The following is a 114,366-nucleotide window of genomic DNA, read 5'->3' as shown; positions in this document are numbered from 1 at the left end:
GAGGAACGGGCGCTGTTCCTGCTCCTGCTGTTGCGCCAACCGCGGTTGCGGATGATCTATGTGACATCGCAGCCGGTCTCCGAATCGATCGTGGAGTACTACCTCGGGCTGCTGCCCGGCGTGATCCCCACCCATGCCCGCGCCAGGCTCACGCTGGTGGCGGTCGGCGATGCCGCACCGGAACCGCTGAGCGCGAAACTGCTCGCGCGGCCAAGGCTGCTCCGTGAGATCCGGGCGCTGATCCCGAATCAGCGCCGCAGCCACCTGATCCCGTACAACACCACCCCGTTGGAGCGGGACATCGCCCTGGCCCTGGGTATCCCGATGTACGGCTCGGACCCCCGCTTCGCCGACCTCGGCGGCAAGAGCGGGTGCCGGCGGATGTTCTCCGAACTCGCGGTGCCGTGCCCGGTCGGAGCCGAGGGGCTGCGCTCGGTCGACGATATCGTCGCCGGCATTCAGGCGATGCGGGTGCGGCGCCCGTCGCTGACCGAGGCGATCGTGAAACTCAACGAGGGTGTCTCCGGCCAGGGTAACGCGCTGGTGGACCTGCGGGGGCTGCCCGCCTGTGGGTCGCCCGACGAGGCGGCGATCATCACCGAACGGGTGCACGCGATGCGGCTGGAGGCCGACAACCTGTCGCTGAGTGTGTATCTGGAGGCTTTCGGCCGGCACGGCGGCATCGTCGAGGAGCGGATCACCGGGCGCGCGCTGACCAGCCCGAGTGTGCAGATGCGGGCGTTGCCGGACGGCACCGTCGAACTGCTGTCCACCCACGACCAGTTGCTGGGCGGCAAGAGCGGCCAGCAGTATCTGGGCTGCCAGTTCCCGGCAGATCCCGCCTACGCCGCGGCCATCGCCGAATCCGCGATGGTGATCGGGCGGCACCTCGCCGGCCTCGGTGTGCTCGGCCGATTCGCGGTGGATTACGTGGTGGTGCAGGACGACAGCGGTGGCTGGACCCCGTACGCCATCGAACTGAACCTGCGCAAGGGCGGCACCACCCACCCGTTCCTGACCCTGCAATTCCTCACCGGCGGGAGTTACGACGGCACGGACGGGATGTTCCGCACCCCCGCGGGGGTGCCCAAGTACCTGGTCGCCACCGACCACCTGGAAGACGACCGGTTGAAGGCACTCACGGTCGCGGACCTGTTCGACATCACGGTGGTCCACGGCCTGCACTTCGATCAATCACGTTGTACGGGGGTCGTTTTCCATATGATCAGCTGCCTCACCGAGTGCGGACGGGTGGGACTGACCGCGGTGGGTGACAGTCCCGGGGAGGCCCGGCTGGTGTACGAGCGGGCGCAGTCGGTGCTGCTCGCCGAGGCGACCGCGGCCCGCGAAGAAGGAATCCTCGTCGGTTGATCCCGAGACCGGGGACCGCGGATCCCGTCTGGTACGTCGCGTACGGATCGAACCTGTGCGCGGCGCGTTTCCGCTGTTACCTCGCCGGCGGCCGGCCGGCGGGTGCGCGCCGCACGTACACGGGGTGCCGCGATCAAACCCTGCCGACCGAGAGTGCCGCGACGGTGCTCCCGGGCGGGCTGGTCTTCGCGGGCCGCTCGACGGTGTGGGGCGGCGGCATGGCGTTCTACGACCCCGCCCGCGGAGGGGGGCTGGCCGCCCGCGCCTACCTGGTGCGGTTCGGCCAGCTCGTCGACGTCGTCGCCCAGGAGATCCGGCATCCGGTGGGCAGCGCTCTGGTGCCCGGCGCGGAGGTCGGACACGGTTGGGCACTGCCGTCGAGGGTGTACGAGACCCTGCTGCATGTGGGCCATCTCGACGGGCTGCCCATGTTCACCCTGACGTCATTGCGGGACCTGCAACCGCGGACACCGTCGGTGCCTTACCTTCGCACGGTGCTGGACGGCCTCGGTGAGACCTTCGGCTGGACCGCGGAACAGCGGAGCGACTATCTGCTGGGAGCTTCTGGTGTCACCCCAGGGTGGACGGCCCGGCAGCTGCGGCTGCTCCAGTTCGGGTAGGCCACCACCGACCGCGCCGGGGCCGAGCGCACAGAAAAGCGGGTTGTGACGAAAACTCGCGGAACACCGATCCCTGAGCGGGTGTCGATAGGTCGTATCAGTAGAAGCGCAATCTGCGGTGTCGGTGAGGGCGGTCCGGATCGTCCCGAGTCTCGTGTGCGTCGATATGTTTCCTCGCGCAACTACCTCAAAAGATTCAAATATGCTTGCCGGGCAACACTTTTGGATTGGATATTCCAGAATTTTAACTCTACGTTCGATGGCATGACCTCTTACACGACCGGTTCGACTGCTCTCGTAACGGGCTCCACCAGCGGGATCGGCTCGGCGATCGCGCGAACTCTCGCCGACCGAGGTACCGCCGTACTCGTGTGCGGCCGGGATGCGCTTCGCGGCGCAGAAGTCGTGGCTGACATTCGACGCGACGGCGGTCGGGCGGATTTCGTCCAAGCCGATCTCGCCGGCGGCGCGGAGGCGGCGATGGAGTTGGCCCTGCGCGCCCAGGAGCTTGCAGGTGGAGCCATTGACATCCTGATCAACAACGCTGCTATGGGCAGTGTGGCGTTGACCGCTCAGTTTCCCGCCGACGAGTTCCATACAGTCGTGGCGACCAACCTGGCAGCCCCTTACTTCTTGGTGGCTTCCCTGGCGCCGGGAATGGCCGCAGCGGGGAAAGGCGCGGTCGTCAATGTCTCCAGCATCGCCGGCCGTTTAGCGTTGCCGGGTATGTCGGTGTACGGGGCCACCAAAGCCGCGCTGGAATTCCTCACGAAGAGTTGGGCTGCTGAGTTCGGCCCGTCCGGAGTGCGGGTGAACACGGTTGTGGTTGGACCGACGAGAACGCCTGGATCCGCCGCGCTCGGCGAATCGCTCGACATCCTTGCCGCGCAGGCACCAACGGGTCGAGTCGCGGATCCGCGCGAGATCGCTGCCGCCGTCGCCTTCTTGGTAAGCGACTCGGCGAGCTTCGTACAAGGTGCGGCACTCGCCGTCGACGGCGGACGCACTGTCGTGTAGCGCACCTTCCCAAGCCGACTGACACATCTGCCAACCAAAGAGCGGTGAGAACAATGACGACAGCCACGCCAGCGAGCCGAACGGTCCACGACGCTACCTACGACCTGCTGCGAAAGTTGGGATTGACGACAGTGTTCGGCAACCCCGGCTCGACAGAGCAGACATTCCTGCAGGACTTTCCCGACGATTTCACCTACGTGCTGGCTTTGCAGGAGGCTTCGGCGCTGGCAATGGCCGACGGTTTCGCGCAGGCGACCGGCAAGGCGGCACTGGTGAATCTGCACACCGCCGCCGGCACTGGTAACGCGATGGGAAGTCTCGTCGCGGCATTTCGGGCCAACACCCCGCTCATTGTCACCGCAGGCCAGCAGACCCGCGAAATGTCCTTGTGCGACCCGTATCTGAATAACAGGGATGCCACGACGATGCCGCAGCCGTGGGTGAAGTGGTCCTTCGAACCCGGGCGAGCACAAGACGTACCGGCCGCGTTCATGCAGGCATACGCGATAGCGACGCAGCCGCCCATGGGTCCGGTCTTCCTCTCGATCCCGCTCGATGACTGGCGCCAACCTGCGCTCGGCCCTGCCGTCGTGCGAAGTGTCAGTCACCGCGTCGGCCCGGACCCCGAACGTCTGCGATGCTTTGCTGACCGCATCAGCCGGGCCACGAATCCGCTGTTGATGTTGGGGCCGGAGGTCGACCGGGCCGACGGCTGGGCCGCCGGAGTTGCATTCGCCGAGAAGCTGGGCGCGCCGGTGCGCGGTAGCGCACTTGCCGACCGCACGTCCTTCCCCGAGGACCATAGGCTTTACGCGGGGTCGATGCCGATGACGATCGCCGAATGCAACCAAGTCATGAAGGGACACGACCTCGTGGTCGTCATCGGTGCTCAGGTGTTCCGCTACTACCCCTACATCGCGGGCGAGTACTTGCCCGAAGGTACTGAACTGCTGCAGATCACCGCCAGCCCCCATCTGGCATCCGTTGCGCCAGTGGGTGATAGCGCAGTCGGCGATGTCCGGATCGCGTTGGAGAGGCTGGTGGAGATGGTCGATCCGCCGTCGGACCGGGCCGCGCCCACGCCCTTCAACCGAAACCGAGCGGTGAAGGCGTCCGCGCCATCGGAGTTGTTGACCGCCGACGAGGTGTACGCGACGTTGGGCGCCGTTCGACCCGACGACGCCGTCGTTGTGATGGAGTCGACCTCGACGATGGCCGAGATGCAGCAGTGGCTGCCCACGACCCGGACTGCCAGCCATTTCGCCACCGGCAGCGGCGGCATCGGATGGGGCGTACCGGGCGCCGTCGGAGTGGCCCTGGGCAACCGGGCCCGCGGAGCAGAACGACCTGTCATCGCTACCATCGGTGACGGGTCATTCCAGTACTCAATCCAGGCGATCTGGACCGCCGCCCAGCACAAACTGCCGATCGTCTTCGTCGTGCTCCGCAACGGCGCGTACGTCGTCCTGAAGTCGTTCGCACTGCTGGAGAACACACCGCGGGTACCGGGGTTGGACCTACCCGGGCTTGACATCGCCGCGTTGGCCACCGGCTTCGGATGCCGGGCGGCCAACGTGGAATCCACTGAGGAACTCGCCAGTGAGGTCGAGGCCGCCCTCCGAGCCAGCGCCCCTACCGTCATTGTGGTCCGGACGCAGGCAGAACTACCCCATCTGGGCTGACCGACGCCAGCCAGAGCACTCGACATGCGTGCCATTGAGGTCACCGACACGGGTGGGCCCGAAGTGCTCACGATTGACATGATGCGTACGCTGTACCTATGTATCTGGTCGCGGGCGGAGACGACGTGTCGGACCGTCCAGGGAGGCAGCGGACGGTGCGGGACCCCTTTCGCCCCACACGAGAACGGCCCGAGTTCCGCGCCGTCTCCCATCGGCGGACACCCATGGCGTCATGACCGGGCGCTCGACAAAATTCACTCCGAAAGGGCAGCGGACCCGCCAGCGCATCGTGGAGGCGGCTTCGCGAATCATCGGCGTACGGGGTATAGCGCGGATGACCCTCGAGGACGTCCGTGCTGAGGCGAGGGTCAGTAGCTCACAGATCTATCACTACTTCGCCAACCGGGAATCCCTACTTCTGGCGGTCGTCGATGTAGACGGCCAAGAGGCCAGTAACGACCCTATGAGTGGCGATTTCACATCGGTCGATGCAATGCGGGCGTGGTGCTGTGAGTTGGTCGATCGATACCGAAGGACGTTGCACCACAACGTATGCCCAATCCTGGCGCCGGGAAGTGCAGTCCTCGACGACAAGCTGTACGTCTACGCCGTTGAACGACTAGGGCAATTTGAACGCGACGTTCGCGATGGGTACCGCGCGATGCTCCAGAGCGGAGAGCTGGACCTCAATGTCGATGCGGACAATCTGGCCACCGTAACGGTGGCAACGCTGCTCGGCGGCGTGATACTCAGCCAGTTCCAACAAGATGCGGCTCCCTTGGAACGCGCAGTCGATGCTGTCCTCGAGCGCCTCGAATGTTGTCCATGATAGGTGGCCCATTCGGTATTGCGCCTCCCGGAACTGGCGACAACGAAACGTCGGCCGAGAAATCCTGTCAATCGAATAGCATTGGCGCGCTCGTCCATTGTGCCGATCATGGCGGCCTTGTCGATGTTGGCGCAAGCTCTGCGGAGAATGGTCCCGGCACCTCCGATTAGTTGCGTTGCCCGGCCCTCGAGACGGGAATGCGGGCAGGGAGTCCGCGTATTGCTCGTATCGGATCGACTTCGCTGCGGTCCGTCGAAAGAGATTCGTCGTCGGCGGATGCGTAGTGAGCCTGGGTGGCGCCTCTGTCATGGCCGGGGCCATGCGTTGACGATGTCCGCGTCCGACGCGTTGGTGCCGTTCCAACACGCCTCCGAAGCTTGTTCACAATCCAACAACCCGATGTGGATTTCGCCACGTCGCCGGTCCCGGGAACAAAACCGTGGAATGACCCGTTGACCATTTCGACAACTTGAGTGCATCAGACTCAACTCTGGCTTGACAGGCAGCCGCCCGCAGGTGCAGGCTTGAGCGAGGTTCGCTCAGATCCGAATCAGTGTCATCGAACAGCAATTTTTCAGGAGGAACCAACTATGGCTCGTGCGGTCGGTATCGACCTCGGGACCACCAACTCCGTCGTCTCAGTGCTGGAAGGTGGCGACCCCGTCGTCGTCGCCAACTCCGAGGGCTCCCGGACCACCCCGTCGGTCGTCGCGTTCGCGCGCAACGGCGAGGTGCTGGTCGGACAGCCCGCCAAGAACCAGGCGGTGACCAACGTCGACCGGACCATCCGTTCGGTCAAGCGTGAGATCGGCACCGACTGGACCGTGGAGATCGACGGTAAGAACTACACGCCGCAGGAGATCAGCGCTCGCATCCTGCAGAAGCTGAAGCGCGACGCGGAGGCCTACCTCGGCGAGGACATCGCCGACGCCGTCATCACGGTGCCCGCGTACTTCAACGACGCTCAGCGTCAGGCCACCAAGGAAGCCGGCCAGATCGCCGGCCTCAACGTGCTCCGCATCGTCAACGAGCCGACCGCGGCCGCGCTGGCCTACGGCTTGGACAAGGGTGAGAAGGAACAGACCATCCTGGTTTTCGACCTCGGTGGCGGCACGTTCGACGTCTCGCTGCTGGAAATCGGCGACGGTGTCGTCGAGGTCCGCGCCACGTCCGGCGACAACCACCTCGGTGGCGACGACTGGGACGACCGGATCGTCGAATGGCTGGTGGAGAAGTTCAAGGGCACCAGCGGCATCGACCTGACCAAGGACAAGATGGCCATGCAGCGGCTGCGTGAAGCGGCCGAGAAGGCAAAAATCGAGCTCAGCTCCAGCCAGAGCACCTCGATCAACCTGCCCTACATCACCGTCGACGCCGACAAGAACCCGCTGTTCCTCGACGAGCAGCTGACCCGGTCGGAGTTCCAGCGCATCACCCAGGACCTGCTGGACCGCACCCGCAAGCCGTTCCAGTCGGTCATCAAGGACGCCGGTATCTCGGTCTCCGAGATCGACCACGTCGTGCTGGTGGGTGGTTCCACCCGGATGCCCGCCGTCACCGACCTGGTCAAGGAACTGACCGGCGGCAAGGAGCCCAACAAGGGTGTCAACCCCGACGAGGTCGTGGCCGTGGGCGCTGCCCTGCAGGCCGGTGTCCTCAAGGGTGAGGTGAAAGACGTTCTGCTGCTTGACGTCACCCCGCTGTCCCTCGGTATCGAAACCAAGGGTGGCGTGATGACCAAGCTGATCGAGCGCAACACCACCATCCCCACCAAGCGGTCGGAGACCTTCACCACGGCCGACGACAATCAGCCGTCGGTGCAGATCCAGGTGTTCCAGGGCGAGCGCGAGATCGCTTCGCACAACAAGCTGCTGGGCTCCTTCGAGCTGACCGGTATCCCGCCGGCCCCGCGTGGTGTCCCGCAGATCGAGGTCACCTTCGACATCGACGCCAACGGCATCGTGCACGTCACCGCGAAGGACAAGGGCACCGGCAAGGAGAACACGATCAAGATCCAGGAGGGCTCCGGCCTTTCCAAGGAGGAGATCGACCGGATGATCAAGGATGCCGAGGCGCACGCCGAGGAGGATCGTCAGCGTCGCGAAGAGGCCGACGTCCGTAACCAGGCCGAGTCGCTGGTCTACCAGACGGAGAAGTTCGTCAAGGAACAGCGTGAGGCCGAGGGTGGATCCAAGGTCCCCGAGGACACCTTGACCAAGGTGGACTCCGCGATCGCCGAGGCCAAGACGGCGCTGGCCGGCACCGATATCGCCGCCATCAAGTCGGCGATGGAGAAGCTGGGCACCGAGAGCCAGGCCCTGGGCCAGGCCATCTACGAGGCCACCCAGGCCGAGCAGGCGTCCGGCGAGTCCGGTTCGGCCGGCTCGGACGACAACGTGGTGGACGCCGAGGTCGTCGATGAGGATCAGGAGCGCAAGTGAGCGAGAGCGATTCGCACGAGCCGGTGACCATCACCGACAAACGGCGCGTCGATCCGGTCACCGGTGAAGTTCGCGAGCAGGAGTCGACCTCCCCAGAGGGATCTGGGGAGGCGGCTCCCGCGGACACCGCGCCAAGCGATGAGAAAATCGCCGAACTGACCGCGGACCTGCAACGGGTCCACGCCGAGTTCGCCAACTACCGCAAGCGGGCGCTGCGCGACCAACAGGTCACCGCGGACCGTGCCAAGGTTGCCGTGCTCACCCAGTTGCTGGGCGTGCTCGACGACCTGGAACGGGCCCGCAGCCACGGTGACCTGGATTCCGGGCCGCTCAAGTCCGTCGCCGAGAAACTGGTGACCGCCCTTGAAAATCTTGGGCTTTCGGCGTTCGGCGCCGAGGGGGATCCGTTCGATCCGTCGCTGCACGAGGCCGTGCAGCACGAGGGTGACGGTTCCAACCCGGTGCTGGGCACCGTGATGCGCCAGGGCTACAAGGTCGGCGACCAGGTGGTGCGGCACGCCATGGTCGGTGTGGTCGACACGGTCGGCAATGCCGCGCCCAGCACCGAACAACCCGCAGAATCAGAAGACTAGGCACCGTAAGGAGGTGACGCATGGCCCAGCGTGAATGGGTCGAGAAGGACTTCTACAAGGAGCTCGGCGTCTCCTCCGACGCCACCAAGGACGAGATCAAGCGCGCCGCGCGCAAGATCCTGGCCGAGAACCACCCCGACCGTAACCCCGGTGACACGGCTGCCGAGGACCGTTACAAGGCGGCCTCGGAAGCCAAAGAGGTGCTGACCGACGACGCCAAGCGCAAGGAGTATGACGAGACCCGTCGGCTCTTCGCCAGCGGCGGATTCGGCCGGCGGTTCAGTGGCGGCGGCGGTGCGGGCAATTTCGGCCCCGGTGGGTTCAGTTCTGATGGCGCCGAGTTCAATCTGGGTGACCTGTTCGACCAAGCCGGCCAGGCCGGCGGGGCGAACATCGGTGACCTCTTCGGTGGCCTGTTCGGCCGGGGCGCACAGCAGCCCAGGCCGAGCCGGCCCCGGCGGGGCAACGACCTGGAAACCGAAACCGAGCTCTCGTTCATGGAGGCCACCAAGGGCGTGGCGATGCCGCTGCGGCTCACCAGCCCGGCTCCGTGCACGAATTGCCATGGCAGCGGGGCACGTCCGGGCACCAGCCCGAAGGTATGCCCGAACTGCAACGGTGCCGGAGTGATCAACCGCAACCAGGGCGCGTTCGGATTCTCCGAGCCGTGCACCGAGTGCCGCGGCAGCGGTTCGATCATCGAGCACCCCTGCGACGAGTGCAAGGGCACCGGGGTGACCACCCGGACCCGCACCATCAACGTCCGGATTCCGCCGGGCGTCGAGGACGGCCAGCGGATCCGGTTGGCCGGCCAGGGTGAGGCGGGGCTGCGCGGCGCACCGTCGGGCGACCTGTACGTCACCGTGCATGTGCGTCCGGACAAGGTGTTCGGTCGCGACGGTGACGATCTGACGGTCACCGTTCCGGTGAGCTTCCACGAGTTGGCGCTGGGCGCAACGCTTTCCATTCCGACCCTGGAGGGGAAAGTGGGCGTGCGGGTGCCGAAGGGCACCTCGGACGGCCGGATCCTGCGGGTCCGGGGCCGTGGCGTGCCGAAGCGTTCCGGTGGTCACGGCGACCTGTTGGTCACGGTGAAGGTCGCGGTGCCGCCGAGCCTGGAGGGTGAAGCGGCCGAGGCGCTGGAGGCCTATGCCAAGGCCGAACGCGCCAGTGGGTTCGATCCGCGGGCGGGATGGGCGGGGAGCCTGTGATGAGCGCTTGCGCGAAGAACATTGAGCCTGTGATGAGCGCTTGCGCGAAGAACGTGGAGCCTGTGATGAGCATGGAGTCCCGATGAGCAAGCAGAACGACGCTCGTACCTTCCTCATCTCGGTGGCCGCCGAGTTGGCCGGTATGCACGCGCAGACCCTGCGCACCTACGACCGGCTCGGTCTGGTCAGCCCGGAGCGCACCTCCGGGGGTGGCCGCCGCTACTCGCAGCACGATGTCGATCTGCTGCGTGAAGTCCAGCGGCTGTCCCAGGACGAGGGTGTCAACCTGGCCGGGATCAAGCGCATCATCGAGCTGACCAACCAGGTCGAGGCGTTGCAGGCCCGAGTCGCCGAGCTGTCCGCCGAGCTCGACCGGGTGCGCAAGCCGAGCACCGCGGTGGTGCTGTGGCAGCCCGCAGCCACGCGGCGCCGACATCAGGCCTGAAACCGAGGCGCTCACGCACCCAGTCTTTTGGTTGGGGTAACCCGATAAATGGACTAACCCTTTACGAAAACGGTCCAGTCAGGGCAGGATTTGGTACATGGCCGAATCCTCGCCCCAACTGGGCCGTTTTCGTGTGCTGGACGCCAAACCCGTCAACCTCGACGGGTTCAGCGTCACCGCGCCCGAACTCGGGCTGGCCGCCATGCACAGCCCGTTCGATCCCGAGCCCTCGCTGGTCTTCCGCGCCGGCAAGGTCCTGGAGCTGGACGGGAAACCGGCCGAATCCTTCGACGTGATCGACGAATTCATCGCGCAGTACGGTATCGACCTGTCCGTGGCGGAGGAGGCCATGGCGCTCGACGATGTCACGCTGGCCCGGATGACCGTCGATATCAACGTGCCCCGCGCCGAGGTGGTGCGCCTCATCGGCGGCACCACGCCGGCCAAGCTCGCGCGCGTCGTGGCGGTGCTCAGCCCGGCCGAGATGCAGGTCGCGATGCACAAGATGCGGGCCCGGCGCACCCCGAGCAACCAGGCGCACGTCACCAACCAACTCGACGACCCCCTGCTGATCGCCGCGGACGCGGCCAGCGCGGTGGCCTACGGCTTCCGCGAGGTCGAGACCACCGTGCCGGTGCTCGGCGATGCCCCCTCGAACGCGGTCGCGCTGCTGATCGGCTCGCAGGTCGGGGTACCCGGGGCCATGGCACAGTGCTCCATCGAGGAGGCGCTGGAACTCCGGCTGGGGCTGCGCGGCCTGACCAGTTACGCCGAGACCATCTCGCTGTACGGCACCGAGCAGGTCTTCACCGACGGTGACGACACCCCGTTCTCCAAGGCGATACTCACCTCGGCCTACGCCTCCCGGGGCCTGAAGATGCGGGTCACCAGTGGCGGCGGGGCCGAGGTGCTGATGGGCGCGGCCGAGAAGTGCTCCATCCTCTATCTCGAATCGCGCTGCGTGTCACTGGCGCGGGCGCTGGGTTCCCAGGGGGTGCAGAACGGCGGTATCGACGGGGTCGGTGTGGTGTCCTCGGTGCCCGAGGGCATGAAGGAGTTGCTCGCCGAGAACCTCATGGTGATGATGCGCGATCTGGAATCCTGTGCGGGCAACGACAACCTGATCTCGGAATCCGATGTGCGCCGCAGCGCGCACACCCTGCCGGTGCTGCTGGGCGGCGCCGATTTCATCTTCTCCGGCTTCGGTTCCATCCCGCGCTACGACAACGCCTTCGCGCTGTCCAACTTCAACGCCGACGATATGGACGACTTCCTTGTCCTGCAACGGGACTGGGGTGCCGACGGCGGGCTGCGCACGGTCAGTCAGGAACACCTGGCCCGGGTGCGGCGGCGGGCCGCCACCGCGGTGCAGGCGGTGTACCGCGATCTCGGCCTGGCCGACTACGACGATGACCGCGTCACCGCCGCCGTCATCGCCAACGACTCCCGCGACCTGCCGCCCGGTGACCCGAAGGCCGTCGCCGAAGCCGCGGCGTCCATCGAGGCCCGCCAGTTGACGGTGTTCGACGTGGTGGCGGCGTTGCACCGCACCGGCTACACCGAGGAGGCCGAGGCCATCATGGCGCTGACCGCCGAACGGCTGCGCGGCGACCAGTTGCAGACCTCTGCCATCTTCGACGAACAGATGCGGGTGCTGTCCAAGGTCACCGACCCCAACGACTACCGCGGTCCCGGAACGGGATACGCCCTCACCGCGGCGCGCCGGGCTGAGATCGACGATATCCGGCAGGCCCGCACCACCGCCGAACTCACCGCCGACCAGGCCGACCATCAGGGCCACCTGGTGCTCACCGAGATCGAAGAAGCCCGCCAGGGCGCCAACCCCCGCGAGGTCTGTATCGGGCTCTCCCCGGCGCTGGGCCGCACCGTCTGGCTGACGCTGTGCGGGCTGACCGTCGGTGAGGCGATCCGGCAGCTCACCGCCGGGCTGGAGGAGGAGGGCTGCGTGCCCCGGTTCGTCCAGGTGCGCTCCACCATCGACGTCGGGCTGATCGGCCTGACGGCCGCCAAACTGTCCGGCTCCGGTATCGGAATAGGGTTGCAGGGCAAAGGAACTGCGCTCATACACCGCCGTGACCTGGCCCCGCTGGCCAACCTGGAACTGTTCAGCGTGGCCCCGCTGCTCACCGCGCGCAACTATCGCGAACTCGGCCGCAATGCCGCCCGGCACGCCAAGGGCATGGCTCCCGTCCCCATTCTCACCGGAGGCACCGATGAATCGATCTCGGCGCGGTACCACGCCCGGGCCGTCGCACTGGTCGCCCTGGAGCGCGAGGCCAGCGAACCCGGCGCCGCTCCCGTCACGGTCGAGGTGACACGGGCATGACCGGCGAACCCACCGACAAGTACACCGTCGCCGCCGCCGTCGAGGGACGGTTGAGGTTGTCGGATCTGCAGATGGACCCGGCCACCCTGGCACACCAGGCCATCGTCGCCGAAGAACACGGCAACCCCCAGCTCGCCGAGAACTTCCTGCGCGCAGCCGAATTGGCGCTCATGGACGGCGAAGAGGTGATGGCGCTCTACGAGGCGCTGCGCCCGTACCGCTCGACCGCCGCCGAACTGGAGGCGCTGCGGGTGTCGCTGCACACCCGCGGCGCCACGCGCTGCGGCGCACTCGTCGAGCAGGCCGCCGTCGTGTATGCCAGGCGGGGCTTGTTGCGTTGAAGACCATCGCCGGGATCGATATCGGCAACCACACCACCGAGATCGTGCTGGCCCGGGTGGGATCCGGTCGCGCCGAACCCCTGGCGCACGGTCAGGCGCCGACGCGCGGCCGCAAGGGATCCCGAGATTCGCTGGAGGGTGCGGCGGCACTGCTGACCCGGATCGAGGTGGACGCCGGGGTGGCCGCCGACCGGGTGGTGCTCTCGGCCATCCGGCCGGTGGACACCGCAACCGCCCCGCTGCCGCCGGCCGCCTCACCGCGCTCGCCGGTGATCAGCCTGCGCCGTCCCGACGCCAGCACCCCGGCGGGCACCGGCTACGGGGTCGGCCGGCACGTGCCGGTCCACGCCCTGACCGGCCCCGTCGCGCCGGATCCGGTGGTGGTCTCGATCGGTCCGTCCATCGACTACGAGGAAGCCGCGCAACACCTCTGCGATGCGGTGGCCGCCGGGTGGACCATCGCCGGGGTGCTCGCCGCCGAGGACGACGCGGTGCTGATCGCCAACCGGATCCCGATTCGGGTGCCCGTCGTCGACGAGGCCGATACCCACCTGCTGGACCCCGATGTGCTGGTCGCCGTCGAGGTGGTCGCCGACGGCAGCGCCTACCGCCTGCTGGCCGACCCCGTCGCGCTGGCCGCCGCCTTGCAGATCAGCCCCGACGAACTGCCGTGGGTCGCCGAGTTCACCAGGGAGCTCGCCGATGCGCCCGCCATCGCGGTGACCCGCCGCACCCGGGCACCCGAACCACCGGCGAGCGAGGACGATTACGTCGACTGCGTCGTGCGGGGTGAGACCGTACGGTTCTCACCCGAACAGGCCTACCCGCTGTTGCGGACCGAACCGCCGGGCACCGCCGTGCGGGTGCGGCTGCGGTCGTGTAAGCACGCCGAGGACGGGGTCGCCGTCGACGACGCCTATTTCACCGATCTGGCGGCCATCGACAACGGGGCCTGGCTGCGGCGTGGCGTCGCCGACACCCGGGGTGCCGTGGTGGCGTTGTTGGCTGCCGACCACGTCGCCGACGCCGCCGAGACGATGACCGAGCTGACCGGCCGGCCCGCGCACACGCTGGCCGCGGAGCCCGCGGCCGCCGCACGGGGCGCCTTGACCACACCGGGGCTGCCAGACGATGTCATCGTCTGCGATATCGGCGGCGGCACAGTCGATCTGGTCGGTGCGGGCCGTACGGTCACCGCGGCGGGCGCGGGGGAGACCATCACCTCGGCGGTGGCCCGGGTGCTGTCCATCCCGCGGGCACTGGCCGAACGCGTCAAACGCAGCCCCGCGCTGCGTGTCGAGGGACCGCATCTCGCCCACGAAGAGGACGGCCGGCGGGTGTTCCTGGACACTCCGGCCACCGCGGACGCGATCGGGCGGTTGTGCACCCGCGGTAGTGCGGGTCTGGTGCCGTTCTCCCGCACGCTGGCCGCCGAGGAGTGGCGCAGCCTGCGGCTGGCGGTCAAGGAGGCGACGGTGGCCTCGAACATCGTGCGCTGCCTGCGCGCGTTCGACCGGATGCCCGCGGTGCTCGTGTTGGCCGGCGGCGGGGCGCTGGACGACGAACTGATCCGCACCGTCGGCGAGGCGCTGCGCGGTGAAGTGGTGGTGGGCCGCGCCCACATCGACGGTGTGCACGGCCCCCGCTACGCGGTGGCGTCCGGGCTGGTGCACCTGGCCGCTGAGCAGGAATGGGCGTCCGAGGTCAGCTGACCCGGATGGAGAACCGCGCCGTCACCGGGCCGCCGGCGGCCACCGCGTAGTCGCCGCGGCGCAGCGCGTCGGTGGTGGCGGCCATCGGTTCGACGGCCACCAGATCGTCGCCCGCGGGCGCGAACAGCTGCGCCGCCGGGTAGCCCTGCTCATAGGTCACCTCAAGACGGCGCCCACCACCGGACAGTGCGAACACCGCACCGTCTTCCACCCCGGTGAAGCCGTCGTCGAGGGTGCGTGTCCCGAGGGGTTCGGCCGAGGCGGGCCACTCCCGCTGCGCACCGGTCGGGATGCCGGCCTCGTCCACCGGCAGGTGCTGTAACGCAGGGGTCTGCAACACCCATTCGGCCCGCGGTACCCCCGGGATCTGCAGATAGGGGTGGTAGCCGAAACACAGCGGCACCGGCGCCGCAGTGGTCGGGGTGACCGTGGTGGCGATGGTCAGGGTGCGGTCGGCCAGGGTGATGTCCTGGGTCAGCACATGCGGAAACGGGAACGCGGCCAGCAGCCGCGGGTTACCGCTGTAGTCGAGGGTGGCCGTCAGCCGGTTGTCGGTGCGGGCGGTGACCAGCCAGCCCGGGTAGGCGGCCAACACACCGTGGATGGGCAGGCCGTTCGCGTCGGCGCGCACCCCGCCGGTGCCCGGGGTCAGTGTCACCACCGCCCCGTCGACGGCATAGCTGTTGGCGCTCAACCGGTTCGCCCACGGATACAGCAGTGGGATACCCATCGTCTTCCCGTCGGCCACATAGGCGGCCAGGCCGCGCCGCTGCCCCAGGTATTCGGTGCCGTCCTCGGCCAGGGAGGTGCCGATCATGCCCGCACCCGGCACGAAGGTGGCGGTCAGCGCGGACGACGGGTCGTGCAGGGTGACGTTCTGGAACGCCGGATCGGACTGAGCCACCGGTGCATCCTCTCTCAGTGCAGCGGATCGTGCTGGATACGTTCGGGGGGTGCGCCTTTGGCGATCAAGGCGGCCTTGGTCGCGGTGACCATACCGGGACCCCCGCACAACAGGATCTGCCGGTCGCCCCAGCCGCCGTAGCGCGTCACGACGGCGGGGAGCAGGCCGTTCTGACGAACGTGCAGTCCGCGCGGCGGCTGGACGTCCGGGTAGTCGGCGGCCCATGGCGGGTCGGTGGCGAACTCCGACACCGGGGTGACGGACAGCCACGGATTGGTCGAGGCGATCTCCCAGAGGGTGCGCAGATCGTAGAGATCGCAGGGGAACCGGCCGCCGAAGAACAGGTGTACCCGCGGATTCACCCCGTACCGGCACAGGTCCATGATCAGCGTGCGCAACGGCGCCAGCCCGGTGCTGCCGGCGACCATCAGCACGTCACCGCCATCGCGGTCGACATGCAGCGCGCCGTGCGGATTCGACAACCGCCAGCGGTCACCCGACCTGGTTTCGCCGACGATCGCGGTGCTCACCATGCCGCCGCTGACCGATCGGACGTGGAACTCGATGGCCCCGCCGGGATCGGCGGGGATGGACGGTGACAGGTGGCGCCAGCGCCGCGGCCATTGCGGCACCTGCACGGTCAGGTACTGGCCGGGGTGATAGTCCAGCGGATGGTCGAGCTGCAACCGGATCATCGAGACATCGCGGGTGACGCGGATGTGGTCGATGACGGTGCCGTCGTGATACGGGAGCCCGGGTTCTGCCTCGGCGGCGCCGCTCATCACGCCGGTCAGGAGTTGCACGACGTCCCCGGCCGCTTCGGCGACCCGGGCGTCCCAGCTGCCGGGTAATTCGGCGCGCAGCGTGCCGAGTAAGGCCGTGGCCAGGGTCTGATAGTGCGCGGCTGTGACACCGTATTTGCGGTGGTCGCGCCCCAGCTGGGCCAGAAATGCGACCGGCTCGTCGGCGCGTTGCGCGATCAGTTCCGCCAGCAGCCAGGTGAGCGCGTGGGCGAAGTTGTCGCGCTGGTGGGCCAGGTCGGGCGGGAACAGGTCACGCGCCGACATATCGGTGGCGAACCAGCGGGTGTAGAACCGGCCGACCATGTCGGCGTCGACGGCGGCGCGCAACGTCTGCAGCGCGTCACGGTCGTCGAGTCCCACGTGCGACGAGTCTAGTTATCGTCGCACCCGGCGGCGCTACAGGGCGTGAATTCCCTTGTACAACACGAGAAGACCGATGACCAGCAGAATGGCGGCCACCAGGGCGGCGTGCTGGCGTTCCATCCACTCCTTCAGGCGCTCCAGCGGCTGGGCCAGCCGGTCGCCCGAGACGGCGTAGCCCAGGATCGGGATCGCCGCGGTGGAGGCCGAGACCGCGACGAAGCACGCCAGTGCGATCCACGCGTGCATCGTCCCGATACCGGCGGTGCCGATCGCCAACCCCGCTGCGGCGCAGATGAACAGCACCTTGGGGTTGACCACCGCCAGCACCATCGCCGTCACCAGGGCCCGGCCGGGGGTCAGATCGGCCATCTTGCGCATCCACGCCGGCGAATGCGCCGACTGCTTGCGGGTGAACCACCGGTAGCAGCCGAACACGATGAGCAGGGCGCCCACCACGATCCGCAGCCAGGACGCCCATGCCGGCGGCTTGTCCAGATTGCCCATCAGGTCGGCGACTTCGACGAAGATCGCCGTCAGCGCACCGGTGCCCAGAATCCAGCCGAGCAGGAACGCCAACCCGGTCTGGCGCGGCCGCGCGGTGTGCAGGGCCAGGACCGCCGGGATGATGGTCAGGGGGGAGAGCGCGATCACCAGGGCCAGCGGGATGAGTTCGGTGAGGGTGGAGCCGAAGTTCCCGGACATAGCGCAGAACCTAACACCTGGCGGGGCGCGGCCGCGTACTCGCGCGACATGTACCGGCACCCGCGGTGGCGGCAAACTGACAATCCGGTAAAAAACCGGCCGGGCGTGCCCTCACTCGGTAGTCTGCGATGCGGTCCACCGTCGCGTGGACATGATGTCCTGGGAACGGGGACCGCGTGAAGATTCGCACAGGTCGACGGCGGTTCACCGCAGTAGTCGCCGCCATCGCCCTGATCGCGGCACCGACCGCCGCCTGCGCCGCGTCGAAGGTGGCGCCCCCGCCGGCGGCCGGTGTGAACGCCGGGCCGGATGGCAAACCTGCGCCCTTCCGCGAACCGGTCCGGCTCAAGTCCAAGGACGGTGTGCTGGAGGTACGCCTGTCGGCGCACCAGGGCACCGTCAACCTCGACACCGTCCCCGAGCCGGTCACCAACTTCCTGGTGTTCGGCTACGACCTGATCAAGGGCACCGCCTCGGACGGCTCCACCAAGGGCGACAACCTCTATCCGGCACCGACCCTGCGCGTGGACCCCGGCGAGAAGCTGGTCGTGCACTACGACAACGATCTGGCGGGTCTGACGATCAAGGACTTCTACGATCCGGCGTTCACCCCCAAGGGCGGTGAGGTACCCATCTACCCGCCGACGCTCACCGAGGCGCCGCTCAATCTGCACACCCACGGCCTGCACGTCAGCCCGTCCGGCAATGCCGACAACGTGCTGCTGAGCATCCCCGCGGGGATGGGCAACACCTACACCTACGACGTCCCGAAGAACATGCCCAACGGGCTGTACTGGTACCACAGCCACCGTCACACCATGACCACCCAGCAGACCTACGTCGGGCTGGCCGGGCTGCTCGAGATCGGCCGTCCGGACGGCAATCTCCCGCTGGTCACCGAGAACAACATTCCCGTGCGCGACATGGCGTTTCAGTACAACTATGTGTTCGACCGCAAGGGCAAGGGCCACCAGCTGAACAACTACAGCTGGCCGCAGTTCGTCAGCACGCTCACGCCGCCGCAGGGTAACCAACTGGCCGACGGCACCTACCAGCCCAGCCTGGCGCCGGTGAACATCGCCGACACCAGCATGGGCGCCCAATACCTCACCCCGTGGTGGGCCGGACCGCTGTCGCCGCACAACAACCGCGGCCAGACGCAGTTCATCCCGCAGAACCTGATGAGCTTCGACAGCCCGACGGTGAAGATCCCCGAGAACGACCGGCTCCCGGAGAACGAACGCGACGTGCAGTTCACCGTGAACGGCCAGTTCCAGCCGGAGCTGAAGATCAAACCGGGCCAGACCGAGATCTGGGCGGTGGCCAATATCAGCGATATCGGCTACATGACCGTCCGTTTGACCGAGACCGCGACCGGAAACCATCCGAAGTTCGCCATCGTCGGGCAGGACGGCAATCCCTACACCCAAGTGCAGCGGCCCGTCTACGGCGACGGCACCACGCTGAGCGTCCCGCCGGGTTCTCGGTACGCCATCGCGGTCACGATGCCCAAGGAAGGCGACCTCGTCCTGGAGTTCCCACCGAACCCGGAGGCCAAGCCGCTGGTACTTCCCGGTGTGGTGTACACCAACAACGGCACCGAGAACACCCCGGCGGTACTCGGCACGCTCACCGTGGATCCGAAGTACATGAGCTTCGCCGACGGATTCTTCGTGTTCCCCACCCAAACCCTGATCCGCGCCACCCCGGATACCAGCGGGCCGGGCCAGACCACGGTCTTCGAACCAGGCCAGAACCTGGACGCCTACACGTCATTCGTGGACACCTCGGTGATGACGCCCGCGGTCAACCGGGCGATGACGATCACCGACACCATCGGTGGCGACAAGGCCAGCAACAACGATCCCAAGGCCGTCATCTACATGTTCGAACCGGCCGGGTTCCCGAACGTCCCGCTGATCCAGCCGAGACTGAACTCGGTGGAGGAGTGGAAGATCACCAACTTCAACAACGATGCGCATCCGATGCACATCCACGTCAACGACTTTCAGGTGATGGCGATCGACGACCCGAACCGGGGGAAGACCGGTGTGCAGCCGTGGGGACTGGACAACGTCAATGTGCCCGCGCCGGTGTTCAACGATATGCACGTCGTGAGCACACCGGCCACGCTGACCCTGCGCCAGGAGTTCCTGGAGTTCGTGGGCACCTACGTCATCCACTGCCATCGGCTCAACCACGAGGACAACGGGTTGATGGCCACCATCAACGTCATCCCGGAGGTCTCGTCGTATGCCGTCGCGGTTCCCGGCGGTCACGGCAAACCGGCCTCGATACAGGTCCGGGACGGTGGCGAGAACGGGGCCGGCGACAAGGTGTTGCAGACCGTGTATCCGTTCCCCGATTTCGAGGGCACCCCGTCGGTGGCGATGGCCGATGTGAACGGTGACGGCATCCTGGATCTGGTGGCCGGCACCGGGAAGGGCGTCGCGCCCGAGGTGGTCGCCTACGACGGCAACAACACTCGGGACGGACTGTTCAAGACCGAGCTCGCCCGGTTCACGCCCTTCGACGCGGACTTCACCGGCGGGGTGTCCGTGGCGGCCACCGATATCGACGGAAACGCGCTGGCGGACAACATCATCGTCGGATCGGGTCCGGGGATGGAGTCGCAGATCAAGGTGTTCTCGTCCACCCTGCCCGACATCGGAAAAGCCCCGGAGGTGTTCTCCGCCTTCACGCCCTATCCCGGCTCCCAGGCCGGTGTCACCCTGGCCACCGGCATGGTCGAATCAGGGTCGGGCCGGGAGAGCGTCGTGACGGCACCCGGTCCCGGTGAGCCGCCGCTGGTCAAGTCCTTCCGATGGGACCTGTACACCCCCACGGCCAGGGCGCAGGCGAATGGCACGGCCACACCGCAACACGCGGGCAAGCCGTCGGATCCGAAGATGACCGCGCAGTTCCTGGCCTACGACGAGACCTACGAAGACGGTGTCGCGCTGTCCACCGGCTGGGTTGCCGGGGCTGAGGGCGGCTCCAAGAGCATCGTCACCAGCCAGCTCGGTGGTGCGGGCACGGTGGTGGTGTGGTCCAGCGGGTCGCTGCTCGACGGTCAGCCGGCGATATACCTGGACAACCCCAACCACCACGAGGGTGACGTCAAATACCAGCAGATCTCGTCATTCGCACCATTTCCGGCAGGGGGTGCCACCGTCGCCACCAGCAGCACCGTCTACGGCGCCGACCTGCTGGTGGCCGGCGGTAACGGCGAGGTACGCAAGTACGGGCTCGCGCGGTCCGCACCCGACGCGAAATCCCTGACGCCCAAGCTGATCACCTCGTTGCCGCCGATCGCGCGCGTGGCGGGTGTGGTGCCGCTGGGCGGTCGCTAGGGCAGGTGCCAGAACACCCTGGTCCCGAGATATACCGCCGCGGTGGTGGCTGCCATGACCGCGGCCACGGTGCCGATGCCCCGCCAGTTCGTCTTGACCACAGGCACATCCGGTGGTGGACGCAGCCAGTGTTTGAGCAGCGGGTTGACGTAATAGGGCATGGTGATGAAGCTCATGACGAAGCTTGACAACAGATTTCCGATCAGCATGCCCAACCACAACGGCATCTTCAACGGCGACAGCGCCAGTGACAGCAGTACCACCGTGGGGTAGAGGCCGACCCATACCGCCAGGGAGGTCTTGACATCGGAGGGCGGCGCCGCGGGTGCGCCGTGCTCGTCGAAGGCGAACCAGCTGCCGAATGAGTTGTCGATGGTGCGGGCGTGGAAGTCGGAGAACCGTTCACCCTCGGCGAGGAGTGCACGGCGTTCGGGGGAGATCAGCCAGGCATCCAGATCGTCGGCGTTCTCGTAGCGGTACAGCGCTGTCCACTCATCCTGTACCCCGGCGACCGGGCGGAACAGTTCGGCACCGCGGAACCCGCGGAACTTGCTCTCCGCCAACCGAAGCCGCTGCTGCCAGGCCAGGAAATCCTCGACGTGCTCCGGGCTCACCCGGTGGCTGACCACCACCGTCACCAGCGGGTCGGTCGGGCGGGCGCCGCCGCCGATGACCTGCTGCGTGCCGGGGCCGTCGAGATAGTCCGCGCCCGCGGCGAGGCGGTCCTGCCGGGTGGCGCTGTTGATCCAGGCCTGCACGTGGGCCACCGAATCGAACCGGTACACCACCACCCAGTCGGGTTGTACCGCGGTGGGCGGACTGACCTCGGCGGCCAGGAAGCCGGGGTACTCGGAGGCCGCCCGGTTCAGATCCAGTTGCCACGCCTCGAATTCACGCTCTCGGCCGGCGCGGACCGGTTGGCCGATGATGACGGTGGCCGCCATGTCGGTGTTCCTCTTCGCATCCATGGCTCAGGGGACCGGGACGAGTTCGTTGAGCCGCCGGAAGATTCGCTCGGGAGTCAACGGCAGCTCGCGAAACCGTACCCCGGTCGCGTCGTACAGGGCATTGGCCAGCGCCGGCGCCACCGGGTTGATACAGCATTCGGCCATCCCCTTGGACCGCATCGGTCCGACGGAATCTGTGGAGGGGACCAGCAGCACCTCGGTGCGCGGCGTGTCGGCATAGGTGGGAATGCGGTAGTTGCGCAGGTTCGGATTGGTCATCACACCGTCGGCATCGACATGGTGGTTCTCCGTCAGCACAAAGCCGATACCCTGCGCCACACCGCCTTCCACCTGTCCACGGACCTGAGTCGGATTGATCACCACCCCGGCGTCGGTGGCCTGCACGCTGTACAGGATGCGGATCTCCCCGGTGACCCGGTGCACCGCGATGCGGAACCCGTGGGTGTTGGACGTGACGCTGCGCGGCGATCCGTACGCCTTGCGGGCCTCGGTGAACCGGATACCTCGCTCGCGGCCGGCCGCCAGAATCTCGGTCAGGAGCAGCCGGGTTCCCGCGCAGTCCACCCCGTCGTCGAGCAGGACGCAGTCGGCGACCGGCACCCCGGTGTGCGCCGCGGCGAAACCCCGCAGCCGGTCCCGGAGGGCGAGGGCGGCCCGGTCCACCGCGTTACCGGCGACGAAGAGCCCGGCGCTGGCGAACGCCCCGGTGTCGAAGCCGGTCCGGTCCGTGTCGGATTGCACCAGGTGGATGCGCGACGGTGTGGTGCCCAGCCGGGTGGCGGCGATCTGCACGTGCGCGGTGGAGGTGCCCTCACCGAATTCGACGGTGCCGACCGCGATCTGGTAGCTGCCGTCCTCACCCAAGGTGGCCCAGGCCTCCGAGATGTGCTCGGTGGGCGGGGCGGTCTCGTGCAGCGATGTCGCGGTGCCGACCCCGACCAGCCAGTCCGGGCCCAGCGGCGGACCGTCCGCGTTGCGGGCCAGCGCCGCGTCCACCAGGTCGATGCACGCGGCGATGCCGTCCTCGGTGAACTCGACGTCGTCGGGATGGTCGTCCAGGGCCAGCAACGCATCCCCCGGCCGCACGATGTTGCGGCGGCGCAGCTCAAGTGGGTCGATGCGCAGCTTCACGGCCAGTTCGTGGATGGCGGACTCCACGGCGAACGCCGGCTGTGTCATACCGTAGCCGCGCAGGGCACCGCTGGGCACCGTGTTGGTGTACACCGAGTAGGCATCGAATTTCTTGTTGGCACAACGGTACAACGCGATCGCGGCGGCCGCGGCGAACAACGTCTCCCCACCGTGGTTGCCGTAGGCGCCGGTATTGGACACGTTGCGGAACTGGAATGCGGTCAGGGTGCCGTCGGCCTTCGCGCCGAGTTTCACCGTCACCTTCATCGGATGCCGCGGGGAGGCGGTGGTGAACTCCTCCTCGCGGGTGTACTCGAAACTCACCGGCCGGCCGGTGTCGAGCGCGGCCAGCGCGGCCAGATCCTCGGAGATCACTTCCTGCTTGCCGCCGAAGCCACCGCCGACCCTCATGCAGAACACCCGCAGTTGGTCGGGGCGCAGGTCGAACAGGTGTGACAGTTTCACCTTCGCGATCGACGGCGACTGGGAGGCGGTGCGCACCACGAGCTTGATGTTCTTCCCGTCGCTTCGCTCGCCCCTGACGTCTTCCCCGTCGCTTCGCTCGCCCCTGACGTCTTCCCCGTCGCTGCGCTCGATCCAGGCGATGGACCCGTGTGTCTCCAGGTGCGCATGTGCCACCCGCGGGGAGAAGTAGGTGGCCTCGTGGATCACGTCGGCCTCGGCGAAACCGGCGTCCACATCGCCGATCTGGCCGTGCAGCTCGAGCAGGACGTTGCGCTCCGGGTCGCGCACGAACGGGTCGTCGGAGCCGTGCAGCTGCGGCGCCCCGTCCGCCATCGCCTGCTCCGGGTCGAACACCGCGGGCAACACCTCGTATTCGACGGCCACCCGGCGGCAGCCCTCCTCTGCGGCGGCGACGGACTCCGCCAGCACCGCGACCACCCGCTGCCCGACGAACCGCATCACGTTGTCCAGGATGTAGGTGTCGTCGGGGTCGACCAGATGATCGGTGTGGATGGCGGTGGTGAACCGTTTGCGCGGCACATCTTTCCAGGTGTAGACGCGGTGCACCCCCGGTATCGCCAGCGCGGCGGTGGTGTCGATGGACACGATGCGGGCGTGCGCATGCGGCGAGTGCAGCACCTTCAGGTGCAGCAGTCCGTCGATGGCGGTGTCCATGGTGAACTCGGCCCGTCCCGTCACCACGTCCCGGCCCGCGGGGGCGCCCACACTGGCACCCACCGCGTCACCGGGTGCGGCCTCCTCGATTCCCACCCGGCCGTGCACCGCGTCTTCGACGGCCCGGTAACCGGTGCAGCGGCACAGGTTACCCTTCAGCGCGCGAGGCAGGTCCTGCTTCTGCTCCTCGGTGAGTGCGGCCGAGGTCATGATCATCCCGGCGGTGCAGAATCCGCACTGAAATCCCGGGGCGTCGAGGAACCGGCGCTGCATCGGGTGCAGATCGTCCGGGGTGCCCAGCCCTTCGATGGTGGTGACCGCACGGCCGTCGGCCCGGAACGCCGGGGTGATACAACTGTGCACCGGCTTGCCGTCCAGCCACACCGTGCAGGCGCCGCAGTCACCGGCATCGCAACCCTTCTTCACCCCGTGCCAGCCGAGCGAACGCACGAAGGTGCGCAGGCACTGACCGGGTTGCGGTGCGGCGTCGAACGATCGGCCGTTGACGGTGTAGGTCATTCGCGCAGCTCCTGGGTGATCTCGGCGGCGAAGTGCTTGGTCAGGTGCCGCCGGTGGTCGGGGGCGCCGTTCGCGTCGTCGAACCAGACATCCTCGGCGAGTTCGTCGATACGGTCCCGCAGTGCCGCCGGGTCGGGGTCGCCGGCGAAGGCCAGCCGAACCGGGTGGGTGGTGCCCGCGGTGAGGGTGATCAGGGTCGCGCCGTCACGGCCTTTGGTGCCGATCAGGAACACGGTGGAGCGGCCCAGTGTGGTGAGCGTGAAACGGCGATGGGCGACCCGCTTGCGCAGCGCGCGGTCGGGAATGTCGATACCGCGCAGCAGTTCGCCGGGGGCCAGCACGTTGCGATTGTTGCCCGTCACGAAATCGGCTGCGGGAACTCTACGTTCGGTTCCGTCGGCGGCTTGGAGCAGATATTCGGCCTCCAGCGCCACCGTGAGCGTGATCATCGGACCCGCGGGCAGGGACATGCAGATGTTGCCGCCGACGGTGGCCGCGTTCCAGACCTTGAACGAGGACAGAAAGGCCTCGCAACTGATCGGGATCAGCCGGGCTGCCGGCCACTGCGCGGGTGGGGCGAGCGCGTACAGGTCGCCGATGGTGCACATGGCGCCGATGTGCAGCCCAGCCTGCGATACATCGAGTTCGCTCCAGCCCAGCGGGGCCAGATCGATGAGCCGGCGCAGCTTCGGCTGCGGATCGGAGAACAGCCACGTGCCGCCGGCCAGCCAGGCGTCACCGGGACGCCACAGCGCCCCGGGAGGTTCGGTGGGTCGCCGGATGACCTCGGTGACGGTGTTGAGATCCAAGCCGGGCTCCTTCGGTCGAGTGCCCCCTGGCGTGTCGCTGACACTAAAGCCTGCCGGCCCCCCGGGCACGAGTTTTACCCACTTGCCCGGCGATCCGCCGTTGGCCGTGGTCCCCTAGACACCGTGAGTCAAATCCACTTCGGACACATCTTCCACGTCTCGGGCAGCCCCGCGATCACCGACGCGCCCGGTGCCCTGAAGTCGATCCCCGATGGTGCACTGGTACTCGACGGCCGCGGCCGGATCGCATTCTGCGGCAGCCGAACCGATATCCCGTCCGAGTACGCGGCCTCGGTGGCGCACGATCACCGGCACGGATACCTGCTGCCCGGCTTCGTGGACACCCACATCCACTTCCCGCAGACCTACGCCGGAGACTCCTACGGCGGCGGGCAGCTACTGGAGTGGCTCACCCAGTGCATCTTCCCGTCGGAGTCGCGGTTCGCCGATCCCGACTTCGCCACCCGGGCCGCCGTCGAGTTCTGCGATCGGCGGATCGCCGCGGGTACGACGGCGGCCATGGTGTTCGGCTCGGCGTTCCCGCACGCGCAGGACGCGCTGTTCGCCGAGACACGACGGCGTGGGCTGCGGATCGTCAGTGGTCGCGGTATCCAGACCGTCGGCCCGGAATCGGCGGGCCCACTGCTGACCTCGGAGGCCGACGCCATCCGGCTCACCCGGGAGGAGATCGACAAGTGGCACGCCGCCGACACCGGTGATGTGGACACGGCCCTGCTGCACGTCGCCGTGGTGCCGCGGTTCTCCCTGTCGGTCACCACCGAGACCTTGAAAAACCTTGGCGACCTCTATGATTCGGTCCGCGACAGGGGTGTGTACGTGCACACTCACCTCAACGAGAACAACCGCCCGGGTACCGGAGAGATCGACGTGACGAAGTCGACCTACCAGGTGAATTCGTATCTGGACACCTATGACGGCAAGTTCCTGCCAGGGTCTGCGGTGGGCGGATCGAGCCTGTTGGGCCGGCGGACCATCTTGGCGCACGGCGTGCACTGCACCGACGAGGAACTGGCCCGGATGGCCGAGACCGGCACGTCCATCTCGCACTGCCCGGTATCGCAGCTGTTCCTCGGGTCGGGCACCATGCCCTGGCGACGTACCGTGGCGGCAGGGGTGAACCTCTCGGCCGGAACGGATTTCGGCGGCGGCGACGAATGGCTGATCCCCCGCGTGCTGGGCGATGCGTTCAAGGTGCACATCTCAGAGGAGGGCAGCGCAGGAACGTCACTGCACCCGGCCGAGATGCTGTTCCTGGGCACCCTCGGCGGGGCCAGAGCACTGGACATGGAGAGCCGGTTCGGCAATTTCGATATCGGCAAGGAGGCCGACTTCGTGGTCGTCGACCCGACCCGGACCCCGGCGCTGGCCGCGACGCTGACCTACGGGGTGCGCTCAGCGGATCCCGATTTGGCGCGCGAACAAACACTTTTCGCATTGCTGATGGGTCTGCGGGAATCGTCGATCGCGCAGGTTTACGTGCAGGGCCGGAAGTTGAATCCGGCGTAGGGAGGATGCCATGAGTGCCATCGCTGTCACCATCTTCCACCGTCCCGTCGACCGGCCGGCCTTCGATACCTGGGCCGGCGAGCTGCTCGCCGCGGCGCGCACCGCACCCGGATTCATCGATGCGGTGGTGTCGGTGTACGACGACCCCCGCCTGGAACCGGCGATCTCGGCGACCTTCGCCGGCGAGAGCCAGTTGCATGCCTGGCTGGACGGTGCGCAGCGCGCGGAGCTGCTGCGCGCCGGGCGGTTGTGCGGTGTGCACCAGGCCTCCTCCGATCTGGTGGTGGTGGAAGGACAGCTCACCCCGCCGGGTATCGCGGTGTTCCGGCACCGCGTGTCCGCGGGCCGCGAGACCGACTTCATCACGGCGCAGAGCGATCTGACGGAGGCGAGCTCACGGTTCTCCGGCTATGAGGGCACCGTGGTGTTCCCGGCCGGCGCGGGGGAGCAGTGGATGACGCTGATCCGGTTCCGCACCGAGAGGCTGCTGTCGGGCTGGCTCAAATCACCACAGCGCCTGGACGCGCTGCCGTCGTTGCGGTCGGCGCTGGACGACGATTTCTCCACGTTCTCGCACACCACCCCGTTGGGTACCACGGTCCGGTTCGAGAACGGTGAGACCGAGATGACGCCGAGCTGGAAGACGGCGATGCTCGTGCTGATGGTGCTCTACCCGACGGTGATGCTGCTGGCCCGGTTCGTGGGTCCGGTGCTGGACCGGTTCGGTGCGGAGCCCTGGCTGGCGATGTGGCTCAGCCAGGTGGCCAGTGTGTCTCTGCTGCAGTGGGTGCTGATGCCGTTCGCGGTCGCGCGGATGCGGCGCTGGCTGGACCCGGTGGAAGGCAGGAGCGCGACGGTCACCGTGCGCGGAACCGCGGTGATATTCGCTGTCTACGCCGTCACGTTGGCGGTGTTCGCGAGTATCACCTGGTTGCAGTTCTGGGACTACCCGCACTGACGTGGTGGGTCGGTTCGTCGGCCGACCCGGGTGTCATCCGATCGGCTGATCTCGAACCCGTTGGTGCCCCGCGCGCGACGCTCGGGGTCGCGGTCCCTGCATTGTCTTGTAGGGTCCGAGCCGGGGGCATCGACTAGGCCCGATGGGGGTTCGTGTTGTTGGCTTTTATCACATCGCTGCGTCATCCGGACAACGCGCGGGACTACGCGCGAAACGAGCGTCTTCTCCAGAACACCCTGGACTCCATTGCGCTGCAGACCTCGGATGACTACATCGTCATCGTCGTCAGCAATGTGCCGTTGTCTTTTCCGCTGCCCGACCGCGTCACGTCGGTCGTCGTGGATTTTCCCCCGCCGGCGCCGCCCGGTGTTCACGCGACTCGCCCGGCCTTCGTCTGGGACAAGGGCACCAAGATCGGGATCGGCCTGATCGCCGCCCGTGATTTCACACCCGATTACGTGATGATCATCGACGCCGACGATTTCGTTCATCGCGATATCGTCGCGTTCACCTCCGCGCATGCCGGCTCGCCCGGGTGGTACATCTCCCGAGGCTGGCGGTACTCCGGCACCCGCAACGTCTACCGCAGCCTGCGCCCCTTCCATCTTCAATGCGGCACCGCGTACATCTTGCCCTTTGCCGCGTATGGCGTGCCGTCCGATGCGTCGGTCGCCCTCGGTCAAGGGGAGGTTTACGACGTGTTCGGTGACCTCGTCGCGACGATTCTGGGGTCACACATGCGGGTGCTGCAGTGGGCGAGACGACATGGCTATCCGCTTGCCCCACTGCCGTTCCGGGGAGCCGTGCACCATGTGGACACCGGCGAGAATCACTCGGAAGGCACCCTGGGTGGCGTGGCGAGGGCCCTCACGTCACGCATGCAAGAGACCTACGGCATGCCGTCGCGGCCTCCCACCAGTTCTGCCGATGTGGCGCCGATGCACCTGAAGTGGGTCCTGGGCACACCCCGGGCGCTCGCCAAGAGCGGATACCACTATCTTCAGCGGACGTTGTTCTCGATGGTCACCGACGACCGGCCGAGGTTCGATCTGGCTCCCTATCGCGCGCGACTCGAACGCTGAATCCGCGCCGACCCCCGGATCTGTTCGCCCCGTGAGCTGACCTCGACCCGATTCGTGCTCGGGTTGACCACGAAAGTCGTTGTCGCGAAACTTGTATCCGCCGGTAAGGTCCAGTTCGTGGCGTCGACTCGGGGGTTTGCGATGGGGAGGTCAGATGTTGGTTTTCGTTACCTCGCTTCGTAATCCAGCTAATTCACCGGACTATGCGAGAAATGAATGTCTGCTGCGGGATACCCTGGACTCGATCGCATTGCAGACGTCGGATGACTATGCCGTCATCGTCGTCAGCAATGTGCCGTTGTCTTTTCCGCTGCCCGACCGCGTCACGTCGGTCGTCGTGGATTTTCCCCCGCCGGTCGCGCCCGGCGCTCCGACGTCGTACCTCGACGTCGTGTGGGACAAGGGCACCAAACTCGGGATCGGGCTGATCGCCGCCCGTGATCTCGCGCCCGATTACGTGATGATCATCGACGCCGACGATTTCGTTCATCGCGATCTCGTGGCGTTCACCTCCGAGCATGCCGGCGCGCCCGGGTGGTACATCTCGCGCGGCTGGCGCTATTCCCGCGCGCGCAACGTGTACCGCAGTCTGCGCGCGTTCCATCTCCAATGCGGCTCCTCCTACATCCTGCCCTTCGCCGCGTATGGCGTGCCGGCCGATGCGTCGGTCGCCTTCAGTCAAGCGCAGGTTCTCGATGTCTTCGGTGACCGGCTGGCGACGATCATCGGGTCCCATATGCGGGTGGTGCAGTGGGCGAGGCATCATGGCTATCCCCTTGCCCCACTGCCGTTCCGGGGCGCGGTGCACCACGTGGACACCGGTGAGAACCACTCCGGCGGCACGCTGAGCGGGTGGGCCAGAACGCTGTCGCCGACGATGCAACAGACCTACGGCATACCCTCGCGGCCTCCCGCCGGTTCCCCGGTTCCCGAGGCGAACAGGCTCAGGCTGGCCATCGACACCCCACCGGCGCTCGCCACGAGTGCCTACAAGTATCTGCAGCGCACGCTGTTCTCGATGGTGACCGACGACAGACCGAGGTTCGATCTGAGGTCGCACCTCGCGCACCTCTAGCGCTGATCCACCGGACTACCCGGACCGATCCGGCAGTGTCGCCGCCGCCGCACGCAGCCGCCGGTGCATACCGCCGTAGGGGCTGACGGCCGGCAACAGACCTGTCGGGATCTTGGTGACCGCGCTGTAGTTGACATCGACGACGTTGGCCAGCGGTGACAGGCACAGCTGGCTGCACAGCTGATACGCGTCGATCTCGCCGATGCCGTGCAGGTCCGCCAGCCAGCGCACCATCTCCACCTGACTGCACCGCCAGGCGTCCTCGAGCGGTCGCGCCGAACCCACGGTCAGCAGGGCGTCGTCGTGTTCGAAACGGGGCCAGGCGGGCGCGCCGCCCTTGATCAGCTCGACGATGAGCGTCACGTGCATGGCGCCCTCGAGCGCGGTTCCGCAGGTCTCGCCCTCGCCCTGGCGGTAGTGCCCGTCACCGACCGAGAACAGCGCACCCTCGACATTGACGCCGAGGTAGACGGTGGTCCCGGCACGCAGCTCGGGGGTGTCCATGTTCCCGCCGAAATAGTCGGGCACCAGCGTGGTGCGCACCTCGCGCAGCGCGGGCGCCACACCCACCGTGCCGAGCATCGGAGCCAGCGGCAGGTCGACGGTGAAATCGCTCTCGTGTGCGACGAACGTGGCGGTGCCCCGAGCCGCGTCCACCTGGTAGATCCACGTCAGTTCGGGCAGCGGCGCCTGCAGCGTGGCGGTCCGGTCGGTACCGGTGAGCGCGCCGAACAACGGGATCGTGGTGGACGCCGCCCAATCCCTGGCCGGTTCGATCGACACGAAGTGCAGCGCGAGCGTGTCACCCGGTTCGGCCCCGGTCACATAGAAGGGGCCGGTCTGCGGATTGAGTTCCTTGGGATTGAGCACCTGGCTGGGTTTGTCCTCGCGTGAGGTGACCCGGCCGGCGAAGGCATCCTCGGTCCACAGTCGCAGCACCGTGCCCGGTGCCACCTCCAGCGCTGGTTCGGCGCCGCCGAATGTCCACACGTACTGGTCCCGGGTCGGCGTGAACTCAACGATCTGCATATGCAACCTTTCTGTCGGACGTGCGATGCAGCAGCATCGAGAAGGCGGTGCCGAGCACCGCCCACATGAGTGCCGCCGCGATGAGCGAGTCGGCGCGGAAGTCGGCGAGCAGCGCCGCGGGGAATCCCGGGAACACCACCGCCCCGGAGGTGTCGAGCAGCGGCGTCGGGACCTCGTCGAACCGCGGCAGTGCCGCGGTGACCAGACAGACCGCCAACACATAACCCCACCCGGCCAGCATCACCGAGGACCAGCGCCCGATCCGCGGTATCAGCCTGGCCGCGACGACGGTCGCCACCGCGGCCAGCAGCACCGAGGCCACCAGGGCTGCCAGATAGCCGGCCGTGCGTGCGCCCGCGGAGTCCTCGTGACCGACGCCGGGGGGATTGGCGGGCAAGACCATGAAGGGGACGAGTGTGACGGCGACGAAACCGGCGACGGCCAGCGTTATCGACACCCAGCGCGGATCGGCGGCGATCCGGCGCCGGGCCAGGAAGGCGGTCAGCATCCAGAAGGCGACCGCGAACAGCGCGCCGACGATCAGGCCGTACGCCACGATGCCCGTGCCCGCTCCGACGTTCTCCTGGACCACCCTGGTGAACACCTCGTGCTCGTGTGCGTGCTCACCGGTCAGTGTCTGTTCGGCGTGCGAACGCGCCTCCTCGAATCCGACGGCCTGCTCGACCAGTGGAGCGATCTGCCACCTCGTGTAAGCGAAGGTGACAAGACCCGCGATGAGTCCGGAAGCCAGCCCGCAGCCGACGATCTTGTTCATGTCCGCGCGCTCAGTGGCAGGGGAAGCCCAGGACGTGCCGGGCGTCGTGGAGGAACTCGTGGACGTGGGTGTCGGCGCCGAACACCGAGACCGCACCCTGGTCGAACCCGACGAAGTAGAACGCGATCAGTGCGAGCGCCGTCGTGGCGGTCAGCCAGAGCGCCGTTGCGGCCGTGGTGGCATCGGGTAGGGCGATGGCGGGTGCCTGCTCGATTGCGGACCGTGGTGTGCCTGAGGACATCTGAAGTACTCCTGGTTCTGTGTAATTACTTCCAAAACGCAAATATTGCGTATGAACTAGTTACGCCTATGTGGTGCCGTCGGTCAACCGGTGCAACACGACATCAACGGAGGGAAATCTCCAGGTAACGAGAAGTGGGCTCTTGTAAATGCTCTGTTACGCATCGGGTTTACGGTTTGCTTACCTGCAGAGATGGCGAGCATAGTTCCAGATGGAAGTATTAAGAACGAGAACTAATGATGGGAGATGTGCCGATATGCACGGTCCACATGACCTCGGTGGTCGCGAGGGCCTCGGCCCCGTCGATCCGGAGTTCCTCAAACCCGGCATCCCGGACTGGCGTTACCCGTTCGAGGGCCGGATGCATGCCATCACCGCGATGGCGATCGCCAAGGGTGCGTTCAACCTCGACGAGCAACGGCACGGTATCGAGCTCATGAAATGGAGCGACTACCTCGATTCGACGTACTACGCGCACTGGTTGTTCTCCGTGGAGAAGCTGCTCAACGACAAGGGCTACATCTCCCACGAGGAGGTCGACGACCGGATGCGTGAGCTCGGCGCACCGTCGATGACGCCGCACCCGCAGAAGCCGGACACGTTGTCGCCGTTCGCCGAACAGATGATCGACGTGCTGTGGAAGGGTACGCCGCACGATGTGCCCGCGGAGGCGCCGCCGGCCTACGAGGTGGGCGCCGAGGTGATGGTCCGCAACCTGCGCGAGGCCACGCACAACCGGTTGCCGGGCTACCTGCCCAAGGCCAAGGGGGTCGTCGTCAAGCAGTACGGCGCGTTCCACGACCCCGCGGCAAGTGCGCACCGGCAGGTCGACGAGGCCAACCAGCTCTACATGGTGCGGTTCACCTCCACGGAGTTGTGGGGTGTAGAAGCCGCCGAGGAATTCGATCTGTACGCCGACCTGTTCGAGACTTACCTCGAGCCGGCCTGAACCAAGGAGAACACTGAAATGGATTGGCTTTCACTGTCCGACGTCGAGGCGCGGGTCAATGCGCTGGAGTCGTTGATGGTCGAGAAGGGCTTGGCCGAGCATGAGGCCGTCGACGCCGTGGTGGCGTCGTTCGAGAACGATATGGGCCCGGTCAACGGGGCCAGGGTGGTGGCCCGGGCCTGGACCGACCCGGCGTACCGGCAATGGCTGCTCGACGATGCCACCGCGGCGATCGCGGATATGGGCTTCACCGGCTTGCAGACCGAACACATGGTGGCGGTGGAGAACACCGCGGAGCGACACAATGTCGTCGTGTGCACGCTGTGCTCGTGCTATCCGTGGACCCTGCTGGGCATCCCGCCGGCGTGGTTCAAGTATCCGCAGTACCGGGCCCGGGTGGTGAAAGAGCCGCGCAGCGTGCTCGCCGAATTCGGGGTGACCCTGCCGGACGGGGTGGCGATCGACGTGTGGGACAGCAGTGCCGAGATCCGGTACCTGGTGATCCCGCAACGCCCTGCGGGCACCGAAGATCTGACCGTCGACGAACTGATCCCGCTGATCAGCCGGGACTCGATGGTGGGGACAGCGCTCGTGACGGCTGCGGGAGCCGCGTGATGAGCGCGCCGGTGATCGACCTGGCCGGGTTCGACGACCCCGAGGGTGTCGCGGCACTCCCGCGGTCCAACGGCGAGTTGGTGTTCGATGCGCCCTGGCAGGGGCGGCTTTTCGGGCTGGTGGTGCATCTCTGCAGGGCGGGTGCGTTCGAATGGGATGAGTTCAAGGCCCATCTGATCGCGGCCATCGACGATTCGGGAATCGATGAAACATGCGATCCCGCAGTGTATTACCGGCAGTTCGGGGAGGCCTTCTGCCGCCTTGCCGCGGAGAAGGACTTCTTCGACGCGCAGGCATTCGAGCAGCGGACGGTGCTGGAGGCGCAGCGGCTGTCGCACGATGACCATGATCACGACCATGATCACCACCACGGCCACTGAACGGGAGACAGCGTGACCATGTCGAAAGCCACGGCGCTGTCGATCAGCGTCGGCGTGTTCGGGATGCTGTCGACGTTGATGACGGCGACGGTGTGGAACCTGCCCGTGTGGGTGCTGTTCCTGGCCTGGGCGTCCTTCTTCTTCGTCGGATCCGGCCCGTCCGGGCTGGTCAAGTCGGTCGCCTGTAACTGGACCGGCATCGTGATCGCCACGGTGACGCTGCTGGCGGTCAGCGGGACGACGGGTGCGGTGTGGCTGTCCATCGCGGTCGGTATCGGAAGCTTTGCGATGGTGCAGGTTTCGCGCCTGCGCTGGGTATCGGCGACACCGGCCATCGTGTTCGGATTCGCCATGACGGTCGGCACCATCGCGGCGACCGGCAACGGGATCACGTCGGTCGGCCTGTCCCATCCGGCGTTGGTCGCCGGGGTGACGGCACTGGTCGGCGCCTGTTTCGGGGTGGCCTCCGAGTACGGGGCCGCGGTGATCGAGCGGATGGCCGGCGCACGCAATAGTGAAGCGCCGCAGCCCGTCTAGGGCTGCGGCGCAGCACCGGTTGAGATACCCTCCATCTGCAATAGTTCATGATGAAATCAATTGCCACCGAAGCCCCCGGGAGCGTCGTGCCGATCTCCACCAGCATCGAAAGTGTTGCGGAAGTGTTCTTTCGAGCCGAACGCAGCTGGACCGATGCGTTGTTGCGCGGTCTGCTGGATGCGGACGTGAGCAGTATCGAAGGCTGGCGGGTGCTGGGCGCGTTGCGCAGCGGCGATGGTTTCACGATGAGCGATATGGCGACCATGATGGCGATCCCACCGCCCACGCTGACGCGGATCGTGGACAAGCTCGTCGACGGTGGGTTCGTCCTGCGCCGAGTCGATGCGACCGATCGGCGCCGGGTGTTGATCTACCTCTCGGCCAGAGGGAAGACCAAGGTGCGGCGGCTGACCAAACAGGAGTCCGTCGTCAAGGGTGCGCTTGTCGAGGAGCTCGGCGAGGACGCCGCCGTGCACTTCCTGCAGACGCTGGCCCGCGTCGGCGATCTGTCGCTCTAGGACCGCCGAACGCGGGCGCGGCGCAACTTTTCCGGATACGAACAGTTGCGCAATGCGCAGGTAACCGGGAACCGTCACGATAGCCAGACACGCCAGGACAACGGGTGGACGGAGACACAACGGTGAAGCTGAGCCGATCCGATGCTCCCATGGTCAACGTCGCCCTGGTGATCCCGCGCAGCGGGTCGGCCGGTATCTACGGGCCCTCCTGCGAGGCGTGCGCCGAACTGGCCATCAGCGATCTCAACGACACCAGCGGACTGTTCGGCCGCCAGGTCCGCCTGGTGCCCGTCGACGGCAGTCGCGCCCCGGCCGCCGTCGCCGCCGATATCGCCCGGATGATCGACCACGGCGCGATCGACGCGGTCACCGGCTGGCACATCTCTCCGGTGCGCAAGGCGATCGCCAGGGTCACCGCCGGTCGGGTGCCCTATGTGTACGGCCCCCTGTACGAGGGCGGTGAGCGCACCCCCGGCCTGTTCCTGACGGGGGAGACCCCGTCGCGGCAGCTGCTGCCCGCGATGGACTGGATGAAGGCCGAGTACGGCATCGACCGGTGGATCGTGATCGGCAACGACTACATCTGGCCGCGACAGACCGGGGCGGCGGCGGCCTCGCACGCCAGGGGCAACGGTGTGCCGTTGGTCGCGGAGATCTACGTCCCGCTGGGGACCCAGGATTTCTCGGCGGCGATCCGCGATGTCGAACTCACCTCGGCCACCGGTGTGTTGTTACTGCTGGTGGGCGGTGACGGCGTCGCATTCAATCGACAGTTCGCCGCGACCGGACTCGACGGCGCGGTGCCCAGGCTCAGCCCGCATGTCGAGGAGAACATGCTGATGGCCAGCGGTAGCGACAGCAACCACGGATTATTCGCCGCCGCAGGCTATTTCGAGGCCCTCAACACCACCGCGTCGATGGACTTCGCGGCGCACTACTACCGCAGGTACGGGCCGGCGGCGCCCGCGCTGAACAGTATCGGTGAGTCCTGCTATGAGGCGCTGACCCTGTTCGTGGCGCTGGCGTCGCGGGCCGGATCGCTCGATATCGCCGCCATGACCGCAGCCGCGGCGAACCTGACCTATATCAGCCCGCGCGGCGAGGTCACCATGTGCGGGAACCAGATGTCACAAGACGTCTACGTGGCGGAGGCGATCGATCTGGAGTTCGAGGTGCGGGCCCGCATCTCGGCGGCGTGAACCACGCTCAGAACTCGCACCACTTCCACTCGTCCTCCTCGCGGAGGAACGCGATGTCATCGGGATCGTCACCGTCGTTCTCGATGACGGCCTCGGCGGTGTCACCGGTGATCGCCAGTTCGGTGATCGCCAGGTCCAAGCGGCCGGATCCGCTGCGCGCCTCCTGCAACGCGTCCTCGTCGAACTCGCTCTGACCGCGCATCTCCGTGCACATGAGGTCGCGCAGTTCGCCGAACCGGAGGTTGTTCCAGGCCTGCTCGAAACGCTCGACCAGGTCGGTGATCTGGTCCTCGTCGGATTGGGGCAGCGCGGTGACGCCCGGGGGCGCCATCGCCGTACCCGGCGTCTCCCGGGTGCAGCCGGTCAGCGCGATGGCCGAGCCGATCAGCGCGGGAACGAGAAGGCCGGCCAGCCGCATATCAGGTCCCTTCGAATCGGTTGTGGCCCAGCGTGTCGACAAAGCTCGGTCCCTGCCGGGTGAGCTGGCTCCGGTAAGCGTCCGCCCAGGCGCTGAACGGATGGTGTGCCAGGTACTCGTTGCGGAACCGGTCGTCCTCGGACACCTCGGTGGCACAGAACTCGGGGATCGCCAGGTCGACCACGGGACCGCCGCGTTCGACCTCGGCCAGCACCAGCGGGGCGTTGGCGCCCAGGAACCGGTCGAGTACCCAGCCGTCCTCGCCCAGCCAGACCGAGTAGCGGATCTTGGCGATCACATGACCGGCCCGGCGCACGATCTGCCCCGCGACCATCGGATCGAGTTCGCGCTCGGCCTCGTAGCGGGTGCCGCCGGCCGCGGGGCCCTTGGCGGTCATGGTGCCGATCGACTCGTCGCCCAGCGCCTCCACCAGTTCGCCGGGAGTGCGGTGCGGATCGGCGGGGGCGGGCCCCTGGACCCGGATGCGCACCGCGTACCCGTCGGCGGCGAACACATAGGCCTGCACGATCAGGGCGGGACTCGGATCCGAGGCGGCGAGGGCGGGCAGTTCATGGACGACGAACTTCCGCTCGAACTCGAAATCACCGTAGCCGGACATATCACGACGCTAGCCCGGTACCTGGCCGAATGCGTGATGACGGATGCCGAGATTCGGGCGTGGCGGATTCGGTATCCGGAATCGGCGGACAAATCCGACAAAATTCTCTAGAGTTGAGCGGAACAGACTCAACATTGACGGCGTTGTTCAAGGCGACAAGCATTTTCGGCAGCCCCTTGGAGGGCTGTCCCACCCAAGAAGGAGAGGTGTCGTGGACTCGTTCAATCCGACCACGAAGACCCAGGCGGCACTGACTTCGGCGCTGCAGGCGGCCACCGCCGCAGGCAACCCGCAGATCACCCCCGCACATCTGTTGATGGCGCTGCTGACCCAGAACGACGGTATCGCTGCGCCGCTGCTCGAAGCGGTCGGAGTCGAGCCCGCAACCATCCGCGCCGAGGCCGAGCGTCTCATCGGCCGGCTGCCCAGTGCCAGCGGTTCCAGCTCGCAGCCGCAGCTCTCGCCGGAGGCGATCTCGGCGATCACCACCGCGCAGCACCTCGCGACCGAGATGGACGACGAATACGTCTCCACCGAGCACCTGCTCGTCGGGCTGGCCACCGGCCAGTCCGAGGTCGCCAAGGTGCTCACCAACCACGGCGCGTCCCCGCAGGCATTGCGTGAGGCGTTCGTGAAGGTGCGCGGCAGTGCCCGCGTCACCAGTGCCGACCCCGAGGGCACGTATCAGGCGCTGGAGAAGTACTCCACCGACCTGACCGCGGCCGCCCGTGAGGGCAAGCTCGACCCGGTCATCGGGCGCGACAACGAGATTCGCCGGGTCGTGCAGGTGCTGAGCCGGCGCACCAAGAACAACCCGGTGCTCATCGGCGAACCCGGTGTCGGCAAGACCGCCATCGTGGAGGGCCTGGCCCAGCGCATCATCGCCGGCGACGTGCCGGAAAGCCTGCGCGACAAGACCGTCGTCTCGCTGGACCTGGGATCGATGGTGGCCGGCGCCAAGTACCGCGGTGAATTCGAGGAACGACTCAAGGCCGTCCTCGACGACATCAAGAACTCGGCCGGCCAGGTCATCACGTTCATCGACGAGCTGCACACCATCGTCGGCGCCGGTGCCACCGGTGAGTCCGCGATGGACGCCGGCAACATGATCAAGCCCATGCTGGCCCGTGGCGAGCTGCGGCTGGTCGGCGCGACCACGCTCGACGAGTACCGCAAGTACATCGAGAAGGATGCCGCCCTGGAGCGCCGGTTCCAGCAGGTGCTCGTCGGCGAACCGTCGGTGGAGGACACCGTCGGCATCCTGCGTGGGCTCAAGGATCGCTACGAGGTGCATCACGGCGTCCGCATCACCGACTCGGCGCTGGTCGCCGCGGCGACGCTGTCGGACCGCTACATCACCTCGCGCTTCCTGCCGGACAAGGCCATCGACCTGGTCGATGAGTCCGCGTCGCGGCTGCGGATGGAGATCGACTCCCGCCCCGTCGAGGTCGACGAGGTGGAGCGCATCGTCCGGCGCCTCGAGATCGAGGAGATGGCGCTGGCCAAGGAGACGGACGACGCGTCCGTCGACCGGTTGGCGAAGTTGCGCGCCGAGCTGGCCGATAAGAAGGAACAGCTCGCCGAGCTGACGACCCGCTGGCAGAACGAGAAGGGTGCCATCGACATCGTCCGCGACTTCACCGAACAGCTGGACCGGTTGCGTGGCGAGGCCGACCGCGCCGAGCGCGACGGCGATCTCGCCAAGGCCTCGGAGCTGCGCTACGGCCGGATCCCCGAACTCGAGAAGAAACTCGAGGCGGCGCGGCCGGTGGCCGAGGCGCGCGAGAACGTGATGCTCAAGGAGGAGGTCGGACCCGATGACATCGCCGACGTGGTGTCGGCGTGGACCGGGATCCCGGCGGGGCGGATGCTCGAAGGTGAGACCGCCAAGCTGCTGCGGATGGAAACCGAGCTGGGCAAGCGGGTCGTCGGCCAGACGAAGGCCGTGCAGGCGGTGTCTGACGCGGTGCGCCGGACTCGCGCCGGGGTCTCCGATCCCAACCGGCCGACCGGCTCGTTCATGTTCCTCGGGCCGACGGGCGTCGGCAAGACCGAGCTCGCCAAGGCGTTGGCCGAGTTCCTGTTCGACGACGAGCGGGCGATGATCCGCATCGACATGAGTGAGTACGGCGAGAAGCACTCCGTCGCACGGCTGGTCGGTGCACCTCCCGGATACATCGGCTACGACCAGGGCGGTCAGCTGACCGAAGCGGTCCGGCGCCGGCCGTACTCGGTGGTGCTGTTCGACGAGGTCGAAAAGGCTCATCCGGACGTGTTCGACGTGCTGCTCGCCGTGCTCGACGAGGGCCGGCTGACCGACGGCCAGGGCCGCACGGTCGACTTCCGCAACACGATCCTGATCCTGACGAGCAACCTCGGCGCCGGCGGCACCGAGGAGCAGGTGATGGCGGCCGTGCGCTCGGCGTTCAAGCCCGAGTTCATCAACCGGCTCGACGATGTGATCGTCTTCGACAGCCTCCGGCCGGACGAGTTGGTGTCGATCGTCGACATCCAGCTGGCTCAGCTGCAGAAGCGGCTCGCTCAGCGCAGGCTCACCCTCGAGGTGTCGCTGCCCGCCAAGCAGTGGCTGGCCGAGCGCGGGTTCGACCCGCTCTACGGCGCCCGTCCGCTGCGCAGGCTGATCCAGCAGGCCATCGGTGACCAGCTGGCCAAGCTGTTGCTGGCCGGCGATGTGCACGACGGCGACGTGGTGCCGGTCAACCTGACTGCCGACGGCGACGGACTCATCCTGGGCTGATCCCCGCTCAATCCCGCTGAACCCCGGTGGCCACTTGTTGCACGGTTTCGTTCCCCACCTGTGCAACAAGTGGCCACTGGGTTCTGTGTTTGTGCAAGTAACCGGGTTGTGACCTTAACGAGTTCGAGACAAACGGGTCCCAGCAAGTAGGCTAGGCCCCAATGGTCCCTCTCTGGTTCACACTCTCCGCACTCTGTTTCACAGGGGCGGCAGTGTTGTTGTATGTCGATATCGACCGTCGGCGCGGGTTGGGCCGGCGGCGTAAGTCGTGGGCGAAGTCGCATGGCTTCGACTACGAGCACGAATCCAGCGAAATCCTGGATCGCTGGAAGCGCGGCGTGATGTCCACCGTCGGCGAGCACGTCACCGCCCGCAATGTGGTGCTCGGTCAGATCCGGGGCGAGGCCGTGTTCATCTTCGATCTCGACGATGTCGCCACGGTGATCGCCCTGCATCGCAAGATCGGCACGAACGTCGTGGTCGATCTGCGGCTCAAGGACATCAAGGAACCCCGCGAGAGCGATATCTGGCTGCTCGGCGCGATCGGCCCGCGAATGGTGTACTCCACCAACCTCGACGCCGCCCGCCGCGCCTGTGACCGTCGGATGGTGACGTTCGCCCACACCGCACCCGACTGTGCCGAGATCATGTGGAACGAGCAGAACTGGACGCTGGTGGCCATGCCGATCAGCAGCAGCCGCGCCCAGTGGGACGAAGGACTGCGGACGGTGCGGCAGTTCAACGATCTGCTGCGCGTCCTGCCGCCCGTTCCGCAGCCCGGCCGCAACGGCGTCGGCGTGCACGCGGGTCAGCCCGCCCTGGCTCGCCGCAGCGGTTCGCCGAGCCGTCCGTTGCTGCCCAGGCCGGCCGAACTGCCCGCCGGGCGTGGTGACCAGCCGCCCAGCCGTGCGGACGTGAGTCGCTACGTCGACCAGCGCACCCCGGTGCGCAATGGCCGGCAATCGCCGCACTACCAGCGGTGACCCGACCTGCCAAACCCGTAGCGCTGATCACCGGGCCCACCTCGGGTATCGGTGCGGGCTTCGCCCGCCGCTACGCCGCCGACGGCTACGACCTGGTCCTGGTGGCCCGGGACGCCATCCGGCTGGAACAGCTGGCCGACGAACTGCGTGATCATGCCGGTGTCGGCGTCGAGGTGCTGCCCGCCGACCTGGCGATCGAGGCCGACCGCCGTCGGGTGTGCGACCGGCTGGCCGCCGGGGTGCAGGTACTGGTCAACAATGCCGGCTTCGGCACCTCGGGTGAGTTCTGGAAAGCCGACTACGCCACGCTGCAGTCCCAGCTCGACGTCAATGTCACCGCCGTCATGGCGCTGACCCACGCCGCTCTGCCGGCCATGCTGGCCGCAGGGCAGGGCACCGTCATCAACGTCGCCAGCGTGGCCGGGCTGATGCCGGGCCGCGGCTCCACCTATTCGGCATCCAAGGCCTGGGTCATCGCGTTTTCCGAGGGACTGGCCAACGGGCTGAGTGGCACGGGTGTGAGTGTGCACGCGCTGTGCCCGGGCTTCGTGCACACCGAGTTCCACGACCGGGCCGGCATCGAGATGTCGGGTACGCCGTCGTGGTTCTGGTTGGAAGTGCCCGACGTGGTGCGCGACTGCTTGACCGCGGTGGCCAAGGGCGAGGTGGTGATCATCCCCGGCGTGCAGTACAAGGCGCTGACCACGGTGAGCCGGCTGATACCTCGGAGCCTGGTGCGCGGCGTGACCAAACGCGTGGGTAAGGGCCGCGGGCGGACCTGAATGCGGATGAGGACCGTGTTGGCGGCAGCGCTGGTGCTGATGCTCGCGGCGTGTTCCGGCGGTGACACCTCTGGTGGGCCGTACGGCGCGCAGCAGGCGCGCATCGGTGAGTCGCTGACCGTTGCGGGCTGGAACGTGTCGGTGGCCAATCTGCGTTTCGACACCGACCGGGTGCTCGTCGATATCGACGCCGCGCCGGCCCAGACCGGGGGAACGCACGTCAAACCCGAGAGCCTGCGCCTCGGCCTCTACGGTGCGCTGGCCCATCCGATCGAGTCGAACGCGATCGGTGGTTGCGCCGACGCGGCCAATCTCGGCCTGCAGCCCGCCGCCGTGCAAGCCGGGGGAGGCGGCCCCGAACATCTCAGTGGCACAGTCTGTCTGGGACCGCTGCGGGACCAGAGTCAGGTGCGCGGGGTGTACCTGTACTCACCCGAGGAGCGCATCCCCAAGACCACGGTGGCCTGGCCCGCGGCCTTCCCCGTCGGGCTGATGCCCACCGGGGACAGCGAAGCGGGTCTGGTGCTGCAGTCCACCAGCGTGGACGCGTTCCGTGCTGACGGTGCCCAGCTCGCGCCGTCCGCGCTCGGCGATCCGACGGCCTTCTCCGGTAACGGTTACATGCTGATCGGGCTGTCCATCGACGGCGCGGCGCAGCGATACCGCGACGACTCGGCCAAACGCGGCGGCCCGCTCATGGTGCTGACCGGTCCGACCCTGCCGGGAAACGGCCTGTCCCATGCCTGTTCGGCGTACGGGGCGTCGCTGCTCGTCCTCCCCGAGGCTTCCCTGGACGCGGTGGCCGTCCGCGCCTCGATGTGCACGCAGGGCGAGATCAACGCCGCACTGCTCTACCCCACGGTCTCGGTGGTGGGCACCCACGCGGCGCTGTGGACCACGGCGTGAGCCTGGGCCCCGGCCCTACCGAGTGGGGCGAGACGCCCGGCGTAGGCCCCTGGGCGGGATCGCTGCCGGATGATCCGCGCTATGACCCGGAGTTGTTGCGCGACGGCGATACCCGCAATGTCGTCGACGCCTACCGGTACTGGACCCGTGAGGCGATCATCGCGGACATCGACCAACGCCGACACGCGCTGCACATCGCGATCGAGAACTTCGGCAGCGACGCCAATATCGGCACCGTCGTGCGCACCGCCAACGCCTTCGCGGTGCACACCGTGCACATCGTGGGCCGGCGCCGCTGGAACCGGCGCGGGGCCATGGTCACCGACCGCTACCAGCGGCTGCAGCACCACGACAGCACCGCCGAACTGCTGGACTTCGCCCGCGGGGCGGGACTGAGCGTCGTCGCCGTGGACAACGTGCCGGGCTCGGTCCCACTGGAAACGACCGTCCTGCCCCGCGATTGCCTACTGGTGTTCGGGCAGGAGGGGCCGGGGATCACCCCCGAGATCAGCGCCGGCGCCGAACTGACCGTGTCGATCGCCCAATTCGGTTCGACCCGCAGCATCAACGCCGGGGTGGCCGCCGGCATCGCCATGCACGCATGGATCCGCACCCATGCCGACGTAACCGGCGCATGGTAGGCCCTCGTAGGCCCTGAGTAGGGCAGTATCGACGCATGGATCAGGTGTGGGCCAACCGTGCAGCCAGTTCCGAAGCCGCCATCGCCACACGGCACCTGAAGAAACTGTGGGGTCTGCCGGGCACCCAGCTCGGTGTCGTGGCCTGGCCCGCGGCCCGCAAGCAGAAATCCTTCGGGACCTGGCACTACTGGTGGCAGGCCCACCTGCTGGACTGCCTTGTCGACGCACAGCTGCGCGATCCCGACCCGGTCCGGATCGCGAAGATCACCCGGCAGATCCGCGGGCATCACCTGCGCAACCTCAGGTGGACCAACGATTACTACGACGACATGGCTTGGCTGGCGCTGGCCCTCGAACGGGCCGGACGGCTGGCCGGGGTCCACCGGGAAGGCGCGCTCAAGACCCTGTCCGAACAGTTCCTCAACGCCTGGGTCCCCGAGGACGGCGGCGGCATCCCGTGGCGCAAACAGGACCAGTTCTTCAACGCGCCGGCCAACGGCCCGGCCGGCATCTTCCTGGCCCGTTACGAGGACCGGCAACGCCGCGCGCAGCAGATGGCGGACTGGATCGACGAGACGCTCATCGACCCGGAGACCCATCTGGTGTTCGACGGCATCAAGGCCGGCTCGTTGGTGCGGGCCCAGTACACCTACTGCCAGGGCGTGGTGCTGGGTCTGGAAACCGAACTCGCCGCCCGCACCCAGGACCCGGAACACGCGCCCCGGGTGCACCGACTGGTGGCCGCGGTGCGGGAACACATGACCACCGACGGCGTCATCCAGGGCGCCGGCGGTGGCGACGGCGGGCTGTTCAACGCGATCCTGGCCCGGTATCTGGCATTCGTGGTCACCGATCTTCCCGGGGACACCGCGCAGGACGACGCGGCGCGGGCGACGGCGCGGGAGGTGGTGCTCACCTCCGCGCAGTCGGCGTGGGACTACCGCCAGACCGTCGACGGGCTGCCGCTGTTCGGTGCGTTCTGGGACCGCGCGGCCGAACTGCCCACCGAGGGCGGCGCCGAGGCGCAGTTCGTCGAGGGGGCGGTGAACGCGTCCGAGATCCCCGAACGCGATCTGTCGGTGCAGTTGTCGGGCTGGATGTTGATGGAGGCGGCGCACACCCTCACCGTCGAGGCACCGGCACCGGAATGAACGCGGGCCGCCACCGTCAGCCGGGCGACCCCAGCCCGTCGCGGTGCGGGAAGATGCTCCACAGCGCAATGCCGATCTGGAAGCCCAGGGCGATCGACATCATCGAGGCGAGCATCGCCAGCACGGCGCCGCCGCCTCGTCCGCCGGCCAACTCGGCGATCCCGATCAGGCCCACCGAACTCGGTACCAACAGCCAGAATCCGGGCGCCAGCACCACTTGGGTGGCCGGTGCCGACGGCAGCCGGCCGAGCAGCAGCGCGCACAGCATCAGCACCAGGCCGCCGCCGAAACCGCTGACGTAGCCGCCGAATGCCGCGGCGGTCGCCACCTGGGCGCCGTAGGCGACGAACAGCACGAGCACCAACCACGGCCAGAACCCGCGCGGCGGACCGAGATTGAGGATGATGCCCACCGCGTAGACGGCGACGCCCAGCCACGGCGCCCACGATCCCAGCGTGTTGACCGGTGCATCGGTCAGTTCCGTCGTCGTCACCCCCAACAGCTGGATCGCGACCACGATGCCCAGGCCGAGCTGACCCAGTCTCAGGAGCCCGCCGGTCAGCCGCGCCGCCCCGGACACCATGTGCCCGGTCGACGACTCGATCACCGCCAGGGTGATCGCCACGCCGGGCAGGAAGAATGTCAGCGGCGGGATCAGGACGCGGAGGCTGTCATGCCCCATGTGCAGCAGCCGCCCCAGGCTGAACGCGATGTAGGTGACCAGGAAGGCGCTGACCACCGGCAGCAGCTGACGCAGACCGGCATTACCGCCGGTGACCCGGACGAGGATGCCGATCAGCAGTCCGAAACCGGCCGCCGCGACCAGCGCGACCACCGTCGGCTGCAGGATCAGCGCATAGGCCGCGCTCTGCACCGCGCACCCGAGCACCGAAACCCAGGGCGGGAACCGCCGCGGCAGCGCCTGGATGCGGTCCAGCTCGGCCCAGCCCTCGGCCGGTGTCACCTGCCCGAGCTCGGCCCGCTGGACGAGCTCGCCCAGCGGGAAGGTCTGGTCGTAACGCAGGGGCTTGTCGTTGTTGACGACCCGATTCAGTTCGCCTTCACCGGCCTGCACGAAATTCGGCAGCACCAACACCGGGCATTCCACCCCGGACCGGTCCGCGACGAGGGACAGGGTGCGCTTGACGATGGTGACCGGATAATCGGCGCCGAGCATCGCCGAACCGAGCCGCGCGATGAAGTCGACGACCGCCCGGTCCTCGTCCGCCATGACGACACTCTAGGGCGGGGTCGGGCCGCCCAGGCTCAGACGCTGTCGGTGGAGTTCTTGGCGGCTTTGCGGCGCTTGTACCACTCCCAGATCATCGGAGCCAGGGACGCGACGGCGATCAGGATGAAGATCGGCTCCAGCAGTTTCTGGATGACCTCGAACTGGCCCAGCCCGTAGCCGAGCAGCGTCAGGCCGACACCCCACAGCACCGCGCCGATGATGTTGTAGAGCGTGAACACCGCGTACCGCATCTTGGCCGCACCGGCGGTGATCGGCGCGAGGGTCCGCACGATCGGGATGAACCGGGCCAGCACGATGGCGAACGGGCCGCGCTGCTCGAAGAAGGCGTGGGCCTCATCGAGGTACTTCTGCTTGAGCACCTTGGCATCCGGTTTGAACATCGCGGTGCCGAGGTAGCGGCCGACGAAATAGCCGACCTGCCCGCCGAGGATCGCCGCGATCGGGATGAACACCAGCAGCTGCCACAGCTGGAAGTTGGTGTCCACCTGGGCGCTCTGGGCGGCCGTGCCGGCGGCCAGCATGCCCGCCACGAACAGCAGCGTGTCCCCGGGAAGGATGGGAAACAGCACGCCGGATTCGATGAAGACGACGACCAGGATGCCCACCAGGGCCCAGGTGCCGAACTGCTCGATCAGCTTCAGCGGGTCGAGGAAATCCGGCATCAGGGCCAGATGGGTGGTGGTCATGAGGCCCCAAGATACCGGGGAAATCGTCAAGGGCAGGCGACGGCGAGCTGGTAGGTGGTCGGGACGACGCGCGCCGGATTCGTCGAATCGGTGCCGGCGCCGCGTCCGGTGACCGTGAGGGTGTCGCCGTGACGGAAGGCCTGCGGCGCATCCTCGGACACATCGGCGGCGTAGCCGATCGAGATCCCGCCGGCATCCCCGATGGTCACCGACCGCACCGACGGCATGTCGTCATCGGTGATCACCACCGTGACCCCGAACGAGGTCTGACCGATGGTGTAGCGGGCGAAGCCGTCGGCGGCCGAGCAGACCACCGGGCCGATGGGCCCGACATCGCGGCCGTTGACGATCAGCTGCGCCTGCCCCGCGGGCAGGACGGTGGCCAGCACCGGCGGGGGCGGGGCGGCCGGTGGCGGCGGGGTGGTCGACGTCGGTGCGGGCGCCGGCTGCGGGGCGCATCCGGCCGCCAGCAGCACGGCACCCGAGGTGAGGAAAGCGAGTGCCGGACGGGTGCGCACTCGCGCAACGCTAACCGAGACGGTCGCTTCGGTCAGGGTTCGCCCGAGAACGAAGGGCCCCAGTGCCGGCCCACCAGCTTCTTGTCATACTGACCGGGTCAGCCGGACAGCCGAGAGGAAGATCGACATGCCCATCGCCACGCCCGAGGTCTATGCCGAGATGCTGGGCCGTGCCAAGGAGCACTCCTTCGCTTTCCCGGCCATCAACTGTGTCGGCTCGGAGAGTATCAACGCCGCAATCAAGGGCTTCGCCGACGCCGGCAGCGACGGCATCATCCAGTTCTCCACGGGCGGAGCGGAATTCGGCTCCGGTCTGGGTATCAAGGACATGGTGACCGGTGCCGTCGCGCTGGCCGAGTTCGCCCACGTCGTGGCCGCGAAGTACGACATCACCGTCGCGCTGCACACCGATCACTGCCCCAAGGACAAGCTCGACACCTACGTGCGCCCGCTGCTGGCGATCTCCGCCGAACGGGTGGCCAAGGGCCAGGACCCGCTGTTCCAGTCGCATATGTGGGACGGGTCGGCGGTGCCGATCGACGAGAACCTGCAGATCGGCCAGGAGCTGCTGAAGCTGGCCGCCGCGGCCAAGATCATCCTCGAGGTCGAGATCGGCGTCGTCGGTGGTGAAGAGGACGGTGTCGAGGCCGAGATCAACGACAAGCTCTACACCACGGCCGCCGACTTCGAGAAGACGATCGAGGCGCTCGGCGCCGGCGAGCACGGTAAGTACCTGCTGGCCGCGACGTTCGGCAACGTGCACGGCGTGTACAAGCCGGGCAACGTCAAGCTCAAGCCCGAGGTGCTCAAGGAAGGCCAGGAGGTGGCCGCGGCCAAGCTCGGCCTGCCCGCCGGCAGCAAGCCCTTCGACTTCGTCTTCCACGGCGGTTCGGGCTCGCTGAAGTCCGAGATCGAGGATTCGCTGAAGTACGGCGTGGTCAAGATGAACGTCGACACCGATACCCAGTACGCGTTCACCCGGCCGATCGTCGGGCACATGTTCACCAACTACGACGGTGTGCTCAAGGTTGACGGTGAAGTCGGCAACAAGAAGGTCTATGACCCGCGCAGCTACCTGAAGAAGGCTGAAGCGTCGATGACCGAGCGTGTCATCGAGGCGTGCAACGACCTGCACAGCGCCGGCCGGAGTGTCTCCGCGGGCTGAGGCGCTGGTGATTTCGGCGTGATTCGTTGCGGTGCGCGCAGCGAATCACGCCGAAGTCGTCTCTAGGAGTTCTGGCAGATCTTCCACTGGTCGTCGCGGAGCTGCAGATCGAAACTGCGGGTGGAGCGGATCTGCGGCGCGTAGGCCATGAAGGTCGTGACATTGGCCTCGGCGTGATCGTCGTGCACGATCACCTGGTCGATGCTGGCCACCACCGGATACTGCTTGGCGGCGGCCACTCTGGCGTGCGTCTCGGCCCAGGCCTTGTCGTTGTACTGCGCGTAGCTGTCGCGGGTCGCGCCGCAGGTGATGCTGCGCAATGTCGCCAGATCACCCTTCTGGATGGCCCCGTCGAAACTGCCGATCGTGGTGCGGACCAGCTCCTCCTGTGACACCGCGGCCGTGCTCTTGCGGGTCAGCAGCACGGTGCCCAGCACCGCCAGGGCCACCAGGGCCGCGATGACCAGCACCACCGCGATGACCCAGCCCCAGCTGCGCCGCGTCCGGACCGGCCTGGCGGCCTCGCCTCGCGGTGGAATGACTTGCGGTGCAACGTTCTTGGTGACAGCACTGTTCTGCGCCGCCATGAGTTCGGTGGTGTCCTCGGCGGAGAAGATCTCGGTCGGGGGTTCGGGCACCGCATCGATGATCTGCGTGGAGCCGTCGAATCCCGACGGCGCGGTGAACCGACGCTCTTGCCCGTCGCCGTCCGGTGTCTCTTCTCCTGTTCGGCTGGCGGATTCCTGCTCTTCGTCCGGCCCTGTTGGGTTCGACATTCCTGCTGCGGTCCTCCCTTGCCGACGCTACTGCGCAAGCCTAGCGATTGCCTGTAAATGTCGGCACGGCACAATGGCCTTATGACACGCATGGGTGATCTGCTTGGGCCGGACCCGGTGTTCTTGCCGGGTGATGTCGAGGCGGAGGAGGAGCTGGACGCGGGGGAGAACCCGGCGATCGTCGCAGCCGCGCATCCCAGCGCGTCGGTGGCCTGGGCCGCGCTGGCCGAGGAAGCGCTGGCCGACGACAAGGCGATCACCGCCTACGCCTACGCCCGCACCGGTTACCACCGCGGCCTGGACCAGTTGCGCCGCAACGGTTGGAAGGGTTTCGGGCCGGTGCCCTACAGCCACGAGCCCAATCGCGGCTTCCTGCGCTGCGTGGCGGCGCTGGCGAAAGCCGCCGATGCCATCGGCGAGACACCCGAGTACGCGCGCTGCCTCGATCTGCTCGACGACTGCGACCCGGGCGCACGTTCGCAGCTGGGTCTCGGCTAGTTCCCAGGAACCGCTGCCAGGCTCAGTGAATGGGCAGGCTGCGGACATCGGTGATCGCCGTTCTCGGCGTCGCTGCGGTGGTGGGTGCCGGTGCGGGGGGCGTCGTCGCCGAGGCCCTGCACCGCCCGGGTGCCGACAGCCCGGTCGCCAAGGTCGCCGAATGGGCGCGTGACCACGGCCTGGGCGATGAGGTCACCTGGCTGGAGCGCTGGCAGTATCGGCTGGACCAGCCGGCGGTGGGTGGTGCGCCCGAGGGTGGCATCCCGACCCCGGAGGGGGTGGTACCGGCCGCCGCCTCGGCGACCTTGCCCCCGGCGCCGCTGCCGCCGCTGGCCGGCGGCAACCCGCTACCCGGTGAGGGGATGTGGCGCACCGTCGTCGCCGTTGGTGGACGGCCCGCGGTGCAGGTGGCCGCGCTGCGTCCGGACGCCTCGCACACCTCGTTCGTGGCCGGGGTGATGCGGATGGATCCGGCCCTGGTGCGTGGCCAGTTGCGGCCGGGCACCATCGATCCGGGCGGTTCATGGCAGGCGTCGGCGGCATTGACCGCAGCGGAGCGTGCGGGCACGGCGGTCGCGTTCAACGCCGGTTTCCGGCTCAACGACCACAGCTATGGCGGCTACTACAGCGAGGGCCGCACCGTGGTGCCACTGATCGACGGTGATGCCAGCCTGGTGTTGCACACCGACGGCACCGCCGATGTCGGCGCGTGGAACCGCGAGGTGCGGATGGGGCCGACGGTCGCCAGCGTCCGGCAGAACCTGGTGCCCTTGGTGGACGACGGACAGGTCAACCCGTCCTGTGCCACCGGAGGGCCGCGGGAGTGGGGCAAGACGGTCGGGCAGACGGCCTACATTCATCGCTCCGGATTCGGGATCACCAACACGGGTGCCGAGGTGTACGTCGCCGGCCCGGCACTGTCGGTGTGCACCCTGGGGCACCTGTTGACCGATGCGGGTGTGGTGCGCGGGATGGAACTCGACATCAACCCGGACTGGGTCAGCGGGGCGTACTTCCAGAGACAGCCCGACGGTTCCCTGTCGGGGCACAAGTTGTTCCCGGCCGAGAAGGTGGATGCCGGGCACTATCTGCAGCCGTCCAGCCGCGACTGGTTCGCCTGGTTCGTCCGCTAGCAGTGGGTGGACTGCTCACAGTCGCCGGCGCCCTCGGGCGGTTCGACCTGCACGGTCGCGTGCTCCAGCCCACGGGCGGCCAGCACCGCGCGGGTGTCCTCCAGCACCTGGGCCGAGTTGCCGCGGCAGGTGACGTGCGCGGTGGCCATGTCCTTGCCCGGCACCAGCGTCCACACGTGCAGATCGTGTACCCCGGTGACCCCGTCGACGGCCGCCAGCGCGGTGCGCAGTTCGTCGACGTCGATGTGGTGCGGTGACGATTCGGACAGGATCCGCAGCGCGGCCCGGGCCAGCGCGAAGGCGCGGGGCAGCACCCACAGCGCGACCAGGACGGCGACCACCACATCGGCGTAGGGCCAGGCGGTGGTGACGGTGACGATGCCGGCGATCAGCACACCGATGCTGCCGACGGTGTCTGCGACCACCTCCATGTAGGCGCCCTTGACCGCCAGGCTCGCCTCGGACTGCGACCGCAGTAACAGCACGACCACCGCGTTGGCGAGCAGGCCCACCAGCGCGACGACGATCATCGGCATGCCGGGCACCTCGGGTGCGTCGCCGAGCCGTTCGAACGCCTCGTACAGGATGAATCCGGCGACTCCGAGCAGCAGGACGGCGTTGGCGACCGCGGTGAAGACCTCGGCGCGATGCCAGCCGTAGGTGCGCGCGGCCGAGGTCGAGCCGCGCCGGGCCAACAGCACCGCCGTCAGCCCCATGAACATGGCGACCAGGTCGGTGAGCATGTGGCCTGCGTCGGCCAGCAGGGCGATCGAGTTGATCGTCAGCGCGGTGACGAGCTCGACGACGAAGAACACCGACAGGATGGCCGCGCCGAGGATCATCCGGCTGACGCGGGTCTCGCTGCCGTGGCTGTGGTCATGTCCTACACCCATGCCCGTGAATATATGCGCAAACTCGCATATGTTGCAAGGGTCAGACCCAGGCGGACCAGAACCGGGTCAGCTGTCCGCCGATGGCCACCAGCTGCTGGGGCACCCCGGACAGGTCGACGAACCAGAACACCACGTCGAAGAACACCCGGTTGAGCTGGGGGACCATCAGCAGGATGAACAGGATGATGAATCCCCACTGCTTGGCCGGTTCCAGTGCCCGGCGGGTGTCCGCACTCAGATGCGGTTCCAATGCGCCGTAGCCGTCCAGGCCGGGGACCGGAAGCAGATTCAGCAGCAGCGCCGTCACCTGCAGGAAGCCCAGGAAGGCCATACCGGACCAGAACACGCCGTGGGTGGAGTCGAAGAACAGGGCCGTGACGGCGAGCAGCAGCGCCGCCAGCACCGCATTGGCCAACGGACCGGCCAGGCTGACCTGTGTGCGCTGCCTGGGGGTCATCCAGGACGTCCGCACGTACACCGCCCCACCCGGCAGGCCGATCCCGCCGATGGCGATGATCGCCAGGGGCAGCGCGATCGACAGCAGTGGGCTGGAGTACTTCAGCGGGTTCAGGGTCAGGTAGCCGCGGATCTCGACATCGCGGTCGCCGAACCGCCACGCGGTATAGGCATGGCCGAACTCGTGCAGGCACAACGACACCAGCCAGCCCGCGACGACGAAGACGAACACCGCCACGTACGACAGCGGGCGCACGGTGTCCTGGCAGAACCAGGCCAGGCCCCCACCTGCCGCCGTGAGCGCAACGATCGCCAGGAAGACCGGGCTGGGACGCACCGATTGATGCAGGGGCCGGATGTTCACCCCACGAAAGCTACCGGCCCGGTTCCTGTCCGCGCTGCGCTCGCGTCAGTCCACCCGTAGCCAGCCCTGCGTGTGCCGGTAGAACGTCGACCGTCGGACCGGGCGAGGCGCCTGGACCCCGTCGCGCACCACCACGGCTCCGGTGGTGCCCAGCTGCACCGCGCGACCGGCGACCCAGCGGCGGGCCCGCATGCGCGGGCTGAGCACGCTGGCCCGTAGTCCTGGTGGCGCGTCGGTGGGCTCGATCCGGACGGCGGTGGCCGTGCCGTCGAAGAGCACGGTGTCGTCCACGACCGCCTCGCCCTCGATCTGTCGGGCGGAGTCGTCCGGCGGCAGCCAATACCCGGCGCCGACGAGAACCGCGCCGGTCTCGTCCCGGATCAGCGGGACCCGGCGGGCCCGCCCGGTGCGGGCCCGCCGACCGGACCGGAACGGCGGCACCACGGCGACCTCGATATCGAGTCGATCGGCCCGCAGCAGCCTGCTCAGCACCGTCGCGACGTCGGCATCCGAGCCCGCCACGGCAAGTCGGCCCGCCGTGAATGACGCGTCGACATCGGCCGGCTCTACGATCATCACCGCAGGACAGTCGGCCAATGTGCGGGGGATGCGACGGTCACCGAAGAGCAGCACGCTGATCTCTTGGCCGCTGTCTGTGGTGGTCAACGCCGCTCCTGTGGCTCCGCTCGGATATGGTGGGTCACCGGCTGCATCACTTTAAGCGGGAGAAATGCCATGCCGGCAATCGTGCTCATCGGGGCCCAGTGGGGTGACGAGGGCAAAGGTAAGGCCACCGATCTACTCGGTGGACGCGTGCAATGGGTTGTGCGCTATCAGGGCGGTAACAACGCGGGTCACACCGTGGTGCTGCCCACGGGCGAGAACTTCGCGTTGCACCTCATCCCCTCGGGCATCCTCACCCCAGGTGTCACCAACGTCATCGGCAACGGTGTCGTGGTGGACCCCGGGGTGCTGCTCAAGGAGCTATCGGGGCTGGAGGAGCGCGGTGTCGACACGTCCGGCCTGCTGATCTCTGCCGACGCCCACCTGCTCATGCCGTATCACGTCGCCATCGACAAGGTGACCGAGCGCTACATGGGCAGCAAGAAGATCGGCACCACCGGCCGCGGGATCGGTCCCTGCTATCAGGACAAGATCGCCCGCATCGGCATCCGGGTGGCCGATGTGCTCGATGAGGAACAGCTGTCCAACAAGATCGAGGCCGCCCTGGACTTCAAGAACCAGGTGCTGGTCAAGATCTACAACCGCAAGGCGCTGGACCCGGCCGAAGTGGTGGAGAACCTGTTGGAGCAGGCCGAGGGTTTCAAGCACCGGATCGCCGACGCCCGGCTGCTGCTCAACCAGGCGCTGGAGGCCGGCGAGACCGTGCTGCTCGAGGGCTCGCAGGGCACGCTGCTCGACGTCGACCACGGCACGTATCCGTTCGTGACGTCGTCCAACCCGACCGCCGGCGGCGCGGCGGTGGGCTCCGGTATCGGGCCGACCCGCATCACCACGGTGCTCGGCATCCTGAAGGCCTACACCACCCGGGTGGGCTCGGGCCCGTTCCCCACCGAACTGTTCGACGAGCATGGCGCCTACCTGGCCAAGACGGGCGGCGAGGTCGGGGTGACCACCGGCCGGCCGCGTCGTTGTGGCTGGTTCGACGCCGTCATCGCCCGGTACGCGACGCGGGTCAACGGCATCACCGACTACTTCCTGACCAAGCTCGACGTGCTCTCCAGCCTGGAGACGGTGCCGGTGTGCGTGGGCTACACCGTCGACGGTAAGCGCACCGACGAGATGCCGATGACGCAGGCCGATATCGCCCGCGCCGAGCCGATCTACGAGGAACTGCCCGGCTGGTGGGAGGACATCTCCACCGCGCGCGAGTTCGACGAGCTGCCCGCCAAGGCGCGTGACTATGTGCTGCGGCTGGAGGAGCTGGCCGGGGCGCACGTGTCGTGCATCGGCGTCGGCCCGGGCCGGGAACAGACGATCGTGCGCCGCGACGTGCTTGGCGCAAGGTGACAGCGGACCGGCCGGAGTCGGTTTTCGAACAGCACGGCGGCTTCCCGGTTTTCACCCCTGCCGACCCGGGGCCCGGCTTCGCGCGGTTCCTCACCGCGATGCGCCGGGCTCAGGACCTCGCGGTCTCGGCGGACCCCGACAGTGCCACCTGGGACGAGGCAGCGGACCGTGTGGAGGCACTCGTCGCGCTGCTGGAGCCGTATCAGGCCGAGGAGGGTGTCGGCCCGGCCAGCCGGATGCCGAGTCTGCCCGGTGCGGGCAGTCTGCTGATGCCGCCGTGGCGGGTCACCAAGTTCGATCCCGACGGTGTCGAACTGGAGGTGCAGTTCAGCCGCTATCACGTCGGCGGGAACTACGCGGTGCACGGCGGCGTGCTGCCGCTGCTGTTCGATTCGGTGTTCGGCATGGTGATCCACGCGGCCGGCCGGCCGATCAGCCGGACCGCCTACCTGCACGTCGAGTACCGCAAGGTGACTCCGATCGACACCCCGCTGATCGCCCGCGGACGGGTCACCGAGGCCGAAGGACGCAAGGCATTCGTCGAAGCCCAACTGCTCGACGGGGCGGAAAATGTGCTCGCCGAGAGCAACGGTTTGATGATCAGGCTGCTGCCGGGTCAACCTTAGCCCGCAGACGTGCTACCGTCAGTTGCGCGCATTTTGGTTGACGCGCTTGTAAATGAGGGAAGTAAGTTCAATGGCACAGGGCACTGTGAAATGGTTCAACAGTGAAAAAGGCTTCGGCTTCATCGCTCCCGATGGTGGGGCTGCCGACGTTTTCGTTCACTACTCCGAGATCACCGGAAACGGTTACCGCTCGCTCGAGGAGAACGCTCGCGTTCAGTTCGAGGTCGAGCAGGGCGCGAAAGGCCCGCAGGCGGTAGGCGTCTCGCTCATCTGAGCGAGAATCAGAGCTTCTGAGGGCCGGCGCGGTGAGACCGCGCCGGCCCTTCTCGCTTGCCTGATGGTCATCGACGATTCACGCCACCGACGCGTATCCGCCGATGGAATTGTGAAGACTGGAAATCGATGACTTACTTGAATTTGATTCATATGAATCGCGCGTGCCGAAGCCCGGGCTGCACCGCCGCGCCCGTCGCCGGGACCCGCCATTGCGGCCACCACGGCATCGCCCGGCATTTCGCGAGTCTGCGGCAGAAGTAGATTCGCCCGCAGCGCCCACCGCGGGATGCGAACATGACGCGGTGAGCACGCCACTTCAATTTCACCACCTGACCACCCCGCGGGCTGCGGCCGTCGCGGGCGTGCTGTTCTCCGTGCTGTTCACCGCCTCATTGGTGCTGTTGTGGACCACCGTGCCCGAAGGCGGTGCGCACGGCAGCCAGTGGACCGTGGCGGGCAGTGGTCACCTCAAAACGGCGGCGGCCCTGATGCCGTTCGCCGGGATCGCGTTCCTCTGGTTCATCGGCGTGGTGCGTGACGGGTTCGCCGGTGTGGAGGACAAGTTCTTCTCCACGGTGTTCCTGGGCGCGGGCCTGCTGTTCCTGGCGATGGTGTTCGCCACCACCTCGGTGGGAATCGGCTTGGCGCACAGCAGTACTGATGTGACAGATCCGGGTGCGCGCGCCGAAGTGGTGGCCTTCGCCACGATGGCGCTGACCGCGCTCGGAAAGACCTACGCACTGCGGATGGCCGCGGTGTTCATGATCTCGTTGGCGACGATCTGGCTCAAATCGGGTGTGATGCCGCACTGGCTGGTGTGGACCACCTACGTCACGGCGGTGGTCGTTCTGGTGGCCGCCGATACGTCCGTCTGGCTGATGCTCGTCTTCCCGGTGTGGGTGCTGTTGGTCAGCGTCATGCTGCTCGGGCGCTCCGGGGTGATCCCCCTGCCCGACGCCATCGAGTGACGAGTTCTCTCAGAACGGTGGTGGTTTCGCGTTCTCGTGGAGGGTTTGTTGGTTGAGGCGGCGTTCGGTGACCAGCCGGGTGCGCCAGGTGATCGCGGCCGCGGTTTTGGCCGAAATCTCCCCGTGCTCCAGTAGCGCCCCCACTTTCGGGAGCCGGTCCCGCAACGCGAGCGCGATGCGCATCTGCCGCCGATATTTCCGCGGCGGCGTACTCCCACCCATCCAACGCCGCAGAAGCCTGCGCTTCGTCTTCGTCCTTGCAGTGCCAGTCGACCAGGGCGGCGATGAGCGCCCACCGCTGCGCCGCGGCCGCCGCTTCGGCCCGGGTCGCGGTGCGCAACGCCTCGATCAGCGCCGCCGCACCACCCAAGTCGAACATACGTTCACACTACAACGACCCGCCGACACGGCACGGAAGTTATCCACAGGCCCGAACTTATCCACAACCCCACGCCTGCACCAGGATTCGGTTCTGGGCTATCCGCGTTTCGTATCCCGCCAGTCCACCAGTTTCTCGACGGTGCTGAAGTCGAACTTGCCCTCGGATGCGCGAATCTCGGTGTGGAACAACGACGCTCCAGCGGAAAGGTATGCGTCCGCGGACTTGGGGTCCGTCCACAGCGTGGAGCGTTCGATATCGGTGTCCGCGCGGCCGAAGCCGGCGGCCAACTCGGCGACCCGGGCGCTGGCCTCGCGGTAGGAATCCAGCGGCAGGAAGGTGTGCCAGATGTCGGCGTGCCGGGCGACGGCAGGCAGGGTGCGCTTGGGGCCGGAGCCGCCGATCAGGATCGGGATCTTGCGCAGCGGTGCGGGCTGTAGCAACTCGAATCGACGCTCGATCCGCAGCAGTCCCTCATCGAACAGGTCGGCGCGAGACTTCACCGTGCCGTAGTCGAAACCATAAGTGGTGTAATCCTTCTCGTACCACCCTGCGCCGACGCCGAGAATCGATCGTCCGCCACTGATGTGGTCGACGGTGCGCGCCATATCCGCCAGCAGATCCGGGTTGCGGTAGCCGATCCCCGCCACCAGAAGACCGAGTTCGGCGCGTGTGGTGATCTCGCCCCACGACGCCAGGGCGGTCCAGCCCTCGAAGTTGTTCACGTCGGGCTGGACTTCGGCCAGCACCGGCTTGGCATCGGCGATGGACTCGATGAACGGCGCGTGGAAATGGTCGTAGCCGAAGATGACGTCCACCCCGATCTCCTCGGCATGTAGGACGGCTTGCCGCCAGGTGGCGTAGTCAGGGGTGTCGGCGGGCTGTATCTGGACTGCAACGCGCACGGGATAGGCCATGAACCCGACAAGCAGGGCTCACGGAGATTTATTCCACGGCTAGGGGACTTCGCGCAGTGCGCTGGCCGGGCAGAGCTTGACGGCCTCGCGGGCGTGGTCCTCCTCGCCGGCGGGCACCTCGTCGTCGAGCAGCACCACGATGCCGTCCTCGTCCTGGTCGAACACGGCCTCGGCCACCATCACGCAGTTGCCCGCGGCGATACACGCGTCGCGGTCGGCATCGATATGCATGGTCAGCTCACCCCTTCTCATCCCTCCACGTCACTGCCAACGAACGTAGTCCGTAGATGAAGTGGAACGACCGGAATTCGACATCGGCGAAATCCTCGGCCAGCTCCAGTCCGGGAAACCGGCGGAACAACGCCGGGAACGCGATACGCATCTCCATCCGGGCCAGCGGCGCACCCAGGCAGTGGTGCACGCCGTGGCCGAAAGCGAGGTGCCCCGGCGCGCCGCGGCGCACGTCGAGAACATCGGGGTCGGCGACGAACGCGGGGTCCCGATTGCCCGACGGCAGCGAGGCGAACACCAGGTTGCCCGCCGGAATCACCGTCCCGGCGATCTCGACATCGGCGGTGGTGAACCGCGGAATCGCGTGCTGTACCACCGACAGCCAGCGCAGCAGTTCCTCGATGGCGGGTGCGACGGCGTCGGGATCGTCGCGGATCAATGCCAGTTGGTCGGGATGGCGCAGCAACGCCAGCGTGCCCAGCCCCAGCATGTTCGACGTGGTCTCGTGGCCGGCCAGCAACAGCAGACCGGCGATGCCGACCAGTTCGTCGTCGGTCAGTTCGGTGCCGTGCTCGCGGATCAGCATGCCGAGGATGTCCTCGCCGGGAGCGCGCCGGGCGGTGAGCACCAGCCCCCGCATGTAATCGCGGCTTTCGCGCTGCAACGTCATCCGCTGCGCGATCGGCAGGGACAGATCGAGCTGGCGGCCCGAGCGTTCCTGGAAGTCGGCGCGGTCCTCGTACGGCACGCCGAGCAGCTCGCAGATCACCAGCGACGGTATGGGCAGCGCGAATTCGGAGATCAGATCTGTGCTCGATCCCCCGTCGCTTCGCTCGCCCCCGACTGGCGCCGCCGCGGCCATCGCGTCCAACCGCTGGTCGACGATCTCGGTGATCCGCGGCTCCAGCCGCTTCATCCGGCGGATGGTGAACTCCGGGGTGAGGAACCGGCGCAGCCGTTGATGCTCCGGCGGATCCTGCGCCAGCAGATTGCCCGCCCGCGCGCTGGCCTGCTCCTCCGCCGAGACCTCCGGTGCTCCGGGCAGGGCGAAACCCGGCGGTCGGCTGTTGGAGAAGTGCTCGTGATCAGCGAGGACGGCCTTGACGTCGTCGTGCCGGGTGATCAGATAGGCCCGGTTGCCCAGCGGGCCGGTGACGGACTGCACGCCCGCCGAATCCCGGAGGGCGGCCAGTTCTGGTGTCGGGTCGAAGCCGTTGCGCCGCATGTGCACCGGCGGTCTCGGCTCCTCGGTGAGGGTCATGACCAGACGTTACCCGCCGAACGCAAAGTCCTTGATCAGCGCGTTGACGACGACCGTCAGGCGAGGATCGGCAGCAGTGAGTGCACGATGTGCACCGCGGCGTGGGCAACCTGGGTGGTGTACAGGGTGAAGTCGATATCGGGGTCGTGCCCGGCGAGGTCGGACAGGGCGCGTATCACCAGCCAGGGCACGCCGAACGCGGCGCAGACCTGGGCCACCGCGGCGCCTTCCATCTCGATGGCCGATCCGCCCAGTTCCTGGTGCAGGCGCATCCGGGTGGCGTCGCAGTGCAGGTAGGCATCGCCGGACACGATGGTGCCGAACGTGATCAGCGGAGCACGGTCCTGTCCGCCCGCCTCGGCGTCGAGAAACGGCAGCAGAACCGAGGACAGTTTGCGCTGCACCCGGCCCAGCAGGTGCTCGTCCACGCTGAAACCGAGTTCGTCGGTCGGGTTGAAGAACCGCACGTGCCCGGGTTGATACAGCGAAAGCTGTTCATCTTCAATGATTCCGGAGTCCATGGCCACGATCTTCTCGGCGACGACGATATCGCCGATGGCCAGTTCAGGGCTGAGACCGCCCGCGACACCGGTGAAGATGACGGCGTCACAGCCGAACCTGCTGATCAACAGTGTCGCCGCGGTCGCGGCGTTCACCTTGCCCATCCCGGATTCGGCGGCCACCACGCGATACCCGTCGATGGATCCGGCGGCGAACGTCCACTGCGCCACCTCGGTGTGCACGACGTCCCCCATGAGTTCGGCGAAACTGGCCAGCTCGTCCGGGATCGCGCACAACACGCCAATCGTCATACCGCCACGCTATCGGTCGGCCCGCAGTCCCGGCCACCAGATGCGCGGCCCGATCAGGGTGAACAGCGCCGGGATGATGACGGTGCGCACGACGAACGTGTCCAGCAGGATGCCCAGGCCGACGATGATGCCCAGCTGGGTCAGCACGATCAGCGGCAGGACCCCGAGCACGCAGAACACCGCGGCCAGCACGATGCCCGCGCTGGTGATCACGGCGCCGGTCGCCGACACCGCCCGCACGATGCCCTGCCGGTTGCCGAACGCGGGGGTCTCCTCGCGTGCGCGGGTGACCAGGAAGATGGTGTAGTCCACGCCCAGCGCCACCAGGAACAGGAAGGCGAACAGCGGGGTTCCGTTGTCCAGCGCGGGGAATCCGAACAGGTGCACGCTGGCCCAGCCGCCGAGGCCCAGTGCCGCCAACGCACTGAGCACCGTCACCGCCACCAGGAGCACCGGCGCCAGCATCGAGCGCAGCAGCACGAACAGCACCGCCAGCACCACGGCCAGGATCGCCGGTATCACCACCAGCCGGTCGCGCTGGGCCGCCGCGGCGGTATCGCGGGCCTGGGCATCCGAGCCGCCCACCACCGCGGCGCCGTCCACGCGGTGCACCGAATCACGAAGGGCGTCAACGATGGTGAACGCCTTCGAGGAGGCGGGCGCGGCGTCGAGCACCACCGACCATTGCGTCAGCCCCGTATCCGACTGTCCCGCAGGGAGGACCGATGTCACGCCCGGGGTGCCCGCGATGGCGCGCTGGATCGCGTCGGCCGAGGCGCTGGGGCCGATGACGCGGGTGGGATCGGTCAGCCCACCGGGGAAATGCGCGGCCAGGGTGTCGTACCCGGCCACCGATTCGGCCTGCACCCGGAACTGTTGGGTCTGGGACAACCCGACCGGGGTGGTGAACAGCCCGGCGCACAGGGCGGCCAGGCCGGCCAGGGCCACCGTCGCGACCACGGCCGGTCGGCGGGCCACCCCGGCGGCGATACGGTGCCAGATACCGCTCTCGGTAAGCGGTTTGGCGTGCGACCCGGTCGTCGGGACGAACGGCCAGAACAGCTTGCGGCCGCACAACCCCAGCAGTGGGGGCAGCACCAGCAGCACGGAGACGGCTGCAACCACCAAGCCGGAGGCGGATTGCACCCCGAGGCTGCGGTTGCTCGGCGCCGAGGCGAACAGCAAGGTCAGCAGGGCCAGTACCACGGTGGCGTTACTGGCCAGGATGGCCGGGGCCGCGGCGCGCAGTGCCACGCGCAGCGCGTCGCGGTGGTCTTCGCGTACGTGCAGTTCCTCGCGATAGCGCGAGATCAGCAGCAGCGCATAGTTGGTGCCCGCGCCGAAGACCAGCACGCTGGTGATACCGCCGGTGGATCCGTCCGGGCTGAGCCCCACGCCCGAGGCCACCGCCGACCCCACGACGCTGCCCACCCGGTCGGCGAAGGCGATGACCAGCAGCGGTACCAGCCACAGCACCGGCGAGCGGTAGGTGATGATGAGCAGCAGCGCCACCACCGTCGCGGTCACGGCCAGGAGCGTGATGTTGGCTCCGGCAAAGGAATTGGCGATATCGGCGCCGAACGCGGGGCCGCCGGTGACCTGTGCCTGCACACCTGGCGGCAGGCGCTTGGCGGTGTCGGCGCGCAGGTCGCGCACCGCGTCGTTGAGTGCGAAGCCGGACAAGTCCGCAGGCAGCGGCGCGACCACCACGGCAGCCTTGCCGTCCTCGGAGACGCGGGCCCCGGTGCCGGCCGCGGTGATATCGGCCGCCGACAGCACAGCCCCGTCCGTGCGCGTCACCACGATGATCGCCGGAACGCGATCACCGCCCGGGAAGTCGGCCCGCAGTGCGTCGGCGCGGGCCGATTCGGCGGCGGCCGGGACGGACACGGGTGACTGCGATGCGGAATCGCCCGCACCGAGCAGTGCCATCAGGGCGCCGGAGGTGACCACGACGATCAGGGCCAGGACCCAGGAGAGACGAGCAGACATATCGAGAATATTTCAGATACTTAACTATTAATCAACTGTATGATCCGCGCATGCCACCGCAGCGCCACCGCGCCGACCTGGAAGCCCAGATCGCGGCGGACGCGCGGGCACTGACGGCCGAGTCTGAACAGATCGGCCGCTCCTTCGCGAGCCAGCACGACCTGGGCGCCAATGACTTTCGGGCGCTGCTGCACATCATGGTGGCCGAATCCGCGGGAACCCCGCTGACCGCCGGGGATCTGCGCAAGCTGCTCGGGACCTCGGGTGCGGCCATCACCTACCTGGTGGAGCGGATGATCGCCTCCGGGCACCTGCGCCGCGATATCGATCCCGCCGACCGGCGAAAGGTGATCCTGCGCCACGACGACCACGGCCTGACCGTCGGGCGGAAATTCTTCGCCCCGCTGGCCCAGCTCAACTCACGTGCCCTGGCCGACCTGCCCGACGCGGACCTGGAGGCGGCTCATCGGGTGCTCACCGCGCTCGTCGGCGCCATGCAGGAGTTCAGCGGCGGTTGAGCGTCGCCTCTTCCAGGTCCAGGCCGCGCAACACCGAGCGCAGCACCTCATCGTCGATGTTCCCGGCGTCGCGTTCGGCGATGAACGTCGCGCGTTCGGCGGCCAGCATCTCCAGCCGCAGCCGGCGGAACGCCGAAGCCGGGCTCTCGCCGAGCTCTTCCTCGCTGCGTCCCAGTCGTTCCCAGGCCGAGTTGCGCCGGGCGGTGTTCCATTTGTGCAGGACCGCTGCGGCACCGTCGCGCATGGCGTTACCGCCGGCGCGCTGCTCTTCGAGGAGCTCGTCGAGCCGCTCGGCGGCCGCCCTGGCCGCCTTGTCCTGCGCAGCGGCCTCGGCGAGGGCGTCCTGCTGTTCGTCGTCACCGCGCACGCAGAAGTGCCGGATCACCCAGGGCAGGGTCAGGCCGTGCAGCAGCAGGGTGCCGACCACCACCACGAAGGTGAGGAACACCAGTTGTGGGCGGCCCGGGAACGGGTCCCCGCTGAGCGTCGTGAGTGGCACACCGAACGCCGCGGCCAGGGACACCACGCCGCGCATCCCGGCCCAGGCCAGGACGAACACCTCGGCGGCGCCGGGGCGCGGCTCGTTCTCGCGGACCCGCTTGATCAGCAGACGCGGCGTGTAGGCGAACACGAACACCCAGACGATGCGCACCGCGATCACCGTCGCCAGCACCGAGACCGAGGACACGGCGATCCTGACGAACGAGATGCCGGTGAGCTCGTGCACCACCTCGGGCAGTTGCAGCCCGATCAGCAGGAAGGCGAATGATTCCAGGATGAGCTGCAACGCCTTCCACACGGCGTCGTCCTGCAACCGGGTGGCGTAACCGGCCTCCGTCGAGCGCTGCCCGAGGATGAGGGCGGCGACCACGACCGCGAGCACACCGGAGCCGTGGATCTCCTCGGCCAGCAGGTAGATGACAAACGGGGCGATGAGCCCGATGGCGCTCTCCACCAGCGGGTCGTCCAGCCGGTGCCGGATGAACGCGATCACCCAGCCCACGGCCAGGCCGACCACGAGTCCGCCGGCCACCGCCAGCCCGAATGTGGCCAGCCCCGAGCCCCAGGTCGCCGACGCTCCGATCGCCGCCGCCAGCGCCACCTTGTAGGCGGTCAGGGCGGTGGCGTCGTTGAGCAGGCTCTCCCCGCCGAGCAGCGTCATGATCTGCCGGGGCAGCCCGAGCCGGCGGCCGACCGCCGTCGCCGACACCGCGTCGGGCGGCGCCACGATCGCTCCCAAGGTCAGCGCCGCGGCGACGGTCAGCTCCGGCACGGTGTGGAACGCGACGAACCCGACGGCCAGCGTCGTCGCCAGCGGCAGGCCCACGGCCAGCAAGCCGATCGGCCGGATGTGCTGGCGCATGGTGACGTAGCTGCTCTCCAAACCGGCCGACCACAACAACGGCGGCAGGATGACGTTGAGCACCAGCTCGGGGTCCAGCTCGACGGAGCCGAAGCCCGGGATGGCGCTGGCCGCCAGCCCGGCCACCACCAGGGCCAGCGGAGCCGACACGTCGAAGCGGCGGCTGACACCCGCCAGCAGCACCGCCGCCGCCAGCACCGCCAGCAGTGTGCCTTCCATACCGCGAACCCCCCTTGCCGGACGGTGCGTGTGTTCGCCCGCCCGTATCCTTGATCAATATGCTGAAGAGATCACGTCGGCGCGAGGCGGGCACTCCTGCAGCCGCCGGAACCACTGCCTCCCGCTCGTGTGAGCATCTTCAGGCCGCGGTGGGCATCGTAGAGCCGGAGCCCGTCACCCCGGGACGCTGCCAGGAATGTGAAGCCGATGGCGAGCACGCGTGGGCACACCTGCGTATGTGTCTGACCTGTGGTCATGTCGGCTGCTGTGATTCCAGCCCGCTCCAGCACGCCTCGGCGCATTTCCACCAGACCGGACATGCCGTGATGCGCTCGGCCGAACCGGGTGAATCCTGGCGTTGGTGCTACATCGATATCCGGTTGGGCTGACGATCTGGCAGGCTGGGTGGGCAATGACTGACGCGAAGAACGTCCCGGTTCCCAGCCCGGCACCCATCGTGATGCTGCTCGGCTCGGGTGAAACGAGTCGCGAACTGGCGCTGGCTTTTCAGCGGCTGGGCGCCTCGGTGGTCGCGGTGGATCGGTACGCGGACGCGCCCGCACACCTGGTCGCCGACCGTGCCCTGGTGGTCAAGATGAACGATCGGGACGCGCTGGCCGCGGTGATCGCCAAGGAACAGCCGCATTTCGTGGTGGTCGAATCGGGTGTGGTCGCCACCGACGCACTGGCTGTCGTCGCCGACGGTGCGCAGCACGCCCCGATGGTCTTCCCGACCCCCGAGGCCACTCGCCTGAGCCTGGACCGCGAGGGTCTTCGCCGGCTGGCCGCCGATGAGCTCGGCTTGCCCACCGCGCCGTTCTGGTTCGCCGGGTCGGCCGCCGAATTGGCCACCGTCGCCGAGCACGCCGGTTTCCCGCTCACCGTGACACCGGTGCAGGGCGCCCCCGGCGACGGCGTATCGGTGCTGCTGCGTGCCGAAGACGTCGAGCCGGCCTGGAACCGCGCGGTCGCCGCCGGGCACACCACCCACAACCGGGTGATGGCCGAGACGGTGGTCGACGTGGACGACGAGGTGACGCTGCTGACGGTCCGTACCACCGGGCCGACCGGACCAGCCGTGCATTTCTGCGAGGTGATCGGGCGCCGCACCGCCGAGGACGGCACCCTGTCCACCTGGCAGCCGCACCGGTTGTCGCCCGCCGCGCTGGACGCCGCCAAGTCGATCGCGGCCCGCATCGTGAATTCGCTGGGCGGGCGCGGGGTCTTCGGGGTGGATCTGCTGGTCCGCGGTGACGAGGTGTATTTCGCCACGGTGCGGCCCCGCCCGGACGACACCGGCCTGCTGACGGCGCGCACCCAGCGGTTGTCCGAGTTCGAACTGCATGCCCGCGCGGTGCTCGGCCTGTCGGTGGACACCATCATGGTGTCGCCCGGCGCGGCGGAGGTGGCCTACGGCGGCGCCGATACGACCACCGAGCCCGCGGACCCGGGGGAGGTGCTCGCCGTCCTGGCCGAAGCGCTGGCCGTGGCCGAGAGCGATGTCCGCCTGTTCAACCGGCTCGACGAGTCCGACGGCCGGTACCGGCTGGGCGCCGCCCTGGCGACCGCACCCGATGTGACGGTGGCCCGGGACCGTGCGCAGCGCACCTCGCATGTGCTGCGTAAGCTCTGGCAGTCGTGAGCGACCAGGACGACCAGCAGGACCGCCCGACCGCCGCCCCCTTCCTGGGCGCGCTCGTCATCATCGTCATTGTGATCACCGCGATTTTTGTGCTGAACCGCCACAGCGACGGCGGGGATCCCGAACTGATCGGCACTGCCGTATCGGGTCAGAACGACGCCCTGCAGCGGCAGGACTACCAGGATTTCGTGAAGTACACCTGCAAGGAACAGCAGGGCACGCAGGATGACGTCCTTGCCCGGCAACGTAATTCAGCGGCCACCCGCGGAGAACGCTATGTGGACGGCGTCGGCAATGTGGTGGTGACCGGCGATCGCGCCACCGCCAAGGCGACCTACCACTTCAACAACGCACCGGACACCTTGGTCGGCGCCGATCTGGTACTCGTCCGCGAGGACGGGTCGTGGAAGATCTGCTCGGCGACTCCGGGCTAACCCTTGTTACCCCTGCGGACCACGCGCTACTACGGTGTGAGGTGTGTCCACACCCTACGCAGGAGACATCACGCCGCAGGAAGCCTGGAAGCTCCTCGCCGACGACCCCAGCGCCGTCCTGGTCGACTGTCGCACTGAGGCGGAATGGCGGTTCGTGGGTGTGCCTGATCTGGCCGAGCTGCGGCGCGATGTGGTCTACGTCGAGTGGAACAAGAGCAACGGCTCACACAACGACGGCTTCATCGACGATCTGACCGGGGCGGGTGTCACGCCCGGCGAGCGCCCGGTGATCTTCCTGTGCCGGTCCGGTAACCGGTCCATCGGCGCGGCCATCGCCGCCACCGAAGCCGGTATCGCGCCGTCGTACAACGTGCTCGACGGATTCGAGGGCAATCTCGACGAGAACGGCCACCGAGGCGCAACCGGCTGGAAAGCGGTCGGCCTGCCATGGACACAGACGTAGCGGCAGACGTAGCGACAGACGTAGCAACAGAGTGCACAACAGAGCGAGGGTCAGTTCATGAGTGAGGTTCCATCGGTGCGGATTCCGGCGGCCCTGCCCGACGGCGTCAGCCAGGCCACCATCGGTGTCCGTGGCGGGCTGCTGCGGTCGGGTTTCGAGGAGACCGCGGAAGCCCTCTACCTCACCTCCGGCTATGTCTACGAGTCGGCGGCAAGTGCCGAGCAGGCGTTCACCGGTGAGATCGACCGGTACGTGTACTCGCGCTACGGCAACCCCACCATCTCGATGTTCGAGGAGCGGCTGCGGCTCATCGAGGACGCCCCGGCGGCCTTCGCCACGGCCACCGGGATGGCGGCGGTCTTCACCGCGCTCGGCGCGCTGCTGGGTGCGGGGGACCGGCTGGTGGCTGCCCGCAGCCTGTTCGGGTCCTGTTTCGTGGTGTGCAACGAGATCCTGCCGCGCTGGGGTGTCGAGACGGTGTTCGTCGACGGCGAAGACCTCTCGCAGTGGGAGGAAGCCCTGAGCAAGCCCACCCAGGCCGTGTTCTTCGAGACCCCGTCCAACCCGATGCAGTCGCTGGTGGATATCGCCGCGGTCTCCGAGCTGGCGCACGCTGCCGGCGCAAAGGTGGTGCTGGACAACGTCTTCGCCACCCCGTTGCTGCAGCAGGGCATGCCGCTGGGTGCGGACGTGGTGGTGTATTCGGGCACCAAGCACATCGACGGTCAGGGCCGGGTGCTGGGCGGTGCGATCCTGGGCGACAAGGAGTACATCGACGGGCCGGTGCAGAAGCTGATGCGCCACACCGGACCGGCGATCAGTGCGTTCAACGCCTGGACCCTGCTGAAAGGCCTTGAGACGCTGGCCGTGCGGGTGGACTACTCGAACCGGTCCGCGCAGCGCATCGCCGAGTTCCTGGAAGGCCAGGCCGGGGTGAACTGGGTGAAATACCCGTTCCTGGAATCGCATCCGCAATTCGACCTGGCCAAACGGCAGATGCGCGGCGGCGGGACCGTGGTCACCTTCGAGCTTGATGGGGGTAAGGACCGCGCTTTCGAGGTGCTCGACAAACTCCAGGTGATCGACATCTCCAACAACCTGGGCGACGCCAAATCGCTGATCACCCACCCGGCCACCACCACGCACCGCGCGATGGGTCCGGAGGGCCGGGCCGCCATCGGCCTGGGTGACGGGGTGGTGCGCATCTCGGTCGGCCTGGAAGGGACCGAGGACCTGATCGCGGACCTGGACCGGGCGCTGGGCTGAGCGGTGTCACGGGACAACGCAGCGAAGAAGGCCCGCCGAAAGAAGCGTCAGGCCGCGCACCGGATCTCCACCGCGGCCTTCGAGCAGGTGGCGGCCATCGAGGATGCGGTGGTGGCCGATCTCGCCGAGTTCGACGAGCGAATCACCTTACGCGGCTGGATCTTTGACGAAGAAGAATCCAACGACGACTATGCGGTCTGGTTCTTCGAGCAGTCCGGGGCGCAGGTCGCCGACGGGCTGCCGGTGACGTCACTGTGGCTGGACGCCACCGAGGACGGCGCGATCGTGCGGGTGGTACTGGTCGGCACCACGACGCAGCACCCGTTCACCCATGACCAGCTCTTCGAGCACCTGCAGGTGATCGAGGATTACCGGAACGGTGACCCGGTCCCGGAGTTCGGCTAGGGTCTGCAACCCATGGCCCTCATCGCGGGAATCGACTCCTCGACGCAGTCCTGCAAGGTGCTCATCTGCGACGCCGATACCGGGCGCGTCGTGCGGGAGGGTCGGGCCCGTCATCCCGACGGCACCGAAATCGAGCCGTCGGCATGGGAATCCGCTGCCGCGGTGGCCATCGCAGACGCCGGCGGGCTCGATGACATCTCCGCGGTATCGGTCGGTGCGCAGCAGCACGGCATGGTGTGCCTGGACGACCGGGGCCAGGTGGTGCGCCCCGCGCTGCTGTGGAACGACACCCGTTCGGCGCAGGCGGCAGCAGATCTGGTGACCGAACTCGGCGGGCCGCAGGCCTGGGCCGACGCGGTCGGCGTGGTGCCGTTGGCCGCCATCACGGTATCCAAACTGCGCTGGCTGGCCGACCACGAACCGGCCGCCGCCGACCGCACGGCCACGGTGTGCCTGCCGCACGACTGGCTGAGCTGGCGGTTGGGTGGCCAGACCGATCCGGCCGCCGTCGTCACCGACCGCAGCGATGCCAGCGGGACCGGCTACTACGACGCCGGCACCGGCGAGTACCGCACCGATCTTCTGGAGCTGGCCCTGCGTGGCCGCCGCCCCGCCCTCCCGCGGGTGCTGGCACCCGGAGCCGGCATCGCGGCCGCAGGCCAGGTGTTCGGCGCCGGATTGGGCGACAATGCCGCTGCCGCACTGGGTTTGGGGGCCGTCGAGGGGGACGTCATCGTGTCGATCGGCACTTCGGGGGTGGTCTCGGCGATCGCCGCGGTCCCGGCCAGGGACGCCGAAGGGTTCGTCGCCGGTTTCGCCGATGGGACCGGCCGGCACCTGCCGCTGGTGTGCACGCTCAACGGGGCACGGGTGCTCGACGCCGCGGCCACTCTGCTGCGCGTCGGCCACGACGAGCTGTCCCGGCTGGCATGCTCGGCCCCGCCCGGCAGCGACGGCCTGGTGATGGTGCCGTACCTGGAAGGGGAGCGGACCCCCAACCGTCCCGACGCGACCGGTGCGGTGCACGGCCTGCGGGTGGGCAATGCCACCGCCGCCAACCTGGCCCGGGCCGCGGTGGAAGGTCTGCTGTGCGCGCTGGCCGACGGGCTCGACCACCTCACCGATCTGGGGGTGCCGGCGCGGCGGGTGTTGCTGGTCGGCGGCGGCGCCAAATCGCAGGCGTTGCGTGAGATCGCACCCACCGTTTTCGGTGTCCCGGTGCACGTGCCGGACCCGGCCGAATACGTCGCGCTCGGCGCGGCGCGGCAGGCCGCGTGGGCGCTGACCGGCTCGCTGCCGGAGTGGAACCCGCCGGCCGCCGCGCGCTACGAGGCCGATGCCGTGCCCGCGGTGCGGGCACATTATGCCGAGGTCCGCGACCTCACGTCCTCGGTGCCGGCCGGCCGCCGTGAGTGAAGTGACGCTGCGGCAGTTGCGCTACTTCGCCGTCCTGGGCGAGGAGCTGAACTACCGCCGCGCCGCCGAGCGCCTGTTCATCACCCAGCCGGCATTGTCCACCGCGATCAAAGCGCTGGAGCAGGCGTTCGGGGTGGTGCTGTTCACCCGCAGCACCCGGGAGGTCGCGCTCACCGATCTGGGGGCGGCCTGGCTGCCGCAGGTGCAGCAGGCCCTGGCCGGGGTGGACGCGGTGGTGGACAACCTGGTGACGTTGTCGGGTACCCGCCAGGGCCGGCTGCGGCTGGGATATCTGATCGGCACCGGCGCCGACCTGCTCTTCCGCATCGTGCGGCATTTCGAGGCCGCCTATCCCGAGGTCAGCGTCGAACCGATCGAGTTCGATTTCGCCGACCCGACCGCGGGTTTGTCCTCGGGTGCCACCGAAGTGGCGCTGATCAGGCCACCGGTGGATCTTCCCGAACATCGGATGCTCATCCTGGATTCCGAATCCTGGGTGGCCTGCCTGCCCAGGGATCATCCGCTGGCCGATCGGCACGAGGTGGGGATCGCCGAGCTGCTCGACGACCCGATCGTGTGCGCACCGCTGACGGCCGGCCCGTGGCGGGATTACTGGCTGGCGATGGATGTCCGCGGGAACCGGCCGCCGACCATCGCCGCGGTCGCTGCGACGTACGAGGCCGAGACGACGTCGATCGCGCGGGGCCTGGGCATCAGTTTCACCACCTCGTCGGTGGCCCGGTTCTACGACCGCCCCGGCATCGTTTACGTGCCGATAACAGACCGGCCGCCGAGTCACACGGCGCTGGCGTGGAATCCGGCGGCCCTGTCTCCCCAGGCGGATGCCCTGGTCAGGCACGTGCAGTCGCATTGGAGCTTCGGGGACACCCCGGACGAACCAGCCCGCTGATAACCAGCGGTTATCAATCCATCAAAACATCGAACTTCCGGTGAACGACCGTCGGCGTTTTCCTTACATCAGTCGCCGTTCCATTCCGCCTGACCTGGAGTGACCATGACCGATACCCCGGTACGACCCGCTGGAACCCCTGATACATCGCCGCCCGCATTCGACTCCGAGGACGCCAAGTTGGCCGAACTCGGATACACCCAGAAGCTGGACCGCTCCGTCGGCACCCTGGCGTCCTTCGCCATCGGCTTCGCCACCATCAGCGCCACCACCGCGGTGTTCACCGGCTTCGGTGCGGGCTACTTCACCGCCGGGGCGCCGTTCGTGTGGACCCTGCTGCTGGCCGGTGCGGTGTTCGCGCTGTGGGCGTTCATCGCCGCCGACCTGACCGCCAAGCTGCCCCTGGCCGGGTACTCGTACCAGTGGATCAGCCGGATCAACGGACCGAACCTGGCCTGGTTCACCGGGTTCATCGCGCTGATGGGCTGGGTCTGCGGGATGACCGGTGTCGGCTTCATCCTGTCCGGCTACCTGGGCGGCCTGTTCGGTTGGACCATGAGCCAGAGCGCCCAGATCCTGCTCGCCATCGCGGTGGTCTTCGTCTGCGTGCTGATCAACATCTACGGCGTCCGGTTCGCCACCATGGTGAACAACGTCGGCGTCAGCCTGGAACTGGTCATCACGGTCGGCGCCACCCTGCTGGTGGCCATCATCGCCTTCTCCGCGCCGGAGAACCACCAGCCCATCTCGGTGCTGTTCACCGGCGGTGAATCCGGGGACAAGGACTCCTACATGCTGGCCTGGCTGGCCGCCGCGCTCGGCCCGTTCTTCGGGCTCATCGGTGTGGAGTCCGGCGCCGATGTCGCCGAGGAGACCAAGAACGCCCGGCATGTGGTGCCCAAGACGATGTTCTACGCGCTGGTCACGTCGATCGTCATCGAACTGCTGATGTACATGGTCTACGTGTTGGCCATCCGCGACACCGCCGCCGTCGCCGCCAACCAGGGCGCGCCCATCGAGGAGATCATCAACCAGCAGGCCGGCCCCGTCGTCACCAAAATCGTGGTGGCCGTGGCATTGACGAACATCCTGGCGTGTCTGCTGGCCAACATCCTGGTGGCCACCCGGCTGACCTACTCGATGGCCCGGGACAACATGCTGCCGTTCTCGCACGTCTGGCGGCACGTCTCACCCAAGAGCAAGGCGCCCACCTACGCGGTGCTCGGACTGGGTGTGCTGTCTGCGCTGCTGCTGTGCTCGGCACTGGTGAACGAGCAGGCGTTCAACTACATCATCGGCATCGCCTCGCTGCTGTTCTTCTTCGTCTACATCCTGCAGACCATCGGCCTGCTCATCGGGTACAAGCGCGGCACCATCCCGGTGGGCGAGCCGGGCACGTTCGACCTGGGCCGCTGGCGGCTCCCGCTGTACGTCACCGCGCTGGTGGTGTTCCTCGGCGTCGCCGTCGCGCTGCTGTTCCTGCCCCAGTTCACCAACAACAAATGGGTCTTCCTCGGCATCGTCGCCATCGCGGCGCTGTGGTGGGCCACCGGCCTGAAGGCGCGGCTGGCCCGCGGCGACGCCGGTGCCGACTACGTCAAGACCCACGCCTCCTAACCCCGAAAGGACCTGTCCGACATGACTATTGCAGACGCAGGCACCAGCAATCTCGTCGCCGTCGAGCCCGGCGCCGCCATCCGCGAGGACACCCCGGCCGGTTCGGTGATCCAGTACAGCGACTACGAACTCGACACCTCCAGCCCGTTCGCGGGCGGGGTGGCCTGGATCGAAGGCGAGTACATGCCCGCCGAAGAAGCCAAGATCTCGATCTTCGACACCGGGTTCGGTCACTCCGACCTGACCTACACCGTGGCGCATGTCTGGCACGGCAACATCTTCCGGCTCGGCGATCATCTGGACCGGCTCCTCGACGGGGCCCGCAAGCTGAGGCTGGATGCGGGTCTGACCAAGGACGAGCTCGCCGAGATCACGAAGAAGTGCGTCTCGCTGTCGCAGCTGCGTGAGTCGTTCGTGAACCTGACCGTCACCCGCGGATACGGAAAGCGCAAGGGCGAGAAGGATCTCACCAAGCTCACCCATCAGGTGTACATCTACGCCATCCCGTATCTGTGGGCGTTCCCACCGGCCGAGCAGATCTTCGGCACCACCGCCATCGTGCCGCGCCACGTCCGGCGAGCCGGCCGCAACACCGTCGACCCGACCATCAAGAACTACCAGTGGGGTGACCTCACCGCCGCCAGCTTCGAGGCCAAGGATCGTGGCGCGCGCACCGCGATCCTGCTCGACTCCGACAACTGCGTCGCCGAGGGCCCCGGCTTCAACGTCTGCATCGTCAAAGACGGCAAGCTGGCCTCACCCTCGCGAAATGCGTTGCCCGGCATCACTCGTAAGACCGTCTTCGAGCTGGCCGACCAGATGGGCATCGAGGCCACCCTGCGTGACGTCACCAGCCACGAGCTCTACGACGCCGACGAGCTGATGGCCGTGACCACCGCCGGCGGCGTCACGCCGATCAACTCCCTCGACGGTGAGGCGATCGGGAACGGCGAACCCGGCCCGATGACCGTGGCGATCCGGGACCGGTTCTGGGCGTTGATGGACGAGCCGTCCCCGCTGATCGAAGCGATCCAATACTGAGTCCCGAGGCGGTCGTCGACCTGGCGGCCATCGCACACAACGTCGGTGTCCTGCGCGAGCGGTCCGGTGCCGAGGTCATCGCGGTGGTCAAGGCGGACGGGTACGGCCACGGCGCCGCGCCCGTGGCCCGGGCCGCCCTGCAGGCCGGGGCCACCGAGATCGGGGTCGCGACCGTGGGCGAGGCGCTTGCGCTACGGGCAGCGGGTGTCTTGGCCCCGGTGATCGCGTGGTTGCACACGCCGTCAACGAATTTCGCCGCTGCGGTGCAGGCCGGTGTCGAGGTGGTGGTGTCCACGCCGGGGCAGCTGGACGCGGTCATCGCCGCGGCGCACCGGCTGGGCCGCACCGCCACCGTCGGCGTCAAGGTCGATACCGGTCTGGCTCGCAGTGGGGTATGCGAACGCGACTGGCCCGATATCTGTGCGCTGCTCAAAGACGAGGCGCTGGTGCTGCGCACGGTGATGTGCCACCTGGCCCGTGGCGATGAGCCGGGTCATCCGCTCAATGCCGTCCAGGCCGCCGGGCTCGATGACCGCGTGGCGGACCTGCGTCGGGCCGGACTGCGGCCGCAGCGGGTGCATCTCGCCAATTCAGCTGCCGCGCTGACGGATCGGAGCCTGGCCCGGGATATCGTGCGAACGGGTATCGCGATCTACGGGCGCAGCCCGGTGCCGGCCCTCGGCGACTTCGGGTTGATACCCGCGATGACGATGACCGCCGAGGTGGCGCAGGTCAGGAGAATCCCTGGCGGGCAGGGTGTTTCGTACAACCACGCCTGGGTTGCGCCGGCTGACACCGTGGTGGGCGTGCTGGCCTGTGGGTATGCCGACGGGGTGCCGCGCGCGCTGAGCAACCGGCTGCCGGTGTACATCAACGGCCGCCGCTTCGACGGGGTCGGCCGGATCTGCATGGACCAGCTGGTGGTTGACCTCGGCCACGACGGCGGTGGCGTGACCGAGGGGGATCGGGCGGTGCTGTTCGGTGGTGTCGGTGTGACCGCCGGCGACTGGGCGAACGCCACCGGCACCATCGACTACGAGATCCTCACCGGGATCGGCGGGCGCACCGAGCGGCGCTATTTGCCGCCGGACTCGATGACGCCCTGGGCGGCCCTCGCGCGGTCCTCGTAGGCCTTGCGCTTGGACTTGTCGAACTCCAGGAACACCTTGTCCAGGCCGAGCGCCTTGTTCAGTGCCCGCCGGCCCTTGGGCGGGAGCATCTGCGCGGCCTGCGCGGTGAACCGCAGCGGCGGCGGCACCGACACGTGGGTCTTGGGCTTGTCCAAGGTTTTGACGATGGCTGCCGCAATATCTTCGGGTTCGACGGGCTTGATCGCGCCGCTGGACTTGGTGCCCGAGATCAGCTCGGTGTTGGTGAACGGCGGCATGACCACCGAGACGTTGACGCCGTACGGCGCCATCTCGTCGGCCAGCGCGGTGGACAGTCCGACCACGGCGTACTTGGCGCCGACGTAGACCACCTGACCGGGCAGCGGGATCAGGCCCGACAGCGAGGCGATGTTGATGACGTGACCGCTGCGCCGCTTGACCATCTCCGGCAGTGCGAGCTGGCAGCCGGTGAGCACGCCGTACACGTTGACCTCCAGCGATGACCGGATCGACTGTTCGGTCTCGTCCAGGAACGCCCCGACCGGCATCACGCCGGCATTGTTGATCAGCACGTCGATGTGGCCGCCACCGTCGGTGCGGGCCTTGTCCAGGAACGTCGCGAAGGACTCCCGGTCGGTGACGTCCAGGGGATAGCCGGAAACCTGTCCCAGCTTGGTGAGTTCGACGACGGCCGATTCCTGCAGCGCGACGTCGCGGTCACCGATGACGACGCGGGCGCCGCGAGCCAGCAGGGCCTTGGCGGTGGCATAGCCGATACCGCGAGCGGCGCCGGTGATCGCGATGGTCTTGCCCCTGATGTTGTCCATGGGACCGAACTTTACATGTGTCAAGTTTTTCGCGAAAGTGTGCTCCCGGTTCCCTTCGGGCACGATGCGCGGATCGAGCGGTCCGTCGGTTTGATGGCTGCCGACCGGCCGGCGGCCGGCCGATGATCACCGCGTGGGGTTTGCCGGAGCGGGCGCACCGCCTCGCCTCGGCGGGGCAGGCGCGGCCGTTATCGCGAGATCGTGTTGCTGAAATCGGCGGTCCTGCGCAAGTTGACGAGTAGGGCATTCTTGCGTTTGCAAGTAGTTCGGGACGGCGAGAGGAATCTCGGCGACGGCTCTCTCGGGTTGCGTTAAGGTTCCGGAATCGCCCTGATTCGGCGATATCGCTTATGTCTGAAGATCATTCGCGGGGGATTGATTTGCAGCACCGTATCGAGCGTGACAAGCCGCAATGCCTGGTGATCATTCCGGCCTACGGGCGCGTCGAACTCACCCATGCCGTGTTGTCGGATATCCGTGCCCAGGCGTCTCGACCCGATGTCCTGGTGGTCGACAACGGCGGAGGGTACGTGCCACTCGGCGGCGAAGAGGTCATTCGCCCCAAGGCGAACATCGGGTGGGCGGGCGCCTCCAATCTCGGCTTCCGAGTGGCGTTCTCCAGTGGATACCGGGTGGCGTTGACGCTGAACAACGACACGAGGTTGTCTTCCGGCTTCTTCGACGGCGTGCTGGATCCACGGCTGCCGGGCGATATCGGCCTGCTGTCCCCGTTGTACGACCAGGGATCGTGGGGAGCGCAGGTTTCCGAATACAAGGGCCCCGCTTCGCAATACCGTCCTCGTGACTACTACCGCAGCGTGGCCGGGATCGACGGAACGGCGATGGCGTTCTTCGCCGATGCGTGGGCGGCGGTCGGCGATCTGGACTGTAGGACGTTCGGCAAGTTCGCCTGGGGTGCGGATGTCGGCTTGTGTATCCGCGTGCGTGAGGCCGGCTTCGGTATCTATGTCACCGAGCGCTCATTCGTCAATCACCTGGGTAAGGTCAGCGCCTCGGAATGTCACGGCAGGCGGCGTTACACCAACACCGCGCTGCTCGACATGCGGCGCGGTATGCGCCGGCAGTACGGCCGGTACAAGCTGGCAGAGCTTAAACACGTTGAGGCCGTGCGCTATCCGCTGCGCGACCGTTTCACTGCGGATCTGTCCGGCTAGCCTTCGCGCGAGAGGGTGCCCGTCAGCTCGGACTGCGCGTGCGCACCGCCGAAGGAGGCCTGCATCCGGAGTGCTTCCAGGGCGGCGGACTCGCTTCGGGGGAACATCGTCGCCTCGTACGCCGCCAGCGCCGCCTCGGTGTCGCCCGGGTGGGCTGCGATCGCCGCGCCGAGTTCGGCGCCGTCCAGCATCGCCAGGTTCGCGCCCTCGCCGGACGGCGGCGACAGGTGGGCGGCGTCGCCGAGCAGCGTCACGCCCGGGGTGCGATCCCAGCGGTGATCGGTCGGCAGGGTGTGGATCATCCGGACCGTCGGTCCCGCGTCGCAGTCGGTGATCAACGCCGTGAGTTCGGGTGCCCAGCCGTCGAATTCGGCTGCGACGCGGGCGGTGTCGGTGAGGTCGACGGCCGCGATCCATTCGGCGGGCCGGTGCAGCGCCACATAGGCGTGCAGCACGGCGTTCGGCTCACGATGGGCGCCGATCCACTTGCCCGGCGCGACGGCGAACATCGAGCCCGCGCCGACCGCCGCGGCGGCGCCGGGGTGGCGCGTGTCGGCGTCGTGCAGATAGGTCTCGACGAACGTCATACCGGCGTAGCCGGGTGCAGCGTCCGAGACCAGTGGTCGGATCTTCGACCATGCGCCGTCGGCGCCGACCAGCAGTTCGGTGCGTACCGAGCCGCCGTCGGTGAAGCTCAGCTCATGCCGGCCGGCGCCGAGCGGTCGGGCGCAGGCCACTTTGTGGCCCCACCGCACCGTGTTCACGGGCAGTGAGTCGAGCAGTACCCGGCGCAGTTCCCCGCGCAACACCTCGGGACGACGCCCGGCGCCATCGTCGGGCTCGTCGATGAGCACCGTGCCATCCGGCGCGAGCAGTCGGTCCGCCTCGGCACCCACGTGGATGATCGCGCGGAATTGTTCGGTCAGTCCGGCCAGTTCCAGCGCCGGCTGGCCGGTGTCGTGATGAATGTCCAGCTGTCCGCCCTGGGCGCGGCTGCCCGCGGACCATTCCACCTCGTACACCGTGCTGGGGATGCCGTGCACGTGCAGTACCCGCGCCAGCACGAGTCCGCCGATACCTGCGCCCACGATCGTCACGTGCGTCGTCATCCAGCCCCCTTTGGAACGTTGTTCCAACCAGGTTGGAACAACGTTCCAAACATGTCAAGATGGGGCGTGGCCGAACGCCGGACGGATGCCCTGTCGAAGGAGCGCATCGTCGAGGCCGCGATCGAGATTCTCGACACCGACGGCGAGGGCGCGCTGACCTTCCGGGCACTCGCCGCCCGACTGGCCACCGGCAGCGGGGCGATCTACCACCACGTCCCAGACAAGAACGCGCTGCTCGCCGCAGCAGCCGACAGCATCGTCACCCGCGCCATGGCCGGGGTGGCCGGCGATCTGACGCCGGCAGACGCGATCCGGGCCATCGCGGTGGGTCTGTTCGACACGATCGACGAGCATCCCTGGGTCGGTGCCCAGTTGCACCGCCACCCCTGGTCGGCACTGCTGCAGATCTTCGAAGGTATCGGCGGCCGGATCCGGGCGCTCGGTGTTCCCGAAGCGGCACAGTTCAATTCGGCGTCCGCGCTGACCAACTACATCCTGGGCGTCGCGGCGCAGAACGCCGAGAACGCCCGGTCGCAGGTGGCGGGGGCGGACCGCGCCGCGTTTCTCGCCGACGTGGTGCGGCAGTGGACACGCAACGACCCCGCGCGGTACCCGTTCGTCCACTCGGTGGCCGCCCAGCTGCGCGATCACGATGACCGCGAGCAGTTCCTGGCCGGGATCGACCTGATCCTGGCGGGGATGGACACCGCGAGCTAATTCTTCAACCACAGGTCGACGCCGTTGTCGACGAACACCCGCAGCAGCGTGCTCCACACCGGTTCGCCGATCGCCGCCCTGGCGCCCTGATACGGGGCCAGCACGAACCGGAAACCGCCCTCCTCCGGTGTGCCGAAGCCGCCGCGCAGGCAATCTGCCAGGGCGTCGAGGTTCGACCCGAAATAGCCGCCGTCACCGTTGACCGCGCGGCCGACCTCGGTATAGAAGTCCGCTGCCGACCCGATCCGGGACCCGTCGATCCGGTACGTCTTCACACGCCTCCGATCAGGCAGAACGATTCGTAGTGATCGCCGGTGTAGTAGAACTCGGGCGGCCGGATCAGGGGTTGCCCACCGGTGATGATGCGGCGGGTCCCGCGGTTGGACCGGCCCGGGGTGGGCACCGTGTACTCGTGGTAGTAGCCGCGCTCCCGCTTCGGCAGCCTGCCCTCGTAGTTGCCGAACACCACACCGTCGTTGCGGGGGTAGGGGAATGGGCCGCCGGACTCGATGCGGTGCACCGTCTCGCCGGCCTGCGGGGGCAGGCCACTCAGCTCGCACGTGCCGTCCGCGTGGGTGCCCGTCGGGGTGGCCGTCGGAGCAGTGGTGGTGCAGCCGGCCAACAGGCCGCACACCAGTGCCACCACCACCGCCACCGCGCGCATCGGCACGACGCTAGCAGGCCGGATTTCGGATCACGGCGATCCGATCACCCCCATCTGGAATGCACCCGCCGCGGACACGTTAGACATGACGTGATGACCGTTCCGCTCTCCGTCCTCGACCTCGCGCCGATCAGCGCGGGCAGCGACGCGGCCACGGCACTGCGCAACACCGTCGACCTGGCCCAGCATGCCGAGCGGTGGGGTTATCGCCGGTACTGGTTGGCCGAGCATCACTATGTCGCGGTGGCCAGCTCGTCGCCCGCGGTGCTGATCGGCCAGATCGCCGCGGCGACCCGCACCATCCAGGTGGGTGCGGCCGCGGTGCAGCTCGGATACACCACCGCCATCGCCGTGGTCGAGAGCTTCGGCATCCTGGACGCCTTCTACCCCGGCCGCATCGATCTGGGGGTCGGACGGTCGGGCCAGCGCCGCACCGAGTCGCTGCGGGAAGCGCCGAGCGCCCCGAAGCCGCCCAGAGAACGACATGTGGTGGACGGTGTGGTGCTGCCCGCCCCGTTCGACGTCGGCGCGTTGATGCGCAATCCGCGGCTGCGGGCGATCATGGCGACCTTGCAGCAACCCGAGGCCGTCTCGCCGGATTTCGGTGAGCAGGTGGCCGATATCGTGGCGCTGCTCGGCGGTACCTATCAGACCGGGGGATTCGAGGCGCACGCCACCCCCGGTGAATCGACATCGTTGCGGCCGTGGATCTTCGGCAGTTCCAAAGGTCAGAGCGCCCGGGTGGCCGGGGAGCTCGGACTGCCTTTCGTCTCCGCGTACCACATCGTCCCGTCCACCGCACTCGAGGCGATCGACGCGTACCGCAACGCTTTTCGTCCCTCGGCCGCGCTGGCCCAACCCTATGTGGTGGTATCGGCCGATGTGGTGGTCGCCGATGACGAGAAGACCGCGCGCCATCTGGCCGGCAGTTACGGCCACTGGGTGCACTCCATCCGCGCCGGAGGCGGTGCCGCCCCGTATCCGGACCCCGACACCGTGGCCCCACTGACCGAGGAGCAGCTGGCCCTCGTGCAGGACCGGCTCGACACCCAATTCGTCGGTGATGCCGATCAGGTGGCCGACCGGCTGGCTGCGCTGCAGCGCGTGACCGGTGCCGATGAACTCGTCATCACCTCGGTGACCCACCGCCACGAGGACAGGCTGCGGTCCCATGAGCTGATCGCCAAGAGGTGGGCGAGTTAGGCTCGTGTCGTGTCGCAAACGACCGTCGGGCTGCTGATCCTGGCGGCGGCCCTGTTGACGGCGCTGGCCGGGGTCGGTCTGCGTCTCGTCGTCGGCCGCAACAGCGATTCCCCTGGGATGCGACGGACCGTGATCGCCTTGCGTGGCAATGTGATCGGCCGGGTGCTGTTCGGCCGTGTGCTCACCGACCCGTTCGACGACGATGAGCTGGACGGGATGATCCTGATGCCGGCCATCGTCCTGGCCTGCGGACTGTTCCTGACCGGGGTGTTCCTACTCGGTTATGACGTGCTCACGTGAGGCGGGTGCACAGCACCGCCAGCGCGTCGTTGGTGGCGTGGACACCGGCCGCGCCGATCGTCGCGGTCAGCCGGGACCGCAGTTCGCCCTGTTCGGCCTGAGGTAGCCGCAGCACATTGGAGTAGGTCGTCACCAGATCCACCCAGTCCTCGCACGCGTAGTGCGGGTGCTCGACATAGCGCCGGCGTTCACCTGCCAGGCCGGCGGCGGCGAGCAGCGGGTCGAGGTGCGCGCCCTCGATATCGGTGGAGGGCCGCTGCCATTCCTCGAGGATGCCCTCATACGCGCGGCCGAGTTCGGCCGGGCTCGGGGTGACGGGCACGATGCGGTTCCACAGCAGCGCCAGCCGGCCGCCGGGGGCCAACAGGGTGCGGACCTTGCGCAGCCCCGCCTCTGGCTCCACCCAGTGAAACGACTGCGCGAACACCACCAGGTCGAAGGTGCGCCCGCTCGCATCCCAGTCCTCGAAACTGGACACCTCCACGGCGAGGCCCTTCCGTGCGGCGATCTCGGCCATCTGCGGATCGGGTTCCACCGCCAGCGCCTCGGCGCCCGCATCGCGCAACTGCGCGGTGGCGATACCGGTGCCCGCCCCGACGTCGAGCACCCGAATGCCTTGGCGCTCAACCAGATCCGTGATGAGCGCGGCGGGGTAGCGCGGGCGGTGCCGGTCGTAACGCGCCGCGGCGGAGCCGAACGAGTTCGCCCGTTCCCGGTCATGATGGACCGGCGCCCGGCCGCTCACCCGGCGGCCTGCCGGACGGCGTCGCGGACCGGGCCGCGCCACACCGGTCCGTGACCGGGCAGCACCACCTCGGTGTCGAGCATGCCCAGCGCCTCCAGGCTGCGCAGGCAGGCCTGCTGATCGTGGTTGAACAGGCCGGGCAGCAACTGCGGACCTCGCCGCGAGCTCAACGGGTGCCCCGTGACCAGGGCGTCGCCGCTGACGAGCACGCCGTCCACCAGATAGGAGCAGTGCCCGCCGGTGTGGCCGGGGGTGGGGATGGCCGTCGGAGTGCCCGGCAGGGTGGCCGCGATGTCCTCACCCAGGGCCTGGGTGCCCGGGATGCCCTCCCTGGTCAGCGCGCCTTTGCCGATGATGGCGGCCGTCCAGGCCAGGTACCGGGGCTGCCAGATCCGCGTCACCAGATCGATCGGCGCCACCTGCTCCAGGTATTCGCGCTTGGCGTGACCCACCTCGGCTGCGTGCGTATACACCGGTGTGCCAAGGGTTTTGGCGAAACCGATGGCGGAACCGAAATGGTCGACGTGCGCGTGGGTGAGCAGGAAGGCTCGCACGTCCTGCATCTGGAAGCCGAGCCGGCGCACCGATTCGACGACGTCCCCGCGTTGACCCGGATAGCCGGCGTCGATGATCAGCACACCGTCGCCGTCGGTCACCAGCGTCCAGTTGACCAGGTCGGTCTGCACGAAATGCACGGTGTCGGTGACAGCTGTCAATTCGATCGAGGCGCCCACCGGGTCGAGTCTAGGCGGGCCCCTGGCCGGGGCTTGGGAATAGAAGTGCAGGGCAGGGAGTAGAAAAGACACGTGGCTGAACTCAAATTGGGGTACAAGGCATCAGCGGAACAGTTCGCTCCGCGCGAACTCGTGGAGTTGGCCGTGGCGGCCGAGGCACACGGCATGGACAGCGCCACCGTCAGCGACCACTTCCAGCCGTGGCGGCACGAGGGTGGACACGCCCCGTTCTCCCTGGCATGGATGACGGCGGTCGGCGAGCGCACCGAACGGTTGGTCCTGGGCACCTCGGTGCTGACCCCGACCTTCCGGTACAACCCGGCGGTCATCGCGCAGGCATTCGCCACCATGGGCTGCCTGTATCCGGACCGGATCTTCCTCGGTGTCGGTACCGGGGAGGCGCTCAACGAGATCGCCACCGGCTACGAGGGCGAGTGGCCGGAGTTCAAGGAGCGCTACGCGCGGCTGCGCGAGTCGGTCCGCCTGATGCGCGAACTGTGGCTGGGCGACCGCGTCGACTTCGACGGCGAGTTCTACAAGACCAAGGGCGCCTCGATCTACGACGTGCCCGAGGGTGGTATCCCCATCTACATCGCCGCGGGCGGGCCGCAGGTGGCCAAGTACGCGGGCCGCGCGGGCGACGGTTTCATCTGCACCTCGGGCAAGGGTGAGGAGCTCTACAAGGACAAGCTCATCCCGGCCATGCGCGAAGGTGCCGAGGCCGCCGGGAAGAACCCCGACGATATCGACCGGATGATCGAGATCAAGATCTCCTATGACACCGACCCGGAGCTGGCGCTGGAGAACACCCGGTTCTGGGCGCCGCTGTCGCTGACCGCAGAGCAGAAGCACTCCATCGACGATCCGATCGAGATGGAGAAGGCCGCCGACGCACTGCCCATCGAGCAGGTGGCCAAACGCTGGATCGTCGCCTCGGATCCCGACGAGGCCGTCGAGAAGGTGGCCGACTACGTCAAGTGGGGCCTGAACCACCTGGTGTTCCACGCGCCCGGTCACGACCAGCGCCGCTTCCTCGAACTGTTCAAGCGGGACCTGGAGCCCCGGCTGCGCAAGCTGGGGTAGTTCAGGCGCTCACGATGCGCTCCACCATGCCGTCGTCGGCCCGGCGTTCCCGGGCCGGGTGTGTGTGGGCGACGGCGGACACGGTGGCGGTGAGCCGCACCCGGTCCGCGCGGAACAGGTCGTAGGCGTACTCGAACGGCTTGCCGGCCGCGTCGCGGGCCACCCGGGTGATGGCCAGCAGCGGTTTGCGATGCGCGATGTCCAGCCACTGCGCCTCGCGCGGACTGGCGCTGACCACCTCGATGGTCTCGTTGGTCGTGGCCGGCACCAGGCCGTAGCGCACCCGCAGCAGCTCGTAGAGGGAACCACCCAGGGGCTGCTCCAGGAGATCACCGACCTGTTCGGTGACGAAACAGGACATGTCCACCGACAGCGGTACCCCGTTGGCGTAGCGCAGTCGCCGGATGACGAAGACCTCGGCATCCTCGGCGATCTCCAGCGCCGCGGATTCGGCGACGGTGGCCGGCCTGCGGTCGGTGGCCAGCACCTTGGTGGCGCTGGTGTGGCCGCCGCTCTGCAGGAGCGCGGGCAACCCGGCCTGTTCGGCAGCGCCGCGCTGCACCATATCCGCGCGGATGAAGGTGCCGCCGGCGCGACCGGTGCGCCGTTCCAGCACGCCGGCCTGGCTCAGGGGCAGCAGCGCGCTGCGCAGCGTCGCACGCGACACCGCGAACCTCTCGGCCATCTCCCGCTCGGTGCCCAGTCGTGAACCCGGCCGCAATGCCCCGCTGGACAGCATCGACAGAATGCGCCGGCGCACGTCCTCGGCGACCGCGCCTCCCGCCGTCTCTTCCATGGTCAGGCCTCTTCCACGATCAGTTGACGATCGCGTCCAGGGATTCGGGAAGCACCTGACCGCCGTCGACGGCGATGGACTGACCGGTGATGTAGGCCGCCTCGGCGGTGGCCAGGAATGCGGCCAGGTGGCCGATGTCCTCCGGGGTGCCCAGGGCGCCGGCCGGAATGGACCGCGCCATGCTGGCGATGTACTCCTCGCCGTTTTCCACCATGCCCTCACTCATGATGTTGCCGGGCAGGATCGCGTTGACGGTGATCTTGTGCGGCGCCAGTTCGATCGCCGCGGTGCGCATGAACCCCAACTGCGCCGCTTTGGTGGCCCCGTAGTGCGACCAGCCCGGGTAGCCCGTGATGGGTCCGGTGATCGACGAGGTCAGGATGATGCGGCCGCTCCCGGAGGCGATCAGCGCGTCCAGGCAGGCCTGCACCGCGAAGAAGGTGCCATTGACGTTGATCCCCATGATCTCGTTGAGCTGCTCCGGGGTCATGGTGGCCAAGGGCGCATCGGGGAAGATCCCGGCGTTGGCGCACAACACGTCCAGGCCGCCGAAGGCATCGATGACCGTCGCGGCCATCTCGGTACACGACTGCCGGTCGCTGACATCGACGCGAACCCCGACGACCTTCCCGGGGCCCAGCTCGTCGAGGGCGGCGACGGTCTCGTCGAGGCCGGCCGCCGAGCGTGCCGCGACGGCCACGTCGGCCCCTGCGCGGGCGAAGACGCCGGCGATCCCGCGGCCGATTCCCTTGCTGCCGCCGGTCACCAGTACCGAGCGGGACTGCAGGTCGAACATGTGTCTCCTTAACGTAACCAGGTGTGATCGTCGAGATAGCGCTCGGCCAGTCGGGCGGTCCCGACGGCGTAGCCGGGACCGATCGCAATGGCCGCGTCGGCGTCGGCATGCGAGGCGATCCACGCGGTGAGCTGGATGCGCCGCAGCATGACGAATGTCGGGATGAGCGCCAGATGCGCCTCGGGCAGCGTGCGCACCTTGGTGTACCCGCGCAGCCACTCGGCCACGATGCGCTCGGCTTCGGGGGTGTCCTCGATCCATGACACCACCGCGCCCAGATCTGCCAGGTGCCAGCCCCACCCGGAATCGTCGAAGTCGATCACGGTGATCCCGTCCGACGGTGCCGCCGGGTCGACCATCAGGTTCGACAGCCGCAGATCGGCATGGATCAGCCCGAATCTGTCCGCACCGGTACCGAATTCGGAGAGTTCCTCGGTGACGCGATGGACCGCACGCGTGATGGATGCCCGGTCGGTGTCGGCAAGGGCCGATGCCTCCCGCCAGTCGCCCCACCGCGCGCCGGGGCCGAGGATATCGTCGAGATCCCAGCGGAACCGGGTGAAGCCCGCCGGCACGGGCCAGCTCTGCACGTGTTCGTGCATGATCGCCGTCAACTCGCCCAGGGTCGCGAACCCGACGGAGTCCGGAACCTCCTCGGCGGTGCAACCCGGGATCACGGTGACGGCGTCGACATAGAGGTGACGGTCGCCCACGATGGCGGTCACCACCTCGTCACCGGCGTAGGAGTGCACCAATTCGGGTGTCTTGACCGCGGTTTCGGTGCGCAGGGCGCCCATCCAGGCCAGCTCCGAGCGGATGGCCTCCAGTGAGTGATATCCGGGCCGGTGGACCCGCAGCACGATCGGGTCGTCGTCGCACACCAGGTAGGTGGCGTTCTCGGACAGACTCAGCAGGCGCAACGGGGTATCGAGGTCGCGCCGATAGGCGGGGAGTGCCGCCCGGGCGAAGCGCTCATGGTCGGCAGGCAATCCCGGCATGGCGACCAGTGTGGGCCAAGTATCGACCCAAAGCAGACCAAATAGCCGAGATTTACCTCGCTGTTGCAAAAGCTGCCAGGCTCGAAACGTGCCGGAAACAATGCGTGTGACGACTGAGTTTCCCAGTTGACCAAGCAATCTCGACGAGGTAACAATGGCCGACGTTGCAGTTCGTCACCGGCATCGACGCCGGTGACATTCGGATACCAGACCAAATAATGGTCACCAGAAATGCCCTCAGATTGGGATTCAATGAGCGAGATCATCGATCCACCGGCGCCCGCGGGCGCCGACACCATCCAGCGCCTCAAACCGAACGCGGTCGGGCTGGTCGGTGTGCTGTTCATGGCGGTCGCCACCGCTGCACCGATCACCGCCATGGTCGGCAACGTGCCGATCTCGGTCGGCTTCGGTAACGGCGCGTACGCGCCGGCCGGCTATTTCGTCGCCACCATCGTGCTGACCCTGTTCGCCATCGGCTACGCCAAGATGAGCAAGCACATCACCGCCACGGGTGCCTTCTACGGGTACATCTCACACGGCCTGGGACGCATCGTCGGGTTGGGCGCGGGCTTCTTGACCGCGCTGGCGTACATGGTGTTCGAGGCGTCGTTGATCGGCATCTTCTCCTTCTTCGGCAACGACCTGTTCTCCTCGCTGTTCAACGTGCACGTGCCGTGGATCGTGTTCGCGTTGGTGATGCTGGCCGTCAATGCCCTGCTGACGTACTTCGACATCAACCTGGCCGCCAAGGTGCTCGGCGTCTTCCTCGTCACCGAGATCGTGATGCTCGCGCTGATGGCGTTCTCGGTGCTGTTCACCGGTGGCGGCCCGCAGGGCTGGTCCTGGGGTTCACTCAACCCGCTCAACGGTTTTCACAGCCTGTCGGGTGTCGTCGCCGGTCCGGACGGTTCGACCCTGGCGGTTGCCGGGTCCGCGGGTGTCGGCCTGTTCTTCGCGTTCTGGTCCTGGGTCGGTTTCGAGTCCAGCGCCATGTACGGCGAGGAGTCGCGCAACCCGAAGAAGATCATCCCGATCGCCGTGGTGAGCTCCGTCATCGGCATCGGGGTGTTCTACGTGCTGGTGTCGTGGCTGGCGATCGTCGGCACCGGGCCGGACAATGCCGTTGCGCTGGCGCAGGATCCGGCCACCGCGGGCAACATCTTCTTCAACCCGGTGCACGAGCACCTGGGCCAGTGGGCCGTGGACCTGTTCAAGATCCTGCTGATGACCGGATCGTTCGCCTGCGGTATGGCGTTCCACAACTGTGCGGCCCGCTACCTGTACGCCCTGGGCCGCGAGGATGTCATCCCCGGGATGCGCAAGACCGTCGGTGCCACGCACCCGGTGCACGGCTCTCCGCACGTCGCCGGCTTCGTCCAGACCGGCTTCGCCACCCTGGTGGTGCTGTTCTTCGAGGTGACCGGTCGCGATCCCTACACCGGTCTGTACGGCTTGATGGCTCTGCTGGGTACGACGGCGATCATGATCGTGCAGGCGCTGGCCGCCTTCTCGGTGATCTCGTATTTCCATGTGCAGAAACGTCATCCGGAGACCGCCAACTGGTTCAGTACCTTCCTGGCTCCGCTGCTGGGCGGGCTCGGCATGGTCTATGTGATCTACCTGCTGGCCGTCAACGCATCCTTTGCGGCGGGAACCGCGGCCTCGGACTGGGTGTTCGCGGCCATCCCGTGGATCGTCGGCGTGGTCGGGATCGGCGGACTGCTGTGGGCCGCCTTCCTGAAGTACAAGGAACCCGCACGGTACGCCGAACTGGGTCGTACCGTGTTGGAAGAAGCTCACGAGCGCTGACGACGACGCTGACAAGAATCATGGCATTTTCCAACATCATGGACTCCAACAGCTATCAGGGCGGTCAACAGGACGACCCCCTGATAGCTGCTCGGGGCCGGATGCTGGGCCCGGCGTACCGGCTGTTCTACGAACGGCCGGTACATCTGGTCCGCGGGCAGGGCACCCTGTTGTACGACGCCGAGGGGCGCGACTACCTGGATGCCTACAACAACGTCGCCAGCGTCGGGCACTGTCACCCGCACGTCGTCGACGCGGTGACGCGGCAGCTGGGCATGATCAACACCCACACCCGGTATCTGCACGAGGGGATCGTCGACTACTCACGCCGCCTGCTCGCGAGCATGCCGGACGAGGTCGACCAGGTGATGTACGCCTGCACCGGATCTGAGGTCAACGATCTGGCGCTGCGGGTGGCCCAGACCTACACGGGGGCCACCGGCGTCATCATCACCAGCGATGCCTATCACGGGAATACTGCTGCGGTGACGGCGATTTCACCGTCCATCGGCGGTGCGGCAGCCGTCGGCGCACATGTCCGCACGGTTGCCCCCGACCTGGCCGGGGTGCAGGCCGCCATCGCCGACCTGCAGGAGTCCGGTCTCGGGGTCAGCACACTGATCGTCGACACCATCTTCTCCTCGGACGGTATCTACCCGGACCCGTCGGTGCTCGAACCGGCGGTGGCCGCGGTGCGGGCCGCCGGCGGGGTGTTCATCGCCGATGAGGTGCAGCCCGGGTTCGGGCGTACCGGCGAGGCCATGTGGGGGTTCGAGCGCCACGGTGTGGTGCCCGACCTGGTCACCATGGGTAAGCCGATGGCCAATGGGATGCCGGTGGCGGCGATGGCGGCACGTTCGCAGGTACTGGACGAATTCGCGCGCGGGATACCGTATTTCAACACGTTCGGCGGGAATCCGGTGTCGATGGCGGCGGCGTCGGCGGTGCTCGACGTGATCGAGGACGAGAAGCTGGTCGCCAATGCCCTGGAGGTGGGCACCGCACTGCGCGAGGAGCTGGCCCGGTTGGCCGGTACCCGTGAGGAGATCCGTGAGGTGCGTGGTGCCGGTTTGTACGTCGGGGTCGAGGTGGACGGCCGTGACACCGCGCGGCGGCTGGTGAACGCGATGCGGGAGCGCCGGGTGCTCATCTCGGTGTGCGGGGCGCACGGCGACGTGCTCAAGATCAGGCCGCCGATGGTGTTCTCCCTGGCCGACGTCGATCGGTTCTGCACGGAGTTCGAGGCGGTGCTGGCGCAGCTGTGAACCAAGAGGATGTCCTGGCCGCCGCCGACGAACTGGTTGCGGCATTCGCCGCGACAGACACTGCCGCATACTTCGCCTGTTTCAGTCCCGATGCGACGTTCGTGTTCCACCCGGAGGACAGCCGTCTGGACAGCCGCGCCGCGTATGAGGCGGTGTGGGCGAACTGGCTGGACGCCGGGTGGCGCGTGGTGTCGTGCACCAGCAGCCACCGGCTGGTCCAGCTGTTCGGCGACGTCGCGGTGTTCACCCACACGGTGCGGACCACCACGTCCGACGGCGGCGTCGAAACGACGTCTGATGAACGCGAGACGATCGTGTTCACCCGCGACGGTGATCGGCTGCTGGCGGTGCACGAGCATTTGTCGCCGGTTCCCAGCCAGGACTGACAACACAGGAATTTCCCTGCAATTTCCCAGTTTTGGCAAGGGTAGGCTTTTCTCCGGGGTTGCTACGGGGGAGGAGCCGAGGCGGTCGCCGCCGACACCCGCAGCCTGGGGCAGCGCCAGCACGACGCGTTGATGACGATCGCTCGCACGGCCCTGACCTCAGGCGAGTTGGGTGAGCACAACGGGCTGCCCGTCACCGTCGTCGTGACCACCACCTTGACCGAACTGGAGGACGCCGCGGGGGTCGCGCGCACCGGCGGCGGCTCGAAGCTGCCGATGTGCGATCTGATCCGGATGGCCGGCCACGCCCGGCACTATCTGAGCGTCTTCGACGGGCATACGGCGGTGCCGCTGTATCTGGGCCGGACCAAGCGGACAGCCTCACCAGGGCAGCGGATGGTGCTCCGCGCCCGCGATCGCGGGTGCACGTATCCCGGCTGCCGCGTCCCGGCGTACCTGTGCCAGAGCCATCACGCCGAAACCGACTACCGAGCAGGTGGAAAAACCGACATCCCGAACTTGGGATTGGCCTGCGGGCCGCACAATCGGCTGGTCAAAGAGGGTGGCTGGCAGACCCGCATCGGCAAGGGCGGCCGGGTCGAATGGATTCCGCCACCGCAGTTGGATGCCGGCCCGCCTCGGGTCAACCCCCTTCACCACCCCGAAGACCTCCTCGGACCCGGGGAAGACCCATGATGAGTTGGCTCACGTTCAGTCATTTGGTTGGCTCTACCCATGGCTGCGTCCGCGATTTACATCGCCTCACCCGAGGGTGACACCGGGAAGTCCACCATTGCACTCGGCATCCTGGCGCGGCTGGCGGCCAACGTCGCCAAAGTGGGCGTGTTCCGGCCGATCGCCCGCTCCGAGGGCGAGCGGCGCGATTACATCCTGGAACTGCTGCTGGCCCACACCACGGCCGGGCTGAGCTACCAGGACTGCGTCGGGGTCAGCTACCAGCGCCTGCACGAAGACCTCGACGGCGCCATCACCGAGATCGTCGAGCGCTACCACGAGGTGGCCGCCCAGTGCGATGCCGTCGTGATCGTCGGCAGTGACTACACCGATGTGGCCAGCCCCAGTGAGCTGGCGGTCAACGCGCGGATCGCGGTCAACCTGGGCGCCTCGGTGGTGCTGTCGGTGCGGGCCTCGGACCGCACCCCGGACGAGGTGACGCAGGTCGTCGAGCTGTGTCTGGCGGAGCTGACAGCCCAACACGCACACACCGCGGCGGTGGTGGCCAACCGATGCGACCCGGCGCAGCTGACCGTCCTGATCGACACCTTGGCCGCCGCGCTCACCCCGAACGGCCCGAAAAGCTATGCGCTGCCCGAGGAGCCGCTGCTGGTCGCACCGTCGGTCGCGGAACTGCGTGATGCCGTGCAAGGCACCCTGACCGACGGTGACGAGGCGCTGCTGAGCCGCGAGGCGCTCAGCGTGCTGGTCGCCGGTATGACGGCCGAGCATGTGCTGGAACGTCTGAGCGACGGTATGGCCGTCATCACCCCCGGTGACCGCTCCGATGTGGTGATGGCGGTGATGAGTGCGCATGCCGCCGAGAACTTCCCGTCCCTGGCCTGCCTGATCCTCAACGGCGGACTGGAACTGCACCCGGCGGTGGCCAAACTGGTCGACGGGCTCAACCTCCGGCTGCCGGTCATCGCCACCGAGGCGGGCACCTACGACACGGCGCGGGCGGTGGCCAAGGTTCGCGGGCGGGTGACGGCCACCTCGATTCGCAAGATCGACACGGCCCTGGCGCTGATGGAGTCCCATGTGGACACCGCGGATCTCCTTGCTCAGCTGGCCATTCCGATCCCCGAGGTGATCACCCCGCAGATGTTCACCTACCAGCTGCAGGACCGGGCGCGCAGCCACCGCAAACGCATCGTGCTGCCCGAGGGCGACGACGACCGGATCCTGAAGGCCGCCGGCCGGTTGCTGGCGCACCGGGTGGCCGACCTCACCATCCTCGGCGACGAATCCGCGGTGCGGGCCCGGGCCGCCGAGTTGGGCGTCGACCTCGACGGTGCCCAGCTGATCAACCCGCGCACCAGCGAGCTGTGCGACCAGTTCGCCCGCCAATATGCCGAACTGCGCAGCAAAAAGGGGGTCACCGTCGAGCAGGCCCGTGAGATCATCCATGACGTGTCGTACTTCGGCACCATGCTGGTGCACAACGACATGGTCGACGGCATGGTCTCGGGTGCGGCGCACACCACCGCGCACACGGTGCGCCCGGCCTTCGAGATCATCAAGACCCAGCCCGGGGTCTCGACGGTGTCGAGCATCTTCCTGATGTGTCTGGAGGACCGCGTGCTCGCCTACGGCGACTGCGCCATCGTGCCCGACCCGACCTCCGAACAGCTCGCCGATATCGCGATCTCCTCGGCACGGACCGCCGCGCAGTTCGGCATCGCCCCGCGGGTCGCCATGCTGTCGTATTCGACGGGTACCTCGGGTACCGGTGCCGATGTCGACAAGGTCAGGGCCGCAACCGAACTGGTGAGGGAGCGGGAACCGGATCTACTGGTGGAGGGCCCCATCCAGTACGACGCCGCGGTGGAACCGTCGGTGGCGGTCACGAAGATGCCGGACTCCCCGGTGGCCGGCCAGGCCACGGTGCTGATCTTCCCGGACCTCAACACCGGCAACAACACCTACAAGGCGGTGCAGCGCAGCGCGGGGGCCATCGCGATCGGCCCGGTGCTGCAGGGGCTCAACAAACCCGTCAACGACCTGTCCCGAGGTGCGCTGGTGGAGGATATCGTCAATACCGTGGCGATCACGGCGATCCAGGCGCAGGGCAAATGAGCGTGCTGGTGCTCAACTCCGGGTCCTCCTCGGTGAAATACCAGGTGCTGGAGGCTGATTCCGGCCGCTCGCTGTGCAGCGGCATCGTGGAACGCGTCACCGACTACAGCGCCGCCCTGCGGGAGGTGTTCGACGCCCTGACCGCGGCGGGGGTGCGCACCGACGACCTGGTGGCGGTCGGGCACCGGGTGGTGCATGGCGGGCGCCGCTTCTATCAGCCCGCCGTCATCGACGACGAATTGCTGGCCAAGATCGACGAGCTGGCGCCGCTGGCCCCGTTGCACAACCCGCCGGCGGTGCTGGGTATCCGCGAGGCCCGCAAGCTGCTGCCCGGACTGCCCCATATCGCGGTGTTCGACACCGCGTTCTTCCACGATCTGCCCGCGGCCGCGGCGGAGTATGCCATCGACCGCGAGGTGGCCGAGCGGTGGCACATCCGGCGGTACGGTTTCCACGGCACGTCGCACCGGTATGTCAGCGAACAGGCCGCCCTGTTCCTGGACGCGCCGCTGGACTCGCTGAATCAGATTGTGCTGCACCTGGGTAACGGCGCCTCGGCCTCGGCGATCGCCGGCGGCCGGGCGATCGACACCTCGATGGGCCTGACCCCGATGGAGGGCCTGGTGATGGGCACCCGGTCGGGTGACCTGGACCCCGGCATCATCATGTACCTCTGGCGCGCCGCCGGGATGACGGTCGAGGACATCGAGAGCATGCTCAATCGCCGCTCCGGGGTGTACGGGCTCGGCGGCGAGACCGACTTCCGGGAACTGCACAAACGCATCGATGCCGGCGACGACGACGCGCGCCTGGCCTACGAGGTGTACATCCACCGGCTGCGCAAGTACATCGGCGCGTACCTGGCGCTGCTGGGCCGTGCGGATGTCATCACCTTCACCGCCGGGGTGGGGGAGAACGACGCACTGGTGCGTCGGGACGCGCTGACCGGATTGTCCTCGCTGGGAATCGAACTCGACGAGACGCTCAACAGCGCGCCGGAGCGGGTGGCCCGGCGCATCTCGGCCGACAAATCGCCCACGACGGTGCTGGTCATCCCGACCAACGAGGAACTGGCCATCGCCCGCGCGTGCGCGGCTCTGCTGGAGGGGTAGCCGTGCGCCTGCAGCGCATTCACCACGTCGCGGTGATCTGCTCGAATTACGCGGTGTCCAAACGCTTCTATACCGATGTCCTGGGGCTGGAGGTGATCAGGGAGGTGTATCGCGCCGAACGCGGCTCGTACAAGCTGGATCTGGCGCTGCCCGACGGCACCCAGATCGAGCTGTTCTCCTTCCCCGATCCGCCGCGGCGCCCGAACGGGCCCGAAGCGCAGGGACTGCGGCACCTGGCCTTCGCCGTCGACGACCTCGACGCCACGGTGCGTGATCTGGAAGCCAAAGGCGTTGCGGTGGAACCGATCCGCGTCGACGAGCACACCGATCGCCGCTACACCTTCTTCAAGGACCCCGACGATCTTCCGCTGGAACTCTACGAAGTCTAGAACGTGCTCATCGGTCGCACGCTGTTGGCCAGGTCGACCAGTGCGTACCGGTGCGCCTGGGTCGGGGCCACCCGGGCCAGGCTGCGCAACGACGCCTCCACGCCCAGTTGCAACCCGTGCTGGGTGAACGGGAAACCCAGAATGTGGTTGGTGCTGGCCGTATTGTCGGCCAGCCAGTCCATGGCGGTGCCCAACACCAGCGCGCGGATCTGGAGCACCCGTGGTTCGCTCTCGGGTAGTGCTTCCACCCGCCGTGCGGCATCGCGGATCTGCCGCTCGGACACCTCGTTGATCGACCGGCCGGACAGCAGCGTCACCGCACTGGTCAGTCGCGCGGTGGTGAAATGCCGCGAGGTGGCAGGCACCAGATCCAGGGTGCGCACGGCGTCGTCGCGATCCCCGTCCGCCGATTGGGCGCGGGCCAGGCCGAAACCGGCGGAGATGATGCCGTTGTCGGTGCGCCACACCGTCTCGTAGAAGCGCCGCTCATCGGCGGTACCGGCCAGTTCGGCCGTGGCGGCAAGCGCCACCTTCGGCGCCAGCTCGCCGGGCAGGGTGTCGAGCACCTCGGTGAAATACTTGGTGGCCGTTTCGAAGTCGGCGGTCAGCAGCGCCGCCACACCGCGGAACCAGACCAGCCGCCAGCGCCAGCCGATCCGCTCGGCCAGATCGTCGAGCTTGCGGGTGGCCTTGGAGACGTCGCCGAGATCGAGCAGCGCGCGCACTTCCATCAGTGGCAGTTCCACCGACTCGGACAGGTCGATACCCTCGGAATCCAGGGTGCCGTGCCGGGCAGCACGCAGCGAATCCAGGGTCTGCACAGGCTGACTGAGCACCGTGGCGGACAGGATCGGCGCGCCGACATCGGCCGGATCGACCAAGGGCACCTGCAGGGCTTTGACGATCTCGGGGGCGGTCAGCTTCGCCGAGTGCACCTGACCATCCCGGTAGACGTCGGTGTGTGCGACCAGCAGGTCCACCCCGAAGGTGGATCGCGGCGGGCTGAACACCGTGGACAGGCCGGGCCGGGGCACCCGGGTGTCCTGGGCGACCACTTCGCGCAACACACCGAGCAACTGGCCGGACATCTCCTCGGCGCTGGTGAAGCGGCGCCGCGGGTCCGGGTCGATGGCCCGGCGCAGCAGCCGGCCGAACGAATCGTAGGTGGTCAGCACCGGATCGTCGTCGGGCAGCCCCTCGACGTAGCGGCCCTTGCGGGTACGCAGGTTCAGGGTCAGCGCGGCCAGCGTACGGCCCACGGTGTAGATGTCGGTCTGCACCGTCGGGCCGGTCCGCACGATCTCCGGTGCCTGGTAACCCGGTGTGCCGTAAAGGAATCCGAACGAGTTGATCCGGGATACCGCGCCGAGGTCGATCAGCTTGAGCTGCTCCTCGGTGACCATGATGTTCTCGGGCTTGAGATCGTTGTACACCAGCCCGAGCGAGTGCAGGTAGCCCAGCGCCGGCAGGATCTCCAGCATGTAGGCGATCGCCTGCGCGACAGGCAGTCTGGTTCCCTTGCCCTGCTTGAGCGAGGTACCGCCGACGTACTCCATGACGATGTAGCCCACGGGATCACCGTGCTTGTCGGCGTGTTCGACGAAGTTGAAGATCTTGACGATGGCCGGGTGGGTCACCTCGGCCAGGAACTGGCGTTCGGCCATCGCGGTGGCCTGCGCCTCGGCGTCGCCGGAATGCACCAGGCCCTTGAGCACCACCGGGCGGTAGTTCACGTTGGTGTCGAACGCCAGGTACACCCAGCCCAGCCCGCCGTGTGCGATGCAGCCCTTGATCAGGTACTGGTCCACCACCATGTCACCGGGACTGAGTTGCGGCAGAAACGAATACGCGCTGCCGCAGTAGGGGCAGGTGCCCTCCGAACGGGCCGGCGTGCCGTCCTTGGCGGAGGCACGTCCCACCCGTTTGCCGCAGTTCCAGCAGAACCGTTTCGACTCGGCCACCACCGGATTGGTCATCAGCGCGGCCAGCGGGTTGCGTTCGGTCACCCGCGGGATCTCGACCAGTCCACCGCCCAGGCGGCGGGTCGGGGAACGCGGCCGGGTCGCCGTCGTCAGGTGTTCGGTCGGTTCGGTGGTGGCGGTCCCACCAGAGGACCGGGCGAACCGCTCCGAATCCCCGAAGTCCGGGCGGTACACGGCCTGGGTGGCCATCGGCCGCACGGTCGCCACGGAGTCGCTGTCGAAGTCCTCGAACTCCTCCAGGTCGGCCAGGCTGGCCGGCCGCGTGCCGGGGTCCTCAGGTTCGGTGCCTGCGTCGGGGTCGGCCATCAGTCCACGTACCTCGCCACCGGAGGCGCGGGTGTCGGACCCAGCACGGTCAACCACTTGCGGTACAACGTGTTCCAGGTCCCGTCCCGGCGGATGCGTTCCAGGGTGCCGTTGACGAAGCGGACCAGGCCGGGATTCTCCTTGCCGATCCCGATCCCGTAGGGCTCCTCGGCCATGCTCGGGCCGACGATGTGCAGGTAGGGATCCTGGCTGACCAGACCGGCCAGGATGGTGTCATCGGTGCTGACCGCGTCGACCTGGCGCTGTTGCAGAGCGACCAGACAGTCCGCCCAGGTCACCGTCTCGACGATGACCGGCGGCGGATCGATCTGTTTCACCCGTTCCAGCGACGTGGTGCCGGTCGCCGCGCACACCCGCTTGCCGGCCAGATCCGCGGCCTGCCGGATCTGTGAATCGCGCGGGGCCAGGATGCGCTGGTTGGCCGAGAGGTACTCGGTGGAGAACGCCACCAACTCCTTGCGCGCGCAGGTCATGCTCATGGTCTTGACCACGATGTCGACCTGGTCGTTCTGCAGTGCGGTGAGCCGGTCGGCCGACGACAGGATGCGGTATTCCACCTGCGACGGGGTGCCGAAGATATCGCGGGCCACCTCGCCCGCGATATCGACGTCGAAGCCGGTGATGGTTCCCGTGATGGGGTCGCGGAAGGAGAACAGATTGCTGCCGATGTCCAACCCGACGATGAGCCGGCCGCGGTTGCGGATCTTCTCCACCGCCTCTTCGGCCTGCCGGCGGTCCGGGAACGGGCGCAGGCTGGCGGTGCGGTCGCAGTGCTCGGTGCGCGCGGGAGCCGGCGACGGATCCGGAGCCAGCTGCTGCATCCCGGCCGGGGTCGGGGCAGCCAGCGTCACCTCCGGGATCGGTGCCGCGGGTGCGCTCTGGGAGCAGCCCGCGACGACCATCGTCGCGGCCAGCACACACCAGATCTTGTTCATCAGCGATACTCGCTCAGCCGGGGCCACAGGCCCAGGGTGACGGCGATCGCCGCGATCACGCTCAGTGCCGCCGCGCCGACCGTCGCCCCCGACAGCACCCGGCGGGCGTTGAGGATATCGGTGCGCAGCTGGTTGCGGCTGTCCGCGATGCCCTTGGTGAGTGCCTCGTCGAGCTTGCCGAACGCGGGGGTGGAGTCGTCCTCGCCGGTGCCCAGGGCCACCTGCGTGGCGGCCTGGTAGTCGCCGACGGCGATATAGGCGTTGATCCGGTCGTCGGCGGCCCGCCACTTGCGCAGCAGCTGCTCGGCATCGACGAGGTCGCCCTTGTTGACGTCATCGCCGCTCAGATAGATCGACAGCTGCTGCTGCATGGCGTCGATGCGTTGGTAGTAGGACTGCTTGCGCACGTCCACATCGCCGCGGCGCACCAGGGCCAGGGTCTCGTCTGCGCGGGCCTGCTGCGCCGTGATCGCCATCGTGGTGACCGTCTTCAGCGATTGCGCCGCAGTGTTTTTCGCACTGCGGCTGTCGGTGGTCGAGATGACCAGTGCGGTACCCACCCAGACCACCATAATCAGCACCGCCAGTCCGCCCGCGACGAAACCGATGTTCACCCGCCGTCGGGTCCGCCGGGCCAGCCAGCGGTTGGCGAACAACCCGAACAGGATGGTGGCGGTCACCACGATGATGACCGAGGCCGGGATGCGCGCCGAGGCGGCGGTCTCGGCGTCCACGCGGGCCGAGGTGGCCTCGTAGAGCCGCTGGGCGTCGGGCAGGATCTGGGTCTGCATCAGGGCCGACGCCTCGGACAGATAGGCCGAACCGACCGGATTGCCGGCCCGGTTGTTGGTGCGGGCCGTCTCCACCAGCCCGGTGTAGATGGCCAATTGCCCGTTGACCCGGCCGAGCAGCTGGATCATCGGCTCGTCGGTCAGCCCGCTGGAGGCCCGGGTGACGGCGACCGAGGCATCGGTGATGGCCTGTTCGTAGCGCTGCCGGACATCGGTGGGTTCCGCGCCGGCGATGAACGCCGTGGCCGCGGCGGCGTCGGCGACCGAGAGCGTGGTGTAGAGCTGTCCGGCGGCGAAGGACAGCGGTTCGGTGTGGTTGAGCACCGTGGTCAGGGCCTGCTGACGGTCACCGACGGTGCGTGACGTGGCAAACGCGCAGGCGATGACGAGCGCGGACAGAACCACACCGATGGTGAGGATGCGGCCCGGGGTGGTCCACAGGAACGCCCACCGCGGATGTGCAGGGGTGGCCGGCGACCGTGAGGCCAGCGGTTCGGTCGACGGATGCGCCAACTCCACGGTCACGGGTGCGCGAACCTCCCTCACAGAGTGGTTTGGTGGGCGATTAATGAAAGTCTAAGAGAGATTGGTGGGACGTGTGGGAATTCGCGGAGCCTTATCCTGAACGCGTGCGTGGCGACGGTGACGGTTGGGTGATGTCCGACGGCGGTGGGCATTTCTGGGGCCGCCATGGTGCGGCCGGGTTGCTGCTGCGTGCGCCGGGTCCCGGCGGTGGCGCCGCGGTGCTGCTGCAGCACCGCGCCCCGTGGAGCCACCAGGGCGGAACCTGGGGTCTGCCCGGCGGAGCCAGGGACAGCCACGAATCGGTCGAGGAGGCGGCGTTCCGCGAAGCCTTCGAAGAAGCCGGATTGGAAGCGGTCCATTTGACGGTCCGGATCTCGGTGGTCACGCATGAGGTACCGGGCTGGTCGTACACCACCGTCATCGCCGATGCCACCGAGATGCTGACCACCACGCCCAACCGCGAGAGTTCTGAACTGCGCTGGGTCGCCGAGCACGAGGTCACCGACCTGCCGCTGCACCCCGGGTTCGCGGCCAGCTGGGACCGGCTGCGCAGCGTCACCGCGACCATCCCGCTGCTCAGGCCGTGAGCGCGTCTTTGAGGTGACGCGCGGCGGCCTCCGGGTCGTCGGCCTCGGTGATCGCGCGCACCACCACGATGCGGCGTGCCCCCGCCTCGAGGACCTCGGGCAGCCGCTCGGCGTCGATACCCCCGATGGCGAACCACGGCCGCTCCGGTGCCAGCGCCGCGGTGTGCCGGACCAGGTCCAGACCCGGCGCGGGACGGCCCGGTTTGGTCGGGGTGGGCCAGCACGGCCCGGTGCAGAAATAGTCGACGGCCTCGGCCAGCGCGGCGGCGACCTGGTGTTCGTCATGGGTGGAGCGGCCGATGACGGGGCGTTCCCCGATGATCGCTCGCGCCACGTCCAGTGGCAGATCGTCCTGCCCGAGGTGCAGCACATCCGAACCCGCGGCCCGCGCCACATCGGCGCGGTCGTTCACCGCGAGCAGGGCGCCGTGCCGCCGGGCGGCGTCGGCCAGGATTTCCAGGGCGGCGAGCTCCTGGCGGGCCTCGATGCTTTTGTCGCGTAGTTGGATGATGTCCACCCCGCCGGCGAGTGCGGCGTCGGCGAACTCGGCGAGATCACCGCGGGCCAGCCTGGCGTCGGTACACAGATACAGGCGGGAGTCGGCGAGACGCGTACGTGGATCCACAGGCCCGAGGTTAACCACGCCGGGATCTCGGGCGGGGCCGAGTACCCTGGACAGCCGACACGGGAGTCCCGGGACCGGGGCTGAGAGTGGGCCAATGACCAGCCCTGACCGTTACACCTGATCCGGGTCATGCCGGCGAAGGGAGAGGGAATGTCTGAACGTGCACTCGCCGTGATCGGTGGCGGCGTCATCGGGCTGTCGATCGCCCGCCGCGCCGCGCAGGACGGCTGGTCGGTGCGCCTGCACCACACCGGGGAGCGCGGGGCCTCCTGGGTGGCCGGCGGCATGCTCGCCCCCCACAGCGAGGGCTGGCCGGGGGAGGACGCCCAGCTGGCGCTGGGATTGGAATCGCTCAAACTGTGGCACACCGGGTTCCTGCAGGGACTGCCCGCCGATGTCGTCACCGCACGCGAATCGCTGGTGGTGGCGGTCGACCGGGCCGACGTCGCCGATCTGCACACCGTCGCCGACTGGCTCTCGGCGCAGGGACAGCCGGTCAGCCCGACGACCGTGGCCCGGGATATCGAGCCCCTGCTGGCCCCGGGCATCCGGCACGGTTTCGTCGCCGAGACGGAACTCGCGGTGGACAACCGCGCCCTGGTCGACGCCCTGGCGTCGGCCTGCGAGTCCGCCGGCGTGCAGTGGGCGCCGCCGGTCACCGACCTGGCCGAGGTGCCGGGGCAGCGGGTGATCGCCAACGGGATCGACGCCCCGGCGCTGTGGCCGGGCCTGCAGGTGCGTCCGGTCAAGGGCGAGGTGCTGCGGCTGCGCTGGCGCAAGGGCTGTATGCCGGTGCCGCAGCGGGTCGTCCGGGCGCGGGTGCACGGCAGGCAGGTCTATCTGGTGCCTCGGGCCGACGGGGTGGTGATCGGCGCCACCCAGTACGAACACGGCCGCGACACCGCCCCGGTGGTCACCGGGGTGCGCGACCTGCTCGACGATGCGTGCGCCGTGATGCCTGCGCTGGGGGAGTACGAGCTGGCCGAGTGTGCCGCGGGGCTGCGGCCGATGACACCCGACGGATTGCCGATCGTGGGCAGGCTCGACGAACGCACGCTGGTGGCCACCGGGCACGGGCGTAATGGATTCCTGTTGGCGCCGTGGACCGCGGAGCGGATCGCGGGCGAGTTAGGAGCGCGATGATACTGCTGGTCAATGGCGAGGAGGCCGAGGTGCGGGATGCGATCACGGTCGAAGACCTGGTGCGCGACTTGGGTTTTCCGGAGAAGGGCATCGCGGTGGCCGTCGACTGGGAGGTGCTGCCGCGATCGGAGTGGCACACCGTGCTCGCCGACGGTGCCAGGGTGGAAGTGGTGACGGCGGTGCAGGGTGGCTGACCGTGATGCTCTTCGCGCAAGCGGCTCATCGACAAAACTCACCATCGCCGGCCGGGAGTTCGGCTCACGGCTCATCATGGGCACCGGCGGTGCGGCCAACCTCGCGGTGCTGGAGGAGGCGCTGATCGCGTCGGGCACCGAGTTGACCACGGTGGCCATGCGCCGCGTCGACGCCGAGACCGGCACCGGGGTGCTGGATCTGCTCGGCCGGCTCGGCATCACGCCGTTACCGAACACCGCGGGGTGTCGCGGCGCGGCCGAGGCGGTACTGACCGCGCGGCTGGCCCGGGAGGCGCTCGGTACCGAGTGGGTGAAACTCGAGGTCATCGCCGACGAGCGCACCCTGCTGCCCGATGCCATCGAGTTGGTCAGGGCCGCAGAGCAATTGGTGGACGACGGATTCGTGGTGCTGCCCTACACCAATGACGACCCGGTGCTGGCCAAGCGACTGGAGGACACCGGCTGCGCGGCCGTCATGCCGCTGGGCTCCCCGATCGGGACCGGACTGGGTATCGCGAACCCGCATCACATCGAGATGATCGTGGACCGGGCCGGGGTGCCGGTCATCCTGGACGCCGGTATCGGCACCGCCAGCGATGCCGCGCTGGCCATGGAACTCGGTTGTGACGCCGTGCTGTTGGCCAGCGCCGTCACCCGTGCCGCCGATCCGCCGGTGATGGCCGCCGCGATGGCCGCGGCCGTCACCGCCGGATATCTGGCGCGAGGGGCCGGCCGGATCCCGAAACGGTTCTGGGCACAAGCGTCGAGTCCCGCCGCCCCGTGAAACGCTATGTCGCGCTGGGCAGCTCGATGGCCGCCGGACCCGGTATCGGACCGCGCGCCGCCGGATCGCCCGTCCTGGCGATGCGCTCGGCGCGCAACTACGCGCACCTGACCGCCGCGCGGCTCGGGCTGGAGCTGGTGGACGTCACCTTCTCCGGGGCCACCACCGCGCATATCTTGAGCGAACGTCAGCACGGGGCGCCGCCGCAGATCGAGGCCCTGGACGGGTCCGAGGCGGTGGTGACGGTGACCATCGGCGGCAATGACGTCGGCTATGTGCCGCTGTTGAGCGTGGCGGCGCTGCCGGGGCTGCTGCGCCGGATGACGCCGGTGGGCGACCTGTTCGACCCCGAAGCCAGGGACGCCGCGCTCGTGGCGGTGCACGACTCGCTGGTCCGGGTGGGCACCGCGATCCGGGCGCGAGCGCCCCGGGCGCGGGTGTTGTTCGTCGACTACCTCACCCTGCTGCCGCCGGCCGACACCGCGTCGCCACCGCTGCCCGCGGAGCTGTTCGCGCTCGGGCACCGCCTCGCGGACGGACTGGAACGTGCCACCGCCGCCGCGGCGGCCGAAACCGGATGCGAGGTGGTGCGCGCCGGGGCGGCCAGCCGTGATCATCATCCGTGGTCGCGGGATCCCTGGACCACGAAACCCAGCTGGATCGTGCTGCCGCTGCCCGGCCGCGGTCCGGCACCGCTGCACCCCAACGCCGCGGGTATGCGCGCGGTCGCCGACCTGGTGGTAGCCGCGCAATGATCGAACTCACCGGCCTCACCAAACGCTTCGGTGGCACCACCGCTGTCGACGATCTCACCTGCACCGTCGAATCCGGCGTGGTCACAGGCTTTCTCGGCCCCAACGGTGCCGGGAAGTCGACCACCATGCGAATGATCCTCGGTCTGGACCGGCCGACCGCGGGGACGGCGACGGTGCTCGGCAAGCGTTATCACGAGCTCACCCACCCGCTGCGCACCGTCGGCGCGCTGCTGGATGCGCGACAGGTGCACCCGAACCGGTCGGCCCGCGCGCACCTGCGCTGGATCGCGGCCAGCAACCGGATCCCCGCCTCCCGGGTGGGCGAGGTGCTGGACCAGGTGGGGCTCACCGAGGTGGCCGGGAAACGGGCCGGGGCGTTCTCCCTGGGCATGAGCCAGCGTCTCGGTATTGCGGCGGCGCTGCTGGGCGACCCGCAGGTGCTGCTCTTCGACGAACCGGTCAACGGACTGGACCCCGAGGGCATCCGCTGGGTGCGCACCTTCATGCGTGCGCTGGCCGACGAGGGGCGCACCGTATTCGTCTCCAGCCATCTGCTCGCCGAGATGGCCAACACCGCCGACCGGCTGGTGGTGATCGGCCGCGGCCGGTTGATCGCCGCGACCTCGATGGACGAGTTCCTGGCCTCCGCGGCCGACGCACTGGTCCGCAGCCCGCAGGCCGACCGGCTGGCCACGGTGCTGACGGCCGAAGGCATCTCGGTCACCCGGGACGGCGGCGCACTGCGGGTCGGCGGTGCCACGCTGGAGCGGATCGGCGAACTGGCGGCCCGGCACGGCCTCACCCTGCACGAGCTGACCGCGGTGCGGGCCTCGCTGGAAGAGGCGTACCTGAGCCGCACCGACGGTGCCACCGAATACCGGGCCGGCGCATGACCATCAGGTCCGAATACCTCAAACTGACCAGCACCCGGTCCCCGGCCTGGACGGCGGTGGCGGTGCTGGTGCTCAGTCTGGGGCTGGCCACGGCGATCCCGGACCGGCCCGAGCTCGGGGCCGCCGCATTCGGCGTCCCGGTGCTGATGATCCTGTCCGCACTGACGATCACCGGCGAGTACCGCACGGCGATGATCCGGACCACCTTCTTGGCCACCCCCAGCCGGATCCGCGTGCTCGCGGCGAAAGCGGTTGTCGCCGTGTCATTCTCCGTCGTGGTCAGTGGCCTGGCCACCGTGGGGTCCATGGTGCTGGCCGGCGGGGTGCCGGTGTGGCGGACGGTGGGTGCGGTGACGCTCTACGCCGCACTGGGGGCGGTGCTGGCCGTCGGGCTGGGCGCTCTGGTGCGGCACAGTGCCGCCGCCGTCGCCGTGCTGCTGCTCCTGCCGTTCGTGGTGGAACCGCTGGTCGGGGTGAGCCCGGAGTTGGGGGCGCGGGTCGGCCCGTTGCTGCCCTTCACCAATGCGAATGCCTTCACCGGCGTCACGTGGCTGCAGACTTTCACCATGTGGTGGGGCCCGGCGGGCTCGGCGCTGTACTTCGGCGCGGTGGCGGCCGCGGTCTTCGCGGTGGCGGCCGTGGTGGTGACCCGCCGGGATGCCTGAGGGGCGTCGGCTACCGTGGGTCCTATGCGGCTCAGATCACACGCGGCAACCGTCTTCGTTTCCGTGGCGGTCCTGGCCGGTTGCGGCCACGCGCCTGCGCCGCAGCCCACCGCCGCGGCGCCCACGCCCGCGCCGGACACCGGGTACGCCGCCACCATCCGGGACCGGATCACCACCGACGCGATGATGGCCCACCTGACGAAGCTGCAAGAGATCGCCGACGCCAACAACGGCACCCGGGCGATGGGCACGCCGGGATACCAGGCCAGTGTGGACTATGTGGCAAATGCGCTGCGGGGCAAAGGCTTCGATGTGCAAACGCCGGAGTTCGAGGTGCGCCTGCCGTTCGCCGAGGACCCGGTGCTGACGGTTGCGGGGGCGCGGGTGACCGCCAAGCCCCTCAACTACACCATCGGCACACCGGACGGCGGGGTGAGCGGCCCGCTGGTCGTGGCGCGCGCCGACGACACGCCGGGCTGCGCCGAGTCGGATTACGACGGCCTCCCGGTGCAGGGCTCGGTGGTGCTGGTCAATCGCGGCTCGTGTCCGTTCGGCGACAAGCAGTCCGTCGCCGCCAAGCGCGGCGCGCTGGCGCTGATCGTCGCCAACAATGTGGACGGCGACGAATTCGGCGCCACCCTCGGTGAGGGCACCGACGTCAAGATCCCGGTGGTCAGTGTGACCAAGGCCGAGGGCGCCCGGCTGCGCGCCGCCCCGGGACCGGTGACCATGACGATGAAAGCCGGCGTGAACGTCGAACGCACCCGCAACGTGATCGCCCAGACCAAGACCGGATCCGCCGCCGATGTGGTGATGGTGGGCGCGCACCTGGACAGCGTGCCCGAGGGCCCCGGTATCAACGACAACGGTTCCGGAACCGCCGCCGTGCTGGAAACCGCGCTGCAGATGGGTAGTTCGCCGGACGTCCGCAATGCGGTGCGCTTCGGGTTCTGGGGCGCCGAGGAACTGGGTACGCTCGGTTCCACCAACTACATCTCCACACTGGGCGTCGATCAACTCAAAGACATTGCGCTGTATCTGAATTTCGACATGCTGGCCTCGCCGAACCCGGGCTACTTCACCTACGACGGCGACCAGTCCCTGCCGCCGGACAAGGACGGTGGCGTGCCGAGGGTGCCCGAAGGCTCCGCGGGTATCGAACGCACCCTGGTGGCCTACCTGGACGGCGCGGGTAAGCCGGCGGAGGACACGTCGTTCGACGGTCGCTCCGACTACGACGGGTTCACCAAGGCCGGGATCCCGTCCGGTGGACTGTTTTCCGGCGCCGAGGTGGATATGACCGAGGAGCAGGCCCAGCGCTGGGACGGTAAGGCCAACGAGCCGTTCGACTCGAACTATCACAAGGCGACCGACACCCTCGACCACATCGACCGCACCTCGCTGGACATCCAGGGCAAGGGCGTCGGCTACGCAGTGGCGCTGTATGCCCAGGATCAACGCGGACGCAACGGGGTTCCGGTCCGCGACGACCGCACCCGGCACACCCTGTCCGGCTCATGAGACGCCTCATCGTCACGGCATGCGCCGTCGTCACGCTGAGCGCCTGCTCACCCCCGCCACCGCCGTCGCCGGAGATCTCGGCCCAGTACCTGGCGGGCAAGGTGACCGCCGACGCGATGTACACCCATCTGCAGAAGCTCAGCGATATCGGCAACCGCGAACCGGGCACCCCCGGTTTCGACGCCGCGGTGGACTACATTGCCGGGGTATTGCGCGACAAGGGTTTCGACGTGCAAACCCCGGAGTTCGAGTGGCTCAAGACCGGTGACCCCGGCACACCGACGCTGGAAGTGGCCGGTAAGCGCTATCCCGTCGACCAGGGTTCGCCGTTGGCGCCGACGGCGCCCGGCGGGCTGAGCGCACTCAGCGTCCGCCCGGCCAAACCGGCGGGCTGCACGGCGGCGGACTACCGCGGCGCCCCCAGCGCGACCGGCGCGTTGGTGATCGTCGATGCCCTGGGGTGTTCGGTGGTCGACAAGCAGAATGCGGCCGTGGCGGCGGGTGCCGCCGGCCTGCTGGTGGTGGCCACCGAAGCCGTACCCGGCCTGTTCCCGCGGGGCTATTACCAAGACCTCAAGGTTCCCGTCGCGATCATCGACCGCGATGTGGACGCGGCGCTGCGCCGCACCAACGCCCCCGTGCGGCTGACCCTGAACGGTAAGGCCAGTCTGGCGCGGTCCCGCAGCGTCCTGGCCCAGACCAAGACCGGCGCCACCGGGAACGTCGTGATGGCCGGGGCGCAACTGGACAGCGCACCGGGCAGCCCCGGCATCAACGACAACGGGACCGGGGTCGCCGCGCTGCTGGCCACCGCGACGGCGCTCGGGCCGTCGCCGACCATCGCGAACACGGTGCGGTTCGCGTTCTGGGGGTCGGAAACCCTTGGCGCCGCGGCGAAATACCTCGCCGGTCTGGGGGCCGACCAGCTCGACGACATCGCCGTCTACCTGGATGCCGAGATGCTGGGATCGCCGAACGCCGGATTCTTCACCTACGACGGCGACCAGTCCGGCCCACCCAACCCGGAGATCACCTCGGTCCCGGAGGGCTCGGCCGGGGTGGAACGCACACTGGCCGGATATCTCAACCTGGCCGGCGTCCGACCCGCCGACATGCCGCTCGACCGCGTGAGCGACTACAGCCCGTTCCTGGCGGCCGGGATCCCCGCCGGCGGCGTCACCACCGGCGGACTGCAGAAGAAGACGCCGGTACAGGCCCGGCTCTGGGGCGGGACTGCCGGCCGGCCGTTCGACCCGAATACCGGCGGTCCCCGCGACGGGATCGACAACGTCGACCACCGTGCGCTTTCCCTCGCCGGCCCGGCGATCGCCTTCGCCGTCGGCGCCTACGCCGCATCCACCGACGGACCCAACGGCGTCCCGGCCCGGGACAGCCGCCACCGCAAGCCCTGAGGAGTGCCGTGTACCTGCGTGTCGACACCCGTACCACCCCACCGGATGTCCAGGTCTGCGAACCCGAGGATTTCACCGCGTTCAAGGTCGTCGTGGTGACCGCTGCGCATTCCTGGGTGGACCCCGCTGACCTCAGCGAACTCGCCGGCCGCGGTGGCGACGCACAGTGGCAGCAGAAGCTGGCCGCGATGATCGACTTCGCCCGGTCCAAGGGCTGGACCGACGAAAACGGCCGCATCCGCGCGCATATCGAACTGGACGTCGAACGGGAAGAGGAAACCCACCGCGACTGACCTGCATCGGGCACCATGGGCCGGTGGAACGTCTCGCCCGGATGGCCCTTGCCGCACCCAGGCGGATCCTCATCATCGCGGCGCTGATGGCGGTGGCGGCGGCCGTGTTCGGCGTACCGGTGGCCCAGAAGCTGACCGCCGGCGGATTCTCCGACCCCGGAGCCGAGTCGTCGCGAGCCGCCGATCTGCTGACCCGGAAATTCGACCAGGGCGATATGCAGCTACTGATCGTCGTATCGGCACCCGACGGTGCGATGAGCCCGGCCGCGCGCGCGGTGGGCACGCAGGTCGCCGCCGAACTGCATGCGTCCCCGAACGTCGCGACGGTGAACTCCGCTTGGGACACGCCGCATCCCGCACTTGCCGAACTTCTCAGCAAGGACGGCAAAGCCGGGTTGATCGTCGCCGGGATCGGTGGCGGCGAGAAGCATGCGCAGGACAATGCCACCGAACTCACCGACCGGCTGGTGCGTGACCGCGACGGGGTGAGCGTCCTGGCCGGCGGTACCGCGATGGTCAATTCGCAGATCACCGCGCAGTCGCAGCGGGATCTGCTGCTGATGGAGTCGATCGCCATACCGTTCAGCTTCCTGGTCCTGGTCTGGGTGTTCGGCGGGCTGCTGGCGGCGGCGCTGCCCGTGGTGGTCGGGGTGTCGGCGATCCTCGGATCCCTGGCGGTGCTGCACGTGATCACGTGGTTCGCCGAGGTGTCGGTGTTCGCGCTGAACCTCTGTATGGCAATGGGTTTGGCGTTGGCGATCGACTACACGCTGTTGATGATCAGCAGGTATCGCGATGAGCTGGCCGACGGTGGGGAACCCGGGGATGCGCTGGTGCGCACCATGGCGACGGCGGGCCGCACCGTGGTGTTCTCGGCGACGACCGTGGTGCTGCCGATGTCCACCCTGGTGCTGTTCCCGATGTACTTCCTGAAATCATTCGCCTACGCGGGAGTGGCCACCGTCGTCTTCGCGGCCCTCGCCGCACTGGTGCTGACCCCGGCGGCGATCGTGCTGCTGGGGGACAGGCTGCGCGGCCGGGCCGGCCACTCCAAGCCCGTGGAACGGCAATTCTGGTACCGGTCAACCAGATTCGTGCTGCGCCGACCCGTGGCGATCGGTCTGGCGGTGGTCACCCTGCTGGTCCTGCTCGGCCTGCCTTCACCGGGGTGCGATGGGGCTTCCCCGACGACCGGGTGTTGCCGGCGTCGGTGTCGGCGCACCAGGTGGGCGACCGGCTGCGCGACGATTTCGTGAACAACTCGGCCACCGCCGTGACCGTCGTGCTACCCGACTCGGCCGGGATATCCTCCGCCGAGATGCAGCGCTATGTCACCGAACTGCATGCCGTGATCGACGTGTCGGCGGTGTCGCCCCCGGTCGAGAAGGACGGCAGCAGCTACCTCACCGTGTCGAGCACCGCACCGTTGTTCTCCGATGCCTCCGAGGCACAGCTCGACGGTCTGCATGCGGTGGCGGCACCGGCCGGCCGGGAGGTGCTGATCACCGGAGCGGCCCAGCTGAACCGGGACAGCGTGGACGCGATCACCTCGCGCTTGCCGGTGGTGCTCGGTCTGATCGCCGTGATCACCTTCGTGTTGCTGTTCCTGCTCACCGGAAGCCTCGTGCTGCCCTTGAAAGCACTTGTGCTCAATGTGCTCTCGCTGTCGGCGGCGTTCGGCGCGCTGGTCTGGATCTTCCAGGACGGTCACCTCGGCGCATTCGGGACCACGCCCACCGGCACGCTGGTGGCAAACATTCCGGTGCTGCTGTTCTGTATCGCCTTCGGGTTGTCCATGGACTACGAGGTGTTCCTGTTGTCGCGAATTCGCGAGTATTGGCTGGCATCCGGGCGCACCGCGGCCGATGTCGGCGAAAGCGTGGCGCTGGGCCTGGCCAGAACCGGTCGCGTGGTAACCGCTGCGGCGCTTGTGATGTCGATCTCATTCGCCGCACTCATTGCGGCAAACGTGTCATTCATGCGGATGTTCGGCCTCGGCCTGGCGATGGCGGTCCTGATGGATGCCACCCTGGTGCGGATGATGCTGGTGCCCGCGTTCATGCAGGTGATGGGCCGGTGGAACTGGTGGGCGCCGAAACCACTGGCGCGGCTGCACGATCGGTTCGGATTCACAGACTAATTCCAGGAACCGGATTGAACCGGATGACGTGGCCCCCCGTGTCCTTGGTATGGGAACTAATGTCGCCGACGTGTCCAGCTACAGCACCATCGCCGGAGTCCACGGCGTTCTTCCGCCGCACCGATACACCCAAGCCGAGGTCACCGAAACGCTGTTGGCGCTCCCTGGCTATCGGGAGCACGAGCAGATGGTCCGCGCGCTGCACAAGAGCGCCAAGGTGCAGAGCAGGTACACGGTGCTGCCGATCGAGGAGTATGCGCGGCTCACCGACTTCGGGGAAGCAAACAATCTCTTCATCGAGCACGCAACCGATCTGGGGTGCGCTGCGCTGTCCGGCGCGCTCGACGAGGCCGGTCTGGGCCCCGAGGACGTCGACCTGATCATCACCACCACCGTGACCGGAGCGGTGGTGCCGTCCCTGGACGCCCGCATCGCCGGCCGGCTCGGTCTCCGCCCGGACGTCCGCCGGATCCCGATCTTCGGCCTGGGATGCGTGGCGGGGGCCGCCGGCGTCGCCCGGCTCAACGATTACCTACGCGGTGCGCCGGACAAGGTCGCGGTCCTGGTCTCGGTGGAGCTGTGTTCGCTGACCCGCAAACACCATCCGTCGATGCCGACCCTGGTCGCCGGCGCCCTGTTCGGCGACGGCGCCTCCGCGGTGGTCGCGGTGGGACGGGACCGCGCCGAACGGATGAACCCCACCGGACCGGATGTGCTCGACTCCACCAGTCATCTGTATCCGGATTCGCTGCACGCCATGGGATGGGATATCGGCACCCAGGGTTTCGAGATCGTGCTCAGTGCCGAGGTGCCCGGATTCGTCGGGCGCTATCTCGGCGACGACGTCACGAATTTCCTTGGCGCCCACGACCTCACCATCGACGATATCGGCACCTGGGTCAGTCATCCCGGAGGCCCCAAGGTGATCGAGGCCATCATCGACACGCTGGGCTTGCCGGCGGATGCCCTCGACCTGACCTGGCAGTCGCTGGCGGAGGTGGGCAACCTGTCGTCGTCCTCGGTGCTGCACGTGCTGCGTGACACGATCCGCAAGCGGCCGCCCGCCGGTACGCCGGGGGTGCTGATGGCCATGGGGCCGGGATTCTGCTCGGAACTCGTCCTGCTGCGTTGGCGCTGATCGCCATGCGAGGCTTTCTGACCCTGATCGTGCTGGTGGCTGTCGAGCGGGTGGCCGAACTGGTGGTGTCCAATCGCAATCTGAAGTGGAGTAAGGCGCACGGCGGCAAGGAGTTCGGCGCAGGCCACTATCCCGTGATGGTCGCGCTGCACACCGGGCTGCTGGTCGGCGCGGTCGCCGAGGCGCGGGTGCGTAAGCGCCGAAGCCGGGCGGCGTTGTGGGTGGTGCTGGCTGCGCAGATGCTGCGCTGGTGGTGCATCACCACGCTCGGTAAGCAGTGGAACACCCGGGTGGTCGTCGTACCCGGTGCCGACCGGGTTGTGGGCGGGCCGTATCGCTATGTGCCGCACCCGAATTACGTGGCAGTGGTGGCTGAAGGGGCGGCGCTGCCCCTGGTCGGCGGCGCGTGGGTGACGGCGCTGGTGTTCTCCGTCGCCAATGCGATGCTGCTGCGCACCCGGATCCGCGTGGAAGACGAAGCGCTGCGGAGCCTGACCTGATGGACGGCCCGTCGTGATCGACCTGCTCGTCGCGGGAGGTGGTCCGGCCGGTCTCGCCACCGCGGTGCACGCCGCGCGGGCAGGGCTTGAGGTCGTCGTCGTCGAACACCGCCGCGGTCCGATCGACAAGGCGTGCGGCGAAGGGTTGATGCCTCATTCGTTGCGGCAGCTGGAACGCATCGGTGTGCGTCCCGTCGGTGAGGATTTTCACGGCATCCGCTACCTCGATGGACGGCGTACCGCCGAAGCGCGATTCAGGCACGGTCCCGGTCGAGGGGTTCGGCGGACCGTACTGCATACCGCGCTGTCCGAGGCCGCCGCCGCGGCCGGGGTGCGGGTGGTGCACGGCGAGGTCGGTGAGGTCACCCAGGATTCGGAGTCGGTATCCGCGGCGGGGTTGCGGGCGCGGTACCTGGCCGCGGCGGACGGTCTGCACTCACCGATCCGCCGCGCGCTGGGGCTGTCGGCGGGTGAGGCGGCGCAGCGACGGTGGGGGATACGGCGACATGTGCAGGTCCCGCCCTGGTCGGACTGTGTGGAGGTGCATTGGTCCAGGGACACCGAAGCGTATGTCACGCCGGTGAGTCCGGACTGCGTCGGCGTGGCCATCCTGAAGTCGACGCGCGGTGGCTTCGAGGAGCACCTGAAACAGTTTCCGGCACTGATGGCGCGGCTGGACGGTGCGCCGCACGGCCAGGACCGGGCGGCCGGGCCGCTGCGGCAGAAGGTGCGTGACCGGACCGCCGGGCGGGTGCTGCTGGTCGGCGATGCCGCGGGGTATGTCGATGCACTGACCGGGGAGGGTATGGGACTGGCCTTCGGCGCGGCCGAACTCCTGATCGACTGCGTACGCACCGGGCGCACAGCGGATTACGACAGGCGGTGGCGGTCCCTGACCCGTCGCTACCGCTTTCTGACGGCGGCCCTGCTGCACGCCACCGGGATCGGGCCGGTGCGCGCCGGCATCACTCCGGTGGCGGCCGCGCTGCCCGCGGTGTTCTCGCGTGTCGTCAGTGCGCTGGGGGACTAGGTTCGTGGTGGCTGGGGGCGCCCAGCAGCCGCATCCCGTGATACACGACGAGTGCCGCGATGGCGCCCAGCGAGATACCGGTGAACGTCAACGAGCCGATCTGCCAGGTGAAGTCGGCGATCCCGATGATCAACGGAATGGCGGCGGTCATCTGGTTGACGGGCAACGAGAAGTCCACGTGATTGGTCAGCCAGATCCGAATGCCGAGCACCCCCACCAGCCCGTAGAGCACGATGGTCGCGCCACCGAGAACACCGGGCGGGATGGCTGAGATGGTGGCACCGACCTTGGGACACAACGACAAGACGATGGCCACGACGGCGGCCACCCAGTACGCCGCGGTCGAGTAGATGCGGGTCGCCGCCATCACGCCGATGTTCTCCGCGTAGGTGGTGGTGGCAGACCCGCCGCCCACGCCGGCCAGGACGGTGGCCACCCCGTCGGCGGCCAAGGCCCGGCCCATCACCGGATCCAGGTCGGTACCCGTCATCTGGCCGACCGATTTGACGTGCCCGATGTTCTCGGCGACCAGGGCGATCACCGCGGGCAGGAAGAGCGGGAGCACCGAGAGGTTGAAGGACGGCGCGTGGAACTGCGGCAGCCCGATCCACGGCGCCGCCGCGATGGCCGCGGTGTCCACCTCGCCGAGGGCCAGTGCGAGCAGGTAGCCGAGCACGACGGCCAGGAAGATGGCGAGCCTACCCACCAGCCCCTTGAAGAAGGCCAGCGTGCCGACCAGCAGGACCAGCGTCACGATGCCGACCAGCGGTCCCTTCTCGAAGTTGTTCTTCGCCGCGGGCGCGAGGTTGAACCCGATGAGCGCGACGATCGCGCCCGTCACCACCGGCGGTAACGACGCGTCGAGCCAGCGGGTGCCGACGACGTGCACGATGCCGCCGATCAGGATCAGCAGCACACCCACCGCCACCAAACCGCCCAGCGCACTGCCGGTCCCGTGCGCGGCCACGGCCGCGGTGACCGGTGCGATCACCGCGAAGCTGGACCCGAGGTAGCTGGGCAGCCGGTTGCCGGTGATGAGCAGGAAGGCGATGGTGCCCACCCCGGAGAACAGCAGGGTGGTCGCCGGCGGGAACCCGGTCAGCACCGGGACCAGGAAGGTGGCGCCGAACATCGCCACCACATGCTGGGCGCCGATGCCGATGGTGCGCGGCCAGCTCAGCCGTTCGTCGGGGGCCACGACGAACGTGCCGTCATGGGTGGGTTCGACGTGCTTCCAGCTGAGCATGCTCACTGCGGGATGTTAACCCGCCAGACGCGGGATCACCTGTTCTCCGAGACGCTCGATGAACCCGACTGGGTCCGGGTGGCCCGGGTGTGGTCCGGCATTGATGAGGTCGATCCCGAGGTCGGCCAGCCGTTCCGCGGTGCGCAGATACGCGTCGAGATCGGTGAACGGGTCAGCGAAATGAGCTGCGGTGAGCTTTATTTCGGCGAAGTCGCGGCCGACGTTGTCGCAGTGCCGTTTGAGCACCTCGATCTTGTGCGGCAGTTCCTCGGCCGCCGCCGTGCTGTTCCACACGTCGGCGTACTGCGCGACCAGCCGCAGGGTCTTCTTCTCGCCGCCGCCCCCGATGACGATGGGCGGGCGGCGCACCGGCTGGGGCGAGCAGATGGTCTCGGCCAGTTGGTAGTGCTTACCGTTGTACGGTCCGTTGTTCTCGCTCCACATCTGTAGGCAGATCTGCAGCGTCTCCTCCAACATCTCGAACCGGTCGCGCAGCGGCGGATACGGCACGCCGAGGGCGAGGTGCTCGCGCTCGTACCAGGCCGCACCGATGCCGAACATGCTGCGGCCCTGGGCCAGGACATCCAGCGTCGTCATGGTTTTGGCGAGCACGCCGGGGTGGCGGTAGGTCACCCCGGTCACCAGCATGGTCAATGTGATGCGTTCGGTACGGCCGGCCAGGAACCCCATGCAGGTGTAGCCCTCCAGGAACGGGTCCTCGGCCCGGCCCACCGCCTCCATCTGGAACAGGTGATCGGCGAGGGTGAACATGGTGGCCCCGCCGTCTTCGGCGGCCTTCGCCGCGGCGGCCAGGGTGGGGCCGAGTCCGGCGGGGTCACCGGGCAGAAAGTCGATGAAATGTACGCCCAATTCCATTGGTGCTCCTCATTTTTCGTTGAGCCGGTCCAACAGTCCGAGCGCCTCGTTGATGACCTGTCGCTCACGTTCGGTGAAGCGGTCCTGCATGGCCTGCTCCAGCCAGACATTGCGTACCTGGTGATCGCTCTCGGCGTGCGTGCGGCCCGCGGCGGTCAGCGATACCGTCATCCGGCGGCCGTCCTCGGGGTCGGGTGCACGCTGGATCAGGCCGTGCCGGTCCAGCCCGGTCAGGATGGTGGCCATCGACTGCGGGCGCACCCGTTCCGCGCCGGCCAGTTCACTGGCCGAGGCGGGCCCGTTCTTCAGCAGCCGGATGAGTACCGCGGTCTGTGCCGGGGACAGGTCGTCCGCTGTGGTGACATCGCGCAGGCGCCGCCGCAGCCGGCCGAACAGCACTCGGATATCACGGGCTGCGGTGACAGCTGACTCACTGACCTCGGACACAATAGACAGCCTAGACTGTTCAGTCTGAACTGTCGACCTTCCCGAAGATCGCCACCGCCACCGCGCCCGCCACGGCAGCGCAGAATGCCAGCACGACCAGCCAGTCGAACCCGGGGCGCGCGGTATCGCCGAACAGCACGACGCCGAGGATTCCCGGAATCACCGTCTCGCCGACGACGAGGGCCGCGGCCGCCCCGTTCACGGAGCCGAGTTGCAGTGCGACGGTGAACAGGTAGAAGCCGCCGAGTCCGGCGATGGCGATCGTCCATGCGGCCGGATCGGTGAGCAGTGTGCTCAGCCGGAAGGGGTCGATGCCGTCGGCCGCCCGCACCGCGACCGCCATCGTGCCGTACAGCACGCCGGCGATCAGGCCTGCGGGTATCGCCGCACGGGCTCCGAGAAACCGGACGAGCAGCACTGCCGCGGCGAGGATCACCAGCGCGGTGACCAGCAGTGCCCAATGCAGCCCGGGCGGTCCTGTCCCGGTGCCCAGATGACCCGTCGTGAATCCCAGGATCAGGAGCGAGACGACCACGGTGCCGATCGCCAGC

General features: G+C 68.0%; 114 protein-coding genes, 2 pseudogenes and 1 riboswitch (2 of these 117 cut by a window edge). Of the genes and pseudogenes, 74 read left to right on the top strand and 42 right to left on the bottom strand.

The features are described from left to right. The 12 genes from H7J86_RS11405 to H7J86_RS11350 form a co-directional block, all read left to right on the top strand. Positions 1–1,371, top strand: partial view of a peptide ligase PGM1-related protein gene (locus H7J86_RS11405; protein WP_090358647.1) — the 3' portion only. It extends 192 nt beyond the left edge of the window; 1,371 of the gene's 1,563 nt are visible here — the last part of the coding sequence; the start codon falls outside the window, past its left edge; its stop codon occupies positions 1,369–1,371. Next, entirely contained in the window at positions 1,368–1,991 is a 624-nt protein-coding gene (locus tag H7J86_RS11400; protein WP_267291014.1) for a histone deacetylase, read from the top strand. The genes H7J86_RS11405 and H7J86_RS11400 overlap by 4 nt, the downstream gene beginning before the upstream one ends. A 264-nt stretch (positions 1,992–2,255) precedes the next feature. Next, positions 2,256–3,008: an SDR family NAD(P)-dependent oxidoreductase gene (locus H7J86_RS11395; RefSeq protein WP_090358649.1), complete on the top strand. Its 753-nt coding sequence runs from the start codon at positions 2,256–2,258 to the stop codon at positions 3,006–3,008. Positions 3,009–3,061: 53 nt separating this feature from the next. Beyond that, complete coding sequence (mdlC, locus tag H7J86_RS11390; protein ID WP_267291012.1) at positions 3,062–4,690, top strand: benzoylformate decarboxylase; 1,629 nt, start codon at positions 3,062–3,064, stop codon at positions 4,688–4,690. A 232-nt stretch (positions 4,691–4,922) separates the two neighbouring features. After that, on the top strand, positions 4,923–5,519 hold the full coding sequence (locus tag H7J86_RS11385; RefSeq protein WP_090358653.1) for a TetR/AcrR family transcriptional regulator: 597 nt from the start codon (positions 4,923–4,925) through the stop codon (positions 5,517–5,519). 590 nt (positions 5,520–6,109) lie between these two features. After that, positions 6,110–7,960, top strand: a complete 1,851-nt coding sequence (gene dnaK / locus H7J86_RS11380; RefSeq protein ID WP_090358654.1) for a molecular chaperone DnaK — start codon at positions 6,110–6,112, stop codon at positions 7,958–7,960. Then, entirely contained in the window at positions 7,957–8,553 is a 597-nt protein-coding gene (grpE, locus tag H7J86_RS11375) for a nucleotide exchange factor GrpE (protein WP_267291010.1), read from the top strand. Before dnaK ends, grpE begins: the two co-directional genes overlap by 4 nt. A 20-nt stretch (positions 8,554–8,573) precedes the next feature. Further along, positions 8,574–9,764, top strand: a complete 1,191-nt coding sequence (gene dnaJ, locus H7J86_RS11370) for a molecular chaperone DnaJ (protein ID WP_090358658.1) — start codon at positions 8,574–8,576, stop codon at positions 9,762–9,764. An 82-nt stretch (positions 9,765–9,846) separates the two neighbouring features. Then, the gene (locus H7J86_RS11365) at positions 9,847–10,209 is read left to right on the top strand and encodes a heat shock protein transcriptional repressor HspR (RefSeq protein WP_090358660.1); all 363 of its coding nucleotides are present in this window, start codon (positions 9,847–9,849) and stop codon (positions 10,207–10,209) included. Between the two features lie 97 nt (positions 10,210–10,306). Beyond that, on the top strand, positions 10,307–12,556 hold the full coding sequence (locus tag H7J86_RS11360) for a propanediol/glycerol family dehydratase large subunit (protein WP_267291008.1): 2,250 nt from the start codon (positions 10,307–10,309) through the stop codon (positions 12,554–12,556). Then, positions 12,553–12,897 carry a diol dehydratase small subunit gene (locus H7J86_RS11355; protein ID WP_090358664.1) on the top strand — a complete coding sequence of 115 codons (345 nt, stop codon included), beginning with the start codon at positions 12,553–12,555 and terminating at the stop codon, positions 12,895–12,897. Before H7J86_RS11360 ends, H7J86_RS11355 begins: the two co-directional genes overlap by 4 nt. Beyond that, a complete protein-coding gene (locus H7J86_RS11350; RefSeq protein WP_267291007.1) occupies positions 12,894–14,609 on the top strand; it encodes a diol dehydratase reactivase ATPase-like domain-containing protein in 1,716 nt (571 codons plus the stop codon). The genes H7J86_RS11355 and H7J86_RS11350 overlap by 4 nt, the downstream gene beginning before the upstream one ends. Here H7J86_RS11350 and H7J86_RS11345 read toward each other — a convergent pair. From H7J86_RS11345 to H7J86_RS11335, 3 genes are read right to left on the bottom strand one after another with little or no spacing between them, the layout of a single operon-like run. Continuing rightward, on the bottom strand, positions 14,602–15,513 hold the full coding sequence (locus H7J86_RS11345) for an aldose 1-epimerase (RefSeq protein ID WP_267291005.1): 912 nt from the start codon (positions 15,511–15,513) through the stop codon (positions 14,602–14,604). The two genes, H7J86_RS11350 and H7J86_RS11345, sit on opposite strands and share 8 nt — an antisense overlap. 14 nt (positions 15,514–15,527) lie before the next feature. After that, positions 15,528–16,676 (bottom strand): FAD-binding oxidoreductase, encoded by a 1,149-nt coding sequence (locus H7J86_RS11340; protein WP_267291003.1) that lies wholly within the window; start codon positions 16,674–16,676, stop codon positions 15,528–15,530. Between the two features lie 36 nt (positions 16,677–16,712). Further along, positions 16,713–17,381 carry a GAP family protein gene (locus H7J86_RS11335; protein WP_090358671.1) on the bottom strand — a complete coding sequence of 223 codons (669 nt, stop codon included), beginning with the start codon at positions 17,379–17,381 and terminating at the stop codon, positions 16,713–16,715. 176 nt (positions 17,382–17,557) lie between these two features. Here H7J86_RS11335 and H7J86_RS11330 point away from each other — a divergent pair, with 176 nt between their 5' ends. Beyond that, on the top strand, positions 17,558–20,734 hold the full coding sequence (locus H7J86_RS11330) for a multicopper oxidase domain-containing protein (RefSeq protein WP_267291001.1): 3,177 nt from the start codon (positions 17,558–17,560) through the stop codon (positions 20,732–20,734). Here the strand turns inward: H7J86_RS11330 and H7J86_RS11325 are convergent. Genes H7J86_RS11325 through H7J86_RS11315 form a run of 3 tightly spaced genes read right to left on the bottom strand, consistent with a single transcriptional unit; the run spans position 20,731 to position 25,301 of the window. Further along, entirely contained in the window at positions 20,731–21,702 is a 972-nt protein-coding gene (locus H7J86_RS11325) for an antibiotic biosynthesis monooxygenase (protein WP_267290999.1), read from the bottom strand. The genes H7J86_RS11330 and H7J86_RS11325 overlap by 4 nt on opposite strands. Positions 21,703–21,705: 3 nt before the next feature. Further along, a complete protein-coding gene (locus H7J86_RS11320; protein WP_267290997.1) occupies positions 21,706–24,492 on the bottom strand; it encodes a molybdopterin-dependent oxidoreductase in 2,787 nt (928 codons plus the stop codon). Then, positions 24,489–25,301 (bottom strand): FAD binding domain-containing protein, encoded by an 813-nt coding sequence (locus H7J86_RS11315; RefSeq protein WP_267290995.1) that lies wholly within the window; start codon positions 25,299–25,301, stop codon positions 24,489–24,491. Before H7J86_RS11315 ends, H7J86_RS11320 begins: the two co-directional genes overlap by 4 nt. A 123-nt stretch (positions 25,302–25,424) precedes the next feature. On the opposite strand from H7J86_RS11315, the gene H7J86_RS11310 reads away from it, so the two are divergent. The 4 genes from H7J86_RS11310 (at position 25,425) to H7J86_RS11295 (ending at position 29,943) form a co-directional block, all read left to right on the top strand. Beyond that, complete coding sequence (locus H7J86_RS11310) at positions 25,425–26,828, top strand: amidohydrolase family protein (RefSeq protein WP_267290993.1); 1,404 nt, start codon at positions 25,425–25,427, stop codon at positions 26,826–26,828. Between the two features lie 10 nt (positions 26,829–26,838). Further along, positions 26,839–27,786 carry a putative antibiotic biosynthesis monooxygenase gene (locus H7J86_RS11305; RefSeq protein WP_267290991.1) on the top strand — a complete coding sequence of 316 codons (948 nt, stop codon included), beginning with the start codon at positions 26,839–26,841 and terminating at the stop codon, positions 27,784–27,786. Between the two features lie 158 nt (positions 27,787–27,944). Next, positions 27,945–28,868, top strand: a complete 924-nt coding sequence (locus H7J86_RS11300; protein ID WP_267290989.1) for a glycosyltransferase family A protein — start codon at positions 27,945–27,947, stop codon at positions 28,866–28,868. A 154-nt stretch (positions 28,869–29,022) separates the two neighbouring features. Then, positions 29,023–29,943 carry a glycosyltransferase family A protein gene (locus H7J86_RS11295; protein ID WP_267290987.1) on the top strand — a complete coding sequence of 307 codons (921 nt, stop codon included), beginning with the start codon at positions 29,023–29,025 and terminating at the stop codon, positions 29,941–29,943. A 15-nt stretch (positions 29,944–29,958) separates the two neighbouring features. On the opposite strand, the gene H7J86_RS11290 is transcribed toward H7J86_RS11295, so the two are convergent. From H7J86_RS11290 to H7J86_RS11280, 3 genes are read right to left on the bottom strand one after another with little or no spacing between them, the layout of a single operon-like run. Then, positions 29,959–30,972, bottom strand: a complete 1,014-nt coding sequence (locus H7J86_RS11290) for an acetamidase/formamidase family protein (protein WP_090358690.1) — start codon at positions 30,970–30,972, stop codon at positions 29,959–29,961. Then, complete coding sequence (locus H7J86_RS11285; protein WP_267290985.1) at positions 30,959–31,747, bottom strand: CbtA family protein; 789 nt, start codon at positions 31,745–31,747, stop codon at positions 30,959–30,961. Before H7J86_RS11285 ends, H7J86_RS11290 begins: the two co-directional genes overlap by 14 nt. Before the next feature lie 10 nt (positions 31,748–31,757). After that, entirely contained in the window at positions 31,758–31,988 is a 231-nt protein-coding gene (locus H7J86_RS11280; protein ID WP_090358694.1) for a CbtB domain-containing protein, read from the bottom strand. 256 nt (positions 31,989–32,244) lie between these two features. Between H7J86_RS11280 and nthB the strand changes: the two genes are divergently transcribed. The 6 genes from nthB (at position 32,245) to H7J86_RS11250 (ending at position 36,186) form a co-directional block, all read left to right on the top strand. Further along, the gene (nthB, locus tag H7J86_RS11275; protein ID WP_267290983.1) at positions 32,245–32,937 is read left to right on the top strand and encodes a nitrile hydratase subunit beta; all 693 of its coding nucleotides are present in this window, start codon (positions 32,245–32,247) and stop codon (positions 32,935–32,937) included. An 18-nt stretch (positions 32,938–32,955) separates the two neighbouring features. Beyond that, complete coding sequence (gene nthA, locus H7J86_RS11270; protein ID WP_090358698.1) at positions 32,956–33,552, top strand: nitrile hydratase subunit alpha; 597 nt, start codon at positions 32,956–32,958, stop codon at positions 33,550–33,552. After that, entirely contained in the window at positions 33,552–33,932 is a 381-nt protein-coding gene (locus H7J86_RS11265; RefSeq protein WP_267290982.1) for a nitrile hydratase accessory protein, read from the top strand. Before nthA ends, H7J86_RS11265 begins: the two co-directional genes overlap by 1 nt. Positions 33,933–33,950: 18 nt before the next feature. Continuing rightward, on the top strand, positions 33,951–34,469 hold the full coding sequence (locus H7J86_RS11260; protein WP_090358702.1) for a DUF1097 domain-containing protein: 519 nt from the start codon (positions 33,951–33,953) through the stop codon (positions 34,467–34,469). A 50-nt stretch (positions 34,470–34,519) separates the two neighbouring features. After that, the gene (locus H7J86_RS11255) at positions 34,520–34,987 is read left to right on the top strand and encodes a MarR family winged helix-turn-helix transcriptional regulator (protein WP_090359010.1); all 468 of its coding nucleotides are present in this window, start codon (positions 34,520–34,522) and stop codon (positions 34,985–34,987) included. Positions 34,988–35,091: 104 nt separating this feature from the next. Then, entirely contained in the window at positions 35,092–36,186 is a 1,095-nt protein-coding gene (locus tag H7J86_RS11250) for a substrate-binding domain-containing protein (protein ID WP_235632894.1), read from the top strand. A gap of 7 nt (positions 36,187–36,193) precedes the next feature. Here H7J86_RS11250 and H7J86_RS11245 read toward each other — a convergent pair whose 3' ends face one another. Continuing rightward, entirely contained in the window at positions 36,194–36,604 is a 411-nt protein-coding gene (locus H7J86_RS11245; protein ID WP_187098101.1) for an Rv0361 family membrane protein, read from the bottom strand. Between the two features lies 1 nt (position 36,605). Then, positions 36,606–37,223, bottom strand: coding sequence for a CYTH domain-containing protein (locus H7J86_RS11240; protein ID WP_090358707.1), 618 nt, complete (start codon positions 37,221–37,223; stop codon positions 36,606–36,608). Between the two features lie 211 nt (positions 37,224–37,434). On the opposite strand from H7J86_RS11240, the gene clpB reads away from it, so the two are divergent. The 6 genes from clpB to H7J86_RS11210 all read left to right on the top strand — a co-directional run bounded on the left by clpB (position 37,435) and on the right by H7J86_RS11210 (position 44,444). Next, positions 37,435–39,981 (top strand): ATP-dependent chaperone ClpB, encoded by a 2,547-nt coding sequence (gene clpB / locus H7J86_RS11235; RefSeq protein WP_267290980.1) that lies wholly within the window; start codon positions 37,435–37,437, stop codon positions 39,979–39,981. A gap of 161 nt (positions 39,982–40,142) precedes the next feature. Further along, entirely contained in the window at positions 40,143–40,964 is an 822-nt protein-coding gene (gene ttfA / locus H7J86_RS11230) for a trehalose monomycolate transport factor TtfA (protein WP_090358712.1), read from the top strand. Beyond that, complete coding sequence (locus H7J86_RS11225; RefSeq protein ID WP_267290978.1) at positions 40,961–41,746, top strand: SDR family NAD(P)-dependent oxidoreductase; 786 nt, start codon at positions 40,961–40,963, stop codon at positions 41,744–41,746. Before ttfA ends, H7J86_RS11225 begins: the two co-directional genes overlap by 4 nt. 6 nt (positions 41,747–41,752) lie before the next feature. Continuing rightward, positions 41,753–42,652 carry a hypothetical protein gene (locus H7J86_RS11220; protein WP_372517256.1) on the top strand — a complete coding sequence of 300 codons (900 nt, stop codon included), beginning with the start codon at positions 41,753–41,755 and terminating at the stop codon, positions 42,650–42,652. Beyond that, a complete protein-coding gene (locus H7J86_RS11215) occupies positions 42,649–43,293 on the top strand; it encodes a TrmH family RNA methyltransferase (RefSeq protein ID WP_090359011.1) in 645 nt (214 codons plus the stop codon). The genes H7J86_RS11220 and H7J86_RS11215 overlap by 4 nt, the downstream gene beginning before the upstream one ends. A gap of 35 nt (positions 43,294–43,328) precedes the next feature. After that, positions 43,329–44,444 carry a glycoside hydrolase family 76 protein gene (locus H7J86_RS11210; RefSeq protein WP_267290974.1) on the top strand — a complete coding sequence of 372 codons (1,116 nt, stop codon included), beginning with the start codon at positions 43,329–43,331 and terminating at the stop codon, positions 44,442–44,444. Between the two features lie 16 nt (positions 44,445–44,460). Here the strand turns inward: H7J86_RS11210 and H7J86_RS11205 are convergent, their stop codons facing one another. The 3 genes from H7J86_RS11205 to H7J86_RS11195 are packed head-to-tail and all read right to left on the bottom strand — an operon-like array spanning position 44,461 to position 46,900. Beyond that, complete coding sequence (locus tag H7J86_RS11205; RefSeq protein ID WP_267290972.1) at positions 44,461–45,675, bottom strand: threonine/serine exporter family protein; 1,215 nt, start codon at positions 45,673–45,675, stop codon at positions 44,461–44,463. 35 nt (positions 45,676–45,710) lie between these two features. Next, complete coding sequence (locus H7J86_RS11200) at positions 45,711–46,382, bottom strand: DedA family protein (RefSeq protein ID WP_090358733.1); 672 nt, start codon at positions 46,380–46,382, stop codon at positions 45,711–45,713. 26 nt (positions 46,383–46,408) lie between these two features. Continuing rightward, the gene (locus H7J86_RS11195; RefSeq protein ID WP_170847280.1) at positions 46,409–46,900 is read right to left on the bottom strand and encodes a lipoprotein LpqH; all 492 of its coding nucleotides are present in this window, start codon (positions 46,898–46,900) and stop codon (positions 46,409–46,411) included. A 127-nt stretch (positions 46,901–47,027) separates the two neighbouring features. Here H7J86_RS11195 and fbaA point away from each other — a divergent pair, with 127 nt between their 5' ends. After that, a complete protein-coding gene (gene fbaA / locus H7J86_RS11190; RefSeq protein WP_267290970.1) occupies positions 47,028–48,065 on the top strand; it encodes a class II fructose-bisphosphate aldolase in 1,038 nt (345 codons plus the stop codon). Between the two features lie 62 nt (positions 48,066–48,127). Here fbaA and H7J86_RS11185 read toward each other — a convergent pair whose 3' ends face one another. After that, a complete protein-coding gene (locus tag H7J86_RS11185; protein WP_187098112.1) occupies positions 48,128–48,841 on the bottom strand; it encodes an Rv0361 family membrane protein in 714 nt (237 codons plus the stop codon). 81 nt (positions 48,842–48,922) lie between these two features. Here H7J86_RS11185 and H7J86_RS11180 point away from each other — a divergent pair, with 81 nt between their 5' ends. Both H7J86_RS11180 and H7J86_RS11175 read left to right on the top strand, forming a co-directional pair. Next, complete coding sequence (locus tag H7J86_RS11180; protein ID WP_090358748.1) at positions 48,923–49,339, top strand: DUF3151 domain-containing protein; 417 nt, start codon at positions 48,923–48,925, stop codon at positions 49,337–49,339. Between the two features lie 29 nt (positions 49,340–49,368). Next, positions 49,369–50,472 carry a hypothetical protein gene (locus H7J86_RS11175; protein WP_267290968.1) on the top strand — a complete coding sequence of 368 codons (1,104 nt, stop codon included), beginning with the start codon at positions 49,369–49,371 and terminating at the stop codon, positions 50,470–50,472. Here H7J86_RS11175 and H7J86_RS11170 read toward each other — a convergent pair. From H7J86_RS11170 to H7J86_RS11160, 3 genes are read right to left on the bottom strand one after another with little or no spacing between them, the layout of a single operon-like run. Continuing rightward, complete coding sequence (locus tag H7J86_RS11170) at positions 50,469–51,365, bottom strand: cation diffusion facilitator family transporter (protein ID WP_267290966.1); 897 nt, start codon at positions 51,363–51,365, stop codon at positions 50,469–50,471. The two genes, H7J86_RS11175 and H7J86_RS11170, sit on opposite strands and share 4 nt — an antisense overlap. Positions 51,366–51,405: 40 nt before the next feature. Further along, a complete protein-coding gene (locus H7J86_RS11165) occupies positions 51,406–52,185 on the bottom strand; it encodes a site-2 protease family protein (protein WP_267290964.1) in 780 nt (259 codons plus the stop codon). A gap of 45 nt (positions 52,186–52,230) precedes the next feature. Next, positions 52,231–52,851, bottom strand: coding sequence for a peptidase M50 (locus H7J86_RS11160; RefSeq protein WP_267290962.1), 621 nt, complete (start codon positions 52,849–52,851; stop codon positions 52,231–52,233). Between the two features lie 69 nt (positions 52,852–52,920). Here H7J86_RS11160 and H7J86_RS11155 point away from each other — a divergent pair, with 69 nt between their 5' ends. The 4 genes from H7J86_RS11155 (at position 52,921) to H7J86_RS11140 (ending at position 56,086) form a co-directional block, all read left to right on the top strand. After that, positions 52,921–54,216 carry an adenylosuccinate synthase gene (locus tag H7J86_RS11155; RefSeq protein WP_090358757.1) on the top strand — a complete coding sequence of 432 codons (1,296 nt, stop codon included), beginning with the start codon at positions 52,921–52,923 and terminating at the stop codon, positions 54,214–54,216. Further along, a complete protein-coding gene (locus H7J86_RS11150) occupies positions 54,213–54,842 on the top strand; it encodes a PaaI family thioesterase (protein ID WP_267290960.1) in 630 nt (209 codons plus the stop codon). Before H7J86_RS11155 ends, H7J86_RS11150 begins: the two co-directional genes overlap by 4 nt. Before the next feature lie 70 nt (positions 54,843–54,912). Beyond that, complete coding sequence (locus H7J86_RS11145) at positions 54,913–55,116, top strand: cold-shock protein (RefSeq protein ID WP_090358761.1); 204 nt, start codon at positions 54,913–54,915, stop codon at positions 55,114–55,116. A gap of 304 nt (positions 55,117–55,420) precedes the next feature. Then, positions 55,421–56,086, top strand: a complete 666-nt coding sequence (locus H7J86_RS11140; RefSeq protein ID WP_267290958.1) for a hypothetical protein — start codon at positions 55,421–55,423, stop codon at positions 56,084–56,086. A gap of 9 nt (positions 56,087–56,095) precedes the next feature. Here the strand turns inward: H7J86_RS11140 and H7J86_RS33380 are convergent, their stop codons facing one another. The 6 genes from H7J86_RS33380 to H7J86_RS11110 form a co-directional block, all read right to left on the bottom strand. Further along, positions 56,096–56,269, bottom strand: coding sequence for a DUF222 domain-containing protein (locus H7J86_RS33380; protein WP_308204838.1), 174 nt, complete (start codon positions 56,267–56,269; stop codon positions 56,096–56,098). 294 nt (positions 56,270–56,563) lie between these two features. Further along, positions 56,564–57,382, bottom strand: a complete 819-nt coding sequence (locus H7J86_RS11130) for an LLM class F420-dependent oxidoreductase (protein WP_187098117.1) — start codon at positions 57,380–57,382, stop codon at positions 56,564–56,566. Positions 57,383–57,421: 39 nt separating this feature from the next. After that, complete coding sequence (locus H7J86_RS11125; RefSeq protein ID WP_267292865.1) at positions 57,422–57,613, bottom strand: ferredoxin; 192 nt, start codon at positions 57,611–57,613, stop codon at positions 57,422–57,424. 7 nt (positions 57,614–57,620) lie between these two features. Further along, positions 57,621–58,874: a cytochrome P450 gene (locus H7J86_RS11120; protein WP_267290956.1), complete on the bottom strand. Its 1,254-nt coding sequence runs from the start codon at positions 58,872–58,874 to the stop codon at positions 57,621–57,623. A gap of 56 nt (positions 58,875–58,930) precedes the next feature. Next, positions 58,931–59,686 (bottom strand): 5'-methylthioadenosine/adenosylhomocysteine nucleosidase, encoded by a 756-nt coding sequence (locus H7J86_RS11115; RefSeq protein WP_267290954.1) that lies wholly within the window; start codon positions 59,684–59,686, stop codon positions 58,931–58,933. A gap of 9 nt (positions 59,687–59,695) precedes the next feature. Further along, on the bottom strand, positions 59,696–61,678 hold the full coding sequence (locus H7J86_RS11110) for an MMPL family transporter (protein WP_267290952.1): 1,983 nt from the start codon (positions 61,676–61,678) through the stop codon (positions 59,696–59,698). 50 nt (positions 61,679–61,728) lie between these two features. Here H7J86_RS11110 and H7J86_RS11105 point away from each other — a divergent pair, with 50 nt between their 5' ends. Then, a complete protein-coding gene (locus tag H7J86_RS11105) occupies positions 61,729–62,196 on the top strand; it encodes a MarR family winged helix-turn-helix transcriptional regulator (protein ID WP_090358773.1) in 468 nt (155 codons plus the stop codon). Here H7J86_RS11105 and H7J86_RS11100 read toward each other — a convergent pair. Next, complete coding sequence (locus H7J86_RS11100; RefSeq protein ID WP_187098121.1) at positions 62,183–63,778, bottom strand: Na+/H+ antiporter; 1,596 nt, start codon at positions 63,776–63,778, stop codon at positions 62,183–62,185. The two genes, H7J86_RS11105 and H7J86_RS11100, sit on opposite strands and share 14 nt — an antisense overlap. 62 nt (positions 63,779–63,840) lie before the next feature. On the opposite strand from H7J86_RS11100, the gene H7J86_RS11095 reads away from it, so the two are divergent. The 11 genes from H7J86_RS11095 (at position 63,841) to alr (ending at position 74,102) form a co-directional block, all read left to right on the top strand. Continuing rightward, complete coding sequence (locus tag H7J86_RS11095; protein WP_267292863.1) at positions 63,841–64,167, top strand: UBP-type zinc finger domain-containing protein; 327 nt, start codon at positions 63,841–63,843, stop codon at positions 64,165–64,167. Between the two features lie 23 nt (positions 64,168–64,190). Continuing rightward, the gene (gene purT / locus H7J86_RS11090; protein ID WP_187098122.1) at positions 64,191–65,420 is read left to right on the top strand and encodes a formate-dependent phosphoribosylglycinamide formyltransferase; all 1,230 of its coding nucleotides are present in this window, start codon (positions 64,191–64,193) and stop codon (positions 65,418–65,420) included. Beyond that, positions 65,417–65,854, top strand: a complete 438-nt coding sequence (locus H7J86_RS11085; protein ID WP_267290950.1) for an Rv0361 family membrane protein — start codon at positions 65,417–65,419, stop codon at positions 65,852–65,854. Before purT ends, H7J86_RS11085 begins: the two co-directional genes overlap by 4 nt. Before the next feature lie 43 nt (positions 65,855–65,897). Then, a complete protein-coding gene (locus H7J86_RS11080; protein WP_267290948.1) occupies positions 65,898–66,317 on the top strand; it encodes a rhodanese-like domain-containing protein in 420 nt (139 codons plus the stop codon). 57 nt (positions 66,318–66,374) lie between these two features. Beyond that, complete coding sequence (locus H7J86_RS11075; protein ID WP_090358785.1) at positions 66,375–67,583, top strand: O-succinylhomoserine sulfhydrylase; 1,209 nt, start codon at positions 66,375–66,377, stop codon at positions 67,581–67,583. A 3-nt stretch (positions 67,584–67,586) separates the two neighbouring features. Beyond that, positions 67,587–67,988: a hypothetical protein gene (locus H7J86_RS11070; RefSeq protein ID WP_267290946.1), complete on the top strand. Its 402-nt coding sequence runs from the start codon at positions 67,587–67,589 to the stop codon at positions 67,986–67,988. Between the two features lie 12 nt (positions 67,989–68,000). Continuing rightward, a complete protein-coding gene (xylB, locus tag H7J86_RS11065; RefSeq protein ID WP_267290944.1) occupies positions 68,001–69,404 on the top strand; it encodes a xylulokinase in 1,404 nt (467 codons plus the stop codon). Next, positions 69,397–70,314, top strand: coding sequence for a LysR family transcriptional regulator (locus H7J86_RS11060; protein ID WP_235632895.1), 918 nt, complete (start codon positions 69,397–69,399; stop codon positions 70,312–70,314). Before xylB ends, H7J86_RS11060 begins: the two co-directional genes overlap by 8 nt. Before the next feature lie 105 nt (positions 70,315–70,419). After that, positions 70,420–71,931, top strand: coding sequence for an APC family permease (locus H7J86_RS11055; RefSeq protein ID WP_267290942.1), 1,512 nt, complete (start codon positions 70,420–70,422; stop codon positions 71,929–71,931). Positions 71,932–71,952: 21 nt separating this feature from the next. After that, positions 71,953–72,972, top strand: coding sequence for an aminotransferase class IV (locus H7J86_RS11050; RefSeq protein ID WP_267290940.1), 1,020 nt, complete (start codon positions 71,953–71,955; stop codon positions 72,970–72,972). Next, the gene (alr, locus tag H7J86_RS11045; RefSeq protein ID WP_267292861.1) at positions 72,966–74,102 is read left to right on the top strand and encodes an alanine racemase; all 1,137 of its coding nucleotides are present in this window, start codon (positions 72,966–72,968) and stop codon (positions 74,100–74,102) included. Before H7J86_RS11050 ends, alr begins: the two co-directional genes overlap by 7 nt. Here alr and H7J86_RS11040 read toward each other — a convergent pair. Continuing rightward, positions 74,048–74,908, bottom strand: a complete 861-nt coding sequence (locus H7J86_RS11040) for an SDR family oxidoreductase (protein ID WP_167156350.1) — start codon at positions 74,906–74,908, stop codon at positions 74,048–74,050. The two genes, alr and H7J86_RS11040, sit on opposite strands and share 55 nt — an antisense overlap. Before the next feature lie 380 nt (positions 74,909–75,288). Here H7J86_RS11040 and H7J86_RS11035 point away from each other — a divergent pair, with 380 nt between their 5' ends. Then, complete coding sequence (locus H7J86_RS11035) at positions 75,289–76,083, top strand: glycosyltransferase family protein (RefSeq protein WP_267290938.1); 795 nt, start codon at positions 75,289–75,291, stop codon at positions 76,081–76,083. Here H7J86_RS11035 and H7J86_RS11030 read toward each other — a convergent pair. Further along, the gene (locus tag H7J86_RS11030) at positions 76,080–77,192 is read right to left on the bottom strand and encodes an FAD-dependent oxidoreductase (RefSeq protein ID WP_267290936.1); all 1,113 of its coding nucleotides are present in this window, start codon (positions 77,190–77,192) and stop codon (positions 76,080–76,082) included. The two genes, H7J86_RS11035 and H7J86_RS11030, sit on opposite strands and share 4 nt — an antisense overlap. Positions 77,193–77,243: 51 nt before the next feature. Here H7J86_RS11030 and H7J86_RS11025 point away from each other — a divergent pair, with 51 nt between their 5' ends. Next, positions 77,244–77,909 carry a TetR/AcrR family transcriptional regulator gene (locus tag H7J86_RS11025; protein WP_267290934.1) on the top strand — a complete coding sequence of 222 codons (666 nt, stop codon included), beginning with the start codon at positions 77,244–77,246 and terminating at the stop codon, positions 77,907–77,909. Here H7J86_RS11025 and H7J86_RS11020 read toward each other — a convergent pair. After that, positions 77,906–78,184 carry a barstar family protein gene (locus tag H7J86_RS11020; RefSeq protein ID WP_267290932.1) on the bottom strand — a complete coding sequence of 93 codons (279 nt, stop codon included), beginning with the start codon at positions 78,182–78,184 and terminating at the stop codon, positions 77,906–77,908. The two genes, H7J86_RS11025 and H7J86_RS11020, sit on opposite strands and share 4 nt — an antisense overlap. Next, positions 78,181–78,573 (bottom strand): guanyl-specific ribonuclease, encoded by a 393-nt coding sequence (locus tag H7J86_RS11015; protein ID WP_267290930.1) that lies wholly within the window; start codon positions 78,571–78,573, stop codon positions 78,181–78,183. Before H7J86_RS11015 ends, H7J86_RS11020 begins: the two co-directional genes overlap by 4 nt. A 93-nt stretch (positions 78,574–78,666) precedes the next feature. Between H7J86_RS11015 and H7J86_RS11010 the strand changes: the two genes are divergently transcribed. Then, entirely contained in the window at positions 78,667–79,776 is a 1,110-nt protein-coding gene (locus H7J86_RS11010) for an LLM class flavin-dependent oxidoreductase (protein WP_267290928.1), read from the top strand. Between the two features lie 9 nt (positions 79,777–79,785). After that, positions 79,786–80,076, top strand: a complete 291-nt coding sequence (locus H7J86_RS11005; protein ID WP_090358807.1) for a hypothetical protein — start codon at positions 79,786–79,788, stop codon at positions 80,074–80,076. Here H7J86_RS11005 and H7J86_RS11000 read toward each other — a convergent pair. Both H7J86_RS11000 and H7J86_RS10995 read right to left on the bottom strand, forming a co-directional pair. Further along, on the bottom strand, positions 80,069–80,821 hold the full coding sequence (locus H7J86_RS11000) for a class I SAM-dependent methyltransferase (RefSeq protein ID WP_267290926.1): 753 nt from the start codon (positions 80,819–80,821) through the stop codon (positions 80,069–80,071). The two genes, H7J86_RS11005 and H7J86_RS11000, sit on opposite strands and share 8 nt — an antisense overlap. Further along, positions 80,818–81,555, bottom strand: a complete 738-nt coding sequence (locus H7J86_RS10995) for an MBL fold metallo-hydrolase (RefSeq protein ID WP_267290924.1) — start codon at positions 81,553–81,555, stop codon at positions 80,818–80,820. Before H7J86_RS10995 ends, H7J86_RS11000 begins: the two co-directional genes overlap by 4 nt. Positions 81,556–81,627: 72 nt before the next feature. Between H7J86_RS10995 and fgd the strand changes: the two genes are divergently transcribed. Continuing rightward, positions 81,628–82,638, top strand: coding sequence for a glucose-6-phosphate dehydrogenase (coenzyme-F420) (gene fgd / locus H7J86_RS10990; protein WP_090358811.1), 1,011 nt, complete (start codon positions 81,628–81,630; stop codon positions 82,636–82,638). A gap of 1 nt (position 82,639) precedes the next feature. Here fgd and H7J86_RS10985 read toward each other — a convergent pair whose 3' ends face one another. Genes H7J86_RS10985 through H7J86_RS10975 form a run of 3 tightly spaced genes read right to left on the bottom strand, consistent with a single transcriptional unit; the run spans position 82,640 to position 85,228 of the window. Further along, the gene (locus tag H7J86_RS10985; RefSeq protein ID WP_267290922.1) at positions 82,640–83,434 is read right to left on the bottom strand and encodes a GntR family transcriptional regulator; all 795 of its coding nucleotides are present in this window, start codon (positions 83,432–83,434) and stop codon (positions 82,640–82,642) included. Positions 83,435–83,453: 19 nt separating this feature from the next. Then, complete coding sequence (gene fabG / locus H7J86_RS10980; protein ID WP_090358816.1) at positions 83,454–84,230, bottom strand: 3-oxoacyl-ACP reductase FabG; 777 nt, start codon at positions 84,228–84,230, stop codon at positions 83,454–83,456. A gap of 8 nt (positions 84,231–84,238) precedes the next feature. After that, positions 84,239–85,228, bottom strand: coding sequence for a phosphotransferase enzyme family protein (locus H7J86_RS10975; protein ID WP_187098138.1), 990 nt, complete (start codon positions 85,226–85,228; stop codon positions 84,239–84,241). Positions 85,229–85,480: 252 nt separating this feature from the next. Between H7J86_RS10975 and H7J86_RS10970 the strand changes: the two genes are divergently transcribed. The 7 genes and pseudogenes from H7J86_RS10970 to gloA2 all read left to right on the top strand — a co-directional run bounded on the left by H7J86_RS10970 (position 85,481) and on the right by gloA2 (position 93,006). After that, positions 85,481–87,040, top strand: a complete 1,560-nt coding sequence (locus H7J86_RS10970) for an APC family permease (RefSeq protein ID WP_090358819.1) — start codon at positions 85,481–85,483, stop codon at positions 87,038–87,040. A gap of 20 nt (positions 87,041–87,060) precedes the next feature. Continuing rightward, a complete protein-coding gene (locus tag H7J86_RS10965) occupies positions 87,061–88,305 on the top strand; it encodes an aspartate aminotransferase family protein (protein WP_267290920.1) in 1,245 nt (414 codons plus the stop codon). Continuing rightward, the gene (locus H7J86_RS10960) at positions 88,302–88,691 is read left to right on the top strand and encodes a YybH family protein (protein ID WP_267290918.1); all 390 of its coding nucleotides are present in this window, start codon (positions 88,302–88,304) and stop codon (positions 88,689–88,691) included. Before H7J86_RS10965 ends, H7J86_RS10960 begins: the two co-directional genes overlap by 4 nt. A gap of 84 nt (positions 88,692–88,775) precedes the next feature. Then, positions 88,776–89,387 (top strand): annotated as a pseudogene (locus H7J86_RS10955) (HNH endonuclease signature motif containing protein); the annotation flags it as partial. 39 nt (positions 89,388–89,426) lie between these two features. Then, the gene (gene pta / locus H7J86_RS10950; protein WP_267290916.1) at positions 89,427–91,505 is read left to right on the top strand and encodes a phosphate acetyltransferase; all 2,079 of its coding nucleotides are present in this window, start codon (positions 89,427–89,429) and stop codon (positions 91,503–91,505) included. Then, positions 91,502–92,617: an acetate kinase gene (locus H7J86_RS10945; protein WP_187098142.1), complete on the top strand. Its 1,116-nt coding sequence runs from the start codon at positions 91,502–91,504 to the stop codon at positions 92,615–92,617. The genes pta and H7J86_RS10945 overlap by 4 nt, the downstream gene beginning before the upstream one ends. 2 nt (positions 92,618–92,619) lie before the next feature. Next, positions 92,620–93,006 carry an SMU1112c/YaeR family gloxylase I-like metalloprotein gene (gloA2, locus tag H7J86_RS10940; RefSeq protein WP_187098143.1) on the top strand — a complete coding sequence of 129 codons (387 nt, stop codon included), beginning with the start codon at positions 92,620–92,622 and terminating at the stop codon, positions 93,004–93,006. Here the strand turns inward: gloA2 and H7J86_RS10935 are convergent. Genes H7J86_RS10935 through glnX form a run of 3 tightly spaced genes read right to left on the bottom strand, consistent with a single transcriptional unit; the run spans position 93,003 to position 97,566 of the window. Then, positions 93,003–95,294, bottom strand: a complete 2,292-nt coding sequence (locus H7J86_RS10935) for a serine/threonine-protein kinase PknG (RefSeq protein WP_187098144.1) — start codon at positions 95,292–95,294, stop codon at positions 93,003–93,005. The genes gloA2 and H7J86_RS10935 overlap by 4 nt on opposite strands. Beyond that, a complete protein-coding gene (locus tag H7J86_RS10930; protein WP_504928626.1) occupies positions 95,294–96,217 on the bottom strand; it encodes a glutamate ABC transporter substrate-binding protein in 924 nt (307 codons plus the stop codon). Before H7J86_RS10930 ends, H7J86_RS10935 begins: the two co-directional genes overlap by 1 nt. A gap of 32 nt (positions 96,218–96,249) precedes the next feature. Then, positions 96,250–97,566, bottom strand: coding sequence for a protein kinase G-activating protein GlnX (gene glnX, locus H7J86_RS10925; RefSeq protein WP_187098145.1), 1,317 nt, complete (start codon positions 97,564–97,566; stop codon positions 96,250–96,252). A gap of 104 nt (positions 97,567–97,670) precedes the next feature. Here glnX and H7J86_RS10920 point away from each other — a divergent pair, with 104 nt between their 5' ends. Then, the gene (locus H7J86_RS10920; RefSeq protein ID WP_090359014.1) at positions 97,671–98,153 is read left to right on the top strand and encodes an NUDIX hydrolase; all 483 of its coding nucleotides are present in this window, start codon (positions 97,671–97,673) and stop codon (positions 98,151–98,153) included. On the opposite strand, the gene thiE is transcribed toward H7J86_RS10920, so the two are convergent. Continuing rightward, on the bottom strand, positions 98,143–98,796 hold the full coding sequence (thiE, locus tag H7J86_RS10915) for a thiamine phosphate synthase (protein ID WP_372517255.1): 654 nt from the start codon (positions 98,794–98,796) through the stop codon (positions 98,143–98,145). The genes H7J86_RS10920 and thiE overlap by 11 nt on opposite strands. 31 nt (positions 98,797–98,827) lie before the next feature. Continuing rightward, positions 98,828–98,939, top strand: a riboswitch (TPP riboswitch). Here thiE and thiO point away from each other — a divergent pair. The 13 genes and pseudogenes from thiO to H7J86_RS10850 all read left to right on the top strand — a co-directional run bounded on the left by thiO (position 98,929) and on the right by H7J86_RS10850 (position 111,246). Beyond that, positions 98,929–99,921 carry a glycine oxidase ThiO gene (gene thiO, locus H7J86_RS10910; protein ID WP_267290912.1) on the top strand — a complete coding sequence of 331 codons (993 nt, stop codon included), beginning with the start codon at positions 98,929–98,931 and terminating at the stop codon, positions 99,919–99,921. It overlaps the preceding riboswitch by 11 nt. Further along, positions 99,918–100,115, top strand: a complete 198-nt coding sequence (gene thiS / locus H7J86_RS10905; RefSeq protein ID WP_090358842.1) for a sulfur carrier protein ThiS — start codon at positions 99,918–99,920, stop codon at positions 100,113–100,115. Before thiO ends, thiS begins: the two co-directional genes overlap by 4 nt. Beyond that, on the top strand, positions 100,108–100,899 hold the full coding sequence (locus tag H7J86_RS10900; protein ID WP_372517254.1) for a thiazole synthase: 792 nt from the start codon (positions 100,108–100,110) through the stop codon (positions 100,897–100,899). The genes thiS and H7J86_RS10900 overlap by 8 nt, the downstream gene beginning before the upstream one ends. Continuing rightward, entirely contained in the window at positions 100,896–101,654 is a 759-nt protein-coding gene (locus tag H7J86_RS10895) for an SGNH/GDSL hydrolase family protein (RefSeq protein ID WP_267290910.1), read from the top strand. Before H7J86_RS10900 ends, H7J86_RS10895 begins: the two co-directional genes overlap by 4 nt. Then, positions 101,651–102,547 carry an ABC transporter ATP-binding protein gene (locus H7J86_RS10890; protein ID WP_267290908.1) on the top strand — a complete coding sequence of 299 codons (897 nt, stop codon included), beginning with the start codon at positions 101,651–101,653 and terminating at the stop codon, positions 102,545–102,547. Before H7J86_RS10895 ends, H7J86_RS10890 begins: the two co-directional genes overlap by 4 nt. Further along, a complete protein-coding gene (locus H7J86_RS10885; protein ID WP_267290906.1) occupies positions 102,544–103,212 on the top strand; it encodes an ABC transporter permease in 669 nt (222 codons plus the stop codon). Before H7J86_RS10890 ends, H7J86_RS10885 begins: the two co-directional genes overlap by 4 nt. 24 nt (positions 103,213–103,236) lie before the next feature. Further along, positions 103,237–104,733: a M28 family metallopeptidase gene (locus H7J86_RS10880; RefSeq protein ID WP_267290904.1), complete on the top strand. Its 1,497-nt coding sequence runs from the start codon at positions 103,237–103,239 to the stop codon at positions 104,731–104,733. Next, positions 104,730–106,145: a M28 family peptidase gene (locus H7J86_RS10875; RefSeq protein ID WP_267290902.1), complete on the top strand. Its 1,416-nt coding sequence runs from the start codon at positions 104,730–104,732 to the stop codon at positions 106,143–106,145. Before H7J86_RS10880 ends, H7J86_RS10875 begins: the two co-directional genes overlap by 4 nt. Positions 106,146–106,153: 8 nt before the next feature. After that, positions 106,154–106,438 carry a hypothetical protein gene (locus H7J86_RS10870; protein ID WP_187098156.1) on the top strand — a complete coding sequence of 95 codons (285 nt, stop codon included), beginning with the start codon at positions 106,154–106,156 and terminating at the stop codon, positions 106,436–106,438. Positions 106,439–106,479: 41 nt separating this feature from the next. Then, positions 106,480–108,578: pseudogene (locus H7J86_RS10865) on the top strand (MMPL family transporter). Between the two features lie 70 nt (positions 108,579–108,648). Continuing rightward, positions 108,649–109,716 (top strand): type III polyketide synthase, encoded by a 1,068-nt coding sequence (locus H7J86_RS10860; RefSeq protein WP_372517253.1) that lies wholly within the window; start codon positions 108,649–108,651, stop codon positions 109,714–109,716. 5 nt (positions 109,717–109,721) lie between these two features. Then, positions 109,722–110,216 carry an isoprenylcysteine carboxyl methyltransferase family protein gene (locus H7J86_RS10855; protein WP_267290898.1) on the top strand — a complete coding sequence of 165 codons (495 nt, stop codon included), beginning with the start codon at positions 109,722–109,724 and terminating at the stop codon, positions 110,214–110,216. A 13-nt stretch (positions 110,217–110,229) separates the two neighbouring features. Continuing rightward, positions 110,230–111,246 carry an NAD(P)/FAD-dependent oxidoreductase gene (locus H7J86_RS10850; RefSeq protein ID WP_267290896.1) on the top strand — a complete coding sequence of 339 codons (1,017 nt, stop codon included), beginning with the start codon at positions 110,230–110,232 and terminating at the stop codon, positions 111,244–111,246. On the opposite strand, the gene H7J86_RS10845 is transcribed toward H7J86_RS10850, so the two are convergent. The 4 genes in view from H7J86_RS10845 to H7J86_RS10830 are tightly spaced (at most 19 nt apart) and all read right to left on the bottom strand, a layout consistent with a single transcriptional unit that may run on beyond the window. Continuing rightward, a complete protein-coding gene (locus H7J86_RS10845; protein ID WP_187099218.1) occupies positions 111,227–112,492 on the bottom strand; it encodes a uracil-xanthine permease family protein in 1,266 nt (421 codons plus the stop codon). The genes H7J86_RS10850 and H7J86_RS10845 overlap by 20 nt on opposite strands. A gap of 15 nt (positions 112,493–112,507) precedes the next feature. After that, positions 112,508–113,368: an LLM class F420-dependent oxidoreductase gene (locus H7J86_RS10840; RefSeq protein WP_187098158.1), complete on the bottom strand. Its 861-nt coding sequence runs from the start codon at positions 113,366–113,368 to the stop codon at positions 112,508–112,510. Between the two features lie 9 nt (positions 113,369–113,377). Beyond that, complete coding sequence (locus tag H7J86_RS10835) at positions 113,378–113,815, bottom strand: MarR family winged helix-turn-helix transcriptional regulator (protein WP_187098159.1); 438 nt, start codon at positions 113,813–113,815, stop codon at positions 113,378–113,380. A gap of 19 nt (positions 113,816–113,834) precedes the next feature. Next, positions 113,835–114,366, bottom strand: partial view of a DMT family transporter gene (locus H7J86_RS10830; protein ID WP_372517301.1) — the 3' portion only. Its footprint extends 344 nt past the window's final position; only the last 532 of its 876 coding nucleotides appear in the window; its start codon lies off the right edge, out of view — the gene reads right to left on this strand; its stop codon occupies positions 113,835–113,837.

It is taken from the genome of Mycobacterium hackensackense, assembly GCF_025822555.1.
In the GTDB taxonomy this organism is placed as follows: domain Bacteria; phylum Actinomycetota; class Actinomycetes; order Mycobacteriales; family Mycobacteriaceae; genus Mycobacterium; species Mycobacterium fluoranthenivorans.
The sequence above is the reverse complement of the archived record's forward strand: the minus strand, read 5'-3'. Positions and strand labels throughout refer to the sequence as shown.

Bases quoted from the DNA above. Each gene is read 5' to 3' on its own strand.
- H7J86_RS11395 (WP_090358649.1), top strand. From the start codon at position 2,256: ATGACCTCTTACACGACCGGTTCGACTGCTCTCGTAACGGGCTCCACC.
- mdlC (WP_267291012.1), top strand. From the start codon at position 3,062: ATGACGACAGCCACGCCAGCGAGCCGAACGGTCCACGACGCTACCTAC.
- H7J86_RS11385 (WP_090358653.1), top strand. From the start codon at position 4,923: ATGACCGGGCGCTCGACAAAATTCACTCCGAAAGGGCAGCGGACCCGC.
- dnaK (WP_090358654.1), top strand. From the start codon at position 6,110: ATGGCTCGTGCGGTCGGTATCGACCTCGGGACCACCAACTCCGTCGTC.
- dnaJ (WP_090358658.1), top strand. From the start codon at position 8,574: ATGGCCCAGCGTGAATGGGTCGAGAAGGACTTCTACAAGGAGCTCGGC.
- H7J86_RS11365 (WP_090358660.1), top strand. From the start codon at position 9,847: ATGAGCAAGCAGAACGACGCTCGTACCTTCCTCATCTCGGTGGCCGCC.
- H7J86_RS11360 (WP_267291008.1), top strand. From the start codon at position 10,307: ATGGCCGAATCCTCGCCCCAACTGGGCCGTTTTCGTGTGCTGGACGCC.
- H7J86_RS11355 (WP_090358664.1), top strand. From the start codon at position 12,553: ATGACCGGCGAACCCACCGACAAGTACACCGTCGCCGCCGCCGTCGAG.
- H7J86_RS11335 (WP_090358671.1), bottom strand. From the start codon at position 17,381: ATGTCCGGGAACTTCGGCTCCACCCTCACCGAACTCATCCCGCTGGCC.
- H7J86_RS11325 (WP_267290999.1), bottom strand. From the start codon at position 21,702: ATGGATGCGAAGAGGAACACCGACATGGCGGCCACCGTCATCATCGGC.
- H7J86_RS11320 (WP_267290997.1), bottom strand. From the start codon at position 24,492: ATGACCTACACCGTCAACGGCCGATCGTTCGACGCCGCACCGCAACCC.
- H7J86_RS11305 (WP_267290991.1), top strand. From the start codon at position 26,839: ATGAGTGCCATCGCTGTCACCATCTTCCACCGTCCCGTCGACCGGCCG.
- H7J86_RS11295 (WP_267290987.1), top strand. From the start codon at position 29,023: ATGTTGGTTTTCGTTACCTCGCTTCGTAATCCAGCTAATTCACCGGAC.
- H7J86_RS11290 (WP_090358690.1), bottom strand. From the start codon at position 30,972: ATGCAGATCGTTGAGTTCACGCCGACCCGGGACCAGTACGTGTGGACA.
- H7J86_RS11285 (WP_267290985.1), bottom strand. From the start codon at position 31,747: ATGAACAAGATCGTCGGCTGCGGGCTGGCTTCCGGACTCATCGCGGGT.
- H7J86_RS11280 (WP_090358694.1), bottom strand. From the start codon at position 31,988: ATGTCCTCAGGCACACCACGGTCCGCAATCGAGCAGGCACCCGCCATC.
- nthB (WP_267290983.1), top strand. From the start codon at position 32,245: ATGCACGGTCCACATGACCTCGGTGGTCGCGAGGGCCTCGGCCCCGTC.
- nthA (WP_090358698.1), top strand. From the start codon at position 32,956: ATGGATTGGCTTTCACTGTCCGACGTCGAGGCGCGGGTCAATGCGCTG.
- H7J86_RS11265 (WP_267290982.1), top strand. From the start codon at position 33,552: ATGAGCGCGCCGGTGATCGACCTGGCCGGGTTCGACGACCCCGAGGGT.
- H7J86_RS11260 (WP_090358702.1), top strand. From the start codon at position 33,951: ATGTCGAAAGCCACGGCGCTGTCGATCAGCGTCGGCGTGTTCGGGATG.
- H7J86_RS11255 (WP_090359010.1), top strand. From the start codon at position 34,520: ATGAAATCAATTGCCACCGAAGCCCCCGGGAGCGTCGTGCCGATCTCC.
- H7J86_RS11245 (WP_187098101.1), bottom strand. From the start codon at position 36,604: ATGCGGCTGGCCGGCCTTCTCGTTCCCGCGCTGATCGGCTCGGCCATC.
- H7J86_RS11240 (WP_090358707.1), bottom strand. From the start codon at position 37,223: ATGTCCGGCTACGGTGATTTCGAGTTCGAGCGGAAGTTCGTCGTCCAT.
- ttfA (WP_090358712.1), top strand. From the start codon at position 40,143: ATGGTCCCTCTCTGGTTCACACTCTCCGCACTCTGTTTCACAGGGGCG.
- H7J86_RS11220 (WP_372517256.1), top strand. From the start codon at position 41,753: ATGAGGACCGTGTTGGCGGCAGCGCTGGTGCTGATGCTCGCGGCGTGT.
- H7J86_RS11210 (WP_267290974.1), top strand. From the start codon at position 43,329: ATGGATCAGGTGTGGGCCAACCGTGCAGCCAGTTCCGAAGCCGCCATC.
- H7J86_RS11205 (WP_267290972.1), bottom strand. From the start codon at position 45,675: ATGGCGGACGAGGACCGGGCGGTCGTCGACTTCATCGCGCGGCTCGGT.
- H7J86_RS11200 (WP_090358733.1), bottom strand. From the start codon at position 46,382: ATGACCACCACCCATCTGGCCCTGATGCCGGATTTCCTCGACCCGCTG.
- fbaA (WP_267290970.1), top strand. From the start codon at position 47,028: ATGCCCATCGCCACGCCCGAGGTCTATGCCGAGATGCTGGGCCGTGCC.
- H7J86_RS11185 (WP_187098112.1), bottom strand. From the start codon at position 48,841: ATGTCGAACCCAACAGGGCCGGACGAAGAGCAGGAATCCGCCAGCCGA.
- H7J86_RS11180 (WP_090358748.1), top strand. From the start codon at position 48,923: ATGACACGCATGGGTGATCTGCTTGGGCCGGACCCGGTGTTCTTGCCG.
- H7J86_RS11175 (WP_267290968.1), top strand. From the start codon at position 49,369: ATGGGCAGGCTGCGGACATCGGTGATCGCCGTTCTCGGCGTCGCTGCG.
- H7J86_RS11170 (WP_267290966.1), bottom strand. From the start codon at position 51,365: ATGGGTGTAGGACATGACCACAGCCACGGCAGCGAGACCCGCGTCAGC.
- H7J86_RS11155 (WP_090358757.1), top strand. From the start codon at position 52,921: ATGCCGGCAATCGTGCTCATCGGGGCCCAGTGGGGTGACGAGGGCAAA.
- H7J86_RS11145 (WP_090358761.1), top strand. From the start codon at position 54,913: ATGGCACAGGGCACTGTGAAATGGTTCAACAGTGAAAAAGGCTTCGGC.
- H7J86_RS33380 (WP_308204838.1), bottom strand. From the start codon at position 56,269: ATGCGCATCGCGCTCGCGTTGCGGGACCGGCTCCCGAAAGTGGGGGCG.
- H7J86_RS11130 (WP_187098117.1), bottom strand. From the start codon at position 57,382: ATGGCCTATCCCGTGCGCGTTGCAGTCCAGATACAGCCCGCCGACACC.
- H7J86_RS11125 (WP_267292865.1), bottom strand. From the start codon at position 57,613: ATGCATATCGATGCCGACCGCGACGCGTGTATCGCCGCGGGCAACTGC.
- H7J86_RS11120 (WP_267290956.1), bottom strand. From the start codon at position 58,874: ATGACCCTCACCGAGGAGCCGAGACCGCCGGTGCACATGCGGCGCAAC.
- H7J86_RS11115 (WP_267290954.1), bottom strand. From the start codon at position 59,686: ATGACGATTGGCGTGTTGTGCGCGATCCCGGACGAGCTGGCCAGTTTC.
- H7J86_RS11110 (WP_267290952.1), bottom strand. From the start codon at position 61,678: ATGTCTGCTCGTCTCTCCTGGGTCCTGGCCCTGATCGTCGTGGTCACC.
- H7J86_RS11105 (WP_090358773.1), top strand. From the start codon at position 61,729: ATGCCACCGCAGCGCCACCGCGCCGACCTGGAAGCCCAGATCGCGGCG.
- H7J86_RS11100 (WP_187098121.1), bottom strand. From the start codon at position 63,778: ATGGAAGGCACACTGCTGGCGGTGCTGGCGGCGGCGGTGCTGCTGGCG.
- purT (WP_187098122.1), top strand. From the start codon at position 64,191: ATGACTGACGCGAAGAACGTCCCGGTTCCCAGCCCGGCACCCATCGTG.
- H7J86_RS11075 (WP_090358785.1), top strand. From the start codon at position 66,375: ATGAGTGAGGTTCCATCGGTGCGGATTCCGGCGGCCCTGCCCGACGGC.
- xylB (WP_267290944.1), top strand. From the start codon at position 68,001: ATGGCCCTCATCGCGGGAATCGACTCCTCGACGCAGTCCTGCAAGGTG.
- H7J86_RS11055 (WP_267290942.1), top strand. From the start codon at position 70,420: ATGACCGATACCCCGGTACGACCCGCTGGAACCCCTGATACATCGCCG.
- H7J86_RS11050 (WP_267290940.1), top strand. From the start codon at position 71,953: ATGACTATTGCAGACGCAGGCACCAGCAATCTCGTCGCCGTCGAGCCC.
- H7J86_RS11040 (WP_167156350.1), bottom strand. From the start codon at position 74,908: ATGGACAACATCAGGGGCAAGACCATCGCGATCACCGGCGCCGCTCGC.
- H7J86_RS11030 (WP_267290936.1), bottom strand. From the start codon at position 77,192: ATGACGACGCACGTGACGATCGTGGGCGCAGGTATCGGCGGACTCGTG.
- H7J86_RS11025 (WP_267290934.1), top strand. From the start codon at position 77,244: ATGTCAAGATGGGGCGTGGCCGAACGCCGGACGGATGCCCTGTCGAAG.
- H7J86_RS11015 (WP_267290930.1), bottom strand. From the start codon at position 78,573: ATGCGCGCGGTGGCGGTGGTGGTGGCACTGGTGTGCGGCCTGTTGGCC.
- H7J86_RS11010 (WP_267290928.1), top strand. From the start codon at position 78,667: ATGACCGTTCCGCTCTCCGTCCTCGACCTCGCGCCGATCAGCGCGGGC.
- H7J86_RS10985 (WP_267290922.1), bottom strand. From the start codon at position 83,434: ATGGAAGAGACGGCGGGAGGCGCGGTCGCCGAGGACGTGCGCCGGCGC.
- fabG (WP_090358816.1), bottom strand. From the start codon at position 84,230: ATGTTCGACCTGCAGTCCCGCTCGGTACTGGTGACCGGCGGCAGCAAG.
- H7J86_RS10975 (WP_187098138.1), bottom strand. From the start codon at position 85,228: ATGCCGGGATTGCCTGCCGACCATGAGCGCTTCGCCCGGGCGGCACTC.
- H7J86_RS10970 (WP_090358819.1), top strand. From the start codon at position 85,481: ATGAGCGAGATCATCGATCCACCGGCGCCCGCGGGCGCCGACACCATC.
- H7J86_RS10965 (WP_267290920.1), top strand. From the start codon at position 87,061: ATGGCATTTTCCAACATCATGGACTCCAACAGCTATCAGGGCGGTCAA.
- pta (WP_267290916.1), top strand. From the start codon at position 89,427: ATGGCTGCGTCCGCGATTTACATCGCCTCACCCGAGGGTGACACCGGG.
- H7J86_RS10945 (WP_187098142.1), top strand. From the start codon at position 91,502: ATGAGCGTGCTGGTGCTCAACTCCGGGTCCTCCTCGGTGAAATACCAG.
- H7J86_RS10935 (WP_187098144.1), bottom strand. From the start codon at position 95,294: ATGGCCGACCCCGACGCAGGCACCGAACCTGAGGACCCCGGCACGCGG.
- H7J86_RS10930 (WP_504928626.1), bottom strand. From the start codon at position 96,217: ATGGTCGTCGCGGGCTGCTCCCAGAGCGCACCCGCGGCACCGATCCCG.
- thiO (WP_267290912.1), top strand. From the start codon at position 98,929: ATGTCTGAACGTGCACTCGCCGTGATCGGTGGCGGCGTCATCGGGCTG.
- thiS (WP_090358842.1), top strand. From the start codon at position 99,918: ATGATACTGCTGGTCAATGGCGAGGAGGCCGAGGTGCGGGATGCGATC.
- H7J86_RS10890 (WP_267290908.1), top strand. From the start codon at position 101,651: ATGATCGAACTCACCGGCCTCACCAAACGCTTCGGTGGCACCACCGCT.
- H7J86_RS10885 (WP_267290906.1), top strand. From the start codon at position 102,544: ATGACCATCAGGTCCGAATACCTCAAACTGACCAGCACCCGGTCCCCG.
- H7J86_RS10880 (WP_267290904.1), top strand. From the start codon at position 103,237: ATGCGGCTCAGATCACACGCGGCAACCGTCTTCGTTTCCGTGGCGGTC.
- H7J86_RS10875 (WP_267290902.1), top strand. From the start codon at position 104,730: ATGAGACGCCTCATCGTCACGGCATGCGCCGTCGTCACGCTGAGCGCC.
- H7J86_RS10855 (WP_267290898.1), top strand. From the start codon at position 109,722: ATGCGAGGCTTTCTGACCCTGATCGTGCTGGTGGCTGTCGAGCGGGTG.
- H7J86_RS10845 (WP_187099218.1), bottom strand. From the start codon at position 112,492: ATGCTCAGCTGGAAGCACGTCGAACCCACCCATGACGGCACGTTCGTC.
- H7J86_RS10840 (WP_187098158.1), bottom strand. From the start codon at position 113,368: ATGGAATTGGGCGTACATTTCATCGACTTTCTGCCCGGTGACCCCGCC.